We start from the raw sequence: 114554 nt of genomic DNA, 5'->3' as shown, positions 1-114554 counted from the left end.
CGCCCGTCGATACGCGTGGGATGTGGAAACAATCTGGCAAGGGTTGCTTGAATACTTCGATACCTTGCCGCGCAGCGTGCTCAGTAAACCTCAGCTGAGCGGTGAGGTACAGCAGTTGATCACCAATGCCTGGTTGCTGGCATCGTTGGATCGTGATTGTGAGCAATTGCGATCCGTTCATTTGCTGGAGGCGCTATTTGAAACGCCAACCTTGTTGAACTGTTCCGCCACTTGGCCTCTATCGAGCATCGGTCCAACGCAATCTGAGCAAATGATGGCGCTGCTTGAATTCGATTCGGAAGAAGGTCAACCAGAGCAGGCATCACTATTCGAACCAGAAGTGTCAGATGAGCCTAACGCCGTCGTCGCCTCACGTGGTGACGTGGCATTGCTCGCTACTCTAGACCAGTTCAGCCACGACGTTACTGCCAAGGCAGCAGCGGGGCAGATTGACCCCGTGTTCGGCCGCGACGATGAGATCCGTCAGGTGATCGATGTACTGAGCCGTCGGCGCAAGAACAACCCCATTTTGGTAGGCGATCCAGGTGTCGGAAAAACCGCGCTGGTCGAGGGGCTGGCTTTACGCATCGCCAGCGGCGATGTCCCCGATAGCTTGAAACCGGTGTGTATCCGTACGCTGGACCTGGGGTTGCTCCAGGCGGGCGCCGGGGTCAAAGGCGAGTTCGAACAACGCTTGAGAAACGTGATCGATGCCGTCCAGCGCTCAGCAACGCCGGTGCTGCTGTTCATTGACGAAGCGCACACCTTGATCGGCGCTGGCAACCAGGCAGGGGGCGCAGATGCGGCGAATCTGTTGAAGCCGGCCTTGGCGCGTGGCGAGCTGCGCACCATCGCTGCCACCACCTGGAGTGAATACAAGCAGTACTTCGAGCGCGACGCGGCACTGGAACGTCGCTTCCAGATGATCAAGGTCGATGAGCCGGATGATGCCAATGCCTGTGTGATGCTGCGAGGGCTCAAAGCACGTTATGCCAGCTACCACGGTGTGCATGTTCAAGACGCTGCGGTGCAGGCGGCGGTCAGCTTGTCCCGGCGCTTTCTGACGGGGCGCCGCCTGCCAGACAAAGCGGTTGATCTGGTTGATACCGCCTGTGCTCGGGTCCGCATGAGTCTGGATTGTGAGCCTCACGCACTGGTCCAGCTGAAGTCGCAAATGACGGCGCTGATTACTGAGCAAATGGCGCTGGAAGAGGATGCGCAGCTGACCGGCAATGTGGCTGAGCCGCGCCTGGCCAAGATCAACGCACAACGGGCCCATCTTGAAAGTCAGCAAACCGCGTTGGCGCTGCAATACCAGCAAGAGCTCGATTTCACCCATCAGCTGCTAGAGGCTCGTCAGACCGACCAGATCGATACGGCTGCCTGCGCTCAGCTTCAACAAGACCTCAGCCGCGTGCAGGGGAGTCGACCACTGCTGTCACTCGACGTGTGCGCACGCAGTGTGGCTGAAGTGATTGCCGACTGGACGGGCGTGCCTCTCGGCAGCTTGCTGAAGGATGAACACGCCAGCTTGTTGAACCTGGAAGATCAGTTGGCCGAGCGTGTTGTTGGTCAAGGCCCCGCGCTGCTTGCACTTGCCCAACGGTTGCGCGCCGCCCGAACGGGCCTCACTGACGACAAAGCACCGATGGGCGTGTTCCTGCTGGTCGGCACCAGTGGTATCGGCAAGACAGAAACGGCACATGCCTTAGCCAGCAGTCTGTTCGGTGGCGAGAAGTCGTTGATCACGCTGAACATGTCGGAGTACCAGGAGGCGCACACCGTCAGCCAACTCAAGGGCTCGCCGCCTGGCTATGTGGGCTACGGTCAGGGCGGTGTGCTCACCGAAGCCGTCCGCCAGCGGCCCTATAGCGTCGTGTTGCTCGATGAAGTCGAGAAGGCCCACCGCGACGTGCTCAACCTGTTCTACCAAGTGTTCGACCGCGGCTTCATGCGTGATGGAGAGGGAAGGGAGATCGATTTTCGCAACACGGTCATCTTGATGACTTCCAACCTGGGTAGCGACCTGCTGCAAGACAGTGTCGAGCGGCAACCAGACATTGAGGAAGCGGCACTGAACGAACTACTGCGTCCCGTGCTACGCGAGCACTTCCAGCCTGCGCTCTTGGCGCGCTTCCAGACCTTGATCTACCGCCCACTGGATGCCGATGCGTTGGCGCGCATTGTCGCGATCAAGCTCGATCAAGTCGGCAAACGGTTACAGCGTCACTATGGATTGCGATGCGAGGTTGACGACTCCCTGCATGCAGCCTTGGTGGCTGCCTGCCTTTTGCCCGATACCGGCGCCCGCAACATCGATAGCTTGCTCAACCAGCAGATCCTGCCGGTGCTCAGCCAGCAGTTACTCCAGCGGCAAGCGCTTGGCCAGGCGACTCAAACCGTGACGCTCGGGTACTGCGAAGACACCGGCATCAGCTTGAGCTTTGTGGATGAACCCGATCCTGCGTTGCTGGCTATCGAGGGGGCCTGATCATGGCTAAGCCAATCAGGGGTTCCACCCACAACCGCTATCAGCTAGAAGTTGAAGACCTTACGGCCGAAGTCGATGTACTGTCATTCAAAGGCGAGGAATGGCTAAGCCAGCCATTCAAGTACACCATTGCATTCACATCCCAGGAGCAGGATATCGAGGCGGCGCAGATCCTCGGTAAAGATGCCAGCTTCCATCTGGGCAAGTCTGAACTGACCACTCCGCTTCCAATGCCTGACGGCATGTCACGCACAGTGCATGGTGTGCTCACGGGTTTCAAGCGTGTCTCAGGCTCCCGGGATGAGGTCCGCTACCAAGTCACACTTGAAGCGCACCTGGCCTTGCTCGGGCGTGGCAAGCAGTACCGGATCTATCAGCATCAGTCGGTACCGGAGATAGTCGAAAGCATCCTGCGCAGTCGCCATCAGCTGCAAGGGCAGCACTTCGTGTTCGACCTGGCACGTGAATACCCCAAGCGTGAACAGGTCATGCAGTACGGTGAGAGCGACCTGACCTTCATCAGCCGGCTGCTGGCGGAGGTCGGTATCTGGTATCGCTTCTCCCACGACGATCGCCTGTACATTGACGTGATCGAGTTTCACGACCATCAACGCCATTACCAGTTTGGCGTCAAGTTGCCGCATCGGCCCCTGTCGGGTTTGACCAGCAATGGGCAGGACGGCGTATGGGCGCTGCAGGTTGAGCATCAGGTGGTGGAGCAACACATCAATGTGCGTGCCTACCACCACCGGGACGCGACTGCGTTTCTGGATGGTGAGGTTGATCACAGCCGGGGTAACACCACCACGTACGGCGAAAGCTATCACTACGGCGAACCCTATACCGCGCTGGGTGACGCAATTGACCAGGATGAGGACCTGCTCAGCGAAAGCGGGTACTTCTGTGCGCGCCTGAATCATGAACGCTTTCTCAACGAGCAGACCCGTTGCAACGGTGTCAGCAGCAGCGTGACGCTGGCCCCAGGGCAAGTGCTGACGGTCTCTGACGGGGCGCCGCAGGTCTTCGAGCCCGGGGTGGTCATCACCCATTTGACCGTCGAGGCAGCACGCGACCGGAGCCTGGAGGCCAGGTTCGACGCGATTCCCTACTCGGAGTCGATCGGCTTTCGGCCAAGAGTGCTGAGCAAGCCACAGATTGCCGGTACGGTGCCGGCGCGGGTCACCAGTACGCAAAAGAACGACCCTTACGGCCATATCGACATGGAGGGACGTTACCGGGTCAACTTCCTGTTCGACCGGGACACGTGGCGAGCAGGCGAGGAAAGCGTTTGGCTACGACTGGCGCGCCCTTATGCGGGGGACACCCATGGCCTGCACCTGCCGTTGATCTGCGGTACCGAAGTGGCGGTGGCGTTCGAACAAGGCGACCCGGACCGGCCCTACATTGCGCATGCCCTGCACGACAGCCAGCACCCCGACCACGTCACGTTGCGCAACTACAAGCGCAATGTGCTGCGGACCCCGGCCAACAACAAGTTCCGCCTGGACGATACGCGTGGACAGGAGCACATCAAGCTCAGTACCGAGCACAGTGGCAAGACTCAGCTTAATCTGGGGCATGTAGTCGACGCTGAGCGCAAACCCCGAGGAGCGGGGGCAGAGCTGCGAACGGATGGGCATGTCGCTGTGCGCGGTGGCAGCGGCATCTTCATCAGTGCTGATGCTCAGCCTCAAGCCCAAGGGACAATGCTGGAGATGGGAGCAGCGTTGGCTCAGCTCAATAACGCCCTGGCATTGGTGAACGCACTGTCGCAAAGCGCAGCTGTGTCGGGAGCATTACCAGCTGATAATCAGGCCCAACAGAGCCTGCGGGAGGCATTGGCGCGGCTCAAAGATGCGGGACTCCTTGCCTCGGCACCTGCCGGGATAGCTATGGTTACACCTGCAAACATCCAACTATCGGCAGAAAACTCTATTACAGCTACGGCTGGTGATAGTGCTGACTTCAGCCTATTCAAACGTTTCAGCGTGGCCGCAGGTGAGGCAATCAGTCTGTTCGCCCAAAAGTTAGGGCTCAGATTAATTGCGGCTCGTGGCCCTGTGGACATTCAGGCCCAAAGCGATGCGATGACGTTACAAGCAGACAAGGAACTTGCTTTAAATAGCAGTAATGGCGAGATCGTTCTCAATGCCCAACACGGTATCACTCTGGTTAGCAGAGGTGCCTATATCAAGATAAAAGACGGATCTGTTGAGATCGGTGCCCCGGGTGAACTGCATATCAAGAATGACAATATCGCTTGGGGAGGCACTGCCTCATTGGAGAAGGCCTTGGCACCGATGATCCTGGAAGATCCTGTTTACAGCAATCCCATGCAAGGTGGCTTTCAAGTTAAAGATAAAGTCAGTGACAAGCCAAAACCTTACGTACGGTATCGAATTGAAGCTGCCGATGGCAGTGTGCTGAGAGGCATGACAGATGGGAATGGTTATACACAATCCCACTATGGAGTTGATCTTCAAAGCATAAAGTTATTCTTTGAGTAACTTCGGGGTGATAGAAAATGAGCGGTGCGGATACTTCAGTGGCAGAGTGCAGGGTTTGCAAAAGTAATCCCGTTGTAGTGGCTCATCATCAATCGGTGCAGTGTTATTTTTGTCCGGAAACCGAAGAGTTGGTTTTTGTTGCTGACAGTGAGGCTGCAGAGTTTGAGGCGCATTGGAAGGAAATGCAGCAGTGTGTAAATGATTTTCATCAGGAAAAAATTAATTACTCCATTGCAATCGAAAAATATGGAATTGCTGCAGAAACCACAGCAGCGCCTGAGGCGTCATTTCATGACGCTGTAGTGCGAGCTGAGGGAAATTTGGAGTTGAAGCGAAAAGAATTAAAAGAAAAAATTGGTGAGTTTTCTACCCAAGACATGAAATATAATGATGTTGTGGAGCTGGTTCCTGTTAGTGGCCAGTCTGCTAGAAGAAAAACTGGTGGGAAACGAGCGCCTGTAGTTTATGTAAAAAAAGGTTACTACAGTAAAGGCAAGGATGGCAGAGAACTCCATACTGTGTCGTTGAAAAGTAGTGACAAAAAAGGCGGCGCTGAAAGTATCTTTGAGCGACGCAAAGATGGAAAAATTCGACGCATAGACGACAAGAAGCTTAAGAGGCAGCTTGCCGGATTGAATTGGCCAAAAATAAAAATTGATCTAAAGGATGTTGTTAAATGGGCAGGCCTTGGTTTTGATCCTGAGGCACTGAGTATGGATTGTTCACTTTTTGACTGGGCAGATAGCTGGAATGCTGCCGCACAAGGTGAGGCAAAGTGGGGGGATCATATTGATTTTGAGGGCGGAACTCAGTTTATGCGCTTTGTTTCCAATTTCGGCGCTAATGTTGAAATTGATCCACGTAAGCAACAATTCTCCATCAAAGGAGAGGGTGGCGGCAGCTTAACTGCGGCTGCCGGCATAGCCTCCTTTTCAATTTACGCCCCGGATCGCATCGGATGGGCGCTTACAGTTAATCCCTCTGATGAGAACGAGGCGCCGTTTGATTTAGGGATGATGCGCCTAAGTTTAAACGTTCGCTTGGCCGCATTTATTGGAGCGACGCTTCAGGTGGAGGCTCAATTCCAGGTAGTCAGGAGTGGTGACCAGCAAACCGTCATGGGCCAACCTGGTCGTTTGAGACCTTTCAGTGAAAGAAAAAGCAAAGCTTACGATTTTCATAAGCAGATGAGCGGTGAAGATGAAGGGATAAAACTTTCGGCAGAAGCTTTTGCGGGTGCGAGGGCGGAAGGAACACTGACGGGATCACTGCAATGGTTAAAGCCGACAGCGGCAGGGGAAACAAATGGCGGTATATTGGAGACTACTGGAGAGTACGTCGATTTTTGTAAAATAGGACCCAGTATTGCAGGGTTGGCGGGGGTGGGTGCCGGCTTGAGTTTTCATTGTACTTTTATTAATGGGAAGTTTTGTTTTCATTTTGCAGCCTCTCTATGCAAAGGGGCGGGTGCCAAAGGTGGCTTTATTTGTGAGGTGGATGGCAATACCTTTCTGAAGTTTGGTGCTTGGTTGATTTATCAACTGAATGAAAGGAATTATGGTTTTTTTAGAGTTATGGATAAGGCCGCATTTAGAGTGTATACGTGGTGTTGTGTTATGCAAATGGAGGTCGTTGAAGCTAATGTATATGACTATTACTCATTCGCAAAAGGATCGATTAAAACAATTGCAGAGGGTTTCAAAAGACAGGTTGGTGAATTGGCTGATGAGACGAAGAGGAGTGTTGATGCTTCGAGACGACGGAATCAGTTAGCTAAAAATGTTATCACACGACAGTTGGATCTGTTGCGCTACACCCCTGAAGCTAAGGGTATATTGCTTTACCTTCTAACGCGTCATGGTAAGTGGGATAATATAGATCCAGGAAACATAGAGTTTCTCGATCGCTACGGCGAACGAAAAGAGGCGGTGCTTTGTGTGCTTAGAAGTATTCAGAGCAAGCCGGAGTGGCGTAAAGTATTGTCTCGTGTCAATGCGGAAGGGAAGGGCCCATCAGAGGGACACGATGAGTTGGACGCCGTCGAGCGGCATGAGCGAAGCTTGGTGGACTTTCTTAAGTTAGGGAGGGATCGAGATAGAGAATTATATGAAATAAAATATGAGCGAAACGAATTGGCCATAATTTATGATCGGTTGAAGGAGTTTGGTTCTTCTGGCTATGCGCTCGCTATGAATGATACGGTCTATTATAAGCTAAACGTTGGTCGTAATCCGAATTACCCGCGACGCTGCAAGTTTGGTCCTTGTGGTGCGGGCATTGCTTAAGTAGATCTAATTGGAGTGGTCGTGAAATTTTTTAAGGTGTCTCTATTTTGTTTAGTTTTTTTGAGTTTGTCAGGCTGTGACCAGTTGGCGAACGGAGTTGATCATAAGGAACTCGGGATAACGCCGATAGAGATGAAGAGTTTTATCGAAGAAGTAAAAAGGGACTTGGTGTTTGTTGAGGGTGGTGAATATTTGATGGGGGATTATGGATTAGAGTATGGGCCGGAGCAAATGTCTTATGATAGTGATGGAGACAGCCGGCCAGTACATAAGGTCAAGTTGAGCGCCTTTTCTATCGCAAGATTTAAAATCTCAAATAAAGAGTTTGAGATGTATCTTAAAGGCAATGGTCTTAAGTTGCGTTCTTTTGAGCAGAGGGAAATACAGGAGGAGTGGAAGAACATTCATTCTTTACCTAATTTGCCAGCGCATATGGACTGGTATGAGGCCGACCGCTATTGCAACTGGCTGGCTAAAGTGTCCAATCTTCCTTTCTCATTACCCACTGAGGCCCAGTGGGAGTACGCGGCACGCAGCCGCGGTCAGTTTCTGATGGTGGCCACTGATGACGGTACTTATAGGCAGACAAATGATGGTTTTACTAAATATGGGGGAGGGCCAAAAGGAATTAACATTTCTACTTATCGAGATCGTGAGGAGTTTGCTAGAAAAATGGGGTGGAGCACGGACGGGCTCACGCCCTTGCCGGTAGACAGGTTTCCTCCCAATCCGTTGGGCCTTTATGCCATGTCGGATAATGGGCTGGAGTGGGTTAAAGATTGGTATGACGAAAATTATTATCAGTACTCCCCTGAAATTGACCCCCAGGGGCCGAAAACACCCGTTACCAAGGACTACTATGGACGGGATACAAAAGTTGCACGCGGTCAGGCATATGCCAATCCAAGCTGGGGAGGAGGAGTGAATGTGCACAGAACCGCTGAGAATCCGCATGGTTATGCATTTGAACATAAAATGATTGTGTTGGGCGATAAAACGGCTCGGTGTGTTGTTAATAGTGGCAATCGGATTGAGTAGCGGTGAGCTCTCTATTTCAGGGGTATTTAAATATAGGCTGCCTGAAAGGCGGGTAATGAATTTATTATTTGGTGCTTATTGATATGCGCGGAGTTATTCGTGTTGGCGACAAACTGTCTTCGGGAGGCAAGGTAATTGCCGGCACCAGTGGATTGAAATTTATGCAGCTTGATGTCGCTTGCGTAGGTGATGCTGTTTTTTGTCCAATACCTGGGCACGGCGTGAATGAAATAGCAGAGGGGGATACAGGTTCGAAAGTTAAAGGTCGGCCCATTGCTTTAGACGGTCATTGCTGTTCCTGTGGTTGTGAGTTAATCACGTCGCTTCCTCAAGCAGGTAGGCTGTGAGATGGCAGTTGACCTGAACTCATTACCCGAGAAGCGATTGCTACCCCGGCAACCTCGGCACTGGCGATGGGGTGTGGTCATCTTGCTTTGTTCGCTCGTAGTTGGCGGGTTGATGGTCCTGCTTTGGCGGGTGGACAGTTGGCATACATCATTTTGGTTTTGGATCTGCGCATTATTAGGAGTCTTGATTGCCGGGTTAATGTTCTACGCACTGCGTTTGTTGGCGTACGAGAAATATCGAGATTATATAGAGAGTTGGAATGAGAGTCGCGATGAGTTGGAGCGGTCACTCATTCGGCGCGGCCAGCGTACGGTTGCCGTATTGGCCGTATCCTATTGTTCCGGGGCGGGTAATAATAAACTTGCTCAGGCCCTACGTTTGGGTAGTAAGCCTCTCCAACCTGTTTATCTGGAAGGACAAGCCTTAACAATGCGGTTGAGTCAATTAAAACCGTCGGTACAAAATTACTCAAAGTCCGAATACGCTAAGCGTTTACGTGGTTTTTTACAACAAGTTTTACGTGAGTTGGAGGCTGATTTAGAGATCGGGGCGCGCAGTCTTGCTGTGGATGTTCGTATCAGGCATAACCAAGTGCTTTGCAATGAAGAGCTGCTGTCTATTTGGTCTGCAGTTACCACCAGTCACCGTTTAACTGATAGCGTGGTCTTTGCGGTGGACGATGATGGCGTAATGTGGCTGGACACTTGGTTGGATGCGCCGGAGCGACATCAACTGTTAGTGTCCGTCGAAATTAATCTTTTTCTAAACCCCGTTGCTGAACAGGCCGAGACCGTGACAGCTGTGTTGTTGGGCTCTTCGCAGTGGTGTAACTCGCAAAAAATTGATTCGATCGCCCTGGTTCATCGCCCTGTCCAACTTGAGTGCGCTGGTCGCTCTATCAAGGATGCAGTTACGGATGCATTTCTTTGGGGGCAACTGCGTGCCGGAGAAGAAACGTACTTCAGTTGGCAGGTTCAGGTGCCTGGTGACGTTTTACGTGAGACAAGTATCGCTGTGAATGCAGCACGTTTCCCTTTTAACGTGGCCAGGTGTCATCGATTGGATGATTCATTTGGTTTGCCCGGATGTGCAGTAGGTAATGTCGCATTAATCGTTGCTAGTGAGTGTGCCAAGGCGGAGGACGGACCGCAGGTGGTCCTGCTACACGATGCCTCTGCTCAAATTTTTATTGTCCGGCCTGCATGAGATCTTGAAATAGAGAATGATCGTGAAAAAGAAGAGAATCAGCGTCTGGATAGTGATCCTGTGTTTGCTCGTTGCGGGTGGGGTATTGATCTGGGTCGATAATCCCGTAGTGCAGGTGAGGAGTGAGACTGCACGCTTGCAATGGTCAGCATTGTTGTTGATCGGCTGTTTGATATTTCTCTTTCTCGATGGCGTCGGCGAATTGGCTATCCGAATGTTGGGCGCGAGAGATTTTATTGCTCTGATGGGACAAAAACTCGGAGTCAACTGGACTCGTTCGACTGGCAGTAATGTGGTTTCTAATGCTGAGGATCCATTCGGCGTACCCGAGTTGAGGGCGCATTTGAAGGGACGCTACGGCTTCTTCTGGCGGCGTAAAATTCGACTGTTGTTGGTGGTCGGTGAGTCTGAGCAGATCGAGGCGATTGCCCCTGGGTTGAGTGAGCAGCGTTGGCTGGAAGGGCAAAACACCGTGCTGCTGTGGGCCGGCAGCATCCAAGGTGAATCGCAAGACGCGTTGCTTTTGCAGTGGCGCGGCCTATGCCGCAACCGTGCGCTCAATGGGGTGGTCTGGGTGTTGAACAAAGACCAAAGCAATAACGTGAGCGCGATGAACGATAGCGTTCGTCGTTTGCAGAATCTGGCCAAAACCCTACGCTGCCAATTGCTGCTGCATGTGTGGCAGGTCTGCGACAGTATGTGGCCTCAGCACGCGCGCGAAATCGGAGCGGTAGGCTGCATGCTCCCGGTACCATTATCGTCAGTGCGGCTCGCCGACCACTTAGGCATGCTCGTACAACCCTTACGTGAGCAGGGTCTATCGCAGCTTCAAAAAGATTCTGATAACGATTTCTTGCTCCGGTTGTCACGCGATATTGCGACCGAGGGAGTCTCCGGGTGGTGCACTGCATTGTCCGCGCTGTTGCGGCAACGCGACGTTTGGTTGCGTGGTGTGTGGTTCAGCTTACCGCGGCAACCCCAGAACTACCTTCGCGTGGATCATTACTGGCCCGAAGACCCAGCATGGTCAGGCATCCTCAGCGACCGGTCCGCCCGAGCCCGCCGACTGGGCTGGCACCCAGCCAGAATCGCCTACGTTTCTGCGCTTGGCCTGGCTTCCATCTGGGGCATTGGTTTGCTGTTGTCCTTTACCAGCAATCGTGCCGAAGTCGGTCAGATCGCGGCGGCCTACAGCGCGTTGCAGCAGCCCGTAGCAGGCACCGACACTAAACAGGCCCTGGGCGAGCTGGTACGCGAACTCTCCCGCCTGGACTACCGATCAGAACACGGCGCACCGTGGTACCAGCGTTTTGGCCTGAACCGGTCGCATGACCTGCGTGAAGCGGTGTGGCCGCTCTATACGCAGGCCAATAACCTGCTGCTCCGCGACCCCGCCGTCTCTGCGCTGGAAAACCGGCTCAAAACGTTGGTCAACTTGCCGCCGGCAAGCCCCCTGCGCGTCAAGCGGGCACAGCAGACGTACAACTACCTCAAAGCCTATCTGATGCTGGCGCGCCCAGAAAAAGCCGATGCTGCTTTCTTGGCCGAGACCTTGGGCGCTGCCGAACCGGCATTGTGGACATTCTACGGCCAGCATCTGCCCGAGCACCCTGACTGGGCGATCAAGGCCGACCTCAGGTTGATTGCCCAAACACGCCAGGTGCTGCTGCGCGAACTGGGGCAACGAAACGCTGAAAGCAGCCTCTACCAGCAGGTCCTCGACACCGCGGCGAACCACTACCCGGCGTTGGGTTTGCAACAGCTGGTCGGCGACACCGATGCAAGCGCCCTGTTCGCCAGTGCAGAACAGGTCCCCGGTGTATTCACCCGCCAAGCGTGGGAAGGGCAGGTTCGTGCAGCCATTGAAGACGCGGCGCAAGCCCGGCACGAAGAGATCGACTGGGTACTCAGCGACCACCCCAACGACATCGCCAAGGCGCTGAGCCCCGACCAGCTCAGGGAGCGGTTGACCACACGCTACTTCGAGGACTTCAGCAGTGCCTGGCTCACCTTCCTCAACAGCCTGCGCTGGCAGCAAGGCCATGGCCTGCGCGATGTGATTGCACAGTTGACGCTGATGAGTGATGTGCGCCAGTCACCGCTGATCGCCTTGATGAACACGTTGAGCTACCAGGGGCAGGCCGGCGTCCGTGGCCAGGCCCTGGCCGATTCCCTGATCGAATCCGCACAGAAGTTGGTGGGGCAAAAAGCAACGCCGATAGTCGATCAACTTCCCCAAACACCCGGCGGCCCGCTCGACAGCACCTTTGGCCCCTTGATGGCGTTGCTGGGCAAGGACACTGACGGGCGATCAGGCGATGGCCGTCTGAGCCTGCAAGCCTTCCTCACGCGGGTCACCGGCGTGCGCTTGAAGCTGCAGCAGGTCGTCAATGCGCCCGATCCCGAGGCGATGATGCAGGCCTTGGCACAGACGGTATTCCAAGGCAAAGGCGCGGACCTGACCGACACGCAGGCCTATGGCAACCTGATCGCCGCCAGCCTCGGCGCCGACTGTGGACCAGCGGCCAATACGCTGTTCGTGCAGCCGCTGGATCAGGCATGGCAACAGATTCTGCAGCCGTCCTCGGTCGGGCTCAACCGGGCCTGGCAGCGCGCGATCGTTGATGAGTGGCAGGGCGCTTTCAGCGGCCGTTATCCCTTCGTCGCCACCAGCAGTGACGCTTCATTGCCCATGCTGGGGCAGATGATCCGCGCCGATTCCGGGCGGATCGAACAGTTTCTGGCACAGCAGCTCACGGGGCTTCTGCGCAAGGAAGGCAGCCGCTGGGTGGCCGACTCGCGGCAGAGCCAGGGGCTACGTTTCAACCCGGACTTTCTGACCGCGATCAATCAGCTCAGTCAGCTGGCCGATGTGCTGTACACCGATGGCGGTATGGGCTTGAGCTTCGAGCTGCAAGGCAAGCCTGTGCGTGATGTGGTGCAGACCACCTTCGTACTCAATGGTGAGAAGCATCACTACTTCAATCAGCGAGAAAGCTGGCAACGCTTTCGCTGGCCCGGGCAGGGTGATCATCCGGGCATCAGCCTGACGTGGAGCAGTGTCCATACCGGCGAACGTCTGTTTGCGGATTACCAGGGCACCTGGGGACTGATTCGTCTGCTGGAGCAGGCCAATGTCATGGCGCTGGACGACGGCGACAGTCGTTTTCGGGTCGTGCTGGATGCGCCAGATGGCCTGGGCCTGACCTGGCATTTGCGCACGGAGTTGGGCGAAGGGCCGCTGGCACTGCTCAAGTTGCGCGGGTTCAGCCTGCCGCGAGAGATCTTCCTGGTAGAGGGCCGTGATATCCCGCAGTACACGCTCAATGGGGGCTTCGAATGAGCCTGAAAAGCCTGGTTGAAAGCTGTTTGTCCGCCAGCGAGCCGCTGGTCATTGCCCGCAAACACAGCGAATCCTGGGAGCCTTGGCTAACACCCATCAGCGGCGATGTCCCGGTGGGAGAGGATCCGGGCTATGACGACGATTTCCAGCGCATGCGCGAAGAGGTCAACAAACTCTCCGGGGCGGATGTCGACCTTGTGGCGCAACTGGCGCAGAAGCTGCTCCAGCAGTCCTGCAAAGACCTTCGCGTGGCCACGTACTACCTCTGGGCCCGCTTGCATCGGGACGGTGAGGCCGGTTTGGCAGATGGCCTGAGTTTGCTGGCGGCGCTAATGGAACGCTATGCCTGCGACATCCTGCCGGTGCGTCCCAATAGCCGCAAGATGGCCTTGGAGTGGCTTGCCGGCAGCAGGGTACTGGCAAGCCTGTCGCTCTACCCTCAGGTCATCAAGGCTGAAACCGAGCGAACGGTGGCTGCTTTGGTGTGGTTGGAGCACGGTGTCAGCCATTGGCCTGAAGACCAGCGGCCACGACTGGACGGCTTGTACGGCGCCCTTGACACCCGACTCGCCGTGTCGGGAGGTGTTGATGCAATCGTCCCTCAGACGGGCAGTGATTCACCTGTAGACGGCAGGGCGGCAGGCCCGAGCCCGACACCCATTCAGTCCGGTCGAGATCTCTTGGACAGTGGTCGAGGGCTAGCCAGCTATTTACGTGATCAACCAGAAGGGTGGTTGGCAGCGCATAGGCTGATGAAGAGCTTGCGTTGGGACACCGTGCATCAGGTGCCGCCGCACAATACACAGGGGATTACCCGCCTGGCGCCGCCTCGCGGCGAGTATCGCGCTCAGCTCAAGCGCTTGTACCTGCAGCAGAGCTGGAGCGAGTTGATTGATCAGGTCGAGCAAATGTTTGCCGAAGGCGTCAACCACTTCTGGTTGGATTTGCAATGGTATCTCCATCAGGCCTTGAGCAAATCGGCTGAGCCCTACAAAAGCTGGGCGGATATCGTCAAGCACGATCTGGGCATGCTGCTGCAACGCCTGCCGGGCGTGGAGCTGCTGTGTTGGAACGATGGTTCGCCATTCGCCGATGAAGCCACGCGTGAGTGGATCAACCAGCAGGTCAGCGGTAACCGCCCGGAACAATGGCTGCCTGCAGCGGCCCCCGCACTGTCGGCGGCCGCGTGCGAAATACTCGCCTTGGAACCCGAGGCACTGGCGCAAGCGGATGCCGACGGTGTCGAGCAGGCGCTGGCCTGGCTGGCGAACCGGCCGGATGTGCAGACCGGGCGACAGCGTTGGCTACTGCGTTTGCTGATGGCGCGGGTGGCCGAGCAGTGCGGCAAGGCCGAGCTGGCCATTCATCTGTTCACTGAACTGGACGCTGCCGCGCAACGCCACACATTTGCCGACTGGGAGCCTGACCTGCTGTTCGAAGTCAAGGCGCGCTTACTCAAGCTGCTGCGTTTGAAGGCCCAGCGCAACGACGCTGACCGGCCTGCGTTGGCGCGGCAAATGGAACATCAGCTGGCAGCACTCGTATCCATTGACCCGGTACGTGCTGCAGTGCTGTGCAGCTAATTCACTTTGATCAGGAATGTGTTTTGACTAAGGACAACCTAACCCTGCGTTACTTCGACGCTGAAATGCACTATCTGCGCGAAGCGGGCAAGGAGTTTGCCCAGGCTTTTCCGGACCGTGCGGCGCAGCTCAACCTGGACAAACCCGGCGCTGAAGACCCCTTTGTTGAGCGCCTGTTCGAAGGCTTTGCGTTCCTGATGGGGCGCCTGCGCGAGAAATTGGACGATGACCTGCCCGAGCTGACGGAGGGGCTGGTCAGCCTGCTATGGCCCCACTACTTGCGCACCATCCCATCACTGGCAATCGTCGAACTGATGCCAGATGTCAGTCAGATGAAAGGCTGTGAGGCGGTCACAAGAGGCTTTCAGGTGCTGTCACAGCCGGTGGGTCAGCACCGTACCCGCTGCCGCTACTCCACCACGCAGGATTTGACGCTACGGCCGCTCAATCTGGAAACCGTGCGGCTTGACCATGAGCCAGATGGGCGTGCAGTGCTAAGCCTACGCTTCGAACGTGGAGCACTGGCCAACTGGGATCAACTCGACCTCGCGCAGGTCCCCTTGTACCTGAATGGCGACGCGGCGCTTGCCAGTGTGCTGCACCAGGCGCTGACATTGAATGTGCAGGCGCTGCATGTGCGCTTGCCAGGCGCGGCGCAGCGCAAGGCATTTGCGGGGCACTTCAAGCCAAAGGGGTTTGCGGACGATGATCGCCTTTGGCCTAAAGGCGACAGCGCCTTCAGTGGTTATCAGTTGTTGCTGGAGTATTTCACCTTCCGTGAGAAATTCATGTTCGTCACGCTCTGTGGCCTCGAATCGCTCGCGTTGCCCCCAGACGCCCCATGGTTCGAGCTTGAAGTCGTGCTCAGTGAGACCTGGTCGCATACGTTCACGCCTACACAAGAGCACATTCGCCTGCACGCGGTTCCCGTGATCAATCTGTTTGCACTGGAGGCGGACCCGCTCACCTTGGACCCGTTGCAGAATGAATACCTGCTGCGCCCAATGCGCTTGCAAGACGGTCATACAGAAATCTACTCGGTAGACAAGGTTTCTGGAGCGAAAGACAGCGTGCGTCAGGACTACGTGCCTTTCAGCAGCTTTCGCCACAAAGGCGGGATGCTTCGCGATGAGGCCCCTGAGCGCTACTTCCATACCCGCTTGAGGCGCGGTGCCAACGGTCTTCATGACACCTGGTTGATCCTTGGTGGGGAGGGCTTTGACAAAGATGTGCTGCTCAATCGCAAAAGCCTGTCGTTGCGCCTGACCGGTACCAATGGCCAGCTGCCGCGCAAAGCCTTGCGCAGCACTTTGCTCGATGCAGCGGCGCAGTCCACCCAGGCAGGTTTGCGAGTCCGTAACCTGACCGCGCCGACACTACCGTGCTACCCACCCAATCGCGACCGTTTTCACTGGCGTGTACTCAGTCACTTGGGATCGAATTTTCTACCGATGCTCAACAGTGCTGAAGTACTGCGTGGCACGTTGGCCTTGTATGAGTGGACGGGCAGCGAAACTAACCGCCGCCGTCTGGAGGCCATTGTTGACGTCAAGCATCACCTGATCCAGCGCTTTGAAAAAGGGTTCTTGCTGCGAGGTGTGGATATCGAGGTGACGGTCGATAGCAACGGCTTTTCAGGCGAGGGGGACATATGCCTGTTCGGTGAAATGCTCAGCCGGTTCTTCGCGCTGTATGCGGACATTCATTTGTGCACTCAACTGACGATGATTCTGCAACCGACGGGGAGGTGCCTGCGATGGAACGAACATCACAGTCAGCGTATTCCCGGTTAAAGGCCGAAGGCATTCTGCACGTGTTGGCCGAACAGGTTTCGACCGCTAACGTCTACCGCTTCTGCCAGGTGCTGGAGCAGGTGTTGGCTGAACACCCACCGCTGGGCAGCACTGCGAATCCCGGCGATGACCGGGTCAGGTTCCGGCCAGACCCTGGAATGGGATTTCCAGCAGGCGAGTTGAAGGCCATTGAAATCGACGAGTCTGCTCCACACCGACCGCTGACAGTGCGTACCCGGCTGTTGGGTTTGTATGGCGTCGACTCTCCTTTGCCCACAGGCTATCTGGACGATATCGCCCAGCGACGCGAAGGCCATGAAGCGCTGGAGCACTTCCTCGATATCTTCAACCACCGGCTATTCACCCAGTTCTACCGGATCTGGCGCAAGTACTCCTACCCGGCAACGTTCGAGCCGGGCGGGCGCGATGCCACTTCACAGTGTTTGTTGGGCTTGATCGGGCTGGGCATTCCCGGTACGGCAGAGCGCATCGCCACACCGATGTCACGTTTTCTGGCCCTGCTCAGTGTGATGCGCCTGCCCACACGCAATGCGCAGGGGATCAGTGCCTTGGTGAAGTTGCAGGCACCACACACGGATTCGCACGTAACCGGGCATTGGCCGCAGAGCATTGTGCTTGAGCAGCCCGCCAGCCTTGCACCCGAGCGTCCGGTGAGGTTAGACCAGGGCATGCCGTTGGGTGCTGTCGGGCATGATGCGAATAGCCAGCTGTGCCTGCGGCTGTGTACGGAGAACCAGGATGAGGCGCGTGAATGGCTTCCCGGCGGCCGTCTGATAGCCGATTTGCAGGTGTTGCTTGAGGTGTATCTGGGGTGGCGTTGCACAGTGCTGCTGCAGCTCTCGATTCCACGCGAGATGGTGCCGGCTCCTGTACTAGGACGTACTTGCTCGATGCTTGGCATGACCGCTGTGTTGAAGCGGGCAGAGGGCGCACGCGCATCGGCTCAAGACGACACGATCACGATCAACCTGGGCCGCTACCAAGGCCTGCAACTGAACCCTTGCCGGAAGGAGGTACAGCATGTGGCGTACCGTTTTTAGTTGTTTCACCGCATCAACTTTGATTGCTGTTTTGAGTGGGTGTGGCCTTGCACAAACGGTGGCAGACGGTACGGCGTCCACTGCCCAGGCGATCTTCTACAAGCAAGTCAAAACGCTGCACCTGGATCTCAACGGCCGGACAGCGATAAATACCGATGGCGCTGAGATGAGCGGGCTGTCGGTGCCAGTACTGGTGCGGGTCTATCAGTTGAAGGGCAGCAAGGCGCTGGAGAACGCCTCCTATGACGAGCTGGTAAGCCAAGGTGAGCATGTGCTTCGCGATGATCTGCTCGATGAACGCGTGGTAGTGATCAAGCCCGGTGAGGCGGCGCAGCTGAGTACTCCCCTGCAAGGCGACGCTCGATATATTGCGGTGGTTGCTCTGTTCCGAAGTCCAGACGTTATCGAAAATACGTGGCGCGTTGTCTTGCATCGTGACGACCTCGAACCGGATCAGGCCAGAGTACTCGAACTGGGCGATAACCGACTGACGTTACGACAGCGCGTGGAGGGCTGACTGCATGCCTGAAACCAGTTCTTCTCTTTACGAAATCCTGATGCAGAACTTCCGCGGTGAGCTAGCGCTGAACAAGGTGAATGAAGATGAGCAGCTGACTCTCTCGGTGCTGGACAACATGCAGCGCATTCTCAACAGCCGTGCAGGTTCACTCTCGCATCTGCCCGACTATGGCTTGCCGGATATGGGCACGGTGCTGCAAGGGCTACCGGCTTCAGCCCATGGCTTGATGAACGACATCGCCCGAACGTTGCGCCGTTATGAGCCACGGCTGGCGCAGGTAAGCGTTCAGCTGATACCTCAGTCTCGCCCTGGCCATCTCGACTATGCCCTTGACGTGATCATCAAGGGCGGCGGCAGGGCGTCCTTTGGGACCACACTCGGCGCCGAAGGCAGGGTTGTGGTGCGTCACCTCAAGCAGGAAGGCTACCTTCCCGGGCAATGGAACTGACAGGAGACCAGATGACGGCGCTTTTTGAGATACGTCTTCGCCTGGGTGGGGATCCGGGCAACTTCGATGAGTTCAAGATGCTGCACGGTGAGTTGGCAAAGCTCAATCACCCTGCCTGCCCAGAGGTGGACTGGGCAAAAGTCGAGGGGCTGTGCTTGCGGCTTTTCGAGCTGAACGGGGTTGAACTGCAGACAGCGGTGGCTTTTGTACTTGCGCGTAGCTACCGCACGGGGTTGGCGGGCTTGACTGAAGGTGTGGCGCTGCTCACAACACTGAGCGAAGAGTGGTCGCGCTTGTGGCCCGTGCAGGCTTCAGCTCGCATCGATCTCATGGCATGGCTGTTTACTCAGTTGCATCCATTGGTTCGAAGGGTGGAGTGGGGCACGTCAAATTCGGCAGTGCTGAGCAATCTGGTGGTCGAGCTGAACCGGCTGGAGCACCGCTTGGAACGCCTTGGTCATGCGCCATTGGTGTCGCTGCAGGTTTTCCGCAATCAGATAGTCAGCCTGCTGCAACGCATGTCGGGAAGCCGGGCGGCGCCAATGCCGCTTCCTCTGCAATCCTGGGGGACGATTGCTGAGCCTTCCAACACGCCTCAAATTGCTGCTGTCGTTTCTCCGCCTTCGACTTATACATTCGTTGTCGAGCCTGCAGTGCAGAAGCGTGTCGTGTTGCCGTGGTTGCTGACATTGATGATCACAATTGCATTCATGGGGTGGTTAGGCTGGCAAGAGTGGGCAGCCAGGCAAGCCAAAGAACCCCCTACGCCTGATCCAATCCAACTCGACAGCTTGAACCTGTTCGATCCTGGCAGTGCTGAACTCAAACCCGGCTCTACCAAGCTATTGGTCAATGCACTGGTGGGTATCAAGGCCCAGCCTGGCTGGTTGATCGTTATCTCCGGGCATTCGGATGCGCGGGGGGATGCAGCCAAGAATCTCGATCTTTCTCGTGCCCGTGCCTCTGCTGTTCGCGACTGGATGCAGCGAATGGGCGACATCCCGGACAGTTGTTTTGCTGTTCAAGGTGTCGCGGCCAGTCAACCGGTCAGCAGCAACGACACCTTGAATGGTCGCGCAGACAATCGTCGGGTGGACATTCGATTGGTACCTCAGCGAGATGCATGCGGCGAGCTGGAGGCCGTAGCGCGTTCGCTTCGGGGAGATAACTCAGTGTGACCCGCCCATCAGACCCGCATCTGCGGGTCTTGCTCCTTCTTGCCAACTTTGTCTTTCCCATCCGTTAGTTGTTCCAACTCCGTGCCACCCACCATTTTCTCCCCCCGCGTCTTGATCAACGAAACCACCACCCCACCCAGCAACAACCCGAACGTCACCCCCAACGACAGCAACGCTGGCACCTTGCCCACCATGCCGTGGTAGAAGATCTTGCAGCCAATGAAGATCAGCACCATCGCCAGCGCATACTTGAGGTAGACGAACCGGTGCATCAGCGCCGACAAGGCAAAGTACAGCGAGCGCAAGCCGAGGATGGCGAAGATGTTCGAGGTGTAGACGATGAACGGGTCCTGGGTGATGGCGAAAATCGCCGGCACGCTGTCGACGGCGAACACCAGGTCGGCCAGTTCGATCAGCACCAAGGCCAGAAACAGCGGTGTGGCATAACGCAGGGCCTTGCTTTCACCGGGCGGCGTCAGGCGCACGAAGAAGTGCGAGCCGTGGATCTGGTCGGTCACGCGCATGTGCCGGCGGACGAATTTCAAGATCGGGTTATTGGCCAGGTCGGGGTGGCTGTCCTCCTTCGACAGGGCCATCTTCACCCCGGTGAACAGCAGGAAGGCGCCGAAAATGTAGAGCACCCAGGCGAAGTTCTGCACCAGTGCCGCCCCCACGCCGATCATGATCGCCCGCAGGAACACCACGCCGAGAATGCCCCAGAACAGTACCCGATGCTGGTAGCGGCGGGGGATGGCGAAGAAGCCGAAGATCATCGCCATGACGAACACGTTGTCCATCGACAACGACTGCTCGACCAGGAAGCCGGTGTAGAACTCCAGCGCCGACTGCGCGCCCAGCTCATACCAGACCCACAGGCCGAACAGCACGCCGACGCTGAAATACCCCGAATACAGCAGCAGGCTCTCGCGCATTTCGATCTCGCGATCCTGGCGGTGCAGCACACCCAGGTCGAGTACCAGTAAACCGATGACGATGGCCATGAACACCAGCCACAACCAGGTGCTGGTGCCAAGAAACGGGGAGGTGAGGAATGTCTGCAGAGCTGTCATGAGCCCCTCCTTGAATGTCGACGTTGCCAGGTGAAGATCGCAACAGTGATCCGACATCACGGCTTGGCAGCCGTCAGAGGGGCCCGGTATCACATGAGCTTGAGCCTAGACCCGTTAGCCCGTGATGCCGAATGGTGAGCTGTTACATTTCTTTGCGTGTCAGTAGACCCAGACTTCAACCCGCCGGTTACGCAAGCGGCCTTGTTCCCTGTCATTGCCAGCGACCGGCAACTCGTCGCCCATGCCGGTCACTTCCAGTACTTCCACGCCACCCCTTGCCAGCTCGCGGCGAACCGCCTGGGCCCGCAGCCGCGACAGCAGGGCCGCGCGCCCTGGTGTTTCCTTGGGGTCGCCAAAGCCCACCAGCACTGCCTTGCTCTGCAGCTTGCCGGCCTGGCGCAAGTACTCGGCAACCCGCTGCACATCGCGCAGGGCCTTGTTGTCGAGGCTGGCGCTGCCTTCCTGGAAGCGGAAATTGACGCTCAAGCGTTGCGCCTGCTGGGCCAGGCTGCGGTAGCGCGGCGGCATGTCGGCCTGCGCCGCTACCGGTTGCGCCTTGACCTGCTGCGAAACGAAGCCCTGTTCGGCGACGATGGCCTGGCCGGCCGCGGTCTGGGCGAAGTCGGCCAGCGCGCGGGCCTGGGGTTTGGCGTTGGCTGGCAGGTAGAAGTACAGCCGCCGCGACAACGGATAGTCCTCGCTGGCGATCATTGGGCGGTCAGGCAGGATGGCCGGTGCATCGCCCTCGGCCACCGCCAGCACCTTGGCCCCGTGCACCGCTGCCAGGCTGCTGAAACCGATGGCGTGACGATCAGCGCTGACCCGCTCGGCCAGTGCTTCGCTGGACTCGAAACGCTGCGCCTGCCTGGCCAGCGCGCCATGGTGCGGTTCCAGTACCAGTGCCTTGAAGGTTTCATAGGTCCCGGAGCGATCATCGCGGGCATACAGGTGAATGGCCCCACCCGCCACGCCCAGTTGCTCCCAGCGCTGGATCTGCCCGGAGAAGATCTGCGCCAGTTGCTGGGTGGTCAGTTGCGGCAGGGGGTTGTCGGGGTGGACGATGACGGCCACGCCATCCAGGCCGATGACCTGTTCGGCCCTGGCCGAGCGCAGGTCGCCCAGGGCCTTGAGCTGGTTAACCTCGGCATCGCTGATGGGACGCGAGGCCGCCGCCAGGTCTGCCTGGCCCTGGCCGAGGGCGGCAAAACCAGTGCTCGAACCGTGGGCGGCAATGTCGATACGCAAGGGTTGGCCATGCGCATCGCGGGCCTTGATCACGGTTTCGTTGGCCGCCGCCCCTGGCAGTTGCTCGATGTCCGTCGCTTGCTGCGCGCGCAGCTGCGCTTGCACCAATGCCGGCAGCAATGCTGCGCCAATGGTGTTGGAGCCCTGCACGCGCAATTGCGCAGGTTCGGCCTGGGCCGTCAGGGTCAGCAGGGGAAGCAGCAGGAGCAGCAGGCGACGCATGCCGGGCAACCTTTGGCATAGAGTTGCCCGGCAGATTACGACGGTGGCGTGACCGAAATGTGACAGTCAGGCGGCATCCAGTGCATCGACGATGGCCTGGCCGACCGCCTGGGTCGAGCGGCTGCCGCCCATGTCAGGCGTGGTCGCACCGCTAGCGATGACGGCTTCGATGGCCAGCAGGATTTCATCGTGTGCAGCCTGATAACGGGCGTCTGCGGTTTCCTTGCCAAGGAATTCGAGCATCAGCGCACCCGACCAGATCATGCCGATCGGGTTGGCGATGTTCTTGCCGAAGATATCCGGCGCCGAACCATGCACCGGCTCGAACAACGACGGGAACTTGCGCTCGGGGTTGAGGTTGGCCGACGGCGCGATGCCGATGGTGCCGGTGCAGGCCGGCCCGAGGTCGGAGAGGATGTCGCCGAACAGGTTGGAGGCCACAACCACGTCGAAGCGCTCCGGTTGCAGCACGAAGCGAGCGCAAAGGATATCGATGTGCTGCTTGTCCCAGGTGATCTCCGGGTAATGCGCGGCCACGGCGGCGGTGCGCTCGTCCCAGTAGGGCATGCTCACGGCCATGCCGTTGGACTTGGTGGCCGAGGTCACATGCTGGCGCGGGCGGTTGTGGGCGAGTTCGAACGCGTATTCGAGGATGCGGTCGACGCCACGGCGGGTGAACACCGATTCCTGCAGGACGAATTCGTTGGCAGTGCCTTCGAACATGCGCCCACCCAGCGACGAGTACTCGCCTTCGGTGTTTTCCCGCACCACCACGAAGTCGATGTCGCCAGGCTGCTTGCCGGCCAGCGGGCAGGGCACGCCAGGGAACAGGCGGACCGGGCGAATGTTCACGTACTGGTCGAAGTCGCGGCGGAACTTGAGCAGCGAGCCCCACAGGGAAATGTGGTCAGGCACCTTGTCGGGCCAGCCGACGGCACCGAAGTACAAGGCGTCGAAGCCCTTGAGCTGGTCGAACCAGTCGTCCGGCATCATCTTGCCGTGGGCCAGGTAGTAGTCGCAGCTAGCCCATTCGAAAAACTCGAACTGCAGGTCCAGGCCATGCTTGCGGGCGGCGGCTTCGACCACGCGGATACCTTCCGGGAGTACTTCATTGCCGATGCCGTCGCCGGGAATGGCAGCGATCTTGAAAGTCTTGGTCTTGGTCATGGCCACACCTTGTGTCTGGGGAACTGATGTGGGTCATGCTATAAGAGTTCGTTTCATAGATAATCGGCCAATTCATGCATTCTTGGTGCACGTATCGTGAATAATCTACCAAGCCTCGACGACCTCGATATCTTTCTTCAGGTAGCCCGCCGTGCGAGCTTTGCGGCGGTGGCCGAGGCCCGTGGCATGTCGGCTGCCTTCGTCAGCAAGCGCATCCGCCTGCTCGAAGCGGACCTCGGCGTGCGCCTGCTGCACCGCACCACCCGGCGGGTGACGGTGAGCGAGGAGGGTGAGCGGGTCTATCAATGGGCGCAGCAGATCTTCGAGGCATTGCAGCGCATGGGCGATGATCTGGACGCCGGCCAGCGTGAGCCGGCCGGGCAATTGCGCATCGCCAGCAGCCTGGGCCTGGGGCGGCGGATGGTGGCGCCGGCGTTGTCGGCGCTGACGTCGCGCTACCCACGGCTGGACATACGCCTGGACGTGCATGACCGCCTGATGGACCTGGCGGCCGAGGGCGTCGATCTGGATATCCGCGTGGGTGACCAGATTGCCCCGAACCTGATCGCCAAGCGCTTGGCACGCAACTGGCGGGTGTTGTGTGCGGCGCCGGACTATCTTGCCCGGCGCGGCACGCCGAAGAGCCTGGCGGATCTGGCCAGCCACGACTGCCTGGTGATCAAGGAACGTGACCATCCTTTCGGGCTCTGGCACCTGGAGGGGCCCGCTGGCGAGGAAACTGTGCGGGTCACCGGCGCGTTGTCGAGCAACCATGGCGAAGTGGTGCACCAATGGTGCCTGGACGGGCGCGGGATCGTGTTGCGGTCGTGGTGGGATGTGCACGACAGCCTGGTGGATAGCCGGCTGGTGCAGGTGCTGGAGGGATATCGGCAGAGTGCCGATATCTGGGCGGTATATACCGCGCCGCTGGCCGGGTCGGCCAAGGTACGAGTGGCGGTGGAGTTTTTCCGGGAATACTTTGCTGAACGATTACGATTGCCTGAGTGATAGCAGGGGAGGGCGTTGCCCTCCTTTCGCGACACAAGGCCGCTCCTACACGGTAACGCGATCTCCTGTAGGAGCGGCCTTGTGTCGCGAAAGGGCCGCGCAGCGGCCCCGGTTTTTTAATGAGCCCCAGCCGACTTGCTCAGGTCGCTCTCGGCCCACTCGGTATAGATGCAGGCATCCGCCACCGCCCAGCGCACTTTCACGGTATCCCCCGGCTGCATCGGCATCCCGGCGGCAGACAGCGCCTTCACCGTCAGCTCTGTACCGCCGGCCGTCACCACATGGCAGGTCTGGCTCTCACCCAGGAACAGCACTTCACCGACCTTGGCACTGACCTCGTTCCAGCCCGCAGGCAATGGCTCGCGCGCGGCCTGTTCGGCGGTCAGGGCCAGGGCTTTCTCCGGGCGCACCATGATCAGTGCATCCTGCTCTGCGCTGAGGCCCGGGGTCAGGCGAATCGCCACCGGCTGGCCTTCGAAGCTGGCCGCGCCATTGCTGCTGGCCTTGATGCGCAGGAAGTTGGAGTTGCCCAGGAACGACGCGACAAAGGCATTTGGCGGATTCTGATAAAGGTCGTAACCGGTACCCAGGCCAACGATCTTGCCATGGCTGAAGATGGCGATGCGCTGGGACAGGCGCATGGCTTCTTCCTGGTCATGGGTCACGTAGACGATGGTGATGCCCAGCCGGCGATGCAGCTGGCGCAGTTCGTCCTGCAGGTCTTCACGCAGCTTCTTGTCCAGCGCCCCGAGTGGTTCGTCCATCAGCAGGATGCGTGGCTCGTAAACCAGCGCCCGGGCAATTGCCACACGTTGCTGCTGGCCACCGGACATCTGCGACGGCTTGCGGTGGGCGAACTTCTCCAGCTGCACCAGCTTGAGCATGGCATCGACGCGCTTGGTGGTTTCGGTGGCACTGAGCTTGCGGATCGCCAGCGGGAAGCCGATGTTGTCACGCACGTTCAAGTGCGGGAACAGCGAATAGCGCTGGAATACCATGCCGATGTCACGCTTGTGCGGCGGCACGTTGACCAGCGACTGGCCCTCGACCAGGATTTCGCCGCTGCTTGGCGTTTCGAAACCGGCCAGCATCGACAGCGTGGTGGACTTGCCGGAGCCACTGGAGCCGAGGAAGGTCAGGAACTCGCCGTCCTGGATCTCCAGGTCGAGGTTGTCGACGGCGGTGAAGTCGCCGTAGTGCTTGTTCAGGCCACGCAAGCTGACCAGGGTCTTGCCGTGGGCGTTGTCTTTGATGACTGCACTCATTGTTGTTTTCTCCGCACGCTCAGGCGTTGACTTCGGTGCGCCGGCGCAAGGCGGCGGCAATGAACATGACAAGCAGCGACAGGCCGATCAGCAGGGTCGAGGCCACGGCGATGACCGGGCTGAGGTCCTGGCGCAGGGTGGTCCACATCTTCACCGGCAGGGTCTGCAGGTCGGGGCTGGCCATCATCACGCTCAGCACCACCTCGTCCCACGACACCAGGAAGGCGAACAGGCCACCGGCGATCATGCCCGGGCGAATCGCCGGGAAGGTCACCTTGAATATCGCCTGCAGGCGCGAGGCGCCGCAGATCACCGCAGCATCCTCGATCGACTGGTCGAACAGCTTCAGCGAGTTGATAATCGAGATGATGGTGAACGGCAGGGCGACGATCACATGGCTGACCACGAAGGCGAACAGCGTGCCGGTGTAGCCGAGCTTGAGGAACAGTGCGTACACCGCCACGGCGATGATCACCAGCGGCACGATCATCGGCATGGTGAACAGCCCGTAGAGCATTTCGCGGCCGGGGAAGCGGCCACGCACCAGGGCGAAGGCGGTGGGAAGGCCCAGCAGCACCGCGGCGATGGTGGTCAGCACGGCGACCTTGAGGCTGGCCAGGGCGGCGTCCATCCACTCCGGGTTGGAGAAGAACTGGCCGTACCACTTGAAAGTCCAGCCCGGTGGCGGGAACACCAGCCACTGGGACGAGCCGAACGACAGCAGCACGATGAACACCACCGGCAGCAGCAGGAAGGCCGCGATGACCCCGGTGGTCAGGTACAGGCCCGTACGCAGCGGGCGGCCCATGGCATTGGGAGACAGGAGCATGGCGGTTTACCTCGCGTTGCCAACCGGGGATTCCGGCTGCAGCTTCAGGTACAGGTAGAAGAGCACCAGGGTGATCACCACCAGCAATGCGGCGGCGGCGCTGGCCAGGCCCCAGTTGAGGAACGACTGCACCTGCTGAATGATGAATTCCGGCAGCATCATGTTCTGCGCGCCACCGAGCAGGGCTGGGGTCACGTAGTAACCGAGCGACATCACGAACACCATCAACGCCCCGGAGAACAGCCCCGAGCGGCATAGCGGCAGGAACACCTTCCAGAAGTTGGTCCAGGGGCTTGCGCCGCAGATCGAGCCGGCCTGCAGCACCATCGGGTCGATGGCGTGCATGGTCGCCTGCAGCGGCAGCACGATGAACGGGATCATGATGTAGCTCATGCCGATCACCACGCCGGTGAGGTTGTGCACCATCTCCAGCGGGGTATCGATGATGCCCATGGCCATCAACGCCTTGTTGATCACCCCCGAGCTCTGCAGCAGCACCAGCCACGAGTAGGTGCGCGCCAGCAGGCTGGTCCACATCGACAGCAGCACGATGTTCAGCAGCCAGCGGCCCCAGCCCTTGGGCACCAGGGTGATCGCCCAGGCCAGCGGGAAGCCCAGCAGCACGCTGATCAGGGTGACCACGCCGGCCACCGAGAAGGTGTTGAACAGCACCCGTGCATAAGCCGAGTTGGCAAACAGCTGCTCGTAGTTGCCCAGCCCTGGCGTTGGCTCCAGCACCCCGCGCAGCAACAGGCCGACCAGCGGGGCGAAGAAGAACAGGCCGAGGAACAGCAGGGCCGGCAGCAGGTTGCGGCTGCCTTTCCAGCGCTGGCCCAGGCTCACGCGACGAGGGGCCGTTCCCGGGGCGCCGGTGCCCGTGGGGGCACCTTGCGCGTTCTGCAGGGCGTTGATGGCGACTTTCATTTGACCAACCACTCATTCCAGCGGGCTGCGAAGGCCTGGCCGTTTTTCGCCCAGTAGGCGAAGTCCAGGGTGACCTGGTCCTGGGCGTAGGCGGTCGGCAGGTTCGGGGCGAGGTCCTTGTCGAGCTTGGCCACGCTGTCGACGTTCACCGGGGCGTAGGCGGTCTTGTTGGCGAACGCGGCCTGGCCTTCGGCGCTGCTGGCATTGGCCAGGAACTTCATCGCCGCATCCTTGTTCTTCGAGCCTTTCGGGATGACCAGGAAGTCGGCCATGACCAGGTTCTGCTTCCAGCTCACGCCCACCGGTGCACCGTCTTGCTGCAGGGCATAGACGCGGCCGTTCCAGAACTGGCCGAGCGAGGCTTCACCGGAGGCCAGCAGCTGTTGCGACTGGGCGCCACCGCCCCACCAGACGATGTCTTTCTTGATGGTGTCGAGCTTCTTGAAGGCGCGATCCAGGTCCAGCGGGTAGAGATCCTTGGGCGCTACGCCGTCAGCCAGCAGGGCCAGCTCCAGCACGCCGGGGCTCGGCCATTTGTACAGGGCGCGTTTGCCTGGGTAGGTCTTGGTGTCGAACAGCGCGGTCCAGTCGACCGGCTTGTTGGCACCGAGCTTGCCTTCGTTGTAGCCGAGCACGAAGGAGAAGAAGAACGAGCCGACGCCGTGGTCGGAGACGAAGCGCGGGTCGATCTTGTCGCGTTTGATCTGGGTGAAGTCGAGGGGTTCGAGCAGGCCTTCGCTGGCGGCGCGCAGGGCGAAGTCGGCTTCGACGTCGACCACGTCCCATTGCACGTTGCCGCTTTCGACCATGGCCTTGAGCTTGCCGTAGTCAGTCGGGCCGTCCTGGACGACCTTGATGTCGGTGCTTTTTGTGAAGGGTACGGCCCATGCTTCTTTCTGGGCGTCCTGGGTGGTACCGCCCCAACTGACGAAGTTCAGGCTGTCAGCGGCCTGGGCGGCCTGACATGCCAGGGTCAGCAGGCTGGCGGACAGCACTGCGGTTACACGTTTGCTCAACAGCATGGTTACGCCCTCGTTGCTTTTGTTATTCGAGGCGGGGCTTCTGGTGCGCCCGCCAACAGTATTCGGGGAGCAGCTAAAACAAAGTGTCTTGTGGCCGTTTGTGATTGTAGGTGCCGGCCTGCAGATTTAAGGTCTACGGGATATCATATTATGGTATTCCAAGCTTTTGGCAAGAGGTATGAGGCTACCGGCCATCACTCCGCCCTTGTAGGAGCGGCCTCGTGTCGCGAAAGGGCCGCGAAGCGGCCCCAGGATTTCAGCGTCGACACATGAATTGCTGGGGCCGCCTTGCGGCCCTTTCGCGACACAAGGCCGCTCCTACACGACCCGTATCAGCCAACCATTCCTGGCTCAAAGGGAATGCTCTGCACCACTTCCAGCTCATACCCGGCCAGCCCCGCATACTTCAGCGGCGGCCCCAGGTGACGCAGCTTGCCCACGCCCAGGTCCTGCAGAATCTGCGCCCCGGTACCGACCTCCGAGTACACCTTGGACTGCCCACGCTGATAAGGCCGCACCGGCTGAGTCAGCTGCGGTACGCGTTCGAGCAATGCCTGGGAAGACTCGTGGTTGGCGAGGATCACCACCACTCCGGCGCCTTCCTCGGCGACCCTCTGCAAGGCCGCCCATAAGGTCCAGTTGGCGGGGCCGGCGTACTCGGCGCCGACCAGGTCGCGCAGCGGGTCGATCACGTGCACCCGCACCAGGGTCGGTTGCTCACGGCGGATATCGCCCATGACCATCGCCATGTGCACGCCGCCTTCGATGCGGTCCTCGTAGGTCACCAGGCGGAACGTGCCGTGCACGGTCGGCAGTTCGCGTTCGCCGATGCGTTTGATGGTCTGTTCGGTGCTCAGGCGGTAGTGGATCAGGTCGGCAATGGTGCCGATCTTGATGCCATGCTGCGCGGCGAACACTTCCAGGTCCGGGCGGCGGGCCATGGTGCCGTCATCGTTGAGCACCTCGACGATCACCGAGGCCGGGGTGAAACCGGCCAGGCGAGCCAGGTCGCAACCGGCTTCGGTGTGCCCGGCACGGGTCAGCACGCCGCCTTCGCGGGCGCGCAGGGGGAAGATGTGGCCAGGCTGCACCAGGTCTTCGGGGCGGGCATCGGGTGCCATGGCAGCGGCCACGGTGCGCGCCCGGTCAGCGGCGGAAATACCGGTGGTGACGCCGCTGGCGGCTTCGATCGACACGGTGAAGGCGGTGCTGAACACGCTGCCGTTGGCCGGTACCATCTGCTCAAGGCCCAGGCGCTGGCAGTGGTCGTCGGTCAGGGTCAGGCAGATCAGCCCGCGCGCTTCGCGGGCCATGAAGTTGATGGCCTGGGCGTCACAGCGCTCGGCGGCGATCAGCAGGTCGCCTTCGTTTTCCCGGTCCTCGTCGTCCACCAGCAGGACCATCTTGCCTTGCCGGTAGTCCTCGAGGAGTTCCTCGATGGTGTTGAAAGCCATGTTGCACACTCACTGTGGTGGGGTGATTTTTATGGTATACCATCATACACAAATATTTTTGCTACAGGAGAGCAGCGGATGAAGGCCTATTGGATCGCCCACGTCGACGTGACCGACCCCGAGCAGTACCAGCAGTACACCCAGCGCGCTCCCGCTGCCTTCAAGGCATTCGGCGGCCGCTTCCTGGCCCGCGGCGGGCGTAGCGAGGCGATGGAAGGGCGGCCCACTCCACAGCGTAGCGTGGTGATCGAGTTCGATTCGTATGAGCAGGCGGTGGCGTGTTACCAGTCCGATCTGTATCAGGAGGCGTGCAGCCATCGCCAAGGGGTGGCAAAGGCCGAAGTGATCATCGTTGAAGGCTTCGAGCCCTGAGTCTTTGCTGATGGCCCTTTCGCGGGCACGCCCGCTCCCACAGGCATCGCACAGATTCTGAAAACTGTGCAGTACCTGTGGGAGCGGGCGTGCCCGCGAAGAGGCCGATCCCGCTTACGGCATACCCGGCAACTCATGAGGCCGCAGGTCGAACACCAGCACCTCGGCATCCACCCCATTACCCAGCTCAAGCAGTTGTTCCTGCCGTACCCGCACACCATCCCCTTCATTGAGCACCTGGCCGTTGAGCTCGATGCTGCCGCGTGCCACGTGTACATAGGCATGGCGATTCTCCGGCAAGCTCAGCGTCGCGCGCTCCGCGCCATCGAACAGCCCGGCATACACTCGCGCGTTCTGCCGCACCTGCAATGACTCCTCGGCACCATCCGGCGAGATGATCAGGCGCAATTTGCCGCGCTTCTCCTCGGCACTGAAGTGCTGTTGCTGGTAACGCGGCGTCGCCCCTTTCACATTGGGCACGATCCAGATCTGCAGGAAGTGCACCGGCTGCGCCTGGCTGTGGTTGAACTCGCTGTGCGCCACGCCATGACCGGCGCTCATCAGCTGCACGTCACCCGGGCGGATCACCGAGCCGGTACCCAGGGTGTCCTTGTGCTCCAGCGCGCCTTCGAGCACGTAGGAGAAGATTTCCATATCGCGGTGCGGGTGCTGGCCGAAACCCTTGCCAGGGATGACGCGGTCGTCGTTGATCACCAGCAGGTCGGAAAAGCCTTGCTCGTCAGGGTTGCGGTAGTGGCCGAAGGAGAAGGTGTGGAAGGATTTCAGCCAGCCGTGGAAGGCCAGGCCGCGGTCTTGGGCGTTACGGACGGTGAGCATGACGAATCTCCAGTAAGGGCAGGGCACCTGGGCCCTGCCACGCGGTTGGCTGGTGTTATTGCAAATGCACGTTCAGTTCGTTTGCGGCCTGGCGCATCGCCGCCTTCACAGCCGGCACCTGGCTCAGCGGGTTGAGCAAGCCATAGTCATGAATCATCCCGTTGTAGCGCACCGAGGTCACCGTCACGCCTGCCGCATTCAACTTACGGGCATAGGCCTCGCCCTCATCGCGCAGCACATCGAACTCGGCCGTTTGCACCAGCGCCGGTGGCAAGCCTTTCAACTGTTCACTGCTGGCCTGCAGCGGCGAGGCGTAGATCTCTGCCCGTGCCTTGGCATCGGTGGTGTAGTTGTCCCAAAACCACTTCATCATCCCGGTGGTGAGGAAGTGCCCTTCGGCAAACTGCTTGTACGACGCTGTCTCGAAGCTGGCATCGGTCACCGGCCACAGCAGCAGCTGGAAGCGCAGCGCCGGGGTGCCGGCCTCTTTGGCCTTGAGTGCGACCACCGCCGCCATGTTGCCGCCGACGCTGTTGCCGGCCACCGCCAGGCGCTTGCCGTCGACACCGATTTCCTTGCCATGCTCGGCTACCCACCGGGTCGCGGCGTAGGCCTGGTTGATCGCCGTCGGGTAGTGCGCCTCGGGTGACGGGGTGTAGTCCACATAGACCGCCACAGCGCCGGAGCCGACCACCAGGTCGCGGATCAGCCGTTGGTGGGTCGGGAAGTCGCCGAGCACCCAGCCGCCGCCGTGGAAGAACATGAACACAGGCAACTCACCTTTGACATTGGCCGGGCGCACCACCTGCAGCTTGATCGATTGGCCGTTGGCCTGGATGGTGCGCTCCTTGACCTCGATACCGGACAGGTCGACCTTCACCGAAGCCTGGGCACCGGTCAGTACGGCGCGGGCGTCTTTCGGGCTGAGCTGTTCGAGCGGCTTGCCGCCGCCTTGCTCCAGCGCTTCGAGAAAGGCCTGGGTGTGCTGCTCGACGCCTGGGCTGCCCGCAGCGAAAGCGCTGGACACGGACAGGGCGAGGAGGGAGGCGGTGAGGGTTTTGTGGACAATGTTCATGAGCGAATCCTTTTCTGTTCAAGTGTTGGTAATGGGCGTCTTGCCTGGCCTTCAGGGCCATCGCTGCGACCTGTGTGTAGATTAAGCAGATGCATTGGCGGGAAAAAGCCGCTATAAAGCGTTTGACTGTCACCAAGAGCGAGACAATGAACCCCTACGAAGACATGCGAATCTTTGCCCAGGTCATGGAGGCCGGTAGCTTCACTGCTGCCGCCGACCGCCTGGGCATGTCCAAGCAATCGGTCAGCCGCCGCCTGATGCAGCTCGAAGAGCGCCTCGGAGTGCGCTTGTTGAACCGCTCTACCCGGCGCCTGGACGCTACGCCGCTGGGCCAGCACTACTACCAGTCGGCACTGCGCCTGCTGGGCGAGGTGCAGCAGGTGGAACACGACATCAGCGGCCAGGCCCAGGCCCTGCGCGGCACCTTGCGCCTGAGTGCGCCGCTGTCGTTCGCCATGGCCCACCTGGGCTGCCTGCTGACCGAGTTTCTGCAGTTGCACCCGCAGGTGGATGTGGAGGTGGATCTCAGTGATCGCGCGGTGGACCTGATCGGCGAGGGTTATGACCTGGCGCTGCGTATCGGCGCGCTGGAGGACTCCAGCCTGATTGCCCGGCGCATTGCCGATGTCGAGCGGGTGTATTGCGCGAGCCCGGCGTACCTTGCCGCACGTGGCGTGCCGGCCAAACCGGAAGACCTGGCCGCGCATGATTGCCTGCCCTATGGGCACTCGCGGCAGGTGCAGTGGCAGTTCCGCCAGGGTGGCAAGGCCCAGGTGATTCAGGTGACCGGGCGGATGCGGGCGAACAACGGCGAGCTGCTCAGGGATGCGGCGATTGCCGGGATGGGGGTGACCTATCTGCCGACCTTTATCGTCGGGCAGGCACTGGCGGACGGGCGCTTGGTGACAGTGCTGGATGAGTGGGTGCCGCCGGCGCTGCAGTTGTCGGCGGTGTATCCGCAGCACAGGCAGGTAGCGCGGCCGGTGCAGGGGTTTGTCAGTTTCCTGCGCGAGCGGCTGACTCAACTCTGACCTTGATAGAAGTGTTTGCTTCTTCGCGGGCTCGCCCGCTCCCACAGGTACGCCACAGTTCTCAAGGTCTGTGGTGTACCTGTGGGAGCGGGCGAGCCCGCGATGAGGCCGGTACAGGTCAAATCATCAGCTGATCCAGCCCAACCCACCCGCCATCGAACTCATCCATGGCATCCAGCACAGCCTCCTGGAAGTACGCCAGCGATGCCCGGTCGAACAGCAACTGCAATGCCGGCAATCCATCACTCCCGACATTCACCACGATCACATTGATCCGCGCCGCCGACGTCTGCGCCACAGCACCGACCGCAAACGCCTGCAACCGCAGATCGACCCCGCACAACTTGGCCATCACCGCACTGCAATGCTCCCCCGACAGTTGCAGCCAGGCATGGCTGTCCTGACGCGGTAGCAGGTAGTTGCGCCGGGCATCCTGCACCCAGCGCTGTTCTTCGCTGGCAACCCGGGCGCCCTGGTCTGCCAGGCTGCCGAGCAACAGGTACTCGCTGGCCGACAGGCGCGCGACCCAGCCGCCGTCGCCCTGGCGCAAGGCCTGGTTGGGCAGCGAGGGCAGCTGGTAGCCACGCCCTTGCAGGTAGTCAGCTGCGTCACCGCCGCGAAACCCGACCCGCGCCAGTCCGGTCAGGTCGGTCAACGCACAGGCGTGCAAAAGGCTGCTTGGGAGGTAGGCTTCGGCTTTCAGGCTGGTCATGGTTCAGAGTTCCTGGCGCAGGTTGTCGGGATCGTAGAAGGGCAGTGGCACCACCTTGGCATTGACCATCACGCCGCCTTCCACGCGGATCGGGATGTGCATGCCAGGTGTCGCCTGATGGGTACCGGCGTAGGCCAGGCCGATGATCTGCCCGAGGGTCTGCGAGTACTCGCAAGAGGTGACGTTGCCACTGATATCCGGGCCGTCCAGCACCAGGTGGCCCTCCAGCGGCTGCGGGCTGCCCTTGGGCAGGGTAAAACCGACCAGCTTGCGCTTGAGCGGCTGTGCTTCGAGGATCTCGATCGAGCGTTTGCCGACGAAAAACGGCTTCTTGCGGCCAATCGCCCACTGCATGTCGAGCTCTGCCGGGTGGCTCATGCCGTCGCTGTCCTGGCCGATGATCACGTGGCCTTTCTCCAGGCGCAGCAGGCGCTGGGTCTCGACCCCGAACGGGCGGATACCCAGCCCGGCCCCGGCCTGCATCAGCGAGTCCCACAGGCGCTCGGCATGGCGCGCCGGCACATGCACTTCATAACCCAGCTCGCCGACGAAGCCGACCCGCAGGATGCGCGCCGGGATGCCGGCCACCGTGCCCAGGCGCACCCCCAGATAAGGGAAGGCTTCGGCGGACAGCTCGACATCGTTGCAGAGCTTGGCCAGCACCTGGCGCGACAGCGGCCCGGCCAGGTTGACCGCGGCCAGGGCGGCGGTGACGTTGGCGATGTCCACGTCCAGCCGCCACTGCGCGTTCCACTTGAGCATCTGCTGGTAGATGCGGTCGACGCCGCTGGTGGTGGCGGTGACGTAGAAGTGCTGCTCGGCCAGGCGCGCGCAAACGCCGTCATCGATCACCACGCCGTGCTCGTTGGTCATCAGCGCATAGCGGGTGCGGCCGATGGCCAGCTTGGCAAAGCCGAAGGTGTACAGGCGCTCCAGCAGTTCGGCGGCATCGGGGCCGCGCACATCCAGGCCGCCTAGGGTAGAGACGTCGATCAGGCCGACCTTTTCGCGAACATGGCGTGCTTCCTCCTGCACGCAGCGCTCGCGGTGTTCCGGCTTGCCGTAGAAGGCCGGCCGCTGCCAGCTGCCAGCGGGCATCATCTGCGCGCCCGCCTGCAGGTGGCGGCGGTGCATCGGCGTCTGCCGGTACGGGTCGAACGCACGGCCGGCGACATGCGCCAGTTTCTCGGCCTGGAAGGGTGGGCGGGCAGTGGTCACGCCGGTTTCGCTGATGCTGCGGCCGGTGGCCTGGGCCACCAGGCGTGCGGTGGGCAGCGCCGAGTGGCGGCCTTGTGACGGGCCCATGCCGACCGTGGAAAAGCGCTTGACCAGTTGCACGTCGCGGTAGCCGCTGCGGGTGGCGTTGACGATATCGCGTACTTGCAGGTCTTCGTCGAAGTCGACGAAATCCTTGCCCTTGGGGTGCGGAAAGATCGGCCAGGGGAAGTTGACCTTGGCCTCGGCCACGCAGGCCGACGGCGTTGCTGCTGGCAGGCCCAGTGCCGCGAGGGCTTCGGCGGCGCCGCGGCTGGCGTCGGTGAGCACGTTGTCCAGGCGGTGCCGGCCGTTCACCGAGCCGGCAATGTCCAGGCCGACGGGCAGGTGGCTGATGGTGAACTCGTCACGGTTGACGTCATAGGCCAGCTTGCCACCGGCCTGGCACAGCAACTGATACACCGGCATGTAGCCGGCGGACATGCACAGCAAGTCGCAGGCCACGCGAAGGCCGTGGTCAGCAACCTTGCCCTGGCCGGTGATCGGACGAATGTCCACGCCCGTAACGTGGCGCATGCCTGCTTCGTGCAGGGCTTCATAGACGGTACTGCCCAGGTGCACGGGAATGGCGCGACGCTTCAGCTCGCTGGCTAGCGCGGCATCGGCAGGCGCGGCGCGCATGTCGACCAGGGCGGCGACAGCCACGCCCTGTTCTTGCAGGTCGAGGGCGGCCAGGTAGCCGTCATCGTGGCCGGTGAGAATCACCGCGCGTTGCCCCGGCTTGACCGCATACAGCTTCATCAGCCGCTGCGCGGCGCTGGTCAGCATTACCCCGGGCAGGTCGTTGTTGCGGAACACCACCGGCTGGTCGAACGACCCGGCGGCCACCAGGCAGCGAGTGGCGCGTACCTTGTACAGGCGCTTGTGCTGGATCACCGGCAGGTAGTTGTCGGTGAACCAGCCGTTGCAGGTGGCCTCGCACAGCACCTGGATGTTCGGCTGGCCTTCGACAGCGGCGAGCAGTTCCTGGCGCAGGCTGGCGGCGCGGGTGCCGGCGATGTCGAAGCGGGCGTAGGTCAGCGAGCCGCCGAGCACCGGCTGTTGCTCGATCAGCAGCACCTTGGCCCCGGCATTGGCGGCGTCCAGCGCGGCGCGCAGGCCGGCCGGGCCGGCACCGATCACGGCCAGGTCGACAAACAGATAGGCCTTGTCGTAGTACTGCGGCCTGAAGCCGAGGTCGAGCACGCCGAGGCCGGCCTTCTTGCGGATCAGCGGCTCCCACACCTTCCACATGCCCTTGGGCTTGTAGAACGAGCGGTAGTAGAAGCCCACCGGCATGAAGCGCGAGAACTTGCCCAGGTAGGCGTCGCGGTCGTGTTCCAGGCTGCCGTTGAAGTTCTGCCCGGCGACCACCTGGCCGTCACGGGCGGCCTCCAGGTCGGCCGGCACGTTGGGCTCTTCGGGGAGCTGCACCAAGGTGTTGGCGTCCTGCCCGGCCATGCTCAGCGGGCCACGCGGGCGGTGGTACTTGAACGAGCGCGACAGCAGCCAGCGGCCGTTGCCGAGCAGGGCACTGGCAATGGTGTCACCGGCAAAGCCCGGGCAGGCCTGGCCATCGAATTCGAATCGCAGGGGCCGCTCGCGGTCGATCAACAGGCCCATGGGTGCGGGGAGGCGAGTGAGGCTGTTCATCCGGCGATCTCCGGGGTGGCGGCGGGGGTGAAGTCGACGCGGCGGTCGAACAACTCTTTCGGGTCGAAGGTGCGCAGCACCTGGTCGCTGACGGTGTGGCGCTCGGCCAGGAACCAGTAGCTCGAGGCGTTGTGCAGCCACCACTCGATGACCACGCCGGCCAGGTTGTCGCTGTTGAACACGTAGTCGGCCCACTCGGTGTCAGTGCAACTGGCCGGGTCGGGCATGGACTTGAGCTCGCCGTCGTAGGTGAACTCGCTGATGTTGCGCGGGCCGTTCAAGGGGCAGGTCAGGATCTTCATCGTCGTGTGCTCCTAGTGGCTGGCCGCAGTGGCGCCCATTTCGTTGACTTGCCGGAAGCGGCTGAAACGCTCCAGGGCGAATGGCGCGATCAGTTCCGGAACCTTGCCGCCGCTGGCGACCAGCTCGGCCATGGTCTTGCCGCAGATCGGCGTGGCCTTGAAGCCCCAGGTGCCCCAGCCGGCGTCGAGGTAGTAGTTGTCGACCGGCGACAGGCCCATGATCGGGCTGTAGTCCGGGGTCATGTCGGTGATCCCGGCCCACTGGCGCATCAGCTTGGCGTTGGCCATGAACGGGAACATCTCGATGGCGTGGGCCAGCAGGCTTTCCTTGAGGTCGAGGGTAGAGCGGGTGTTGTACAGCGGGTACGGGTCGGAGCCGCCGCCGAAGACGATCTCGCCACGGCTGGTCTGCTGCACGTAGCAGTGCAATGCCGACGAACTCACCAGCGGGTCGAGGAACGGCTTGAACGGCTGGGTGACCATGGCTTGCAGCGGGTAGGTGTGGATCGGCGCCCGGATGCCGGCCTTGGCCAACAGCTGCGAACTGGCGCCGGCCACCGCCTGCACCACACAGCCGCACTGAACGGTGCCGCGGTTGGTCTTGACTGCTTCGATGCGGCCATTGCGAATCAGCAGGTCCTGCACTTCGGTCAGCTGGTGGATTTCCACGCCGCGCTTGGCAGCCTGCTTGGCATAGCCCCAGGCCACCGCGTCGTGGCGCGCTGTGGCGCCGTCGATGTGCCAGAGGCCCGCCAGCACCGGCAGGTGGCCGGGGTCGAGGTTCAGGCTCGGCACCAGCTCGCGGATCTGCTGTCGGTCGATCATCTCGGTGCGCCCGCCGAAGTGCTTGTTGACCTCGGCGCGCTGGCGGAACGCGCGCACGGTGGCGTCGGTGTGCGCCAGGGTCAGTTGGCCACGCTCGGAGTACATGATGTTGAAGTCGAACTCGTTGGACAGGTTCTGGAACATCCGCACCGATTCTGCGTAGAAGCGCACGCCCTCGGAGGTGAGGTAGTTGGAGCGGATCACGGCGGTGTTGCGCGCGGTGTTGCCGCCGCCCAGGTAGGCCTTCTCCAGCACGGCAACGTTGGTCACGCCGTGGTACTTGGCCAGGTAATAGGCAATGGCCAGGCCGTGGCCGCCGCCGCCAATGATTACCACGTCATAGCGCGGCTTGAGTTCGCACGGTGGCGGCAGGTCGACCTCCACCGGGTAGTCGGCGCTCAGGCCGTATTTCAGCAGGGCGAAAGGCATGGGGTGCGCTCCTGGTGGGCGGCCTGTTGTTGCAGGTCGAGGGCGAGCAGGGTGTTTTTCATCAGGTAGGCGATGGTCATCGGGCCGACGCCGCCAGGCACCGGGGTGATGGCGGCGACCTGGGGCAGGGCGGCAGCGAAATCGACATCGCCGACCAGGCGGCTATGGCCGCCTTCTTCGATGCGGTTGATGCCGACATCGATCACCACCGCGCCGGGCTTGAGCCACTCGGCGCCGACCAGGCGTGGCTTGCCGACCGCCGCGACGACGATGTCGGCCTGGCGGCACAGCGTCGGCAGACCGCGACTGCGCGAGTGCACCACGGTTACCGTGCAGTCGGCCTGCAGCAGCAACGCGGCCATGGGTTTGCCGACGATGTTCGAGCGGCCGATCACCACGGCATGCTTGCCGCGCAGCTCGCCGCAGGCATCGCGCAGCAGGCGCATGCAGCCGCTGGGGGTGCAGGGCGTGAGCACGTCGCGCCCCTGGGCCAGGCCACCGACGTTTTCGCTGTGGAAACCGTCCACGTCCTTCAGCGGGCTGATCGCCTGGAGAATGCAGTGCTCGTCGACATGCTCGGGCAGCGGCAACTGCACGAGGATGCCGTTGACCTTGCTGTCGCGGTTGAGCCGGTCGATCAGGGTCAGCAGTTGCGCCTGGGTGGTGTCGGCCGGCAGCCGGTGTTCCTGCGAACGGATGCCCACTTCCTCGGCGCGTAGCACCTTGTTGCGTACATACACCTGGCTGGCCGCGTCGGCCCCGACCAGGACCACTGCCAGGCCTGGTTGCACGCCGCCCTGGCGCAAGGTCTGCACCTGCTCGCGAACCTCGGCCAGCACCCGCGCCGCGGTGGCCTTGCCGTCGATCAGCTTGATGCTGGGGATGGCGTTCATTTGAAGATCACCGTGCGGTCGTGGTTGAGGAACACCCGGTGCTCAAGGTGGTATTTGACGGCGCGGGAAAGGGCGATGGTCTCGGTGTCGCGGCCGATCGCCACCAGGTCGTCGGGGGTATAGGCGTGGTCGACGCGCTGCACTTCCTGTTCGATGATCGGGCCCTCGTCGAGGTCGCTGGTGACGTAGTGGGCGGTGGCACCGATCAACTTGACCCCGCGCTGATAGGCCTGGTGGTACGGCTTGGCGCCCTTGAAACCAGGCAGGAACGAGTGATGGATGTTGATCGCCCGGCCTGACAGCTGGCGGCACAAGTCGTCGGAGAGAATCTGCATGTAGCGCGCCAGCACCACCAGTTCGGTGCCGGTGTCCTCGACGATGCGCATCAGTGCGGCTTCCTGCTCGGCCTTGGTCTCCTTGCTCACCGGCAGGTAGACGAAGCGGATGCCCTGGCGCTCGGCCATTGGCCGCAGGTCGAGGTGGTTGGAGACCACGGCGGTGATCTGCATGTCCAGCTCGCCCTTGGCATGGCGGTAGAGCAGGTCGGCCAGGCAGTGGTCGAACTTGCTGACCATCAGCAGCACGCGCAGCGGCCGGGCGCTGCTGTGCAGGCTCCAGTCCATGTCGAAACGCTGGGCGACATCGGCGAAGCCTGCTTCCAGCTGCGGCGTGTCACCGCTCACGCCAGTGTTGTAGCGGAACACCGCACGCATGAAGAAGCGGCCATTGTCCTCGTCGTCGAACTGCGCCATCTCGCTGATGTAGCAACCGTGCTCGGCCAGGTAGGTGGTCACCGCCGCAACGATGCCGGACACGGCCGGGCAACTGACGCGCAGGATGAAGTGATCGGGAGCGGGGTGCATGTCGGATAGGCCTCGTGATGGAGTGGGGCAGGTCTGGCACAAGGGCAAAAGAAGCTTCGCGGCGGGCGAAGTGTTGTTTCTTGACGGGAATATAAATTTCCCTTGGGCGATTTATAGGCGAAGCGAGGGGGCGGGGTCCAGCGGTTTGTGAAATTTTTTATCCTGGCAGGAAAGTTTTTCTGAAGCGTTTACTGAGAACGGGCTGGTGAAGCTATGCTTGCTGCATGAGCACCCCACCTCCTCTTCGCCAACCGTGCCCCCCTGGCGCCTGTGACTGCGGCCGCGAACACCTGGCCGGGCACCCGCCAGCGGCCCAGCGCATCCTCCTGCTCACCCGCCAGGAAGAAAAGCGCCTGCTCGAACGCCTGGAAAACCTCAAGGACCTGGAAGACCTGCAGCGCCTGCAACAGCGGCTGTACGAAAACCTTGGCATCCGCGTGCACATCAGCCCCGGCTTCAACGAAGTGCGCACCATGCGCGGCATCGTCATCGAACTCGACGAGCAGCCCGGCCTGTGCCGCAAGACCCGCCAGTCGATCCCGGCCGCGATCCGCCGGGGCCTTGAGCGCAACCCGCAGGTGGCGTTCCGGCTGCTCGATGCGCATGACTTGCTGAGGGATGCGTGAGGCTAGTGCTTGGCTTGGCTTGGCTTGGCTTGGGGTGTGTGGGGGCTGTGAGATCGAGCGCCGCCCGCGCGGCGCATCGCGGGCAAGCCCGCTCCCACATCTGTTTCGGGCCAGTCCCTCCTGTGCCGCCAACAGGGACCGCCTTGTTGGCATGGCGATGCATCTCGGTGGAAGCCGACAGGGGTATGGCGATGCATCTTGGTGGGCATTGATGCTTGCTCCACCTGTCTTCAGTCATGCACCAAGGCGGATCCTGTTGGCGGCACAGGAGGGACTGGCCCGAAACAGATGTGGGAGCGGGCTTGCCCGCGATGCGCCGCGCGGGCGGCGCTCGATTTATGCCCCACCACATAACCCAAGCCAGGTACTTGGTAGCCTCAAATCTCTCTCCCGGCGAACATTGCCTATCCACAATCCCTGAGTAACCTAATTTTTCCGCAGCGCCCTACGTCTACCTGAGAACCTCCCTGCGCCAGGCGCGCAGTGGCATCCATCACTCAAGGAGACAGGCAATGACTTCCGTATTCGACCGCGACGATATCCAGTTCCAGGTAGTGGTCAACCACGAAGAGCAATACTCCATCTGGCCGGACTACAAGGCCATCCCCGAAGGCTGGCGCGCGGTAGGCAAGAGCGGCCTGAAGAAGGATTGCCTGGCCTACATCGACGAAGTCTGGACCGACATGCGTCCCTTGAGCCTGCGCCAGCAGATGGCCGCAGCTGCCGCCCAGTGACCCCGCTCAACCTGCTGTGCCTGCCGTATTCCGGGGCCAGTGCCATGGTCTACAGCCGCTGGCGGCGCAAGCTGCCGGCCTGGCTGCAGGTGCGCCCGGTCGAACTCCCTGGGCGGGGGGCACGCATGGGCGAGCCGCTGCAGACCGACATGCAGGCGCTGGCCCGGCAGTTGGCCAGTGAGCAACGCCTGGCCGTCAACGCGCCTTATGCGTTGCTCGGCCATAGTCTTGGCGCACTGCTGGCCTTCGAACTGGCCCACGAACTGCGCGCATTGGGCTGCCCGGCACCGCTGGCGCTGTTCGCTTGCGGCACGGCGGCGCCCACCCGGCGCGAGGATTACGATGGCCACAACTGGCGCGACCCCAAGAGCGATGACCAGCTCAAGTCCGAACTGCGCGAACTCAATGGCACGCCGGAGGAGGTGCTGGCCAATGCCGAGCTGATGAGCCTGACCTTGCCCACCCTGCGCGCTGACTTCCTGCTCTGCGGCCGTTATCTCTACCGTCAGCGGCCTGCCTTGCAGTGCCCGCTGCATGTGCTCGGTGGCGAAGCGGACCGGGCCAGCGCAGAGCAACTGCAGGCCTGGCGCAGGGAAACCCTCGGTGCCTTTTCGCTGCAGATGTTCCCCGGCGGCCACTTCTTCATCCACGAGCACGAGGACCAGGTGCTCGCTGCGCTGACACAGGCCCTTGAGGCGTATCGGCTTTCTGCCTGATTGACGGCGCCGCCTGCCTGGGGGAGGCTAGGCCTTTTTCCAGGCAAGAGGCGGACAATGCTGATCGAACATCACAAGGCCACGTTGCTGGTGGTCGACATCCAGGAAAAGCTCATCGGCGCCATGAGCGACCCTCAAGGCACTCGCGCCCGAGCGCGCTGGTTGCTCTCGGCCTGCCATGACCTGGAACTGCCGATCGTGATTTCCGAGCAGTACCCCAAAGGCCTGGGTCACACCTTGTCGGAACTGATCGCGGTGGCCCCGGCGGCAGAAGTGGTGGAAAAGACCCATTTCTCCTGCGTGGCCGCCCAATGCTTGCCGGCCGGCCTGATGGCCCGTGAGCAGGTCATCGTCTGCGGCATGGAAACCCACGTCTGCGTGCTGCAGACCGTGCTTGGCCTGCTGGCCCTGGGCAAGCAGGTGCTGGTGGTCGAGGATGCCTGCGACAGCCGTACCCCGGCCAACAAAGCCGCGGGCCTTGCGCGCATGCGCCAGGCCGGGGCGCAAGTGGTGACCCGGGAAATGGTGCTGTTCGAGCTCATGGGCAGCGCCAGCCACCCGCAGTTCCGCCACATCAGCAAGACCTATCTGGTCGGTGAACAGCCCTGAACGGCCGTCTGTTGGCGGCCGGGCTGATGGCCCTGGCGCTGTTGCAGGGGTGCGCCGGGCGCCGCGAGGAAGAGCCGGAGGCCGACCCGGCCAAGGTTCGCGCTCAGCTGATGCGCCTGCTGCCGGCCCAGGCCAGGGACCGCGAAGGCTGGGCCAGGGATATCCAGGTGGCGTTCGAGGCCCAGCGCATTGCGCCGAGCAAGCGCAACCTGTGCGCGGTGCTGGCGGTGACCGAGCAGGAGTCGACCTTCAATGCTGACCCGCAAGTGCCCGGCCTCGGGCGCATCGCCCGTGAGGAAATCGACCGCCGTGCGGCGCGCCTGCACATTCCCAAGCTGCTGGTCGACGCTGCACTGAAGACGCCTTCAGGCAATGGCCAGAGCTATCAGCAGCGCCTGCTGGCAGTGCGCAGCGAGAAGCAACTGAGCGCGCTGTACGACGAGTTCATCGCGCGCTTGCCGTTGGGCAAGACCTTGCTGGACGGCTTGAACCCTGTGCACACCGGCGGGCCGATGCAGGTCAGCATTGACTTCGCCGAAAAGCACGCCAAGGATTATCCCTACACCTATGACGGCACCCTTCGCCAGGAAGTCTTCAGCCGCCGTGGGGGCATGTACTTCGGTATTGCCCATCTGCTCGGCTATCCGGTGCATTACGAGCGCCAGCTGTACCGCTTCGCCGATTTCAACGCAGGGTGGTACGCCAGCCGCAATGCCGCGTTCCAGGCTGCCTTGAGCAAGGTCACGGGGGCATCCCTGGCGCTGGATGGCGACCTGGTCGCCCCCGGTTCGATCATGCCCGGCAGCACTGAGCAGGCGGCGCGCAAGCTCGGGGTCAAGCTGGGGCTGCGCAACACACAGATCCGCAACCAGCTGGAGCTCGGTGACAGCCTGGCGTTCGAGGACAGCAAGCTGTACAGCGGGGTGTTTGCCCTGGCCGATGCGGCTGCCGGCAAGCCGCTGCCGCGGGCCGTGCTGCCGGGGATCGAGCTGAAGAGCCCGAAGATCACCCGTAAGCTGACGACCGCCTGGTTTGCCGGGCGGGTGGACGAGCGTTATGAGCGGTGCATGAATCGATAGCGCATGGCCAAGGCCCTGCAGGCAGCCTGTTCAGGCTGATAGCAACGGCCAGCCCTGGTGATGCTCCACCAGAAAATCCACGAACACCCGCACCCGTGCCGGCATCGCCGGCCCGCCGACGAATACCGCATGCAGCGGTTCGCGGTCGCCTGGGTTGTAGTCTTCCAGTAGCGCTACCAGTTGTCCGTTTTTCAGCTCATCGGCTACGGTAAAGGTCCCGATCCGGGCAATGCCCGCCCCCAGCCTGGCCAGCTGCGCCAACGCCTCGCCACTGCTGCACTCGATATTCCCCGTCACTTTCAGTGAAAAATCCTCCCCCGCCCGGCGAAACGGCCAATCCGGTGCTGCACGCCGGAAGTTGAAGCGCAGGCAGTTGTGCTGCGCCAGGTCCTCCGGCACCTGCGGCGCGCCACAGCGTGACAGGTAGTCGGGCGAAGCGACCACCACCTGGCCGGTATGACCGATGCAGCGTGCACTGAGCGAGCTGTCTGGCAGCTGGCCGAAGCGCAGCGCCACGTCGGCCTGACCGCCATGGATATCGGCGATTTCATCGCTCAGCGTCAGGTCCACCAGCACCTGCGGATACAACGCGCTGAACGCCGTCAGCAACGGCACCATCGTCTGCCGCCCATGCCCCAGCGCCGCGCTGACCCGCAAGCGCCCGCGCGGCACGCCCTGATCGGTGATCGCCTCTTCGACTTCCAGCAGGTCGGCCAGGATGCGCCGCGCCCCGCGCAGGTACGCCTCACCCTCGGTGGTGAGGGTGATCGCCCGGGTGGTGCGCAGCAGCAGGCGGGTGCCCAGGCGCTGCTCGGCGCGGGCGATGATGCGGCTCACCGCCGAGGGTGTCAGGCCCAGCTCGCGGGCCGCGGCAGACAGGCTGCCGGCATCCACCACCTTGGCAAAAACCTCCATCTCCCCGGATCGCCCGTTGAAATCCATCTGTGCCTCCAGCGCAAAGGTGGTTACCGGGAAACCGGTCTAGTGCATTCAAAAGTCTGATCGTAGCATTCCCGTCATAGATAAGGAGCCTTGTATGCGTATCAATCCCCCTCTCGTCGCGCTCGCCATCGGTGCCTTCGGCATCGGTGTGACCGAGTTCGCCCCCATGGGCATGCTGCCCGGCATTGCCAGCGACCTCGGCGTGTCGATCCCGGCGGCAGGCCTGCTGGTCAGTGCCTACGCGCTAGGTGTGCTGATCGGTGCCCCGTTGATGACCCTGGCCACCGGCAAAGTGCCGCGGCGCTACCTGCTGATCGGGTTGATGGCCATCTTTACCCTGGGCAACCTGCTTTCGGCCCTGGCCACCGATTACCAGAGCCTGCTGATTGCACGGGTGGTGACCTCGCTCAACCATGGCGCGTTCTTTGGCGTCGGCTCGGTGGTGGCGGCCAGCGTGGTGCCGCCCGAGAAGCGGGCAGGGGCGGTGGCCGCCATGTTCATGGGCCTGACCCTTGCCACCATTGGCGGTGTGCCGCTGGCCACTTGGTTCGCAGAGCTGCTCGGCTGGCGCACGGCGTTCTGGGGCATTGCCGGCCTGGGCCTGGTGGCGATGGCTTCGCTGTGGTTCGCGCTGCCCAGTGTGCCGCTGCCCAAGAGCGCAGGTGTGATGGCCGAAATCCGTGTGCTGGGGCGTGGGCCGGTGCTGGCGGCGCTGACCCTGACCGTGGTCGGCTCCAGCGCGATGTTCACCCTGTTCACCTACATTGCACCGATCCTTCACAGCCAGGCGCAGGCTTCCACGACCTTCATCACCGCCATGCTGGTGCTGTTCGGCATTGGCCTGACCCTGGGCAACGCGTGGGGCGGCAAGGCCGCGGATCGCTCGGTCGAGCGTACCTTGATCGTGTCGTTGCTGGTGTTGATTGCAGTGCTGCTGGTGTTCCCGGCGATGCTTGGCTGGTCGCTGCCTACGGCGCTGGCCATCCTGATCTGGGGCATTGCCAGTTTCGCCCTGGTGCCGCCGCTGCAGATGCGCGTGATGGATGCCGCCAAGGACGCGCCCAACTTGGCCTCGGCGGTGAACATTGGCGCGTTCAACCTGGGCAATGCGATTGGTGCGGCGCTGGGCGGCGCGGTGATCAACGCAGGGTTGGGATACTCGGCGGTGTCGTTTGCCGGGGCCGGGATGGCGCTGCTGGGGCTGCTGCTGACCATCGCCTGGCGATCGCGGCCGGCAGTGCCGGTGCAGCAGACGGCGTAACGAACAGTGGGCTGCAAAGCAGCCCCGTTTGTGTAGACTTGCCGGGTGCCGATAAGGAAATCACCATGCATCCCACCCAGGCCGATATCGAAGCCTTGCTGTGCTACCAGGCCCAGCTCTACCCCAATGGCGTAGCGATCAAGACCTACACCCTCCAGGAAGGCAGCCTTTGGCCCGATTATCAAACGGTGGTCAGCGCGTTTTACCAGGAGGCCGGCAGGGACTGCTGGATCGACGTCAATTACCGGCCCACCGCCGACCACCTGCTCAGCGCCCCTGACACCATCGCCCAGGCCACCTTGCCCCAACTGCAGAGCCTGCTGACCTACTGCGTGCGTGGTGAACGGTTCTGTGACGGCCATTGGGCGGCCATGATCGAACGGGGCCACGTGCAGCGCATCCTCTCGCGTTTGGCCGCGTTTGCCTGAAGGCACGCAAATAGCTTGGCTCGGTACCATCTTCCCGCTGTTCATCAGCCGCCAGGCCGAAGTCGGCGCCGAGTACGACCTGGGCCGAGTCGCCTTCACTGCCAGCGCGTTGCGCATTCGCCAGCCGGCCTACGAGACCAACGCCATATCACGAGTGTTCGGCCGCCACGCCGCGCACCTACCTGCTCTGCGCCATCCTCGGTTTCTGAAGCGTGCTCAGCGGCTACCTGCTCAAGGCAGGCCGTTGCGTCCATGGGCAAGGTAGCCAGGCCGCTGGCTCAGGCGTTGGTAATAGTCACTCACGGCGGGCAGTTGGGGATGATCGATCGGTGTGGCGAACCAGCGCTGCACCGACAGGCCGATGGGGATGTCGGCCAGGGTGAAGTGCTCGCAAGCGACGAACGCGCCGGTCGCAGCCAGTTGCCGATCGAGGATGCCCATGTAGCGCGCCCACTCTGCGCAACCGGCAGCCAGCGCCTGGGTATCCTGATGCGCAGGCGAGTGGCGTACCCGCGACATGAACGGGTAGCTCCACGCCCGGTTCAGGTCAGAGGCCTGCCAGTCGATCCACTGGTCGATGCGCGCCCGTGCCTGCGCTTCGCTTGGGTAGCAGGCCGCATCGCCATAGCGGTTGGCCAGGTAGCGGATGATGCTGTTGGATTCCCACAGCGTGAAATCGCCGTCCTGGATCACCGGGACCATGGCGTTGGGGTTGAGCGTGAGGAATTCGGGCGCATCGGTGGGCCGGAAGCCGCTGCCCCAGTCTTCGCGGGTGAAGGGGATGTTGAATTCGGCGCAGGCCCACAGCACCTTGCGCACGTTGATCGATGAGGCCCTGCCCAGTATCCGTAACATAGCTTCGTCCTTGATGAGGGTAGTGATGATCGTCAATGACTGCATTGTCTGGGTCAAGCTGGATCTGAAGCAGACATTCATGTGCGGCTCTGGCAAGGTGGAACGCCGATCACGTCAGGCTTGAATCGCCCATGGATGCCTTCTACCTCATCGCCCTCGGTGCCATCGTCGCCGGTTTCGTCCAGGGCCTTTCCGGCTTTGCCTTCGGCATGGTCGCGATGTCGTTCTGGGCCTGGGGCTTGGAACCACGGCTGGCGGCGTCGCTGACCGTGTTCGGCAGCCTCACCGGCCAGCTGATCGCCGTGTTCAGCGTGCGACGCGGCTTCAGCTGGGCGTTGTTGTGGCCGTTCTTGCTCGGCGGCCTGGCCGGCATCCCGCTGGGGGTGTGGGTATTGCCGTACCTGGACATGCTCTGGTTCAAGGCGGTGTTCGGCACCTTGCTGGTGCTGTGGTGCCCGCTGATGCTGCTGGCGCCGCGCCTGCCACGGCTGCCGGGCAACCGCCTGGCCGATGGTGCGGTGGGCCTGGTGGGCGGGGCGCTCGGCGGAATCGGTGGTTTTACCGGCACAGTGCCTACACTGTGGTGTACCTTGCGCGGCTTCGAGCGTGATACCCAGCGTGCGGTGATCCAGAACTTCAACCTGTCGATGCTGCTGGTGACCATGCTCACCTACCTGGGCACCGGCGTGGTGACCCGCGACATGCTGCCCGCGTTCGCTGTGGTGCTGCTGTCCATGGCGCTGCCGGCACTGCTGGGCACGCGGGTGTACCTGGGGATCAGCGAGCTGGCGTTTCGCCGGGTGGTGCTGGGGTTGTTGACCGCCTCGGGGGTGGCCATGCTCATGGCATCGCTGCCGCAGTTGTCGAGCCGTTGAGTGCTTGCCTGGCGGCACTGAACTTGGCACCCTTTGCGCCGCTTCGATCTTCCGTGCCGTAACAGAAGGAACCGCACCGTTGAGTTGGGACAAAGTCGGCAAACGTCTGATCGCCATGCTGCTTGGCCTGATGGTCATCCTGGTGGCTTATATGCTGCTCAAGCCCCAGTCACGGCTCGAGGCGACCTTGACCTACGCTTACCTGACCTATCCCAGCCAGTTCAGCGAGCGCATCAGCAGGGCCAACGCGCAGCTCAAGTACGAGCAGTTGCAGCCGCGCATCAATACCATCAGCGACGGCGCGTTGAACCCGTATCAGGTCGACAAGCTGATCGAACTGGCCCAGGCACCTTATGCGCAGTTGTTCGCCAAACCCTTCGAAGCCGGGTTGGTCGACCACCGTACTGGCTTGCTCATCGACCTGCACACCCGTGGCGACATTGATGTGCGCGAGGTGAAGATCCGGCTGCCGGCCAAGGGCCTGGTGCAGGTACGCGATGGGTCGGGTAACGACACCCTGTACGAGACGGCGACGGCGCAGGTAGAGATACCGGCCATCAAGAAGGGCAGCGAGTGCCGGGTCTGGGTGTATTTCGACGCCGACTACGCACAGATTCGCCAGGGTGGCATCGGTGTCAGTTTTGCTGGTGGCGAGGCCACTGTGCGGGTCTACCAGTGAATTCACTGGGTTCCCGGCGCTGGTGGCACGCTACAGCCGCGAGTTGGTGGGGTTGCTCGCGGCATTGATGCTCAGCGTGCTGGGGATGGGGTACGCCTGCCTGGCCCGGCGGCGCGCCCTGGCCTGAGCATTCCTGCACCGGCCTCTTCGCGGGCTTGCCCGGTCCCACAGGTACTGCACAAGGCTTGAGAGCTGTGGTGTCCCTATGGGAGCGGGCAAGCCGCGAAGAGGCCGGTACAGGATCACTCAGGCTGGAACCATGGCAAAGCCCACGCCAAAGCGGTTCCAGGCGTTGATGGTGGCGATGGCCAAGGTCAGGTTGGCCAGCTCGGCCGGCTCGAAGTGCTGCTGCAGCGCTTCGTATTCTGCTTGCGGGGCGCCACGCTCGGGCAGACGGGTCAGGCATTCCACCCAGGCCAGCGCGGCACGTTCACGCGGGGTGAAATAGTTCGTTTCCTGCCAGGCGCACAGGGTCTGCAAGCGCGCCTCGGTCTCGCCGGCCTTGCGCGCGTCATTGGCATGCATGTTCACGCAGTAGGCGCAGCCGTTGATCTGCGAAGCCCGCAGGCGCACCAGCTCCAGCAGTGAGTTTTCCAGGCCACTCTTGGCCAGGGCCTGCTCCAGGCCGACCATGGCCTTGTAGGCCTCCGGCGCGTGTTTGGCCCATTCGATACGGTTGTGCATGACGTGCTCCAGGGATGTGTGTGGACATGGCGCTACCATAGCGCCGAGCGGTGACTGGCCCGATAGCCAATCGCGCGCTTTGCCGGGAGGCCAATCGGGCCATTAAGGTGGCCACTGACCTGCATCCAATCTCTTCATTTCTTCCCTGACTGCCTGGACAGGATAATGGCCGGGTCTTGCTTGGGAGTTTCGATACGTGATGAGAGGGGCGTTGAACCTGTTGCTGGTGATCTTGCTGGCATTGAACCTGAGACCGATCCTGACCAGTATTGGCCCGTTGCTCGAGCCGATGCGCGCCAGCACCGGGCTGGGCTACCAGCAGGCGGCATTGCTGACGGCGTTGCCGGTACTGTGCATGGGCCTGGTGCCGTTGTTGCAGCCCTGGCTGCGGCGCTGGGTCAGCGAACATGGCGGCATGCTCGCCGGCCTTGGCGCCATTGCCCTGGCCTGCCTGTGGCGGCTGCAACTGGACAGCGCCTGGGCGCTGATCGCCAGCGCGGTACTGGCCGGGTTGGGCGTGGCGGTGGTGCAGGGCATGATGCCGGGCTTGGTCAATCGCTGGTTCCCCGGCCGCCTGGCCGGGACCATGGGCCTGTACTCGGCGGCGCTGATGTGTGGCGGCGGCCTGGCTGCGGTGCTCGGCCCGTCTATCAGCGGGCACTTCGGCCACTGGCAGGCCGGGCTGGGCTTGTGGGCGATCCCGGCGCTGCTGGCGGTGCTGGCCTGGGCCGTGCTGCGGCCCCGGGCACACGCACCGAAGCTGGCCGGCGCCGCTGGCGGGCACTGGTTCGGCACGCGGCGGGCCTGGCTGCTGGCGCTGTACTTCGGCCTGATCAATGGCGGCTATACCAGCATGGTCGCCTGGCTACCGGCCTACCACCTGGAGCACGGTGGCACGGCGCAGGGCGGTGGCGGCCTGGTCGGCCTGATGACCATTTTCCAGGTGTGCGGTGCCCTGGCCCTGCCGCTGTTGCTGCGCGGCGTTGCTGACCGGCGCCCGGGCTTGTGGCTGGCACTGTCGATCCAGCTGGCGGGCTTCCTTGGCTTGCTGCTGGCACCGACGCTGGCCATGGGCCTGTGGGTAGCGCTGATCGGCTTTGGCTTGGGCGCTTGCTTCAGCCTGAGCCTGACCTTGACCCTGGAGCACCTCCAGACGCCCGCTGAAGCCGGCAGCCTGGCGGCCTTCGTGCAGGGCATCGGCTTCATCATCACCGGCATCATCCCGTACATCACCGGTTGGTTGCGGGATGTCAGCGGTGATTTCCAGGCATCGTGGACGCTGCTGACCGTCACCGTGCTGGCGATGCTGCTGGTGACCGCCTGTTTCGCCCCACGCGGCTACGCAGCGGCCATCGCCCGGCCGCGGCAGGCTGGCGAGGCGGCGCTCAACTGAGACGTTGCAAGGTATCGCGGACGCGGTCCAGTGCCGGGTCGATGTCCAGCAGCTCGATGGCGCCGAAGCCCAGCAGCAACCCTTGGCGCACGGGCGCTTCGCTGAAGAATGGCGCCAGCGAGTACAGGCCCACCTCCACCTTGCGGGCGAGGTTGGCCAGCAACTCGACATCCACCCCAGGCCGCGCCAGCGCGCTCAGGTGGAACCCTGCATTGGCGGGCACGGCGCTGAACCAGGGCGCCAGGTCGCCGTCCAGCCGCGCCAGTATGCGTTCGCGGCGGCCGCTGTAGATGTCATGGCAGCGGCGGATATGCTTGTTCAGGTGGCCCTCGCCAATGAACCGAGCCAGGGCCCACTGCAGCAAGGTCGGGCTGTGCCAGTCGCTCAGGTGCTTGGCCACGCAGGCGGCGCTGAGCACTGCCGGAGGCAGCACCGCGTAGCCCAGGCGCAGCTCTGGCAGCAAGGTCTTGGAAAAGGTCCCGACATACGCCACCAGCCCTTGCCGGTCGAGGCGCTGCAGCGCATCGGCGGCCTGGCCCTGGTAGCGGAATTCGCAGTCGTAGTCGTCCTCGATGATCAACGCGCCTAGCTCGGCGGCCCGCGCCAGCAAGGCATGACGGCGGGCCTCGCTCATCGGCATGCCGAGCGGAAACTGGTGCGAAGGCGTCACGTAGATCAGCCGAGTGCCATCGGCGATGTGAGAAACGCACAGTCCCTCATCGTCCACCGGCACGGATTGCAGCTTTGCCCCCAGGGCGAGGAACAGCTGGCGTGCGGGCGGGTAGCCGGGGTCTTCCATGGCCACTTGGCAGCCGGGCTCGACCAGTACCCGGGCGATCAGGTCCAGGGCCTGTTGGGCGCCATTGCACACCAGTACATCTGCCCCATTGCAATGCACGCCACGGGCGTAGGCGATATGGCGGGCAATGGCCTCGCGCAGTTCGGGCAAGCCCTGGGCGGCAAACTGCCGTTCGGGGTGTCGCTGGCTGCGGCGCAGCGCGTAGTTCAGGCAACTGCGCCACTGGTCGAAGGGGAACTGCGCCTTGTTCGAGGCACCGCCGATGAAGTCATAGCGCGACGGGGCTTCCTGGGTGCGCCTGGCAAGTACCGTGGCGCGTTGCTGCCAGCGCTCCAGGGCGGCGGCAGCGGCCAGGGGCACGGTGGAGGGTTCATGGGTGCGCAGCGCTTGGCGCGGGGTGATGAAGGTGCCGCGGCCGACCACGCCGCTGAGCAGGTTGTCGTAGGTCAACCGCGAATAGGCCTCGGCCACGGTCTTGCGCGACACGCCCAGTTGCTCGGCCAGCAGCCGGGTCGGCGGCAGTTGCGTGCCGGCGGCCAGGTGGCCGCTGTCGATGCCGGCGCGCAGTTGCTGGTAGAGCTGGTCGGCCAGGCCTTTGCGGCCGTCCAGGCGGATATGCAGTTCCATGATCGCTGTCCCAGGCACGAGAGTGCTGAGGATAGCGGATCAGAACCGTGCGGTGCTCACCGTGATGTAGCCCTTGTCGTTGAGGTCGATGCAGATCACCGTTTCATCCGCCGAAGCCTTGCGTTTCTGCTTGATGCGCACGCCCTTGACGCCGATGGCGCGCATCCTGTGGCGGATGGCTCGCCCGCAGGGATCGAAGAAGATCTCGCTGGCCAGCAGTTCGATGCGCTCGACCAGTTGCCGGGTGTAGTCGTCGGTTGCACAAAAGAACAGCACGCCTGACAGGTGTGGGTCGTCGTCCGGGTTGTTGACGTCGTGGGCCAGCAGCTCGCGCAGGGCACTGCGCAGTTCGGCCAGGGTGCGGGAATCTGGGTGCATGCGCAGGGTCCTCTGGGGCGAAGACGTCGATCATGTTTTGACCGACCCAAGGGCGGCAAGTAAGGCACTTCGGAATGCGCTGTGGGAATTTTCTGTGAATCCCAAGAAGGTGAGAATGCCGACCCGCAGCGGCGCAGCCTGCACTACGCAGCGGGTGGGCATTTCCACGAAGGTTGTTACTGCTCAGCCTCCTGCTTGAACTTCAAACGCCACCCATGCAGCAACGGCTCGGTATACCCGCCAGGTTGCTCACGCCCCTTGAACACCAGCTCCTGTGCTGCACGGTATGCATGCGAGCCCGCGAAATTACCGGCCATCGGCCGGTACGCCGGATCCCCGGCATTTTGCTGGTCCACCACCTTGGCCATGCGCTGCAAGGTCGTCTCGACCTGATCACTGCCGACCACCCCGTGATGCAGCCAGTTGGCGATGTGCTGGGCCGAGATGCGCAAGGTGGCACGGTCTTCCATCAACCCCACGTCGTGGATGTCCGGCACCTTCGAGCACCCGACGCCTTGCTCCACCCAGCGCACGACATACCCCAGGATGCCCTGGCAGTTGTTGTCCAGCTCGGCCTGGATATCCTCGGCATTCCAGGGCCGGTCCGGGCTGACCGGGATGCTCAGCAGGTCATGCAGCAACTGTTCGCGCTCGGCGTTCAGGTCGACGCTTTCCAGTTGCGCCTGTACAGCCGGCACGTCCACCTGGTGATAATGCAGCGCATGCAAGGTCGCGGCAGTCGGTGAGGGCACCCAGGCGGTGTTGGCGCCGGCGCGGGGCTGGGCGACCTTCTGCTCGAGCATGGCCGCCATCAGGTCAGGCATGGCCCACATGCCCTTGCCGATCTGCGCCTTGCCGCGCAGGCCGCAGGCCAGGCCCACCAGCACGTTGCTGCGTTCGTAAGCCTGGATCCAGGCGCTGCCTTTCATGTCGCCCTTGCGCAGCATGGCGCCGGCTTCCATGGCGCTGTGCATCTCGTCGCCGGTGCGGTCGAGGAACCCGGTGTTGATGAACACCACCCGCGCTGCCGCGCTGGCGATGCAGGCCGCGAGGTTGACGCTGGTGCGCCGCTCTTCGTCCATGATGCCCATCTTCAAGGTGTGCCGGGGCAGGCCCAGCAGGTCCTCGACACGGCCGAACAGTTGGTCGGCGAAGGCCACTTCGGCCGGGCCATGCATCTTCGGCTTGACGATGTACAGGCTGCCTTCGCGGGAGTTGCCGCGACGCTTGAGGTCGTGCAGGCCGATCAGGCTGGTGACCACGGCGTCAAGGATGCCCTCGGGTATCTCCCGGCCATCGCGGTCGTGGATCGCCGGGTTGGTCATCAGGTGGCCGACGTTACGGATGAACAGCAGCGAGCGGCCGGGCAGGGTCAGTGGCTGGCCATCCGCACCCTGATATTCGCGGTCCTTGGCCAGCATGCGGGTGAAGGTCTTGCCACCCTTGCTGACCTGCTCGCTGAGGTCGCCCTTCATCAGCCCCAGCCAGTTGCGGTAGACATTCACCTTGTCCTCGGCATCCACTGCCGCCACCGAGTCCTCGCAGTCGATGATGGTGGTCAACGCCGCTTCGATGAGGATGTCCTTGACCCCGGCGGGATCGGCTTTGCCGATGGTGCTGGTTGGGTCGACCTGGATTTCGACATGCAGGCGATGGTGTTGCAGCAGGATGGCCGTTGGTTGGCCGGGTTGGCCTTGATAGCCGCGCAGCTGCGCAGGCTCCGCGAGACCGACCTGGCGGCCATCGCGCAAGGTCACCGACAGGTTGCCCTGGTCGACCGTGTAGGTCTGGGCGTCGGTGTGGGAAGCACCTGCGAGCGGTGCCGAGCGGTCGAGGAATTCCCGGCCGAAAGCAATGACCTTGGCGCCGCGCTCCGGGTTGTAGCCCTGGCCGCGCCCGGCGCTGTCACTGTCGGGGATGGCGTCGGTACCGTACAGGGCGTCATACAGCGAGCCCCAGCGGGCGTTGGCGGCGTTCAGCGCGTAGCGGGCATTGCTCAGCGGCACTACCAGTTGCGGGCCGGCCTGCTCGGCGATTTCGCGGTCGACCTGGTTGGTGCTGATGCGCACGTGCTGCGGGGTTTCAACGAGGTAGCCGATGCGGCGCAGGAACGCCTGGTAGGCAGCCATGTCACGGATCGGGCCCGGGTGCTGGCGGTGCCAGGTGTCCAGTTCGTGCTGCAGGCGCTCGCGTTCGGCGAGCAGCTCGCGGTTGCGTGGGGCCAGGTCGTGGACCAGGGTGCTGAAGCCTTGCCAGAAGCTGGCGGCATCGATGCCGGTGCCAGGCAGCACTTCATCCTCGATGAAGCGTTGCAGGATCGGGGCGACTTTGAGTGGATGGGGCATTGTCTTCTCGCTCAGTGTACAGATTCAGAGAATGTGCTGCTTGTGCCGGCCTCTTCGCGGCTAGAGCCGCTCCTACAGGTACTGAGCAACCTTTGAAACCTGTGCTGTCCCTGTGGGAGCGGGTTCACCCGCGAAGGGTGCGGCGCCGATTCAAAGGGCCGCCACGCCCGCCTTGGCTACCTGGGCATCCTGCTCGGGCTTGACCCCGGACACGCCGACGGCGCCCACCACCTGGCCGTCGACCAGCACGGGCACGCCGCCTTCCAGGCTGGTCAGCAGTGGCGCGGTGACAAAGGCGGTACGCCCGCCATTGACCATTTGCTCGAAGTCGCGGGTTTCCTTGCGCCCCAGGGCGGCACTGCGGGCCTTTTCCATGGCGATGTAGGCACTCGACGGGGCACAGCCGTCCATACGCTCCAGGGCCAGCGGGTGGCCGCCGTCGTCGACCACGGCGATGGTCACCTTCCACTGTTGCGCCTGGGCTTGCTGGCGGGCGGCGGCGAGCAGGCGGCTCACTTCCGCCTGGCCGATCACGGGTTTGCTATGCATGGCTGTTCTCCTGGCTCAAGGCTGCTTCGACGATTTCGATCCAGTGCCGCACCGGCGTGCGCCCGGCCCCGTCGAGGTGGGTCTGGCAGCCGATGTTGGCGGTAGCGATGACCTGTGGTTTGCCGCTTTCCAGCGCGTTCAGGCGGTTGTCGCGCAATTGCCGCGACAGCACCGGCTGGGTCAGCGAATAGGTGCCGGCCGAGCCGCAGCACAGGTGGCCGTCCGGCACTGCGGTAAGGGTGAAGCCCAGGCGCGTCAGCAGGCTTTCGACCTGGCCGCCGAGCTTGAGCGCATGTTGCAGGGTGCAAGGGCAATGGAAGGCCAGGCGCTGGTCGGCGCACAGGCCGAGTTGTTCGACCGGTTCGTCGCGCAGCACTTCGACCAGGTCCCGCGACAGGGCACTGACCCGTGCAGCCTTGGTGGCGTAACGCGGGTCGTGTGCCAGCAGGTGACCGTAGTCACGCACGAAGGCACCGCAGCCACTGGCGGTCTGCACGATGGCTTCGGCGCCGGCCTCGATGGCCGGCCACCAGGCATCGATGTTGCGCCGGGCGCGCTCCAGGCCTTGTTCCTGGGCATTGAGGTGGTAGTCCACCGCACCGCAGCAGCCGGCTTCAGCCGCCGGCTCCACGCTGATCCCCAGGCGGTCCAGCAGGCGCGCGGTGGCGGCGTTGGTATTGGGCGACAAGGCGGCCTGCACGCAACCTTCGAGCAGCAGGATGCGCCGCGCATGGCGGGGCACGGGCCGTTCGCCGGGGGGCGTCACCTGGGCCGGCAGCTTGCTCTTCAGTTCGGCCGGCAGCAACGGCCGCAGGGCTTGGCCCGTGCGCGTCAGGGCCTTGAACAGCGCCGGGCGTGGCACCACTGCGCGCAGGCCCTGGCGCAGCAGGCGCTGGCCGAGCGGGCGCGGTACCCGCTGCTCGACCACGGCGCGGCCGATGTCCAGCAGGTCGTGGTACTTGACCCCCGACGGGCAGGTGGTTTCGCAGTTGCGGCAGGTCAGGCAACGGTCCAGGTGCAGTTGCGTGCTGGCGGTGACCGGCGCGCCTTCGAGCACCTGCTTGATCAGGTAGATACGCCCCCGTGGCCCGTCCAGTTCATCGCCGAGCAACTGGTAGGTCGGGCAGGTGGCCGTGCAGAAACCGCAGTGTACGCAGGTGCGCAGGATGCTTTCGGCTTCCTCGCCGCGGGGCAGGCGCTTGGCGCTTTCGCTCAGGTTGGTTTGCATGGGCGTAGCCTCACAGGTCCGGGTACAGGCGGCCAGGGTTGAATACGCCCTGGGGATCGAGTTGTTGCTTGAGCGCGAGGTGGTAGCGCATCAGCGCCGCTGGCAGCGGCGCGCTGCTGTCGTCGCCGGGGGCATAGAGGGTGGCGTGGCCGCCGGCCCTGCCCGCTTGTTCGCGGATCAACTGCACCGGTGCCGTCGACTTCAGCCAGCGTTGCGCGCCGCCCCAGTCGATGAGTTGCTGCCCCGGCAAGTCGAGTTCGCCGCTGGCGGTCGGGACCGACAGCCGCCATAGCGGCGCCGGGTCGCAGAAGAAGGCCAGGCGCTGTTCGCGCAGGTCACTCCAGAAACGGCTGTCCAGCACTTCGCCGCCCAGGCGCTGGCGGGCCGACTGGACCGAGCCTTCACCCCCTTCCAGGCGCAGGTGCAGTGCTTCGCCATCGTGGCAGGCGGCGCTTATCGGCAGCGGCTGCTGGCCCCATTCGGCCAGTTCGGCCAAGGCCTGGTGGCGGTCCATCGGCAGGCGCAGGCTGAGGCATTCGCGTGGGCGTGGCAGTACCTTCAGCGACACCTCGGTCAACACCCCGAGGCAGCCAAAGCTGCCGGCCATCAGCCGCGAGACGTCATAGCCGGCAACGTTCTTCATCACTTCGCCACCAAAACGCAGCAGCTTGCCGTGGCCGGTGATGACCCGCGTGCCGAGTACGTAGTCACGTACCGACCCGGCCCATGGCCGGCGCGGGCCGGACAACCCGGCCGCGACCATGCCGCCCAGGGTCGCCTCGGCGCCCAGGTGCGGCGGTTCGCAGGGCAGCATTTGCCCGGCCTCGTGCAGCGCCGCCTCGATCTCCAGCAACGGCGTGCCAGCCCGGGCGGTGAGCACCAGCTCGGTCGGGTCGTAGCTGACGATGCCCCGGTGGTTGCGGGTATCGAGGATTTCGCCGGCCACCGGGCGGCCGAGCATGGCCTTGCTGTTGCCACCCTGGATGCGCAGCGGCGTGCCCCGGTTGAGGGCCTGGTTGACCTGTTCGAGCAGGTCCGGGCTCATGTCGCGGTCCATGCTCATCAGAAGCGCTCCAGTTCGGGGAAGGGCAATTGCCCGTGGTGCACGTGCAGCGCACCGAACTCGGCGCAGCGGTGCAGGGTGGGGATGTTCTTGCCCGGGTTGAGCAGCCCTTGCGGGTCGAATGCCGCCTTGACGGCATGGAACAGGGTGATTTCGTCGCTGTTGAACTGCGCGCACATCTGGTTGATCTTCTCGCGGCCTACGCCGTGCTCGCCGGTGATGCTGCCGCCCACCGCCACGCACAATTCGAGGATCCGCCCGCCGATGGCCTCGGCGCGTTCCAGCTCGCCAGGCAGGTTGGCATCGAACAGGATCAACGGGTGCATGTTGCCATCGCCGGCATGGAACACGTTGGCCACGCGCAGGCCATATTCCTCGCTCAGTTCACTGATGCCCTTGAGCACCCGTGGCAGCTCGCGCCGCGGGATGGTGCCGTCCATGCAGTAGTAGTCCGGGGAAATCCGCCCCACCGCCGGGAAGGCATTCTTGCGCCCGGCCCAGAAGCGCACACGCTCGGCTTCGTCGCAGGCCAGGCGCACTTCACGGGCACCGGCTTGCTTGAGCACGTCGGCCACCCGCGCGCAGTCATCCTGGACGTCGGCTTCGACACCATCCAGCTCGCACAAGAGGATGGCGGCCGCGTCCACCGGGTAGCCGGCGTGGATGAAATCCTCCGCGGCGCGGATCGCCAGGTTGTCCATCATCTCCAGGCCACCGGGGATGATGCCGGCGGCGATGATCTCGGCCACGGCGCGGCCGGCGTCCTCGACGCTATCGAAGCTGGCCAGCAGAACTCGCGCCACCTGGGGTTTGGGCAGCAGTTTGACGGTCACTTCGGTAACGATGCCGAGCATGCCCTCGGAGCCGGTGAACAGCGCCAGCAGGTCGAAGCCCGGGCTGTCGAGGGCGTCGCTGCCCAAGGTCAGGCGTTCGCCCTCGACGGTGAGGATTTCGACCTTGAGCAGGTTGTGCACGGTCAGTCCGTACTTCAGGCAGTGCACGCCACCGGCGTTTTCGGCGACGTTGCCGCCGATCGAGCAGGCGATTTGCGAAGAAGGGTCGGGTGCGTAGTACAGGCCATGGGGCGCGGCCGCCTGGGAAATGGCCAGGTTGCGTACACCGGGCTGCACCCGGGCGAAACGCCCTTGCGGGTTGACTTCGAGAATGCGGTTGAAGCGTGCCATCACCAGCAGGATGCCCTTGGCCAGTGGCAGGGCACCGCCCGACAGGCCGGTCCCGGCGCCGCGCGCCACCACCGGCACGCCACGCAGGTGGCAGAGCCTGAGCAACGTCTGCACCTGTTCCAGGCGTTCGGGCAGCACCACCAGTAGCGGCACAGAGCGGTAGGCCGAGAGGCCGTCGCATTCATACGGTTTGAGATCTTCCGCCCGATGCAGGATCTCCAGGTCGGGGAGTGCATCGCGCAACGCCTGTAACAGCGCGGACTGATCCACGGCGGGCAGCGCGCCGTCGACACGTTCGTCGTAGAGGATGTTCATGAGGCTCACTCAGCGGCAATTTTTGTTGTTGTGGGCAAACCGGACGCTTTGCAGCCTGCGCGTTTGGCCGGGAGCGGTCGAGGGCATAGGGCACTGGTCCTACCAGTTTTTCCGTTGGGGGCTGGTTATCCATGGCTTCGACCGGCTAGATTGGTGTCGGCGCAGGGCAGTGGTCCTACCAGTTGGAGTGTGCTAATGGGGATTGAAGGCAAGGCCAAGGTCGCAGACCAGGTGGCCGAGCGAGTGGAGCGGCTGATCGTCGAAGGTGTGCTCAAGGTCGGCCAGGCCTTGCCATCGGAACGGCGGCTGGTGGAAAAGCTCGGTTGCTCGCGGTCGGCATTGCGTGAGGGCCTGCGCATCTTGCGTGGGCGCGGCATCATCGACACCGAGCAGGGGCGCGGTTCGTTCGTTGCCGACCTGGCCGGGCAGGCGGGGACCACACCGTTGATGCACCTGTTCAGCTCACAGCCGCGCACGCTGTTCGACTTGCTGGAAGTGCGCGCCTTGCTGGAGGCGGAATCGGCACGCCTGGCGGCGTTGCGCGCCACCGATGTCGACCGCCTGCTGATCCGCAGGCGCTATGAAGACATGCTCGATGCCCATGCGGCTGCCGAAGTGCTCGACCCACGCGAACATGCCCGGCGTGACCATGCCTTCCATCGGGCGATCAGCGAGGCGTCACACAATCCGGTGCTGGTGCATACCTTGCAGTCATTGAGCGACCTGACCTTGAGTACGGTGTTCGCCTCGGTCAACAACCTGTATTGCCGCCCTGCGCAAAAGCGCCAGATCGACCGCCAGCATGCGCGCTTGTATCACGCGGTGATGGAGCAATTGCCCGAGCAGGCGCAGCGGGCAGCGCGCGAACATATCAACGGGATTCGCGACAGCTTGCGGGAGATCGAGCAGGAAGAGCAACGCCTGGTCAGGGCGACGATGCGCATGGATGGTTGGGGCTGAGTTTTGCCTGTACTGGCCTCTTCGCGGGCACGCCCGCTCCCACAGAGAACACACATTTTCATGTGTTGCCCTGTGGGAGCGGGTTTACCCGCGAAGAGGCCGGCGCAGGCGATAGATCACTTGGCTAGATGCCTGATCATCGCCACGGTGAGGTAAAGGCGCGGCGCGATGCTGCCCAGTTCGATGTATTCATCGTCCCCATGCAACCCGGCCCCGACCACCCCCAGCGTTTCCAGCACCGCCGGTTTTTCGCTGCCGGGCACGTAGGCATACCCGGCGTCGGTGCCGAAGCGCATGGCAATCGGCTCGACCTTGTAGCCAGCTTCTTCGTACAGCTTCTGGGCTGTCTCGGCCAATCGGGTCGAAGCCGGGTTACGCGCCAACGGCGGTCGCCCTTTTTCGACCACGACACTGGCCTGGGTATCGGCCACCAGCTGCTTCTGCACGATGCGTTGGGCGTCGGCCTGTACCCGCTCAGTCTCGCCCAGGTCCGAATAGCGCATGTCCGCTTCGGCGGTGGCCAGGGCCGGAATGATATTGGCCTTTTCGCCGGCCTTGGCCAACGTCCAGTTCACCGTGGTGCCTTTGCTCGCATCGCCCAGGTCCTTGAGCTGGAGTAACTGGTGGGCCAGTTCGGTGAGCGCGTTGCGGCCCTCTTCGGGCGCAGAGCCTGCATGTGATGCACGGCCTTTGACTTCAAGCTTGAGGCGGTTGATGCCGTTGGTGGCGACAGTCACTGCATCCTTGTCCGGTGGCTCGTAAGAGAACACGTAGTCATGCTTGCGGGCCAGTTCGGCTATGATCTGCTTCGACCCGGCAGAGCCCATTTCTTCGTCCGGGTTGAACAGCACGGTGAGCGTGCGGTAGCCCTTGAACTGCTGATCGTTCAGCAACTTCAGCGCGTGCAGGATCATCGCCACACCCCCCTTGGCATCGGCGACGCCCGGGCCGTATGCGCGCTGGCCATCGACCCGGAACGGGCGTTTGGCAACGGTGCCGGGGACGAACACGGTGTCGTAGTGCACCATCAGCAGGAAGTCCTTGCTGCCACTACCTTTGAAGGTGCCGACAATATTGTCGCCGACCGACGGCTTGGCAGGGTGAGTCTGCACCTCGGCGCCCAGTGCCTTGAGGCGCTTCACCAGCTCGGCACTGACTTGCGTCAGGCCCGCTTCGGTACCGGTGCCGGTGTCTACCGAGACCAGGCTCTTGAGGGTTTGCAGGTACGCCGGTTGTTCGTTCTCGGCCTGCTTGAGCAGCTCGTTGGGGGCGGGTTCAGCGGCAGGTGCCTGGGTCCAGGCGATCAGCAGCGCCAAGGCGATGGCGTGGGGAGGGCGGGGCAACGGCATGGGGGCTTCCTTGTTGTAGTGAGTCCTTGAGCCTAGCCACTAAGCTCGATGTCGCTCGGGTAAACCAGTACGCACATCAACTCCACCGCTGTTCGAGCCGGTGGAGTCTGCGTGGCAAAAGTTCAATGATGGGCGACCGGATCATCCTGCGAGAGGATTGCCTTTGCCAGCTCTTCGTCACTGGCCTGCAAGCCAGGATGGTCCTTGCGAGCCTGTTCCAGCGCCGATTCCACATAGGCGCCACGAATGGTCCCGCCGCTGGCGACGAAGGCCGACAGCTCGTCCTGTGCGGGGATGATGCGTTTATCGTCCTTGAAGGTCGAATACAGCGAGGCGGAAACACCGGCCGAGGTGGCGACGTCGCCCGCATCGACGCGGGCCAGGGCAGCACCGGCAGGCAGCAGGAGCAGCAGCGCAGGGGCGAGGAGTAGGTGGCGCATGTTGTGTTCTCCAGTAACGTGAAGCACAAGGAAATAAACCACTCACTGCTTAAGAGAGCGGGCGAGGGTCAGGAGTTCCCTGAGTTCTGCCGGAGCGTCGTCGTGGCTCACACCTTGCTGCCCAGCAAGCGCTGCAGCGAAGCATCGAAGTCGCGCAGGGCATCGGCCTTGGCGGCCTGCTCATCTTCCAGCATCCGCGCTACGTTGCTGACATCCTTGTGCGCACGCCCTTCGGCGCGGCCAATGTAGGTCAGCTGGCTGTCGAAGAACCGCGCCACCACCCGGCTCTCGACGTCTGCCGTGGCCAGGCGGCTTTCGCTGTCCAGCAGCACGATCACGTCCGGGTGGTCGGCAAGCAGGCTGTCCAGGTCTTCGTAGAAGGTCACTTCGGCGAACTGCTGGGCCAGCGAATGCGCCAGCCAGTCGTAGGCCTGGCTGCCCCCGCGCAAGGTGGCTACCGGAATGCTGCGCGGCTGCGACCTGGCCACCGCATCGTCACGGTGCTGCTGCAGGTAGCTGAGGGTGCTGTCGGCATTACGCCCGAGCAGCACGGCCACATGCTGCCCCGGGGCCAGGGCGACGCTGGAAATGGCCGTGGCCGAGTAGAAGTGCCCGCAGGGCTGGGCAGCCTGCTGGCCGGCCGGCGCGGCACAACCGCCAAGGGCAGCGAACAGGGCGAGCAGGGCAGCGAGCATGCCGGTTTTCATGGTTAGAGCCTCATCGATCAGTGAATGCCGCCATCTTCCGCCCGTCGCGGCTGCGGCGGAACTCGATGGCATTCATGGTGGCTATCGATGGGGTCGATGAATCAGCTCGGGCGGGCCATGTACTGCAAAATGCGTTCGCGCAGCCAGCGCTCGGCCGGGTCGTTGTCGTGGGCGCCGCTCCACACCATCGACAGCTCGGCCTCGGTGATCTCGAAGGGCGCGGGATCGGCACGCAGGCTGCCATCGTCTGCCAGGGCGCAGGCGGCATAGTCGGGCACGGTGGCGATCATTTCGGTATTGCGCAGCAGTGCACGCAGGCTGCCGAACTGCGGCACGGCCAGGACCACCTTGCGGCAGCGGCCGATGCGTGCAAGGTCGAGGTCGATGTTGCCGCTCATGTCACCGGAGAACGACACCATCACATGGGGCCGCGCACAGTACTCGTCGAGGGTCAGCGGGCCGGGGCGGTCGTCGGCGCGCAGCACACGCACGCCGATATCGCGCAGCTTGCGGCGTTTGGCGGTGGCGGGCAGGTCGGTGGTGTAGCTTACCCCCACAGAGATCTCACCGCTGGCCAGCAGGCCTGGCATCAGCAGGAAATTGGCCCGGCGCACCACCACGCTGATGTCAGGCGCTTCCTCGCGCAGGGCTTGCAGCAAGGCCGGGAACAGGCCGAACTCGGCATCGTCCGACAGGCCCAGGCGGAACTGGTTGCAACTGCTGGCCGGGTCGAAGTCACGGGCGCGGCTGATCGCAGACGAAATCACGTCCATGGCCGGGCCCAGTTCGGCGAAGATCTGCATGGCCCGCGGGGTGGGCTCCATGGCCCGGCCGCTGCGGATCAGCAGCGGGTCGTCGAACAGCTCGCGCAGGCGGGCAAGGGCGGCGCTGACGGTGGACTGGGTGATGAACAGCTTTTCGCCGACGCGGGTCAGGTTGCGTTCGATCATCAGGGCTTCGAAAAGCACCAGCAGGTTCATGTCGACGCGGCGCAGGTCGTTGCGGTTCATGGGGCTTGGCTCACCGGGCTGGATGGGTTGGCGGTGTATTGAAGCACGACGCTGAGCGTTGTGCCTTGTATGGATGTGCCGGGGCTATCAGCCCTTAAGAGCCACTCTATTAGAAGTCTGCCCAAGCTCGGCTAGTCTTTCCCCTGGCCCCGCGAAATCCACCTGTGCGCGGCGTGGCAGCACGTGCGTGCAAGACCGCGCCGCACGTGACGTGGGAGCTTCGCCAGCCCCGTGTCGGCACATCACCGACCAGACCTGACGAGGGGTAGGCACGAGCCCACGTGCTCGGCTGAAAGAACACCTGGCAGAGACCGGAAATCTGGATAACCGACCCAAAGGTAACAGCAGATGTCGAACGAATCGAAATGCCCGTTCCATCAAACCGCAGGTGGCGGCACCACCAACCGTGACTGGTGGCCTGACCAGCTCAACCTCAGGATCCTCCATCAACACTCGTCGAAATCCAACCCTGACCCGGATTTCGATTATGCCAAGGCGTTCAAGAGCCTCGATTTCCAGGCCCTGAAAAAAGACCTGACCGCCTTGATGACCGACTCACAGGACTGGTGGCCAGCCGACTTCGGCCACTACGGCCCGCTGTTCATTCGCATGGCCTGGCACAGCGCTGGTACCTACCGCATCGGCGATGGCCGTGGCGGTGCCGGCTCCGGTCAGCAGCGTTTCGCGCCGCTCAACAGCTGGCCGGACAACGTCAGCCTGGACAAGGCCCGGCGCCTGCTGTGGCCGATCAAGCAGAAGTATGGCAACAAGATCTCCTGGGCCGACCTGATCGTGCTCACGGGTAACGTCGCCCTGGAATCCATGGGCTTCAAGACCTTTGGCTTCTCTGGCGGCCGCGCCGATGTGTGGGAGCCGGACGAAGACGTGTACTGGGGTTCGGAAAAGGTCTGGCTCGGTGGTGACACCCGTTACGGCAAGGAGCAGGTCAAGGCGCAACCGCCAGGCCAGGGTGACCTGGTCGCGGAGCCACAGAAACATCCCGAGGAACAGAGCCGTGACCTCAGCGGCGAACGCAACCTGGAAAACCCGCTGGCGGCGGTGCAGATGGGGTTGATCTACGTCAACCCGGAAGGCCCGGAAGGCAACCCGGACCCCGTCGCATCAGGTCGGGATATTCGCGAAACGTTCGGCCGGATGGCGATGAATGACGAAGAAACCGTGGCGCTGATCGCGGGCGGCCATGCCTTCGGCAAGACCCACGGTGCCGGCCCGGCCGACAATGTAGGCCCTGAACCGGAAGCGGCGAGCCTCGAACTGCAGGGCCTCGGCTGGGCCAACAGTTTTGGCACTGGCAAAGGCGGGGATACCATTACCAGCGGCTTGGAGGTGACCTGGACGTCGACGCCGACTCGTTGGAGCAACGAGTACCTCAACAACCTGTTCAACTTCGAGTGGGAACTGACCAAGAGCCCGGCCGGTGCGCACCAGTGGCGACCGAAGGATGGCAAAGGCGCAGGCACCGTGCCGGATGCCCACGATCCGGGCAAGAAGCATGCACCGTCCATGCTCACCTCTGACCTGGCGCTGCGCTTCGACCCGATCTACGGGCCGATCGCCAAGCGCTTCAAGGATAACCCCGACCAGCTGGCCGATGCCTTCGCCCGTGCCTGGTACAAGCTGATCCACCGTGACATGGGCCCGCTGGCGCGCTACCTGGGCCCGGAGATGCCCAACGAAGAGCTGCTGTGGCAAGACCCGCTGCCCAAAGCCGACCACCCGCTGGTGGACGAACAGGACATCGCCGGGCTCAAGGCCAGGATTCTTGCGTCGGGCCTGAGCGTCGCCGAACTGGTGTCCACCGCCTGGGCGGCAGCCTCGACCTTCCGTGGCTCGGACAAGCGCGGGGGGGCCAACGGCGGCCGCCTGCGCCTGGCACCGCAGAAGGACTGGGTGGCCAACCAAGGCACCGGCACGGTGCTGGCGGCGCTGGAGAAGATCCAGAGTGACTTCAATGCCGCAGGCAAGAAAATCTCCCTGGCCGACCTGATCGTCCTCGCCGGTTCTGCCGCCGTGGAAAAGGCGGCCAAGGATGCCGGGCACGATGTCAGCGTTGGCTTCCGGCCGGGCCGTGTCGATGCCTCGCAGGCGCAGACCGACGTCGAGTCGTTTGCCGTGCTTGAGCCGCTGGCTGATGGATTCCGCAACTTCAGCAAGGCCCGCTACAGCGTCAAGGCCGAGAAGCTGTTGCTGGACAAGGCCCAGTTGCTGACCCTGACCGCGCCTGAACTGACCGTGCTGATCGGTGGCCTGCGCGTGCTGGGTGCCAACCATGGCGGCAGCAAGGACGGTGTGTTCACCGACAAGCCTGGCACCCTGAGCAACGACTTCTTCCGCAACCTGCTGGACATGGGCGTGGAATGGAAGCCGACTTCGGCGGACAACGACCGCTTCGAGGGCCGTGATCGCAAGACCGGGCAGGTGAAGTGGACGGGCAGCCGGGTCGACCTGGTGTTCGGCTCGCACGCGCAGTTGCGGGCGCTGAGCGAGGTGTATGGCAGCAGCGATGGCAATGACAAGTTCGTCAAGGACTTCGTGGCGGCCTGGGTAAAAGTGATGGAACTCGATCGCTTCGACCTGAAATAACGTTCTCGCTGACAGCCAGGGGGCGCTTTGCGCCCCCTTTCAGCCGGTCAGCGCTGCTCGTGCTGGCGTCGATATGCCCCCGGTTGCACACCCACGGTCTTGGCAAACGCCCGGGTAAACGCCGCCACCGACTGATACCCCACCTGCGCCCCCACCTGTTCCACGGTATTGCCCGCCTGCAGCAACCGGCAGGCATGGCGCATGCGCAGCGCCAGCAGCACCTGCCCCGGCGACTGCCCGGCCACCTCCACGAAGCGCTTGAAGAACGCCGAGCGCGACAATCCGGTGCAGGCCGCCATGTTCTCCAGTGTCCAGGCCTGGCCAGGCTGTTCGATCAATTGCTCCAGCAACCCGGCGAAGGCCGGCTGACGGGCGAGGGCGACCAGCCCGCCAAGCGCCTGCCCGCCATGCACCTGCTGGCGCAGCACATACAGGAACAGCAACTGGGTGAGGCGCTCCAGCATCGTTTGCGAGGGCGAGCGCTGGCACTCCTCCAGAATCAGCCCGAACAATGCCCGCGCCGCATGCCCGGCCGGTTCATCGGCACGCAGCACGATCCAGTCGGCCAGCCCGTCGACGATCAGCGACGACAACCCGGCGCGGAAGTCGAAGAACCCGCATACCAGGCCCACCCCGTCGCTCGCCGTCTCATCCAGTGCCTGCATTTGCTGGCGTGGCTGGTCGCAGGCGGTAATCGGGTCCTGGTCGCTGGACAGTCGATAGCCCAGGTCGCGCAGCAGGAACACGGCATCGCCGGCGGCCAGGCGCACAGCCTCGCTCCGGCCATCGAGGTGCAACCAGCAATGCCCCTGCACCACCAGGTGAAAGCTGGCGCGGCCCATGCCTTGGGTGCTGGCATGCCAGCCACCGCAATAGCGGCCGACATGAAACAGGCTGGCATCGAGTTCGAGGCCCTCTAATAACCAATCGACAAGATGGCTGGATGAAATCATCTAATGCAAAGACTCAGGAGCAAGGAAAGGCGACTGATGAATATGGAGGGTAATTCTTATAACCAACAGACTGTAGCGACCTACACGACAGGAGACCACTCCATGACCTCGCGCATTACTCTACACACTCTGCAGAGCGCTCCGGAAGCGGCCCGCCCATTCCTCGAGAGCGCCCAGAAGAACTCCGGCTTCATTCCCAACCTGCTCGGCGTGCTGGCCAATGCCCCGGCAGCGCTGGAGACCTATGTCACCGTCTCGGCCCTGAACGGCAAGTCCGAATTGTCCCTGGCCGAGCGTGAAGTGGTGCAATTGATAGCCGCCACCCAACACGGTTGCGACTTCTGCGTCGCCGGCCATACCGCCGTGGCCCTGAACAAGGCCAAGCTGCCCGCCGAAGTGGTCGACGCCCTGCGCGCCCGTGGTGAACTGCCGGATGCCCGCTACGAGACCCTGGCCGAATTCGCCCGTGAAGTCATTGCCACCCGCGGCAACGTCAGCGACGCCACCTACCAGGCCTTCCGCGCAGCCGGTTTCACCGAGGGCAACGCCCTGGAAGTGATTCTTGGCGTGAGTCTCGCAACCCTGTGCAACTTTGCTAATGTGTTCGCCCAGACGCCGCTCAACGACGAGCTGAGCAAGTACCGCTGGCAGCCAACTGCGTAATCGACGCCTGGCGCGGGTGGCGCCTGTGATTTCAAAAGGAGTAGGGACATGCTTGATGCTGCATTTCGTCAATGGCTGGATGCCAATGCCGAGGCAATCGACCAGGGCCAATGCGACCCGCAGCACGTGCTGGCGCATATTGCCGAATCGCAACTGCTGCGCGTTGGCGTCGCCCCGGCACTGGGCGGCAGCGGCGGCGCAGTCACCGATGCGGTCGAAGCCATCGCCGCCATCGCCAGCCGCTCACTGGCCGCAGCCTTCGTTTGCTGGGGCCAGCGCGCGTTTATCGAATACCTGCTGCAAAGCCCCAACCAGGGTTTGCGCGAGCGCTTGCTACCCAGCCTGCTGACCGGCGAGCTGGCCGGTGCCACCGGGTTGTCCAACGCCATGAAGTTCCTTTCCGGCATCGAGGCCTTGCAGGTGCGTGGCCGCTGCGAGGCGGCGGGCTGGACGCTGGAAGGCCGCCTGCACTGGGTGACCAACCTGCGCAAGAGCGGCTTCGTCGTGGCGGCGGCCATCGAGGACGACGCCGGTGGCTCGCCTTTCGTGATGGCCATTCCCTCCGCCAGCCAGGGCCTGGAGCGCTCTGACGACCTGGAACTGATGGGCCTGCAATCGAGCAACACCGCCGCGTTGGCGTTTCATCAGGTGCAGTTGAGCCGCGACTGGCTGTTGCACGAAAACGCCCGCGAATTCCTGCCCAAGGTGCGCCCGGCGTTCCTTGCCCTGCAGTGCGGCATGGCCATTGGCCTGGCGCGGCGCTCGCTGGAGGAAGTCCACGAACACCTGCATGGGCGCCTGTCGTTCCTCGAAGAACACCGCCAGGTGCTCAAGGAACGCCTGGAAAACACCGTGGCCGAGCTCAAGCAAGGTCTGCTCGAGGGGCGCTACCAGGGCCAGCCGGCGGCGCTGTTCAAGCTGCGCATCACCCTCGCCGAAAGTGCTGCCGACGCCGTGCAGCTGGAGCTGCAGGCCAGCGGCGGCAAGGCGTACCTGGATGAGTTCGGGGCCGGCTTCGCCCGCCGCTGGCGCGAGTCGGCGTTCGTGCCGATCGTTACCCCAAGCCTGGTGCAACTGCGCGCCGAGCTGCATCGCCAGGCCGCCAACGCATGAGCCAAACGCTACTCCAAGCCTGCGCGATCAACCTGGGCTACCCGCGCGAGGGTGGTTGGCAGGAGGTGCTGGCGCGCTTTGACCTGCAACTGGCGCCAGGCGAGGTGGTGACCATCCTCGGCCCCAGTGGCGTCGGCAAGTCCAGCCTGCTGCGGGTGCTGGCCGGTTTGCAGCAACCGCGCAGCGGGCGAGTGACCCTGCACGGCGAGCCGCTGCAGGGGCCGCACCCGCGCCTGGCGGTGGCCTTTCAGGACCCGAGCCTGCTGCCCTGGTTGAGCCTGGAAAAGAACGTCGCCTTCGGCCTGGATTTCGCCCGCCAGCCCAAGCTGCCGGCAGCCGAGCGCCGCGCGCGCATCGACCAGGCCATCAGCGCGGTGGGCCTGGCCCATGCGCGCAACCAGTATCCGGCGCAGTTGTCTGGCGGCATGGCCCAGCGCACCGCTCTGGCCCGTTGCCTGGCGCGCCAGCCCGAAGTCCTGCTGCTCGACGAGCCGTTCGGCGCGCTCGACGAAGTGACCCGTGCCGACATGCAGCAATTGCTGCTGCAACTGATCGCCGCTCACAACACGGCGGCGGTGCTGATTACCCACGACATCGACGAAGCCTTGTTGCTGTCCGACCGGGTGCTGCTACTGGGCGACCACCCGGCGCACATCCTTGGCCAATGGCACATCGGCCTGCCGCAACCGCGCACGCAGCGGGTCGAGGAGCTGGGCGCGCTGCGAATCGAGATACTCAAGACCCTTCGGCGGGCGAGCCGCACGGCTGAACCTTCCCCTTCCTCGTTGACTTCGGAGCCTGCCCATGTGCATGGATGACTGCTGTTCCTCCACCTCGCGTCGTGATTTCCTCAAGCTCAGCGCCATGCTCACCGCTGCCGGCGCCGTACCGCTGCTCTCCAGCTTGCAGGCTCGCGCTGCGGCCGAACCCGACGCGCCGGTGCGCATCGGCTACCTGCCGATCACCGATGCCACGCCGCTGCTGGTGGCGCACAACAACGGCCTGTTCGAGGCTGAAGGCATCAAGGCCGAGCGCCCGGTATTGCTGCGCAGCTGGGCGCAGGTGATCGAGGCTTTCATCTCTGGCCAGGTCAACGTCATCCACCTGCTTTCGCCGATGACCGTGTGGGCACGTTACGGCAGCAAGGTACCGGCCAAGGTGGTGGCCTGGAACCATGTCGGCGGCTCGGGCCTGACCGTGGCGCCGGACATCAGCGACATGAAGCAACTGGGCGGCAAGACAGTGGCCATCCCGTTCTGGTACTCGATCCACAATGTGGTGTTGCAGCAGATGCTCAACGACAACGGCCTGACCCCGGTGTCGAAACCTGCCAATGCCTCGCTGGCGGCCAATGAGGTCAACCTGCTGGTGCTGCCGCCCTCGGACATGCCGCCGGCCCTGGCCAGCAAGCGCATCGCCGGCTACATCGTCGCCGAACCGTTCAATGCCCTGGCCGAGAACCTCAAGGTCGGCCGCGTGCAGCGCTTTACCGGCGATGTCTGGCGCAACCACGCCTGCTGCGTGGTGTTCATGCATGAACACGACCTGAACAACCGCCCGGAGTGGTCGCAGAAGGTGGTCAACGCCATCGTCAAGGCCCAGCAATGGGCCCGCGACCACCGCGCCGAAGCGGCGGCGTTGCTGTCCAAGGCGGGCCCCAACAAGTACACGCCGCATGAACCGGCGGTGCTGACCAAGGTGCTGGCGCCGGCCGCCGAAGACCGCGCTGGCTACGTGGCCAGTGGTGCGATCCGGCATCAGCAATGGTACGAGAAGCGCATCGACTTCCAGCCCTACCCATACCCCAGCTATACGGAAGAACTGGTCAAGCGCTTGAAGCACACCCTGATCGAGGGCGAAAGCGGCTTCCTCGCCGGGTTGGACCCGGTGCAGACGGCTCGCGACCTGGTCGACGACCGCTTCGTGCGCAACGCCATTGCCGCAGTCGGTGGCCCGTCGGTGTTCGGCATCGCCGAGAACTTCCAGCGTAGCGAGGAGTTCGCGGTCTGATGGGCAAGCACGTCGTAGCTGCCGGCCTGGGGCTGGCGGGCCTGCTGGGGTTGCTGCTGCTGTGGTGGGCGGGTGTTCAGTTGTTCGGCGAGGCTGACGGCCTGTCGGCACGCTTCTCGCCCCAGGCGACCCTGGCCAGCCTGGTCGAGTTGCTTGGCCAAGGCGAGGTCTACGGGCATGTCTGGGTCAGCCTCAAGCGCATTCTGGTCGGCTTGTTGCTGGCGTTGCTGATCGGCGTGCCGCTGGGGCTGCTGGTGGGTAGCTACCGGCACCTGGAAGCAGCGACCACACCGGCGTTCCAGTTCCTGCGGATGATCTCGCCCTTGTCGTGGATGCCAGTGGTGGTGATGCTGATGGGCGTGGGTGACCAGCCGATCTACTTCCTGCTGGCCTTCGCCGCACTCTGGCCGATCCTGCTCAACACGGCCGCAGGCGTGCGCCAGCTCGACCCGCGCTGGCTGCAGTTGAGCCGCAGCCTCAGTGCCACGCGTTGGGAAACCTTGTGCAAGGTGATCGTGCCGGGGGTTATCGGCCATGTGCTGACCGGGGTGCGCCTGGCGATTGGCATCCTGTGGATCGTGCTGGTGCCGTGCGAGATGCTCGGGGTGAGCGCGGGGCTTGGGTACTTCATTCTCGATACCCGCGACCGCCTGGCTTACTCGGAACTGATGGCAATGGTACTGCTGATCGGCGTGCTGGGGTTCATGCTCGATGCCTTGGCCCGCGGGCTGCATCGGCGTTGGGTGCATGCCTGACCGCCCAGTTTTGCTTCTTCGCGGGCAAGCCCGCTCCCACCGGGGACGCACAATTTTCCAGGCCTGTGCAGTACCTGTGGGAGCGGGCTTGCCCGCGAAGAGGCCCTCAGATCAATGCACCGATCTGCGCTGCCTGACACATTCCTTGGCCTGCACCGTCAACTCATCCAGCCATTCATCCCGCTGCTGCTCGGCATCGAGCATGGCATCCTCACCCTGCTGATTGAGCAGGTAGGTGTGAATCTGCAGCACCTCGGCGGTCTGATAGATCGGCGCAATGTCCAGCCGACCGATCAGCGCGCCACTGGCCTGGCCGGTGCTGCTCATCAGCACCTGCGGCCCGCTGGCGGCGACCACCTGCATGCCCATGCTCTCGAACCACGGCACCTGGCTGGCAAAGGCATTCAGCTCGACACTGGCATAGCGTGCCTGCGCGTCACCCAGCAGGGCACGGGCAATGCCTTGGCGGCGGTGGCTGGGTGCCACGGCCAGAAACGCCAGGGCGCAGGCCTGGGGGTTGTCCTGGGCCGGCAAGGCCAGGGCGAAACCGAGCAACTGGTCCGGGGCATCGGCATCCAGGGCCAGGGTCAGTTCCACTGCCAGGCCACGGGTGCCGTCCATGGCCTGCAGGTACTGGTGCACCTCCATGCCGACGCCGTACTGGTACAGCGGATACAGTGGGTTTTCGGCGCGAATGGCGACACTGCTCAGATCGCCGACGTTGTGGATCACCAGCTCGCGGATCTGGCTCTGGAAAGATTCGGGCGGCACGCTGTCGAGGCGGCTCAGGATGAACATCGGTAAACGGGCTCCGGCTGCGATTGGCTCATCCCGCGCCGAGGTGGCGCGGGGTGCACAGTCTAAACCCTTTTTAGCCGCGCATCGCGGCGAGCATCAGGTCGAGGTTCTGCACGGCCGCGCCCGAGGCACCCTTGCCGAGGTTGTCGAACACCGCCGTCAGCAGCACCTGGCCGTGCTCGGGGTTGGCGTACAGCGCCAGGCGCAGGTCGTTGCTGTCATTCAGCGCCTCCGGGTCGAGCGGGGTGGCCGGGCCTTGCTGATGCAGGGGCATCATCTGCACATGGCGGGCACCCTGGTAGTGGTGCTCCAGGCAGGCTTGCAACTGCTCGGCGCGCGGCTGGCCCGGCAGCAGGCGCAGCTGCAGGGGAATACTCAGGACGATGCCCTGGCGATAGGCCGCGTAACCGGGCAGGAACATGGGCCGTGCCGACAGACCCGCATGCAGCTGGATTTCCGGCACGTGCTTGTGCGCCAGTTCCAGGCCATACATCTGCAAGATGGGGGTATGTTCAGCGCCCGGTGTTTCGTGCCGCTCGACGGCGGCACGACCACCGCCGGAATAACCCGAGATGGCGTGGATGCTCAGCGGGTAGTCGGCCGGCAGCAGGCCGGCCTTGACCAGTGGGCGCAGCAGGGCGATGGCGCCGGTCGGGTAGCAGCCGGGGTTGCTGACCCGCTTGGCCTGGGCGATGCGCTCGGCCTGCTGCCCGTCCAGCTCCGGCAGGCCGTAGACCCAGCCTGGTGTGGTGCGGTGCGCGGAGCTGGCGTCGATCACCCGTACGGCCGCGTTCTCGATGGCCGCCACGGCCGTGCGGGCAGCATCGTCGGGCAGGCACAGCAAGGCGATGTCGGCGCTGTTGATGGCGTCGGCGCGGCGCTGTGGGTCCTTGCGCTCGGCTTGCGGCAGGGTCAGCAGGCGCAGGTCGGTGCGGCCTTGCAGGCGGGCGTGGATCTGCAGGCCGGTGGTGCCTTGGTCACCGTCGATGAAGACAACAGGGGTGTGCATGGTCGGAGTCCGGTCAGCGGAGGAGATGGCCTATGCTCGCCTGTGGCGCTGGGAAAGAAAATTTGAATATGATGACGCTGACGTTCAGCTTTCATGAATCAAGGATCGCCGCCCATGCGCGAAATCAGCCTCGACCGCCTGCGTACCTTGGTAGTGGTTACCGACCTGGGCTCGTTTGCCGAAGCCGCCCGCCAGCTCAACCTCGCGCCGCCCACCATCAGCTTGCACGTGGCCGAGCTGGAGGCGCGGGTCGGTGCGCCGCTGCTGACGCGCAACCGCAACCAGGTGCGCCCGACGGCCATCGGCGAGACGCTGCTGGGTAGGGCCCGGCGTTTGCTGGCCGATGCCGACCTGGCGTTGGACGAAGTGCGTCGCCAGGTCGAGGGCCTGACCGGGCGGGTGCGCCTGGGGGCATCCACGGGTGCCATTGCCCACTTGTTGCCCAAGGCCCTTGAGCATTTGAAAGAGGCGCACCCTGGTATCGACGTGCAGGTTCAGGTGCTGACTTCCCAGGCTTCCCTGGCGCGCTTGCGAGAAGGCAGCCTGGACATCGGCCTGGTCGCGCTGCCGCAGGTGGCCGGCAAGGGTGTCAGCCTCACGCCCTGGCGGCGCGACCCGATTCTGGCGTATGTGCCGGCCGACTGGCAGCCGCCGGCCAAGGTCACCCCGGCCTGGCTGGCGCAGCGTGCATTGATCCTCAATGACCACAGTACCCAGTTGTCACGGGTGACCGGGGAGTGGTTCGCGGCGGCGGGCTTGTATCCCGAGCCGCGAATCGAGCTGAACTACAACGATGCGATCAAGAGCCTGGTCGGGGCGGGCTATGGCGCGACCTTGTTGCCGCAGGAAGGCGAGGCCGCCGAACTGGATCGGCGGATTGCCCGCCGGCCGCTGCGGCCCGGGTTGTGGCGGCAGCTGGGGATTGCCTGCCGGGAAGGGCAAGTGGAGCGGGCAACGGGGTTTGTGTTGCAAGCGCTGGAACGGTTGCGGCAGTAAGGCCCGCAAAGAAGGGCCTCGACCGAGCCGCCGTGCAGCGGTGTATCGATGATCCCGGGTGCTACCGCATTGACCTGCCCGCCGCTGGCTGCCAGCTCCAGGCCCTTGACCGCCTGATTCAGCCCGCCCTTGACCAGCACCTGGCAACAACGCCGGTACGCGGGGGAGCAGGTGGTGGTGGCGACACCGGCCTACCTGGCATGCTGATCTACCCTTAGGCCCGGCACATGCCCTTGCGGGTACGGGCGTTCATCGACTTCCTGTTTGCCGAGTGGCGATGACCGCCGAGCTGAACCGACACAGCCCGCGCCATCGCCGTCTATGCTTTCCCCTGCATCGAGCCAAATGCCTCTCGATGATCATTCTGATTTCCAAGGAGAACGCTCCATGAAATCCATCCTATTGCTGGTAATTGCTTCAGTGCTGAGTATTGCTGCACACGCTGACCCCAAAACCAACTGCGATGCGAAGATCAAGGAACTGGAAGACGACCACAAAGCCAGTGGCCAGGGCATGCACGGCGGCATGGCCCATGATTTCAAAGTGAAATGGGAAGAAGCCAAAAAGGCTCGGGATGCCGGCGATATGGCCAAGTGTCAGTCTGCTGCCGACCAGGCCAAAAGTATCTATAACAAGGCGCGCAGCCGATAGCGCCACGTTGCTGCGGGCCTCTGCGCGGTTGAATCCGTGAAGAGGCCCGCCTGTCTATGATCAGAACCAGCGGTCGTTCTTTTTCCGCCCACGGGTCAGCGCCGGCAGGATCAGCCCCGCCAGCAGGCCGGCACCGGCGATGCTGCCGCCGTAGACCATGTAACGCATCATCACCTGCTTGTTCTCGTCGCCCAGACGTGCCTGGGTATCGCGCAGGCTCGACTGGCTCTGGTCGAGCTGTTCGCTGAGCGCCTGGTTGCGTGCTTCCAGCTCATCGATGAGCTTCTTGCGCGAGTCGAGGGTCTCCTGCATGCCCTGTACACGGTTCTTCCAGCTGTCATCGATGGTCTTGAGCTGCCCGGACAGCTCCGCCACCTGAGCGTCGAGTTGCGGCAGGCGCTCGCTCTGGCCTGGCACCGACTGCAGGTCATTGGTGAGGATCCATACCAGGTCGCCATTCTGCCCACGTACCTGGCTGTAGTTGCCCTGGCTACCGACCAGGGTGAGTTTCTGCCCGGACTTGAGCGTGCCGACGATGCGGTGGCCATCGGTCGGGCCACTGCGCACGTAGGTGCTCAAGCTGTCGCTGACCCAGCGCGCATCGCTGGCCGGCTCTTCGGCATGCGCGGGGACGGCAAGGGCCAGCAGGGCGGCGAGCAGGCTGCCGCGCAGGGCAGGGAGGGCAAGGGAGGCTGGGCGGGATTCAGGCATGTTGGGTCTTCGCTGCAACAGGAAAAATAGGCCCGGTAACTGTGGATCAGCGACGAGGCCGGCGAACCGGTCGGTGAATTGACCGTCAGGGACAGACCGCAATTTTGTAAGCAGGTTCACTGCTGAATGTAGGATTTCCCAACAGAATGTTGCAGGTACCGGGCGCGAGGCACGCGCCCCGGGTGGGGCGCTTTTTTCATGTCGATATCAGGGTCCTGGCAAGGCAATCCTTGCAATTGACGATGGTTTCCCGAGGCCCCGCCTTCACATGCACCAGGTTCGATCCGCACATGGCGCAAAACAGCCTGCAGCCGTTATCGTCCGCATGTACCGGCAGCTCAGCGATGTAGTCGCTGACCTTGCGACTCAGGCCATGGTCGCGCTGTTGCAACAGCACGTCGAACAGCGCCTGACTGAAACCTGAACGCGGGGCGTGGCTGTCGTAGCTCGATACCGTGAACTGCCAGTCCTCGCGGATGGCGCGTTCGCTCAGCGACAGCAGGCTCCCTGGAATGGTGTTGGCGGCGTGCAGTTTGTTGACCTGGGCGCGGGCAACGAATGACAGTGCCCCACGGACCGCAGTGTTGACCAGCGACCAGATGTGCCGCACGGGATGCTTGTCGAGCAGCTGGGCTGCGACTTCTGCGGCTTTGTGCCTTGCCTCGAAGGGCAGCCCGTGTTCCGCGCAGCGGGTGGCGATGTAGGCGCACACTTCTTCGTTGCAGAGCGACTTGATGGCTGCGACGAGTTCGTCATGCCATTGCGGCTGCGGGCCAGCGCAAAGCGCCGTGTGCAGCGCGCGATGCAAAATGCCGAGGCCGGCCCGCTGCGGGTCATCCAGGCTGACATTGGCGACCCAGCGCACCTTGTTCTGCCAGGCCTTCGGTGTCGGGTCGTCGCTGAAGGCCTCCAGCGGCGAATCCGGGTCGACCAGCAGGATCTGGTCTTCATGCAGCGCCAGCAGGATGGTTGAATCCATGCCCTTGGAGGGGCTGACACGCCCATCGCCGATGGTTTTTTCCGCAGCCAGGATGCAATCCGTTTGCGTGTCCATGCGGATTTCGAGCACGGCCAGCAACTGCAACTGGCGGGTGATCGACAGCGTGTGCAGTGGCACTGGCAGGTGCTTTCCCAGCGACCAGTGCTCCTTGATGCGCTTGCGCTGTTCGATGGCCTTTGCCTGCCGGGCCTGTTCGCGCGCCGCCAGGCAGGGCTGGCAGGCGCAAGCGCGTTGCCAGCGGTTGCGCCCTGGGAAGTAGTGACGGTGGGCGCAGTTCGGGCAGTAGGCCAGGTTATCGTTCCAGCTGTTGGCCGTGCGGCTTTTGCGCCGTTCGTACAGGCTGACTTCGCAATAAGGGCACACGAGTTCGGCGCAGGGTACGGGGGGAAAGGCCTTGATCAGGCTGCTGGGGGCGAGGTCGATGGCGTAGCGTTCGAGCAGCTGGGCAATTTTCTCCCCGCTGATGTATTCGCTGTACAGCGCCTCGATCTGTTCGGCGCTGAGGTGCTGCAACTTTGATTTGAAATCAGACAAACCTGTATCTCCCTGCGAGAAGTCGCTTGTGAGGTTCGTCCGCAATGATGCAATGCCCCGCCATGTGCGGGTTGTGGGAAATTTCCCCGTGATTGGTAGGTGGCTTCTGATCGTTATCTTGGCGGTGGCCCTCGTCAGCTTGGACTGAAGGGCTAGACTCAAAGCTTCCTGTTTGCCCATGGGGCCTTGCCATGACTGCCAAGAACACGATCTGCCTGTGGTTCGACAAGGATGCCGAACAAGCGGCCAACTTTTATGCCCGAACCTTCCCCGACAGCCACGTGCTGGCGGTGCACCTGGCCCCCGGCGACTACCCGTCGGGCAAGGTCGGTGAGGTGATTACCGTCGAATTTACCGTGATGGGCATCCCTTGCGTCGGGCTCAATGGCGGTACCACGTTCAAGCACAGCGAGGCGTTTTCGTTCCAGGTCTGCACCGAGGACCAGGCCGAGACCGACCGGCTCTGGCATGCCATCGTCAGCAACGACGGCAGCGAGAGCGTCTGTGGCTGGTGCAAGGACAAGTGGGGCATCTCCTGGCAGATCACCCCGCGCATACTCATCCAAGCCATCTCCCACCCCGACAAGGCAGCGGCCAAGCGGGCGTTCGACGCGATGATGAGCATGGGCAAGATCGATGTGGCGAAGATCGAGGCGGCATTGAAGGGCCCGGCGTGAGGATTGTGGCGCCGCTAGCCACCGCACCCCTGGGTCAGGCGAATGATCTGCCGCGCACAGAAGGCCCCGGTCAGGATCACCCCGAACAGCCGCAAGGTCTGCATGGCCAGTACCAGGCCGACATCTGCATGGGTTTCCACTGCAATGATTGCCATGGCATCCAGCCCCCCCGGGCTGGTCGCCAGGTACATCGACAAGAAGTCCGTGCCCATCGCCAAGGCCAGCCCGTAAGCGCACGCGGCGCATAGCGCAATCAGCACCACCGCCCCGGCAATCATGGTCGGCAGGCGCTTCCACACATAGCGCACGGTCTGCCGGTCGAAGCGCAGGCCGATGTAACAGCCGATGGCACCGTAGGCAATGGCCAGCAAGGGCTCGGCCAAGCGGATGGTCAGCAACCCACTGAGTTGCAGGGCACCGCCCAGCAGCAGCGGTGTCAGCAAGGCGCCGGCAGGCAGGCGGTTGCCGAGGGTGATGCCCAGCAGCACCACACCCAGGCTGAGCAGGCTGTCGAGCAGGTGCGGGCCTGCCAGCGCCGCCGGTGCATTAGCCACCGCGCCTGCAGCCGGTGTGGCGCCGAGCAAGTGGCTGACCAGCGAGCCAATCATCACCACGCAGACCACCCGCACATATTGCATGGTTGCCACGACGCGGCCGTCGGCGCCATTGTCCTCGGCCATCGACACCATCGCCGAAGCTGCCCCCGGTGCCGTACCCCAGGCGGCAGTGCTGCCTGGGATGCCGCCGAAGCGCACCGTGCCAAGGCCCACCAGGGCGCTGAGCGCCACCGTGATGAAGGTGGCGACCAGCATCAAGTGCCAGGACTGGGCCATCGACACCAGTACCGCCCACGTCACCGAATGGGCGACCAGCAGGCCGACGCAGCCCTGACCGAAACGGAACAGCTGGCGATGCAGGTGCAGTTGCGCGCCCGAGACGCCGAAGACGATGGCCACCAGCATGGGGCCGAGGAACAACCCGGCCGGCACGGCCAGGGCATGCAGCAACTGGCCGAATGCGCCGGCACAGATCAGCAGTGCGAGCCATTGCAAGAGGGGCCTGAAAGCGGGGGGTAGGGCGGTCTGCAACGTGGATACTCCTTGCGCAGCGGATAACGCGTGGCTGGCAGCGCCAGCGGAGAAAATTATCGACGGCGCAATCGATCAAGTCTATTTTCTACTTTCGATGAATCCATAACTGAAATTCATGAATCATGGACCTGCGTGACCTCACCTATTTCGAAACCATTGCCGAACTCGGCCACCTGGGCCGGGCTGCGGAAAAGCTCAACCGCAGCCAGCCGGCGCTGAGCAAGAGCATCCAGCGCCTGGAAGAATCGCTGGGCACCCGCTTGTTCCAGCGCGATGGCCGCCGCATCAAGCTCACCGATGTCGGCAAGCTGCTGCTGGCGCGGGGCAAGCAACTGCAGTTGAACATCGCCGAAACCGAGCGCGAGGTGCGCGACTTCGCCAGTGGGCTGGTCGGCAACATCCGCCTGGGCTGCGCCGCGAGCATGGCCGATCACCTGCTGCCGCATCTGACCGCAGCGCTGCTGGAGCGAGCGCCGGAAGTGACCTTGAAGCTGTCGATCGCCCAGGACGACGTGCTCAAGGAGTCCCTGCGCGCCGGGCGGCTGGATGTGATCATTTCACCGCAGATCGCCATGGATCCCGAGTTCACCACCTATCCGATTCTCGAAGACGAAGCGATCGTGGTGGCCAGCGCCGAGCACCCGATCTTCGCTGGCCCCATCACCTTGCAGCGCCTCTGCCAGTACCGCTGGGTGCTGGCGGGGCCGACGGTGACTGCCCGTCGCTGGATCGACAACGTGTTCATCGCCCATCAGTTGCCAGCGCCGCTTGTGCAGATCGAGACCAACGCCATCTCGCTGCTGCCCCGGCTGATTGCGCGTACCCAGTTGCTCAGCTTCGCTGCCAGGGAAACCCTGGAGCATGGCTTGGGCATGTCCTGGCTGCGCGAAGTGCCGCTCCGGCAGACCACCATGTGCCGCACCGTAGCAGTGTCGGTGCGCACGGACGGCTACTTGTCGCCGGCGGCAGGGGCGTTGGTGACGCTGCTCAAGGAAAAAGGCAGCAGCTTCTTCGAACGTGGCTAGAGCAGCGCTCAGCCGATGCCGCCGGGCCTTTCAGCTGTGCGGCACCGGCTTGGCCGCTGGCGTGCCGGCAAATTGAGGCTTCAGGTGGCCCTGTTCATCGAGCAGATACGCGTCCATCACTTCGCGCACCACCGGGCCGGCAACGCGGCCGCCGGCCTCGCCGTTCTCGATCATCACGGCGACTACCACGCTCGGGTGGTCGGCCGGGGCGAAACCGACGAAAAGGGCGTTGTCGCGGTGGCGTTCGAGGGTCTTGTTGCGGTTGTAGCGCTCACCTTGCTTGATCGCCACCACCTGTGCCGTGCCGCTCTTGCCGGCGATGCGGTACTGGGCACCGGCCGCAGCGGCGCGGGCGATGCCGCGCGGATCGTGCATGACCATCTGCATGCCGACGTTGACCTGGTCCCAGGCGTGCTTGTCGTGTAGCACGATGTCGGGCATCGGGTTGGGGTCGACCGGGGCCTCGCCACCCACGGTCATGGCCAGGTGCGGGCGGTGCCACACGCCTTTGCTGGCCAGCAGGCTGGTAGCCTGGGCCAGTTGCAGCGGGGTGACCTGCATGTAGCCCTGGCCGATGCCGAGGATCAGCGTTTCGCCCGGGAACCAGGCCTGGCGGCGGGTGGCACGCTTCCAGGCTTGCGAAGGCATCAGCCCTGGGGCTTCTTCGAACATGTCCAGCGAGACCTTCTGGCCCAGGCCGAATTCGGCCATGTAGTCGTGCAGGCGGTCGATGCCGAGCTTGTGCGCGAGGTCGTAGAAGTAGGTGTCGTTGGAGCGCATGATGGCGGTGTACATATCTACCCAGCCATCGCCGCTGTGGTTCCAGTTGCGGTACTTGTGGTCGTAGTTGGGCAGCTCGTAGTAGCCGGGGTCGAACACGCGGCTGCCGGGGGTGATCACGCCGCTGTCGAGGCCGGCGATGGCCACTTCCGGCTTGACCGTCGAGCCTGGCGCATAGAGGCCGCGCAGCACGCGGTTGAACAGCGGCCGGTCGATCGAGTCGCGCAGCGCGGCGTACTGCTTGAAGCTGATGCCCTTGACGAACAGGTTGGGGTCGAAGCTCGGGTTGCTGACCATCGCCAGCACGTCGCCGTTGGCCGGGTCGAGCACCACCACTGCGCCACGGCGGTCACCCAGGGCCTTTTCGGCGGCCACCTGCAGGTGCGCGTCGAGGCTGAGGATGATGTCCTTGCCGGGGATCGGGTCCTTGTGGTTGAGCACACGCATCACCCGGCCCTGGGCGTTGGTTTCCACTTCTTCGTAACCCACATGGCCGTGCAGTTGGGCTTCGTAGAAGTGCTCGATGCCGGTCTTGCCGATGGACTGGGTGCCGCGGTACTCGGTGCTGTCGAGGGTCTTGGCTTCTTTTTCGTTGATGCGCCCGACGTAGCCGACCGAATGGGCGAAACGTTCGGCCAGCGGGTATTCGCGGATGAACTGCGGCTCCACGTCGAGGCCGGGCAGGCGGAACTGGTTGACTGCGATCAGGGCGATCTGTTCTTCGGTCAGGCCGACCATGAGGGTGACCGGCTCGAACGGTTTGCGGCCGCGACGCAGGTCTTTGTCGAACTGCTTGCGGTCGTCCTCGCCCAGGCCGAGGATTTGCGCCAGGGTGTCGAGCACCTTGGCCGAGTCACCGGCGCGCTCGCGGGTCATGGTCAGGTCGAAGCTGGGCTTGTTGTCGGCCAGCACCACGCCATTGCGGTCGTAGATCAGCCCGCGTTCGGGGGCGATGGGCAGGATATGCACGCGGTTGTTTTCCGAAACGGCGCTCTGCTGGTCGTGTTGCAGCACTTGCAGCACGTAGAGCCTGCCCACCAGGACGGCGCACAGGCTGAACACCAGGGCGGCGCAGGCCAGGAGCCGGCGATTGACCAGGTGTTTTTCCTTTTCGTGGTCCTTGAGGGGGATCGGTTGCGGCATGGGGGCTCTGTACAGTAGCGAATTCGGCAGGCGAGGGCTTCGCCCTCGTTCGCGGGCACGCCCGCTCCCACAGGTACTGCGCCGATCTTGAGCTGGCGCGTAACTGTGGGAGCGGGCGTGCCCGCGAATGGGCCGCCCAGCGGCCCCGGGGCCGGCGATGCTACGCAACCCGGCCCCGCGCCTCAAGGCAAGCGCGATCCGTGTACCGCTGCGCATCGTGCATCCACCCCACCATCAGGGCGTTGAGGGCCAAGATGAAGATTTGTTCATGCGGTTTCAGAATCAGTCCTGCAACCGCTGAGCCTCGGTTCTTGCTCTTGCTCTTGCTCTTGCTCTTGCTCTTGCTCTTGCTCTTGCTCCTGCTTTTGCTCTGCTTTTGCTTTGGCTTCTAAGCGCGCGATAGTCCAGGCGACGCTGAGTGCGACTTCAGGAGGCCGAACGCAGGCGTCTGGAGGGCCAGGGTGCGCAGCACCCCTTCGGCGCAGCCGAAGGCGCGAGATGTAGACTTGCGCAGCAAGTCGTAGGCCGCGCGGGCCCGGAAGGCGCCGGAGTGAGGGGACCCCGGAGCGCAGCGCAGGGGCCGGATGATGGGAGCGGGGGTTTTTGCCTACTTTTTGCCCAGTCAAAAAGTAGGTCGCCGTAAAGGCGAAAAGGTGATTCAGCGCCACCATGGCGAATGAATGTTGACTTGATTTGAAAGCCCACTCCCAAAAGCCAAAAGCCAAAAGCCAAAAGCCAAAAGCCAAAAGCCAAAAGCCAAAAGCTCGACTGCGGTGGTTTTGATTCAGTCGAGTGCATTCTTTTGCGATGGCGACGCACAGTCACCTTTCCGCCCTTACGGCGGGTCACTTTTTGTCAACGCGACAAAAAGTAACCAAAAAACGCTGGCTCCTATCATCCGGCCCCTGCGCTGCGCTCCGGGGTTCCCTCGCTCCGGCCTTGCTCCCGGGAGGACCGCGCTGAACGGCCCATCCTGGGCCGCAGCGCTTGACGGGCATCCATGCCCGTCACCTCCCTCCGCAAGGCCTGCGCTCGGCCTCCTGAAGTCGCATTCTGCGTTTGCTGAACTACCGCGCGCTTAGAAGCAAAAGCAGAGCAGAGCAGAGCAGAAGCAGAGCACTTCCTGGCGGAGTCAGTCGCCGCTGACGAGCTGGTAGGCCAGTTGGTTGTGGCGTTCCAGCACACGCGGCAGGTCGATGGTGGTGATGCGACCATCCTGCACCACCACACGGCCATTGATCACGCTGGTGTCGACGTGGGTCGGGGTGCAGAACACCAGGGCCGCCAGCGGGTCATGCAGGGCACCGGCATAGGCCACATGACCCAGGTCGAAGGCCACGAAGTCGGCGGTCATGCCCGGCGCCAAGGCACCAATGTCGTTGCGGTTGAGCACCTTGGCGCCGCCCAGGGTGGCGATTTCCAGGGCTTCGCGGGCGGTCATCGCGTCAGGCCCAAAGCCTACGCGCTGCAGCAGCAGCGCCTGGCGCACTTCGCCGATCATGCTGGCACCGTCATTGGAGGCCGAGCCGTCGACGCCCAGGCCCACCGGTACACCGTGGTCGCGCATCTTGCGGATCGGCGCGATGCCAGACGCCAGGCGCATGTTCGAGCACGGGCAGTGGGCGACACCGGTGCCGGTGCGAGCGAACAGCTCGATGCCATGCTGGTCAAGCTGCACGCAGTGGGCGTGCCACACGTCATGGCCAACCCAACCGAGGTCTTCGGCATATTCGGCCGGGGTCATGCCGAACTTCTCGCGGCTGTAGGCGATGTCGTTGACGTTCTCGGCCAGGTGGGTGTGCAGCGATACGCCGTAGTTGCGCGCCAGTACTGCGGCTTCGCGCATCAGGTCACGGCTGACCGAGAAAGGCGAGCAGGGCGCCACCACCACGCGCAGCATCGAACCGTGACGGGCATCGTGGTAGTCCTCGATCAGGCGCTGCGACTCCTTGAGAATGTCGCTTTCCTTCTCCACCACCGAGTCAGGCGGCAAGCCACCCTGGCTGCGGCCCACGCTCATGCTGCCGCGGGCGGCATGAAAACGCATGCCGATCTCGCTGGCAGCGTGGATGCTGTCGTCGAGCTTGCAGCCGTTGGGGTAGATGTACAGGTGGTCGCTGGAGGTGGTGCAGCCCGACAGGATCAGCTCGGCCATGGCCGTCTGGGTCGAAACCGAGATCATTTCCGGGGTCAGCCGCGCCCAGATCGGGTAAAGGTTGGTCAGCCAGTTGAACAGCTCACCGTCCTGGGCCGCCGGCACCACGCGGGTAAGGCTCTGGTACATGTGGTGGTGGGTGTTGACCAGGCCCGGGATGACCACCTTGCCGGCCATGTCGAGGATCACGTCGGCGTGCTGTGGCAGCGTATCGCCGGGGCCGACCTGCTTGATCAGGTTGTCTTCGATATAAAGGCCGCCACCTCTGATTTCACGGCGTTCGCCGTCCATGGTGACCAGCAGTGCGGCATTCTTGACCAGGAGGGTCTTAGGGGTGTGTTGCTGAGAAGCTTGCATGGCTCATGCCTGGCACAATACGCAGCGACGATTGCCGCTGTCGTAGGCGCACAGACACGCATGTAAGCAAAGTTCGGGTATTTTGTATACAGGAAAATGCCGGGGCCATCAGGCCCCGGTCACCCTTCAACTAACTTGCACAGGCGCCTTGCTCGCGCCCTTGCGCAGGCCCGTGACGCCCCAGGCGAGGCCCAGCACGGCTGCGATGACCGAGCCCGACAGCACGCCAAGCTTGGCTGCACCCAGCGAGGCCGGGTCGCTGTAGGCCAGGTTGGCAATGAAGATCGACATGGTGAAGCCAATGCCAGCCAGCAGGCCGATCAGCGTGATGCCGCGCCAGTTGACCTGGGCCGGCAGGCTGCACCAGCCCAGGCGCACCATCAGCCAGCTGACGCTGATGATGCCCAGCGGCTTGCCAGCCACCAGCGCCACGGCAACTGCCATCATCACCCAGTGTGGCGCCTCGGCGGACAAGTCGATACCGGACAGGCCCACACCGGCGTTGGCCAGGGCGAACAGCGGCATGATCGCATAGGCTACCCAAGGGTGCAGGGCGCCGCCGACACGGGTCACTGGGGGCACCAGCTCGCGTTGCGCCAGGCGCAGGCGTTTGAGCGGGTCGATGAGTTCACCGGTGTCCGACTCGGGCGTCTTGGCCCGGCCCAACAGATCGTGGGTGAACCGCGAAATCGCATCCACCGGGCGCTCGCCCAGGGGCATGGCGGCCACCGGCGTCATCAGGCCGAGGATCACCCCGGCCAGGGTTGGGTGGGCACCGGTCATCAGCATGCCGACCCAAGTGATCGCGCCGGGGATGACATAGGCCCAAGCCGAGCCGACGCCGATTTTCTGCAGCGCTACTACCAGCAGCAGGCCGATGGCAGCGACGCCGAAGCCGCTGTAGTCGAGGCCACCGGAGTAGAACACGGCGATGATCAGCACGGCGATGATGTCATCGATGATCGCCAGCGCCAGCAGGAATACGCGGATGTTGGAAGGGATCGACTTGCCCAGCAAGGCCAGCACGCCGACCGCGAAGGCGATGTCGGTGGCAGTCGGCACGGCCCAGCCTTGCTGCTCGGTCGGCGCATGGCCGAAGGCCAGGTAGATCAGTGCAGGAGCGACGACGCCACCCACCGCAGCGGCCATCGGTAAGGTGGCCTGGCGCAGGCTGGACAGCGCGCCTTCATGGATTTCGCGGCGGATCTCCATGCCCACCACCAGGAAGAAGATGGTCATCAAGCCATCGTTGATCCAGAAGTGCAGTGACTGCGAGAAGCTCAGCGACCCGATCCCGAAGCTGATCGGCGTGTGCCAAAGGGCGTCATAGCTGGCAGCGGCCGGGGAGTTGGCCCAGATCAGCGCTGCAACGGCGGTGACCAGCAGGACGATGCCGCTGACCGCTTCGATGTGCAGGAAACGCTCGAAATTGGCGAAGGCCCGCTGGGCCAGGCGCTGGGCGCGGGTCAATTTGGTTTTTTGCATAGGCACAAGAACTCCTGCAGGCGGCCCGACCTGCACTGTTCTTTAACCTGCATCACTGCACCTTGCAGCTAGCACCCGCGGAGGATTTTAGCGGGTAGGGGCGTGCAGGCCAAGGATTTCCACCACAGCAGTCTCCTACGCTGGGGCGGTCTTGGTCGTTCTGCATTGAAGTCGATAATTGCGCTGTGCCACTATCGGGCATGCCTAGCTGCCACATGCCACTACCGCCCGGCATGTTTGTCTCGACTGATTACACTGTTGAAGTCGCCACACAAGGAATGCTGCGGATGGTCTGCGTATTGCTGGGTCATGCTGCCGGGGCGGCAGGTCGCCTGTGGGCGAACAGGGTGTGCATCGGGCGTTCGTGGAGCAGCCAGCCATGAGCAACGCCGGGCGGGGTATTCCCCTGCAACTGTTGGTAGCAATGGCCATCATGCTGGGTATGCTGCTGCTCGGCGCCGGCCTGGCCTGGCAGGGCTATCACGGTATCAGTCAGGCCCTGGTGGCCGCTGCCGGCGATGCCGCGCAGCAGGTTGGCAAGACCATCGACGAACGTGCCCGGCGCCTGGTCGACCCGGTGCAGAGCAGCATCCGCCTGCTGGCCTTCAACCCGGTTGCCGTCAACCAGGACCAGCGCCTGGAGCGGCTGCCGCAACTGGTCGAGAGCCTCAAGGCCAACAAGATGCTCAGCGCCGCCTATGTCGGCTACCCCAATGGCGAATTTTTGCTGGTGCGCCGCTTGCGCGACCCGCAGCTGCTTGAGCGCTTTGCCGCGCCGACCGGTACCCGCTTCCTGGTGCAGAGTGTCAGCCTGGGCGAGGGTGGGGCGAGGGTAGGCGAGTGGCGCTTTTATGACCCGGCGCTGACCCTGCTCAAACGCCAGGCCATGCCGGACTATCACTACGACCCGCGCACGCGGCCGTGGTTCGCTGACGCCTCGGCGCAGGCCAGCACGGTGCTGACCCGGCCCTACGTGTTCTTCACCACCCGTGAAATCGGCATGACCATGGCCCAGCGCAGCGTCGATGGCGCGTCGGTACTCGGCATGGATGTCTCGGTCGATGACTTGGCCAACGAGACCCGCGACCTGCGCATGACCCGCGGTACCGAGATCGCCGTGATCGATGACCAAGGCAGCGTGGTGGCCTACCCGGACCTGCAGCGGGTCATCGTGCATGACGGCGAAGCGGTGCGCCTGTCGCGCGTGGCCGAACTGGGTATCCCCAGCTTGCAGCAGATCTACAACCGTTTGCCCCAAGGCACTCGACCCGAGGTCTATGAGGTGGACGGCGCCACTTGGTACGGCATGCGCGTGCAGCTGACCAAGCTGGCCGGGCAGGACTTGCAGGTGCTGATTGCCGTGCCGGCGCAGGAGTTGCTGGCAAGCGCACGCGAGGTGCTGTTCCGGCAGATGCTGTGGACCGCGATGCTGATGGCCGTGTTGCTGCTGTTGGGCGGCTTGCTTGGCCAGCGCATCGGGCGCCCGTTGCATCAGCTGGCCGAACAGGTGCGCGGCCTGGCCGATTTCGATTTCAGCCGCGAAGTGGGGGTGGCATCGCGGGTGTCCGAAGTAAAGGAGCTGAGCCGGGTGCTCAGCCGCATGTCCGGCACCATCCGCAGCTTCCAGGCAATCACCCTGACGCTGAGCCGGGAGAGCCAGCTGGAACGCATGCTCGATGGGGTGTTGAGCCATCTGGTGGACGCTGCCGGGGTCAGTGCGGGCGCGGTGTACCTGTTCGATGAAGAGCGCGCCCAGCTGCACCTGGCGGCCGCTTGCCGGGGCCGTGGCTACCCTGAGGCGCTGGCCGTTGGCGAAGCCGGGCACCTCGACCTGGCCGCTACGGTAACCCATGCTTTGGGGCTGGGCGGGCGCAGCCTGGCGCTGGTGCTCAAGGACCGTGGTCATGAGCTGCTAGGCATTCTTGTTCTTGAATTGCAGCAAAAGCCCGCCGAAGTCGGCGCGCCCTTCCTCCGCTTCGTCGAGGAGCTGTCCGGTGCCGCTGCCGTGGCCATCGAGACGCGCCAGCTGGTCGAAGCCCAGAAGCGCCTGCTGGACGCGATGATCAAGCTGCTGGCTGACGCCATCGATGCCAAGAGTCCCTACACCGGCGGTCACTGCGAGCGCGTGCCGCGATTGGCGCAGATGCTGCTGGACAAGGCCGTGCAGGCCGACAGTGGGCCCTACGCCGACTTCAGCATGAGCGAGGCCGAGCGCTACGAATTCCGCATTGCCGCCTGGCTGCACGATTGCGGCAAGGTTACCAGCCCTGAATACGTGGTGGACAAGGCAACCAAGCTGGAGACCCTGTACAACCGCATCCATGAAGTCCGCACGCGCTTCGAGGTGCTCTGGCGCGACGCCGAACTGGCCTATTGGCAAGGCCTGGCGGCGGGCGAGGATAAAACGGTGCTGCAACGAACCCTGGCGCACTGCCGTGGCGAACTGCAGGACGACTTCGCCTTCGTCGCCAAGGTCAATATCGGTGGCGAATTCATGCAGGATGAAGACGTCGAGCGCCTGCAGCGTATCGGCCAGCGCCGCTGGCTGCGGCATTTCGACAACCGTCTGGGCATTTCCCACGAGGAGGCGCAGCGCCATGCAGGTGCCACGCCCGCGCCGTTGCCGGTGGCTGAACCGTTGCTGGCCGATCGGCCTGACCACCAGGTGCCTTGGGGCTCGCGCAAGCCGCCAGTGGCCAAGGACGACCCGCGCAATGTCTGGGGCTTTGACATGCGCCTGCCGGCCAATGCCAGCAACCACGGCGAGCTGTACAACCTGTCGATCCGCCGTGGCACGCTCAACGATGAAGAACGCTTCAAGATCAACGAACATATTGTGCAGACCATCATCATGCTGACCGCGCTGCCGTTCCCGCGCCAGCTGCGGCGGGTGCCGGATATCGCCGGCAACCACCACGAGAAGATGGATGGCGGCGGCTACCCGCGGCGGCTGGGCAAAGATGACCTGAGCATTGCCGAGCGGGTGATGGCCATTGCCGATATCTTTGAGGCGCTGACGGCTGCGGACAGGCCGTACAAGGCGGCGAAGAGCTTGTCGGAGTCGGTGAAGATCCTGGTCGCCATGGCCCGCGACAACCACATCGATGGGCAGCTGCTGCGGCTGTTCTTAAGCAGCGGTGTGCATCGGGAATATGCCGCGCGCTTCCTGCGTGAGGACCAGATCGACGAGGTGGATGTGACGTACTGGCTGGCGCAGTTCTAGGGTGCGCTGACTCACCAGGCCAGGATCGCGGCCAGCTCCACCGCGCACAGGGCGGTAACGCATACCGCCAGCAACAGGTTCACGGTGATGCCAGAGGCAATGGTCTCGGCCTGCAGGCCAGTCACATTGCGCAGGTAGCTGCGCCGCAAACGCAGCCAGGCGGCGCCGGCCGCCAGCAGGCAAAGCACCGCCGGTGCCACCGCCAGCCAGCGATGGTGCGGCACCCAGCGCAGGAAGAAACAACTGCACACGACCATCGCCAGGATGGTCCGGCGCCACGCCAGCAGCGTGCGCTCTGGCTGCAACCCCTCATCGACGTTGGCCAGTTGTGGGTCAGGCATGGAAGAACACCGCGTAGGCAAAGAACGCCATCACCAGTGACACGCCAATCGACAGCGCAGGGGCGATCAGTGGGAACGGCAGCGGGCGCTTCTGGCGCATCGCCCGCTCCACATTGAGCCAGCGGACGAAGGCCGGCAAGCTCAGGAGCAAGGCCAGGCTGATCAACGCCACTGCCAGCAGGCGGCGGGTGCCGGCGCTGAAGATTTCGGCGGTGAACATGTCCACGGCGATGCCGCTGGCCAGCAATGCCAGCGCGGTCCTGATCCAGGCCAGGAAGGTGCGCTCGTTGGCCAGGGTGAAGCGCGGGTCCGGTTCCTGGCCATCGGCGAGCAGTTTACTCGCGAGCCAGCCGCGTGAGGGCTCGGTGTTCTTGTTCAAGGGCGGTCGTCCTCCTCGGGTAAGGTCGGTGGGCACTCTTTTTGGCGCTGGCCAAGTGTGAGTGGCAAACCCCGCCGATGTCCATGGTTTGCCAACCGCTGCCGTTATTCGTATGCCGTGACGCCGCTGATATGCCGCGCGGCGACATAGCCGAAGGTCAGCGCCGGCCCGAGGTTGATGCCGCCAGACGGGTACCAGCCGCCGAACACGCTGGCCATGTCGGTACCGGCCGCGTACAGGCCGCTGATTGGCTCGCCGGCGTCGTTCAGCACGCGGGCGTGGCCGTCGGTGCGCAGGCCGGCGAAGGTGCCGAAGCAGCCAGGTTGTACCTTCACCGCGTAGAACGGCCCATGCTCGATAGGCGCTACGCAGGGGTTCGGCCCTTTGTGCAACGGGTCGCCCTGTTTGCGGTTGAACGGCGTCGAGCCACGGCCGAAGGCTGGGTCCTGGCCTTGGCGCGCATGCTGGTTGAATTCGGCGACCGTGGCGGCCAGCCCTGCGGGGTCGATGCCGCAAACCTGGGCCAGTTGCGCCAGGGTGGTGCCGCGTTTCAGGTAGCCGCTGCGTAGATGCGGCCCTACTGGCAGGGGCGCCGGGCGCGCATGGCCGAGGCCGTAGCGGCGCAGGAAGCGGTGGTCGCAGATCAGCCATGAGCAGACTTCCTGGCCCTGCGGCACGGCGGCAACCATGGCCGATACATAGTCGTAATAGCCGTGCGCCTCGTTGACGAAGCGCTTGCCGTTGGCGAGCACACCGATGATGCCCGGTTTGCCGCGTTCGATGATATGCGGGAAGTGGCCGACGCTGCCGTCGCGGTGCGGCACTTTCGACACCGGCGCCCAGGCCACTGGCGACTTGAGGTCGGTGGCCACCACGCCACCGGCCGACTCACCCAGGCGCAGGCCATCGCCGGAGCAGGACTGCGGGGGCAGGGCGAGGTTGTCGTGGCCGCTGGCATCGCGCGGGAACAGCTGCCGGCGCCTGGCCGTATCGTTGGGGAAGCCGCCTGCCGCCAGCACGACGGCCTTGGCACGGATCGCCCGCTCGCCTTGCGCGGTGGCAACCAAGGCCCCCTGCACCTTGCCGTGCTCCATCAGCAGGCCCTGGGCTGCGGTCGACTCGATCATCCGCACGCCCAAGTCTTCCGCCGACTTGGCCAGTCGTGCCACCAGCGCCACCCCGTTGACCAGGTGCATCGCCCGGCCATGGCGGGCCAGGTGGTAGAGGTGGCAGGCGAAGCGTTTGCCCACATGCAGCAAGGCGCGCGGCGAGCGGGTCATGTTGAGGAAGGCGGCAAGGTCGGCACCGGCCATGATCGGCATGCCCATGAACGAGGTTTCGCGCAGGGTCTTGCGCAGGCGCGGCAGCAGTGCGCCCAGCTGGCGGGCATCGTATGGCGCGGCAATCACCTGGTGGCCACCGAGCGCGGCGCCGGGCGTGTCGCCGTGCATGTCGGGGATGCCATTGCCGTCGGCGAACTGCAGGGCTGTGTGCCGTTCGAAGAAGGCGACCATGTGCGGGCAGGCTTCGAGGAAGGCGTCGACGCGCTCGGCATCGTAGTGGCTGCCCAGTTCGTGGCGCAGGTAGGTGCGCGGCTGCTCGATGTCCTCGATGATCCCGGCGCGCCGGGCCAGCGGGTTGCGCGGCACCCAGGCCCAGCCACCGGACCAGGCGGTGGCACCGCCGAGCACAGCGTCTTTTTCCACCAGGATGACCTTCTGCCCGTGCCAGGCGGCCGTGACTGCCGCTGCCAGGCCGGCCGCACCGGAGCCTATGACCAGTACGTCGCAGTCGCTTGGGAAGGGTTCGGCGGGCATTGCGGTATCTCCTGCATTATTATTGGAGCACGGTTCCACAATGTTCCTTTGCAGGCCTCAGCACTGCAAGGCCGGGTGCCAATAACTGGTCGATAACCGGACACTTCAATGCAAGCAGGCTGCGTTGAATGTTGAGGACATGGAATCATCTTCTAGAATCGGGCAAATTTTCAGGAATATGTGTCATGGCTGGTAGTCAGATCGAACGCGCCTTCAGTCTTGTAGAAAGCCTTACCGGCGAGCCGCACGGCCTGCCGCTGCAAACCCTGGCCGAGCGCCTGGACATTCCCAAGAGTGCGGCCCACCGCATGCTTACCGAACTGGTGCGCCTGGGCTACGTGCGCCAGAACCGCGACAACAGCCGCTATCAATTGTCCGCCAAGCTGGTGGCGATGGGCTTTCGCTACCTGTCCAGCAGCGGTGCGGACATCATCCAGCCCATTCTCGATCGCCTGGCCCAGGACAGCGGCGAGCTGGTACGCCTGGGGGTGATCGAGGGCCATCGCCAGACCTGGATCGCCAAGTCTCAAGGGGCCCGTTCCGGTTTGCGCTACGACCCGGACATGGGGCGTGACGCGCCCTTGTTCTACACCGCCTCCGGGCATGCCTGGCTGGCCAGCCTGAGCGATGAAGAAGCGCTGCAGATGGTGTTGCGCCAAGGCATTGCCGACCCTGCCCAGTTCGGCCCCAACGCGCCGCGCTCCACCGATGACCTGCTGGCCTACCTGCACCGCGCCCGCGAGCGCGGCTATGCCTGGGTCGAGCAGACCTCGGCCATCGGCACATCGGCCCTTGCCGCCGTAGTGCGACGCCCGCAAAACGACGAGGTCATAGGCGTGCTCAGCATTGCCGGCCCTAGCGCCCGTCTGGCGCAAACCCGCTTGGCAGAATTGGCGCCGTTGTTGCTGGCGGCAGCAGAAGAGCTGTCAGCGGCCAGTCGAGCGAGCGAATTATTCGCCTGAGAAGCGTTTCTGGTCGGTAATCGCACAGTCTGTGCGACAGGTCGTTCTGAAAAGCTGAACTTGGTTCTACAGTGTGCTGATGTCGATTCTGGAACTCTGTTTCACAATTGGTAGCACAATAAAGACAAGAGGACAGCACGTTGAACGCACCCCTACGCATCGCCCTGATCGGTGCCGGCATCATGGGCCGCCAGCATTACCAGCATCTGCTCAGGCTGCCGCAAGCCGCCCGGCTGTGTGCCGTGGCAGACCCGGGCCCGCAGACCGAGGCGTTTGCCGCAGAATGCGGGGTAGCCTGCTTCGCCGATCACCGGCAGATGCTCGACCAGGCCCGCCCCGATGCGGTGATCGTCGCCAACCCCAACAACTTGCACGTGGCCACCGCCCTGGATTGTGTCGAGGCTGGCGTACCGGTGCTGCTGGAAAAACCAGTGGGCGTGCACCTGGACGAAGTGCGTGCGTTGGTCGAGGCCTCGCGCCGTCGTGGCGTGCCGGTGCTGGTGGGCCATCATCGGCGCCATAACCCGCTGATCGCCAAGGCCCGCCAGGTTATCGCCGATGGCAAACTGGGGCGGCTGATCAACGTCACCGCGTTGTGGCAGCTGCAGAAGCCCGACAGCTACTTCGAGACGCCTTGGCGCCGCGAGCCGGGGGCGGGCTTTCTGCTCACCAACCTGATTCACGACCTCGACCTGCTGCGCCACCTGTGCGGCGAGGTGGTGCAGGTGCAGGCATTCACCCGCAACGACGTGCGCGGCTTCGCCAACGAAGACAGCGCGGCGGTGCTGTTGCAGTTCGCCAACGGCGCACTGGGTAGCCTGACCGGTTCCGACGCGGTCGCCGCGCCGTGGAGCTGGGAGCTGGATTCCGGCGAGAGCCCGATCTACCCGCGCCAGGACGGTCAGCCCTGCTACCTGCTGGCGGGCACCAAGGGGGCGCTGAGCATTCCGCAGCTCAAGCGCTGGCACTACGCTGAGGCCGGTTCCGGCTGGCACACACCGTTGCTGCAGAGCGAGGAGGCCATCCCGGCAGGCGAGGCGTTGACCTTGCAACTGCAACACTTCATCCGCGTGGTCCAGGGCAGCGAAGCGCCCTTGATCGACGCAGCCGACGCTGGCCGTACCCTGGCCCTGATCGAAGCGATCCGCCAGGCCGCCGAAACGGGCCGGGCCTGCGCGCCCGAACTGATCGCCTGATTTCCCGACCTTTGGTGAATGACATGACCGACCGAATCTTTTCCCTCGCCGCCCTGACGGTGCTCGAACTGTCGCCGCCAGACATGGTGGAAGCTGCCGCCCGCGCCGGTTACAGCCATGTCGGCCTGCGCCTGGTGCCGGCCACCGAGCAGGAACAGCACTTCCCGCTGGTGGCTGACCCCACCCTGCGCCGGCAGACCCAGGCGCGCCTGCGCGACACCGGCATCAAGGTGCTCGACCTGGAAATCCTCCGCCTCAAGGCGGACACGTGCGTGGCCGATTTCGAACCGATCCTGGCGGTCGGCGCCGAACTGGGCGGCACCGAGCTGCTGGTGGCCGGCAACGATCCGGATGAAGCGCGCCTCACCATGCGCTTTGCCGAACTCTGCGATCTGGCGGCCGGCTACGGCATCTACCCGCACCTGGAGTTCATGCCCTGGACCGACGTTCGCGACCTGCGCCAGGCCATGCGCGTCGTGGCCAACGCCGAGCGGGCCAATGGCTGCGTGCTGGTCGATGCCTTCCACTTCAACCGCTCGCGTTCCTCGCTGGACGACCTGGCGACGCTACCGGCGCAGCGCATGCGTTATGCCCAGTTGTGCGACGTCGCCGGCCCGGTGCCGGCCGAGATGGACGAGATCCTGCGCCAGGCGCGCAATGAACGGCGCTTCCCAGGGGAGGGCGACGCCGACCTGGTCGGGCTGTTGCGTGGCTTGCCGGCGACGCTGCCATTGAGCCTGGAGATCCCCACCCGGCAGTTGCTGGAACAGGGCATCAGTGGTGAGCAGCGGGCGCGTATGGCGCTGGACAAGGCCAGGACTGTGCTGGCCCGCGTTCACGAGTTGTGTTCGCTGGAGTAGTTTGCCGCTGGCGGCATGGCGAATAGCGCGAGGTCGAGATCTGGCAGTTGCCCGGCCATGAGACGCTGCTCAAAGCGTGCCGATGCGATCCAGCTCACGCTTGAGCTGCTCACGGTCGAGGTGAGTGAAAGGCAGTGTAAAGAAGGCCTGGCAGCGTGCTTCGATGCGGGCCAGCGTGGCGTGGAATGCAGCGTCGACCGACGCTTCTTGGCCTACGACATCGGACGGATCCTCCAGTCCCCAGTGCGTTTTCAGCGCCGGGCCGAAATACACCGGGCAGCACGATAGCGCAGCCCAATCAGCTTGCCGTCTTCCCACGAAGATTGCTGTTCGGCTGACCGTCTAAATTGGGTCGAAAGCAGACGCTCTCGACCGGCTGCATTCGACCCTTTGCAGCCGTTCGAGGTGTCTACGAAACCGAGGTCGATGCATCTGGCCGTTGGTCGCGCTGGTCGAAACCTGCCAACTGTGAAGCTTCGCCGCAGGAGTTGATTCACATCAATCAGCACTGTTCCAGTTATCTCACACTGGGTTTTCCTCAGCCGTGTTGTGTAGGGAAGGCTGTTGAACAGTGGATTCTCTCTTTCATTTTCAGGCAGACGCCGTCCTGCTCTGTGAGGTTCCTCATGTACAGCAGAGTTCTTGTTTCGCCCTCCGAATTGGCCGAACTGGTCAAACATGGGCCCGTCGTACTCATCGACACCCGAGATGCTGCGAGTTACGCCGAGGCCCACCTGCCGGGCGCGGTGAATATCCATGAGATATTTACCTACCTGGCGACCACCACTCTGGAAGGCCTGACCGCGCTGCGCGATACATTCGTCCAGGCATTCGCGAAGGCCGGCTTGTCCGGCAAGGAGACGGCGCTGGTATACGAGCAGTCCATGACCGCTGGCTTCGGGCAGTCTTGCCGGGGCTACGTGCTGCTCCGCTATCTCGGCTACCCACGCGACAAGATCAAGATTCTGCATGGCGGCTACAACGCCTGGCGCAACGCAGGACTTCCCAGTACCAGTGAAGCGTCCTCGCCGGCCCCCGCCACGTTTCCTTCTTCCGATGGAGAACGCAGCCTCTTCGTCGACCTCGCCGAAATGAAGCGGGTAGTTGCCGACCCCAAAGTCGTCAAGCTCGACGTACGTGACGTTGACGAATGGATCGGCGAAAGCTCATCGCCTTATGGAAAGGATTTCTGCCCGCGCAAGGGGCGTATCCCTGGATCCGTCTGGCTGGAGTGGTACCGGATGATGAAGCCGACGGCTCAAGGGCCGATGTTCAAGTCACCCAGTGAGATTCTCGCTGAGTGCGCGACGGTCGGATTCGGCCGCGATACGCCTGTGGTGGTCTTTTGCTTCAAGGGCGCACGTGCCTCCAATACCTTAGTGGCTTTGGAGGAAGCCGGAATCAGGGACGTTCGCCTCTACCTGGGCTCCTGGAACGAGTGGTCTCGAGACCCTGCGTTACCCATCGAGGAAGGGCTCCCCTATGAGTAGCCGCTCATGCAGCCAGCCGGACTGGCTGCCCTGCGCGAATCTCTGTGAGCGTCCAGCGATTGCACATTGATCTTTCAGTCAGTGGGAGAACAAACATGAAGAAAACCACAATAGCCATGGCGTTGGCTCTGTTGGCAAGCGCTCCACTGGTGTCGGCGATGGCGGCCGAAACCAAGCCCAAGGTCGACGACAAGGCGGCGGTGCAGGCTGCGCCTAAGGCGCCGGACACCGCTGCGTTCGACAAGCAACTGGAGCAGATACAGCAGCAGATGGGAGCGATGCACGAACAAATGCAGAAGATCCAGTCCACCCAGGACCCGAAGGAGCGGCAGAAGCTGCTGGATGAGCACTGGAACAGCATGCGCAGCACCATGACCGCGATGCACGACCTCTGGGCGAAGGGGGGCGGACCCGCTGGCATGGGGCCCGGAGGAATGGGCATGGGGCGGGGCATGATGGGGGAGGGTGGCGGCTGGAAGCACATGCGCGGCTACTACTCGCATCTCACGCCCGAGCAGGCGCGTCAGCACCAATACATGATGGATCAGTACCTGAACATGCAGCAGCAGATGATGAACCACATGATGTGGCAGCAGTACCATGGCGCAGAGCCGGCACAGAAACCGTGACCGATCTCTCTGGCAACACAAAGGCCTCGCCCTTGGCGAGCCCGCTTGCGGCAAGCCAACGGTGATCTGGAAACTCGCCTGCAGGATCACGATTGGCAATTCCGCTCGCTGGAAGAGAAGCATCAACACGCCCGCGATGCAGTGGAACACTATCGCCAGATGTTTTTAGCGTTTTGAAGCGTTTTCGAAGGTAAGGAGAGCCCGTGTTTACGGGCCTTCCAGCCCTCCCCGCAACACTCCTTCCCCCTTCCAGAACACAGCCAGTGGTACAAAAATTGGCACCCGCTAACTGTGCGCCCATCCAGCATTTTTCGAAGCCACTCTGCCCCTTTAGCCAACATAACCATGCGCTATGCCATGGGGTTTTGCGAGTGGGGATCTGTTGATTTTGCTGGATAAGATACCCCTCTATCCTCAATCGAAACACATCTGTTGTTCGCGCCCCATAGCGGACGTTCAGCCGAGATTTGCTTGCATACCACATATGGAGATACGTATATTCGAGTTTCCATATGTATTGGTGCAACTATGATTACCCCGCCCGATGTGTTCAAGAGCCTATCCGACGAGACCCGTGCTCGCGCCACCTTGCTGATCGCAAGCCTCGGTGAACTATGTGTCTGCGAACTGATGTGCGCTCTGAATGACAGCCAACCCAAGATAAGCCGTCACCTCGCGCAGCTGCGCAGCAATGGCATGCTGTTGGATCGTCGACAGGGCCAGTGGGTGTACTACCGCCTTAACCCGGAGCTTCCCGCCTGGGTACATGAAATGCTGCAGGTGACCTTGCAGGCCAACTCACAGTGGTTGGCAGACAACTCGCTTCGGCTGCAAAACATGGACGGCCGCCCCGTCCGTGACGCTGCCTGCTGCTGACCAACGTCGAGCGAGGTCTTCATGCTGGTCGCAATTGCCGTGTTTGTTTTCACCCTTATCCTGGTCATCTGGCAGCCGAAGGGGCTTGGCGTTGGCTGGAGTGCCGCGCTCGGTGCCCTCATCGCTCTGGCGGCGGGTGCCGTTTCGCTGCACGACCTCCCGACCGTATGGGCGATTGTCTGGAACGCCACCGCCACCTTCATCGCCGTCATCATCATCAGCCTGTTGCTGGACGAGGCCGGTTTTTTCGAATGGGCCGCGTTGCATGTGGCGCGCTGGGCAAACGGCAGCGGCTACCGCCTGTTCGCCTTCTGCGTGCTGCTCGGTGCTGCCGTGTCGGCGCTGTTCGCTAACGATGGTGCGGCGCTGATACTCACGCCCATCGTCATGTCGATGCTTCTCGCGCTGCGTTTTTCTCCTGCCGCGACGCTGGCTTTCGTCATGGCTGCCGGCTTCATCGCCGATACGGCGAGCCTGCCGCTGGTAGTCTCCAACCTGGTGAACATTGTCTCGGCCGACTACTTCAGGCTGGGTTTCAGCGAGTATGCCTCGGTGATGGTGCCGGTAAATTTCGCCAGCGTGGCCGCAACCCTGCTGGTGCTGTTCCTGTTCTTCCGCCGTGACATCCCAAGGCAGTACACGGTCGCGGCCTTGAAGTCGCCAAGCGAGGCGATTCATGACCGAGCCACCTTCAACGTCGGTGGCTGGGTGCTGGTGGTGCTGTTGATCAGCCTGTTCGCCCTGGAACCACTGGGTATCCCGATCAGTGCGGTAGCCGCAGCCTGTGCGGCGATCCTCTTTACCGTCGCCGCTCGCGGGCATCGCATCTCGACCCGCAGGGTACTGCGCGAAGCGCCCTGGCAGGTGGTGATCTTCTCTCTTGGCATGTACCTGGTGGTCTACGGGCTGAAAAATGCCGGCCTCACCGACATGCTTACGCACCTGCTGAATCGCTTCGCGCAGCAAGGGCTGTGGAGTGCCGCCATTGGCACCGGGTTGATTGCTGCATTGCTGTCCTCGGTCATGAACAACATGCCCAGTGTGCTGGTTGGCGCCCTGTCGATCCAGGCCAGCGAGGCGCAAGGGCTGGTGCATGAGGCGATGATCTACGCCAACGTCATCGGCTGCGACCTCGGCCCAAAAATCACCCCTATCGGTAGCCTCGCCACGCTGCTCTGGCTGCACGTGCTGGAGCGCAAAGGCATGCGCATCACTTGGGGTTACTACTTCAAGGTCGGCATCCTGCTGACGCTGCCGGTTCTGTTGATCACCCTTTCGGCTCTGGCATTGCGCCTGAGCCTCTGACATCCGCCACGAAGCGGAGGAGCCTCCATGCGAGTCCTGTTCATGTGCACGGCCAACAGCTGCCGCAGCATCCTTTCCGAAGCCATGTTCAATCACCTGGCGCCTCACGGATTTGAAGCCGTCAGTTCCGGCAGTTTTCCGAAGGGCCAAGTGTTGCCTCGCAGCCTGACCACCTTGCAGCATGCAGGCATCTCGACTGGAGGGCTGAGCAGCAAAGGCAATGACGCGTTCGAAGGCTGCCCTCCGGATATCGTCATCACCGTGTGCGACAAGGCTGCCGGCGAGGCCTGCCCGGTATATTTCGGCCCTGCACTGAAGTCACACTGGGGGCTGGAGGATCCGTCCGATATCGTGGGTGACGAAGCGTCGGTCGACGCTGCGTTCCACGCCACGCTGGCCCGCATCGAAGCTCGCTGCCTGGCCTTCTTCGCGCTGCCTTTCGATCACCTCGACCGTGAGCAGCTCAAGCATGAGCTGGATCGCATCAGTACGCTTTAAGCAGGAGGAAACATGTCCGAGCAATTGCCTAATCTCGACTTCGCGCTGTTCGATGGGCCGCCAGCGGCAACCCGTTCCAGCGAGCACAAACCACGCATCCTACTGCTGTTCGGATCAACCCGCGAACGCTCCTTCAGTCGCTTGCTGGTAGAAGAAGCCGCACGCTTGCTGGAGTACTTCGGTGCCGAGACGCGGGTGTTCAATCCATCAGGCCTGCCGCTGCCTGACGATGTACCTGTCGAACACCCGAAGGTGCAAGAATTGCGTGATCTGGTGCAGTGGTCGGAAGGCCAGGTCTGGTGCTCGCCCGAGCGCCATGGTGCGATGTCCGCAGTATTTAAGGCGCAGATCGATTGGATACCCCTGGCGCTGGGTGCGGTTCGCCCCACCCAAGGCAAGACACTGGCAGTCATGCAGGTATGTGGCGGCTCGCAGTCGTTCAACGTGGTCAACCAGCTGCGCGTGCTTGGTCGCTGGATGCGGATGTTCACCATACCGAACCAGTCCTCGGTACCCAAGGCCTACCTAGAGTTCGACGACGCTGGGCGGATGAATCCTTCCCCGTACTACGACCGCGTGGTGGATGTCATGGAGGAGCTGGTGAAGTTCACCGTACTGCTGCGTGACCGCCAGGAATTCCTGGTGGATCGCTATTCGGAGCGCAAGGAAAACGCCGAGCAGCTATCTGCTCGTGTGAACCAGCGCTCGATCTAAGCGCTATGCCCGGAATGTCCGTTATGGGTTGAAAGCAGACGCTCACGACCGGCTGCATTCGACCCCGAAGCTGCCATTGAAAAAGAAACGATATCGTGAGCGCTACTTGCACCCTGTGGGAGCGGGTTTACCCGCGAACCAGGCGCCGCGGTGGGTGGCACCGGCTGTGCCGGTGTTCGCGGGTAAACCCGCTCCCACAATGGATGGTGGTCAAGCTCAACGGCAGCTTCGGGCGTAAGCGAACAGTCACGAACGGGTGCTGTAGGTCGTTAGCAGCCGCCCGTGACAGGCGAAACGAATTTGTTGCTTTCGGTGCATCCAGTCCGCTCATTGGCGGGTATTGCATAGCGGCGGCCTGTGACTGCCCAGCCAAATGTCATATCAGGCGCACTACCCAGGAGACCGCAAACCCTCCGCCTGCCTGCTCGCCTGCTGCCGCGACAAGTCCAACACCCCGGCCTGACCGAATGGACTTTCGCCCCCAAGGCCGTGCGTCCGCAAAGGCTCGAAAGTGATCACCGCACAGCAATGGATTTGGCCATTTCCGCCGTTCCAGCCCAGCCGGCTTGCTCGTACACCGGCTTGCCCGTCTCGGTGGCGTGCAGCACAGCGAACGTGATGCCTCGGCGAGCGAACTCATGCTCAGCCGCTTGCATCAATGACGAAGCCAGGCCCCGGCGGCGGTAGGCCGGCTGGACGTACACATTCAGCACATAGCCACGCTTGTCCAGGGTTGGGTGCGAGGGATGGGGAGGCCAATCGATGCTCATCAGGCCAATCGCGGCGACCACGTGTTCGCCATCCAGGAGCTTGAACCCGTAATACCGACCGTCTCGCAGCCGCTCCTCCAGCCATGGGCGAAAATGCTCAGTCATGACGCGCAGATCTTCAGCAATGCCACCCGCTTCAAGGAACATCTGCTCGCGATGCGAGCAGATCATTTCGGCGTCAGAGGGCCCGACAGGGCGGCACGCCAGACCGTGAAACGCTGCACATCCTTGTAATCCCATCATTGTTTCCCCAGCGTCAGTAGCATCCACTCATGAAGATGCAGCCTATTTCACTCCCTAAACCCTCGCAACTTCTCCAGGAACGACGACGATAACTTCCTTTTGGTCTTGACACTTGGGAAGGACGGCGCTCCCGTGCCGAAGGGAGGATGTTCATCACCCCGTTGGTTAGCGACAGCACGATGGCCAGAATCTGCAGGCTCATTCCTGTACGTCGGTATTTCAGGGAGCAGCCCACCTGTTTCATGACATATGAGTCATCATGCTCGACGGCCGGGGTACTGCGCAGCTTGAGTTCGACCTGGGTCGGGCTTGTAGGCAATCGGTTGTAATCAGCTATCGAACCAGGACTGAAATGCCATGAATCCATATCTACAAGAAGTCATCGACCTGCACGTGTTGATCGAGGCGCTCTTCGCCAGAGGAGAGGGCCAGGTCGAAGCCATGGTCGAGCGCTTCACGGCGGATTTCTCCATGATCACGCCGACTGGCTTGCAGGTGTGCCTGCAGGATGTCGCCAACCTGTTCGCCACGCGTGCTGGTAGCCAGCCGGGGTTGATCATCGAGCTCTCTGGGTTGGAAACCTTGGCGCAATGGCCGGAGGGTGCAATGGTCCGCTATCAAGAGACCCATCGGCTGCCCGGCCAGGACCCGACGGCACGGCGCTCGACGGCGCTGTTCAGCCTCCAGGTAGACCGCGTTCTGTGGCGCCATCTCCATGAAACCTGGGCAGCCTGATTTGCCGCTTGAGCCTTAGGCAGACACGAATCATCCGTCCGTCGGGGCTTTGCAAACAGGAAAAAACCCTCGACGAAGGCGTCCATCAAAACAGCTGTAGAGTTCGTTCGACTCTCCACGTCAGGTCTTCGGTCCGCCCAGTGCGGGCCATTTTTTATGACGTCAGAGACCCACAGTCTGGCCGCCGCGGCTTCTTCAAGGCCTGGTGCCGTGTCAACCTTTACCGTTCGGCGAACTGGCCACAGGCCGGCCAGGTTTCACAAACCGAGCATGTTGTAGTGCACGTAGTACATGATCCACAGCGACAACCCCACCAGCAGCACGATGATCACTATGGTGAAAACAAGCGCCACCAGGCTCCAGCGCTGCTCGCGTGCGGTGGTCAGGTGCAGAAAGAACACCATGTGCACCAGAATCTGCATCACCGCGCAGGCCAGCACCAGCAGGAACGTGGCGCTGCGCGACAAGCTGGGATACATGGCCAGCCCGAAGGGAACGAGCGTCAGCAATGCGGCCAGCACAAAGCCGACGTTGTAGGACTTGTGGCTGGACTGGCTGGCCCCTGCGCTGCTATGAACCTGGCTTTCGCTGCTCATCGGATCACCCCGAACAAGTAAACGACGGTAAACACGCATACCCACACAATGTCGAGGAAGTGCCAGAACAGGCTCAGGCAGCTCAGCCGTGTGGACATGACGCAGCACAGGCCGCGCTGCTGTACCTGAATCATCAGCACGGCCATCCACACCAGACCTGTCAGCACGTGCAGGCCGTGGGTGCCGACCAGGGTGAAGAAGCCAGTGAGGAACGCGCTGCGCTGTGGCCCGTAGCCCTCGGCGATCAGGTGATGGAACTCGTTCACCTCCATGGCGATGAAGCCCAGGCCAAGCGTGAAGGTCACACCCAGCCACTGCAACACGCGGCGTTTGTCCTTGCGGTGATTGGCGAGCATGGCATAGCCGTAGGTGACGCTGCTGAACAGCAGCAGGCTGGTTTCACCGAGTACGTAGGGCAATTCGAAGATGTCTGCCGCACCCGGGCCGCCTGCCACAGACTGGCCCAGCACGGCGTAGGTGGCGAACAGCGTGGCGAACAGGATGCAGTCGGTCAGCAGGTAGATCCAGAAGCCAAACAGGCTCAGGGAACCCGCATCCTCGTAACCTTGCTCTTGCTGATGGGCGGTTTCGTTCAGGACGATATGCGACATGGATCAGGCCTCCGCCATCAGTTGGCGCCGTTCGGTTTCCACGCGTTCGACTTCCTCGGCTGTCACGTAGTACTCGGTATGCTGGTCGTAGCTGCGCACGATCAATGCCGCCACCGTGGCCAGCAGGCTGGCGATCACCAGCCACCAGATGTGCCAGACCAAGGCGAAGCCCAGCACCGCGCTCAACGCGCCGATCACCACGCCCAGCCTGGTGTTGCAGGGCATGTGAATCTTGCGGAAATCCGCCTCGATCAGCGTCTTTACCCCGCGTTCCTTCATGCCCCAATAGGCATCGATGCCGTGTACTACCGGTTGCTCGGCGAAGTTGTAGAACGGCGGCGGTGACGCAGTGGCCCATTCCAGCGTGCGGCCGTCCCAGGGGTCGCCGGTGTGGTCGCGGTTTTCGTGGCGCTTGCGGATGCTCACAACCAGCTGCGTCAGCTGGCAGGCCACGCCGCAGAGGATGATCAGTACGCCGACCATCTCCAGCAGCAGGAACGGCCGCCACTCCGGCACGTTGAAATGGTTCAGGCGCCGGGTCATGCCCATGAAGCCGAGGAAGTACGACGGCATGAAAGCGAAATAGAACCCCACCAGCCAGCACCAGAACGCAGCGCGCCCCAACGGGTCGTAGAGCTTGAAGCCGAACGCCTTGGGGAACCAGTAGGTCAGCCCGCACATGTAGCCGAATACTGCGCCGCCGATGATCACGTTATGAAAGTGCGCGATCAGGAACAGGCTGTTGTGCAACAGGAAGTCGGCGCCTGGCACAGCCAGCAGCACACCGGTCATGCCACCGATGCTGAAGGTTACGATGAAGCCGACGGTCCACAGCATCGGTGTCTCGAAACGCACTCGCCCGCGGTACATGGTGAACAGCCAGGTGAAGATCTTCACCCCCGTGGGTACAGCGATGATCATCGTCATGATGCCGAAGAATGCGTTCACGTTCGGCCCGGCGCCCATGGTGAAGAAGTGGTGCACCCAGACGATGAACGACAGCACGGTGATGACGATCGTCGCCCATACCAGCGAGTAATAGCCGAACAGCCGCTTGCGCGAGAAGGTCGAGGCGACTTCCGAGAAAATGCCAAACGCCGGCAGAATCAGGATGTACACCTCAGGGTGGCCCCAGGCCCAGATGAGGTTGATGTACATCATCGGGTTGCCACCCAGCTCGTTGGTGAAAAAATGCATCCCCAGGTAGCGATCGAGGCTGAGCATGAACAAGGTGGCGGTCAGGATGGGGAATGCCGCCAGAATCAGGATCGAGGTGCACAGCACCGTCCAGGTGAACACCGGCATGCGGAACAGCGTCATGCCCGTGGTACGCATCTTGAGGATGGTGACCAGGAAATTGAGCCCCGTCAGCAAGGTGCCTATCCCCGATATCTGCAATGACCAGATGTAGTAGTCAACGCCCACTCCGGGGCTGTAGGCGATGCCGGACAAAGGCGGATAGGCGACCCAGCCGGTGCGGGCGAACTCACCAATGCCCAGTGAGAGGTTGACCAGCACCGCGCCGGAAACGAACAGCCAGAAGCTCACCGCGTTCAGGAACGGGTAGGCCACGTCGCGCGCGCCGATCTGCAACGGCACCACAATGTTCATCAGGCCGACCACGAACGGCATGGCCATGAAGAAGATCATGATCACGCCGTGGGCGGTGAAGATCTGGTCATAGTGCTCTGGCGGCAGATAGCCGGGCGAACCGTCCGAGGCCATGGCCTGCTGGGTACGCATCATCAACGCGTCGGCGAAACCGCGCAGCAGCATCACCAGGGCGACGACGATGTACATCACGCCGATGCGCTTGTGGTCGACCGAGGTAAACCACTCCTTCCACAGGTACGTCCATTTGCGCTTGTAGGTGATGGCTGCGACACCGCCGAAGCCGATCAGCCCGACCACCGCAAGGGTATACATGATGATGGGCTCGCCGAGGGGGATGGCATCCCAGGTCAGTTTTCCGAACATGTGCCTCACTCCTTGCTGCCTTGCGGCGATTGACCCTGAGGGGCGCCCAGGCGCTCCTCGACCTCGCGGGACCGGTTGACACCCTGGTACTTGTCGATCAGCGACTGGAACAGCCCGGCATCGACCGCAGCGTAATGCTCTACCGGGTGAGCGACGCTGGGTTTGGCCAGCTGCGCATAGCGGCTCTGATCGAGCTGGCGTTGCGAGCTGCGCACCTTGGCCACCCAGGCATCGAAACCGGCCTGGTCGAGTGCAAGGGCATTGAAGTGCATGTCGGAGAAGCCGGGGCCGTTGTAGTTGGCGGCGATACCGGTGTAGCGCCCCGGCGCGTTGGCAATCAGGTGGAGCTGGGTCTGCATGCCGGCCATCGCGTAGATCTGCCCACCCAGTGCAGGGATGAAGAACGAGGTAATGGCGCCATCGGAGGTCACCCGGAAATCCACTGGTGTGTCCACCGGCATAGCCAGCTCGTTGACCGTGGCGATACCCAGTTCGGGGTAGACGAACAGCCACTTCCAGTCCGTGGCGATGACCTGCACCTTGACCGGCGCCTTGGCGGCATCGAGTGGGCGGTAAGGGTCGAGCGCGTGGGTCGAGCGCCAGGTCACGACCCCGAGCACGATGATGATGATCAGCGGCACGCCCCAGACCACGGCCTCGATTGCGCGCGAGTGGCTCCACTCGGGCGTATAGCGGGCCTTTTCGTTGGAGGCGCGGTAATGCACCGAAAACACCAGCGCCATGACCATGACCGGGACGACCACCACCAGCATCAACAGCGTGGCCAGGATGATCAGGTTGCGTTGTTCCAGCCCGACCTGGCCCTTTGGGTTGAACAACACCATGTCGCAGCCCGAAAGCTGTAGCGCGATGATGCCCAGCATCAACAGCCCGAATAGTCGTGCGGCTTTGGAAGTTCCCATTACCATGCGCCCGGTCCTGGAATTGTTGCTGAATATGTTGTTGTGCTGGTTTAGAAGGAGGACCCGCGCATGAAGGTTGTATGTAAATCATGTAATCACGACGAACGGCGGTCTGACGCCGCTTGCCTGGTTCAGGGCTGGGTACCGGTTCGCCCGGGTTCGATACCTGCGCAAACCGGGCAGGCATGAAAAAGGGGCCTGCCAAGGCCCCTTCGAGGTCAGTGCAACCCGCGCTTATCGGGCTTCGATCTTGCGCGGTGCCATGAAGTACATCCAGGTCAGCGCCAGGAAGTACATGGCCGGGATCATGGTGAACAGCACGGCATAGTTATTGTTCGTCGCCATCAGCACACTGCCGACGATCTGCGTCATGAACATCCCGCCAATCGCTGCGCACATGCTGGCGAAGCCGAACACCGTGCTGATCAGGTGCTTGGGTGTGTAGTCCATCACCAGGCTCCAGATGTTGGCGGTCCAGGCCTGGTGCGCGCCGACTGCCAGGGCGATGGCCAGCACCGCGATCCACAGGCCGCTGGCATGGGCGGCGAAGGTCACGCTGACCATGGTGCAGGCGAAGATCAGCATCGACACCAGGCGTGCCGTGGTGGCGCGCACGCCGCGGCCGATCAGCCACGAGGAAAGGATGCCGCCGCCGATGCTGCCGAAGTCCGCGGTCAGCCAGATCAACATCAGTGGGATGCCCATCTGAGTGACGCTGATGCCCAGGCTGTACTGCTGGTTGAGAAACGGTGGCAGCCAGTACAGGTAGAACCAGAACACCGGCGCGGTGATCGCATAAGCCACGGCGAAGGCCCAGGTGCCACGCATGCCGAGGATACGGCTGAAGGGCAAACGCGCTGCTTGCGGCTCACCGTCTTGCAGGATGTAGTCGAGTTCGCTCTGGCGTACATGCGGGTGCTCTTCCGGGTTGAAGTACTTCAGGCCCCAGAACACCAGCCAGACCAAGCCCAGGCAGCCCATGGCGATGAACGCGGCCTGCCAGCCCCACACGCTGAGGATCAGTGGCAGCAGGGCCGGGGTGACCATGGCGCCGACGTTGGTGCCGGCGTTGAACAGCCCGGTGGCGATGGCGCGTTCGCCGGCAGGGAACCACAGGCGCACGGTCTTCACGCAGGCCGGGTAGTTGGCCGCTTCGGTCAGGCCGAGGATGAAGCGGCAGACCATGAAACCGGCCGCCGAGGTGGCCAGGCCATGGGCCCCGGTGGCCAGGCTCCACAGCAGCACGGCGGCGAAGAAGGCACGCTTGACGCCGACCTTGTCGATCAGCCGGCCCTGCAGCACGAAGCCGACGGCATAGCCGACCTGGAACCAGAAATTGATGTTGGCATAGTCCATCGCCGTCCAGCTCATGGCCTTGGCCAGTTCCGGCTGCATGATGCCGAGCGCGGCGCGGTCGATGTAGTTCAGGGTGGTAGCGAAGAATACCAGGGCGAGCATGCCCCAACGGGTCTTGCCGACGGCGAAGGCACCACGGATCTTGTCGCCGATGCCGGCGCAGGGCAGTTGTGGGCTGGCGGTTGTGAGCTTGGAGTGATTCATATCCGGGTCATTTCTTGAAATTGTAATGGACGGCTTTTTCTCGAACGTGACCTGGCCCCAGGCAGGGGGTACACGCAAGGCCGGTGCATGGTGAGCAGTGAATCGGCGAGCGTCAATTCAGGGGAGGGGGCTATTGTTCGATAACCGAACAATAGCGCCTGTTCACGGGCAGCTCAGCGCCTTGCCCGCCAAGTAGCCGAAGGTCATGCCCGGCCCCAAGGTGATACCGCCACTAGGATAATGCCCGGCCATCACGCTGTGCATGTCGTTGCCGACCGCGAACAGGCCGGGTATCGGCTGTTGCGTATGATCGAGCACGCGTGCCGAGGCATCGGTGCACAGGCCGACAAAGGTGCCGAGGCTGCCAGGCAGCAGTTTCACCGCATGAAAAGGCCCGTACAGCAAGGGGCGCAGCGAAGGGTTTGGCCCATGCAGCGGTTCGCCCTGGGCTTTGTTGTAGGCCGAGGCGCCGCGCTGGAAGGCCGGGTCTTCGCCGAGCGCGGCGTGCCGATTGAAGTCGGCCACGGTGCGCTGCAGTTGCCTGGCATCGATGCCGCAGCGCTGCGCCAGTTCTGCCAGGGACTGGCCGCTGAACAGGTAGCCGCGGCGCCGATAGAAGCCGGTCGGGAAAGGGAACGGCTTGGCCCAGCCGATACCGTAGCGTCGCTGTGCGGCATGGTCGCAGATCAGCCAGGCTTCGTGCGCTTCGCCCGGTGGCGTGGCGGCGAACAGTGCAGTCATGAAATCGTGGTAGCAGTCCGCTTCGTTGACGAAACGTCGGCCGTCGCGGCGCACGGCGATGAAGCCAGGCTTGGCGCGGTCGATCAGGTGCGGAAAGTGGCCAACGCTGCCGTCACGGCGCGGCACCCGGGAAACCGGTGCCCAGGCGCCTGCCTGCACCAGCGTGCCGAGCTGGGCCCCGGCCTGTTCGCCGAGGTTCAGGCCATCGCCGCTGTTCTCTGGCGGCGCCGCCGAGTGGTGCTGTGTGCCATCGGGGGCGTGGGGCATCAGCTGGGCGATGCGTTGGCGATCATGGGCAAATCCGCCACAGGCCAGGACCACGCCACGGCGTGCCCGGACCACCCGGCCATCGGCGAACTGCGCGCCGTCGATGCGCCCATCGCCGAGCAAGCGGACGGCCGCTTTGTCGGTGAGCACAGTCACGCCAATGCAGCAGCAGGTCGCGGCCATGGCGCAACAGGCGCTTGGCAACGTGCCAGGCCGCTTGCGGCGAGCGGCGGGCATTGAAGAAGGCTGCCAGGTCGGCACCTCCGGCAATGCCCATGCCCGCCAGGCTGACGATGTCCAGCGGCGGGCGCAGCATGTGCAGCCATGGGCCAAGTAACCGACCGTCGAACGGCAACGCGCACAGCGAGCGCCCGCCGCTCGCGCTGCCATCGCCTGCATGCATGTCGGGCATCTTGCTGCCGGACTGGAACTGTACGGCAGTGTGCTGCTGGAAGAACGCCACCATTTCCGGGCCATGGCGCAGGAAGGCTTGCTGGCGAGGGTCCAGTTCGGTGACGTGGGTCTGGGCACGCAGGTAGCGTTCCGGGGCGTCGTCGCCTTCGACGATACCTTCGGCAACCGCCAGCGGGTTGCGTGGAATCCACAGCCAGCCCCCCGACCAGGCGCTGGTGCCGCCAAGCTGGCTGGCCTTTTCCGCGACAATCACCCGCAGGCCGTGATGCGCGGCGGTAACGGCGGCCGCCAGGCCAGAGGCACCGGAGCCGATCACTAGTACGTCACATTCGAGGGGTTGCATGCTGGGGGGCCGCTCAGGTTATGAAGGGGTCAGTCATTGCAGCGGTGAAAAGCCGGTAGGGCGCAGTAGTCGCGAGTGCAGTTGCAGCACCGCGCCCAGCTCCCGATTGCGCCGCGAGAACTCTGCCCAGCGCGGGTCGGCGGCCATGGCGGCACGGCGCGCCATGCGCTCGTCGAGGCTGGCATAGGCCCACAGGTGCACCACATGGTTGACCTCGCCGAACTCGCTGGTGAAGAAGCCCACCAGGTTGCCCAGGTGCTCGCGCTGCACCGCCAGCGCATGGCTCTGGTACAGCGCCAGCCAGTCGGCCATCTTCAGCGGGTCGAGGGTGTAGGTTCTCAGTTCGTAGAACATGCGGGTTTCTCCTGGTGGCTGGCTGGCGCCTGCAGGCGCTCGACGATATGGCTGGCAGCGATCCAGCCGAAGGTCAGGGCGGGGCCCAGGGTGATCCCTGGGCCGGGGTAGGTGCCGTTCATCATTGAATTCATGTCGTTGCCCACTGCATACAGCCCGGCAATCGGTGCGCCGCTGCGTTTCAGTACGTTGGCATTGGCGTCGGTCACCAGGCCGCGCGCCGAGCCGAGGTCGCCGGTATGGAGGCGAATGGCGTAGTACGGCGCCTTGGTCAGCGGAGCCAGGCACGGGTTGGGCTGGTGCCGAGGGTCGCCCATATAGCGGTTGTAGCTGTTGCCGCCTTTGCCGAATGCACGGTCGATGCCGTTGCGGGCGTCGATTGAAACGCTCAAGCGTCTGCTGCAACGCTTGCGTATCGACGCTGATGGCCGCAGCCAGGGCGGGCACGCTGTCGGCGCGCAGCAGGTAGCCGGCGGCAATCAGTGCCGAATTGTCCACCGGCTTAGGCCGCGCCAGGCCCAGGCCGTAACGGTTCATCGCCTCGGCGTCGCAGATCAGCCAGCAATGGCCGATGCCGTTGGCGAACATGCTCTGCACGAAGTGGTGATAGGAGTTGGCTTCGTTGACGAAGCGCCGCCCGACCGGGTCGACCGCGATCACCCCAGGCTTGGCACGGTCGGTGACCAAGTGCGCAAAGCGCTCGCGTTGGCCATTGGCATGCTGCAGCTCGGACACCGGCGCCCAGAAGAAATTGGCCGCCAGGCCTGCGCCCTGGGCTGCCGATACCGCCTCGCCAAGGCGTAGCGCGGCGCCGTCGTTGGTGGGCGGCGACATGCTCAGGTGTGGCGCTGAGGTATCCGGGCGGTCAGCTGCCGCCAGCTGCCCGGCAGCAAAGCCCCCCATGGCACAGACCACCCCACCGCGGGCCTGCACCCGTATCCGTCGGCCCTCGCGCTGCACGATCACGCCGGTTACCACGCCGCGTTCGACGATCAGCGCTTGTGCTTCGCTGCGCAGCCAAAGTGTTGTGCCGTCGGCGAAGGCACTGTTGGCCAGGCGGGCGATCAGGGCGTTGCCGGTGGTCAGGCGGGTGCCCCGCGGGTGCTTGAGGCGATCCCGTGCGTAGCGTGCCATCAGCTTCAGGCAGTGCCACAGCGAGGCGGGCGAGCGGCGCAGGTTGAGAAAGTGCTGGATGTCGACGCGGTTGACCATCATGCCACCGAACAACAGCATGCCCGGCGGCGGCATTTTCAGGTCCTTGAAACGCGGACCGAGATGGCGCCCGTCGTACTCGACCATTTCCAGGGCGCGGCCGAACTCGGTGGCGCCAGGCGTGTCGGGGTAGTAGTCGGGCGAATGCGGGCGCAGGCTGTAACGCAGTTCGGTGTGCTGCTCCAGCCAGCGCAGGGCTTGCTGGCCGCGGTCAATGAAGACGTCCACCAGTGCCGGGTTGTAACCATCGCCGATGATGGCCTTCAGGTAGGTGCGCAGGGCCTCGGGGGAATCCTTGGCCCCGGCGGCCCGTGCCTGATCGCTGCCGTAGATCCACACCGCACCTCCGGAGATTGCCGAGGTGCCGCCGAAGTGCTCGGCCTTTTCCACCACCAGTACCTTCAGCCCGTGGCGGGCAGCCGTGGCGGCCGTGGCGAATCCTCCGGCACCGCTGCCGAGCACCACCAGGTCGAACACGGCTTGTTTGCTAGCGTTCATGGTTTCAGATCTCCAGCGGGGTGACGCCCATGAAGGCGCCGAGGTGGCCCAGTTGGGCGAAGGCCATCTGCGCGCCGGTCTGGATCGGGCAGCCGCGTTCACGCGCCTTGTGCAGCAGCGGGGTAATTTCTGGTGAAGTGACCACGTCGGCCACCAGCGTGCTGGCTTGCAGGGTCTCCAGCAGTGCCACCGGCAGCGGCAGTTCGCCGCTGTCGCCCATGCCGATGGGGGAGGCGTTGACGACCAGGTCGAAGACCTCCAGCGAGTGGTATTCAGTGGCGACTGCCAGTGCCGGGAAGGCATTGCCGAGCACTTCTCCCAGCGCACCGACGCGTTCCGCGCAGGGGTCGCTGAGGGTGATCTGGCCAAGGCCCGCTTCACCCAGCGCGTAGGCAATGGCACTGCCGACCCCGCCACAGCCCACCACCAGCGCACGCTTGCCGTTGGCCACAAAGCCTTGTTGGCGGGCGGCGCCGAGGAAACCCGCGCCATCGACGTTGTCGCCAACCAGGCGGCCATCACCTTCGCGGCGAATCACGTTGACCGAACCCAGTGCCTGGGCACGTGCGCTGAGCCTGTCCAGTCGCGCGGCCAGGGCTTGCTTGTACGGCACGGTGACCACGCAGCCGCGCAAGTTGCGCCAACTGCGCAAGGTGTCGACAAAGGCGTCCAGCGCAGTTGGCTGCAGGTCGATGGGAAGCATCGCCAGGTCGCGGGCATTGTTGGCGAACCAGGTATTGAAGTTTTCCGGCGACTTCACCTGAGCAATAGGTGAACCGACGATGGCGACCAGTTCGGTCGAACCTCGGATCATGCTGACCTCCGTCATGACTGTTGTTGTGGAGGCAAGCTTGTAGTGAGGCGATTTGATCAACAATGCGCTTATCGGGCATTTGATGCGATAATCGCAGCCATCTTTCGGTAATCGCATTAACAGCCACTTTACCCGAGCCGAACCCATGTCCCGACCCGAGATCCACCCGCGCGACCTGATCGCCGGCCTGCAGAAAGGCCTGGCGCTGATGCAGCTCTTCAATGCCGAGCAGCCACGCCTGAGTGTGCCTCAGGCGGCCAGGCTGTCCGGCTTGACTCCCAGTGCCGCCCGGCGCTTTCTGCTGACGTTGGTCCACGAAGGCTTTGCCGAGACCGACAACCGCCATTACTGGCTTACGCCCAAGGCCCTGCGCCTCGGCCAGGCCTATGTCGACTCGGCGCAGTTGCCACGCATGTTGCGGCCGATCGTCGAGCAGGTGGCGCGGCAGACCCAGGAACATGTGTCGGTGGGTAGCCGTGATGGCGACGAGATCATCCACCTGGTGCGCAGCCGCTACAGCCACATCGCTTCGTTGTCGATCCGCCCCGGGTCGCGGGTGCCGATGTATTGCACGGCAAGTGGCAGGGTCTGGCTGGCGTGGCTGGAGGAGCAGCAACGCGAGGAATACTTCGCGCGTAACCCGCTGCAGGCGCTGACGCCTTATACCCAGACCGACAGGGCGTTGCTGGAGGCGGAGTTGCAGCGGGTGAGGGCGCAGGGCTACAGCATCGTCGATCAGGAATATGAAATCGGCATGCGTGTGCTGGGGGTGCCGTTGCTCGACCGCAGCGGCCAATTGAAGGCGACCTTGACGATCACCACCCATGCGTCGCGGTTGAGCATTGACGAGATGCGCCTGCGTTACCTGGCGACGCTGTATGAGGCGCAGGGGTTGCTCAAACCGGTGCTGGATTGAGCTGTAACAGGCTGTCCTGGGTTGCTGTGGGGCAAGCCCGCGAAGCAAGCGACGCGGTGTATGGCACGGGCTTCGCCCGTGTTCGCGGGCGCGCCCGCTCCCACAGAGCCCGCGCCTGCAGTGAGGGAAGTTTGACTTTCAGTGTGCTTGAAGTTGCAGACCTGGAGCTTGGCCGGCCATGCAGCCTATATCCTTGGATGTGCCGAAAGCGCAGGGGATGCAAGCCGTGCGCTTTATCGACGCGCAGTAGCTGCGTCAGGCGCTGGCGGGCTTTGAGCTGCTGAGTGCCAAGTAGCCAAAGACTGTCAAAAAGCCGCAAAGTTTCACTGGAAAAACAGTAACTTAGAGAATTTTTGCAACCCGTGTTACTGGTCGGATTTCCATTGAAAGCCTCCTTGCAGAGCCTCAGGATCGCCTCGGCATTCCCTTGAGGCTCTCATCCATGAAGTACTCCTCGATTCTCTTGTTGTCATTTGGCCTGTTGAGCGGCGTCGCTTCTGCAGGCGGCAATACCGAAGCAGGCATAGGCGGCGCGCTGGGCGGGGTACTGGGCTCGGTGGTCGGTCAGTCGATCGGCGGCAGCACCGGCTCGGCAATCGGCGCAGGCTTGGGTGGCGCGGCCGGCGGTGCGGTGGGGGCCAACAAGCACAGCCGTGGCGAAGCGGCCATTGGCGGCGCACTGGGCGCTGCCG

Annotated in this window: 98 protein-coding genes and 7 pseudogenes (2 of these 105 running past the window's edge); 51 read left to right on the top strand and 54 right to left on the bottom strand. The window is 63.1% G+C overall.

Annotated elements, in window-relative coordinates; translation table 11 throughout:
- From tssH to ACTORR_RS03665, 13 genes are all read left to right on the top strand, one after another.
- Positions 1–2491, top strand: partial view of a type VI secretion system ATPase TssH gene (gene tssH / locus ACTORR_RS03725; RefSeq protein ID WP_313364709.1) — the 3' portion only. Its footprint begins 164 nt before the window's first position; the window shows 2491 of its 2655 coding nt (coding positions 165–2655); its start codon lies off the left edge, out of view; it ends in the stop codon at positions 2489–2491.
- Between the two features lie 2 nt (positions 2492–2493).
- A complete protein-coding gene (locus ACTORR_RS03720; RefSeq protein ID WP_313364710.1) occupies positions 2494–4998 on the top strand; it encodes a type VI secretion system Vgr family protein in 2505 nt (834 codons plus the stop codon).
- A 17-nt stretch (positions 4999–5015) separates the two neighbouring features.
- Positions 5016–7283, top strand: coding sequence for a hypothetical protein (locus ACTORR_RS03715; RefSeq protein WP_441343548.1), 2268 nt, complete (start codon positions 5016–5018; stop codon positions 7281–7283).
- Positions 7284–7304: 21 nt separating this feature from the next.
- Entirely contained in the window at positions 7305–8321 is a 1017-nt protein-coding gene (locus ACTORR_RS03710; protein ID WP_313364712.1) for a formylglycine-generating enzyme family protein, read from the top strand.
- Positions 8322–8404: 83 nt separating this feature from the next.
- Positions 8405–8668 (top strand): PAAR domain-containing protein, encoded by a 264-nt coding sequence (locus ACTORR_RS03705; protein WP_313364715.1) that lies wholly within the window; start codon positions 8405–8407, stop codon positions 8666–8668.
- A 1-nt stretch (position 8669) separates the two neighbouring features.
- A complete protein-coding gene (locus ACTORR_RS03700) occupies positions 8670–9875 on the top strand; it encodes a hypothetical protein (RefSeq protein ID WP_313364713.1) in 1206 nt (401 codons plus the stop codon).
- A 16-nt stretch (positions 9876–9891) separates the two neighbouring features.
- A complete protein-coding gene (locus ACTORR_RS03695; RefSeq protein ID WP_441343547.1) occupies positions 9892–13218 on the top strand; it encodes an ImcF-related family protein in 3327 nt (1108 codons plus the stop codon).
- The gene (gene tssA, locus ACTORR_RS03690) at positions 13215–14801 is read left to right on the top strand and encodes a type VI secretion system protein TssA (protein WP_441343546.1); all 1587 of its coding nucleotides are present in this window, start codon (positions 13215–13217) and stop codon (positions 14799–14801) included. The genes ACTORR_RS03695 and tssA overlap by 4 nt, the downstream gene beginning before the upstream one ends.
- 23 nt (positions 14802–14824) lie before the next feature.
- Positions 14825–16594, top strand: a complete 1770-nt coding sequence (gene tssF / locus ACTORR_RS03685) for a type VI secretion system baseplate subunit TssF (RefSeq protein ID WP_313365359.1) — start codon at positions 14825–14827, stop codon at positions 16592–16594.
- Positions 16558–17655, top strand: coding sequence for a type VI secretion system baseplate subunit TssG (tssG, locus tag ACTORR_RS03680; RefSeq protein WP_313365360.1), 1098 nt, complete (start codon positions 16558–16560; stop codon positions 17653–17655). Before tssF ends, tssG begins: the two co-directional genes overlap by 37 nt.
- Positions 17636–18172 (top strand): type VI secretion system lipoprotein TssJ, encoded by a 537-nt coding sequence (tssJ, locus tag ACTORR_RS03675; protein ID WP_313365361.1) that lies wholly within the window; start codon positions 17636–17638, stop codon positions 18170–18172. Before tssG ends, tssJ begins: the two co-directional genes overlap by 20 nt.
- Positions 18173–18176: 4 nt before the next feature.
- Complete coding sequence (gene tssE / locus ACTORR_RS03670) at positions 18177–18623, top strand: type VI secretion system baseplate subunit TssE (RefSeq protein ID WP_313365362.1); 447 nt, start codon at positions 18177–18179, stop codon at positions 18621–18623.
- Positions 18624–18634: 11 nt separating this feature from the next.
- A complete protein-coding gene (locus tag ACTORR_RS03665) occupies positions 18635–19801 on the top strand; it encodes an OmpA family protein (protein ID WP_313365363.1) in 1167 nt (388 codons plus the stop codon).
- Positions 19802–19809: 8 nt separating this feature from the next.
- Here ACTORR_RS03665 and ACTORR_RS03660 read toward each other — a convergent pair whose 3' ends face one another.
- From ACTORR_RS03660 to ACTORR_RS03650, 3 genes are all read right to left on the bottom strand, one after another.
- A complete protein-coding gene (locus tag ACTORR_RS03660; protein ID WP_313365364.1) occupies positions 19810–20871 on the bottom strand; it encodes a TerC family protein in 1062 nt (353 codons plus the stop codon).
- Positions 20872–21030: 159 nt separating this feature from the next.
- Positions 21031–22338, bottom strand: a complete 1308-nt coding sequence (locus tag ACTORR_RS03655) for a substrate-binding domain-containing protein (protein ID WP_313365365.1) — start codon at positions 22336–22338, stop codon at positions 21031–21033.
- Between the two features lie 66 nt (positions 22339–22404).
- Positions 22405–23505: a tartrate dehydrogenase gene (locus ACTORR_RS03650; RefSeq protein WP_054886361.1), complete on the bottom strand. Its 1101-nt coding sequence runs from the start codon at positions 23503–23505 to the stop codon at positions 22405–22407.
- Positions 23506–23601: 96 nt separating this feature from the next.
- On the opposite strand from ACTORR_RS03650, the gene ACTORR_RS03645 reads away from it, so the two are divergent.
- Positions 23602–24513, top strand: a complete 912-nt coding sequence (locus tag ACTORR_RS03645) for a LysR substrate-binding domain-containing protein (RefSeq protein WP_313365366.1) — start codon at positions 23602–23604, stop codon at positions 24511–24513.
- A 116-nt stretch (positions 24514–24629) separates the two neighbouring features.
- Here ACTORR_RS03645 and ACTORR_RS03640 read toward each other — a convergent pair whose 3' ends face one another.
- The 5 genes from ACTORR_RS03640 to ribBA all read right to left on the bottom strand — a co-directional run bounded on the left by ACTORR_RS03640 (position 24630) and on the right by ribBA (position 30007).
- A complete protein-coding gene (locus ACTORR_RS03640; protein WP_054886359.1) occupies positions 24630–25778 on the bottom strand; it encodes an ABC transporter ATP-binding protein in 1149 nt (382 codons plus the stop codon).
- A 19-nt stretch (positions 25779–25797) separates the two neighbouring features.
- Positions 25798–26607 (bottom strand): ABC transporter permease, encoded by an 810-nt coding sequence (locus tag ACTORR_RS03635; protein ID WP_027919924.1) that lies wholly within the window; start codon positions 26605–26607, stop codon positions 25798–25800.
- A gap of 6 nt (positions 26608–26613) precedes the next feature.
- On the bottom strand, positions 26614–27531 hold the full coding sequence (locus ACTORR_RS03630; protein ID WP_110632256.1) for an ABC transporter permease: 918 nt from the start codon (positions 27529–27531) through the stop codon (positions 26614–26616).
- On the bottom strand, positions 27528–28553 hold the full coding sequence (locus tag ACTORR_RS03625) for an ABC transporter substrate-binding protein (RefSeq protein ID WP_313365742.1): 1026 nt from the start codon (positions 28551–28553) through the stop codon (positions 27528–27530). The genes ACTORR_RS03630 and ACTORR_RS03625 overlap by 4 nt, the downstream gene beginning before the upstream one ends.
- 332 nt (positions 28554–28885) lie before the next feature.
- Positions 28886–30007: a bifunctional 3,4-dihydroxy-2-butanone-4-phosphate synthase/GTP cyclohydrolase II gene (gene ribBA, locus ACTORR_RS03620; RefSeq protein WP_313365743.1), complete on the bottom strand. Its 1122-nt coding sequence runs from the start codon at positions 30005–30007 to the stop codon at positions 28886–28888.
- A 78-nt stretch (positions 30008–30085) separates the two neighbouring features.
- Here ribBA and ACTORR_RS03615 point away from each other — a divergent pair, with 78 nt between their 5' ends.
- A complete protein-coding gene (locus ACTORR_RS03615) occupies positions 30086–30379 on the top strand; it encodes a DUF1330 domain-containing protein (protein ID WP_054886355.1) in 294 nt (97 codons plus the stop codon).
- A 114-nt stretch (positions 30380–30493) separates the two neighbouring features.
- Here the strand turns inward: ACTORR_RS03615 and ACTORR_RS03610 are convergent, their stop codons facing one another.
- Positions 30494–31216: a pirin family protein gene (locus ACTORR_RS03610; RefSeq protein ID WP_313365744.1), complete on the bottom strand. Its 723-nt coding sequence runs from the start codon at positions 31214–31216 to the stop codon at positions 30494–30496.
- Between the two features lie 55 nt (positions 31217–31271).
- Positions 31272–32291 carry an alpha/beta hydrolase gene (locus tag ACTORR_RS03605; protein WP_054886353.1) on the bottom strand — a complete coding sequence of 340 codons (1020 nt, stop codon included), beginning with the start codon at positions 32289–32291 and terminating at the stop codon, positions 31272–31274.
- 146 nt (positions 32292–32437) lie between these two features.
- Here ACTORR_RS03605 and ACTORR_RS03600 point away from each other — a divergent pair, with 146 nt between their 5' ends.
- Positions 32438–33322 carry a LysR family transcriptional regulator gene (locus tag ACTORR_RS03600; RefSeq protein WP_313365745.1) on the top strand — a complete coding sequence of 295 codons (885 nt, stop codon included), beginning with the start codon at positions 32438–32440 and terminating at the stop codon, positions 33320–33322.
- Positions 33323–33440: 118 nt separating this feature from the next.
- On the opposite strand, the gene ACTORR_RS03595 is transcribed toward ACTORR_RS03600, so the two are convergent.
- Genes ACTORR_RS03595 through purU form a run of 6 tightly spaced genes read right to left on the bottom strand, consistent with a single transcriptional unit; the run spans position 33441 to position 40253 of the window.
- Positions 33441–34034 carry a sarcosine oxidase gene (locus ACTORR_RS03595; RefSeq protein ID WP_054886351.1) on the bottom strand — a complete coding sequence of 198 codons (594 nt, stop codon included), beginning with the start codon at positions 34032–34034 and terminating at the stop codon, positions 33441–33443.
- A gap of 3 nt (positions 34035–34037) precedes the next feature.
- On the bottom strand, positions 34038–36941 hold the full coding sequence (locus tag ACTORR_RS03590) for a 2Fe-2S iron-sulfur cluster-binding protein (protein WP_313365683.1): 2904 nt from the start codon (positions 36939–36941) through the stop codon (positions 34038–34040).
- Positions 36938–37243 carry a sarcosine oxidase subunit delta gene (locus tag ACTORR_RS03585; RefSeq protein WP_313365682.1) on the bottom strand — a complete coding sequence of 102 codons (306 nt, stop codon included), beginning with the start codon at positions 37241–37243 and terminating at the stop codon, positions 36938–36940. The genes ACTORR_RS03590 and ACTORR_RS03585 overlap by 4 nt, the downstream gene beginning before the upstream one ends.
- A gap of 12 nt (positions 37244–37255) precedes the next feature.
- A complete protein-coding gene (locus tag ACTORR_RS03580; RefSeq protein WP_313365681.1) occupies positions 37256–38497 on the bottom strand; it encodes an FAD-dependent oxidoreductase in 1242 nt (413 codons plus the stop codon).
- A complete protein-coding gene (gene folD, locus ACTORR_RS03575; RefSeq protein WP_099813461.1) occupies positions 38479–39390 on the bottom strand; it encodes a bifunctional methylenetetrahydrofolate dehydrogenase/methenyltetrahydrofolate cyclohydrolase FolD in 912 nt (303 codons plus the stop codon). The genes ACTORR_RS03580 and folD overlap by 19 nt, the downstream gene beginning before the upstream one ends.
- Complete coding sequence (purU, locus tag ACTORR_RS03570; RefSeq protein ID WP_313365680.1) at positions 39387–40253, bottom strand: formyltetrahydrofolate deformylase; 867 nt, start codon at positions 40251–40253, stop codon at positions 39387–39389. The genes folD and purU overlap by 4 nt, the downstream gene beginning before the upstream one ends.
- Before the next feature lie 224 nt (positions 40254–40477).
- Here purU and ACTORR_RS03565 point away from each other — a divergent pair, with 224 nt between their 5' ends.
- The 5 genes from ACTORR_RS03565 (at position 40478) to ACTORR_RS03545 (ending at position 44017) form a co-directional block, all read left to right on the top strand.
- Positions 40478–40879, top strand: coding sequence for a hypothetical protein (locus ACTORR_RS03565; RefSeq protein ID WP_054886345.1), 402 nt, complete (start codon positions 40478–40480; stop codon positions 40877–40879).
- Positions 40880–41391: 512 nt separating this feature from the next.
- Positions 41392–41613 carry an MbtH family protein gene (locus ACTORR_RS03560; protein ID WP_054887100.1) on the top strand — a complete coding sequence of 74 codons (222 nt, stop codon included), beginning with the start codon at positions 41392–41394 and terminating at the stop codon, positions 41611–41613.
- Positions 41610–42329 (top strand): thioesterase II family protein, encoded by a 720-nt coding sequence (locus ACTORR_RS03555; protein ID WP_054887099.1) that lies wholly within the window; start codon positions 41610–41612, stop codon positions 42327–42329. The genes ACTORR_RS03560 and ACTORR_RS03555 overlap by 4 nt, the downstream gene beginning before the upstream one ends.
- Positions 42330–42386: 57 nt before the next feature.
- Positions 42387–42938, top strand: a complete 552-nt coding sequence (locus tag ACTORR_RS03550; RefSeq protein ID WP_054887098.1) for a hydrolase — start codon at positions 42387–42389, stop codon at positions 42936–42938.
- A 26-nt stretch (positions 42939–42964) separates the two neighbouring features.
- Positions 42965–44017, top strand: coding sequence for a DUF1615 domain-containing protein (locus ACTORR_RS03545; protein ID WP_054887097.1), 1053 nt, complete (start codon positions 42965–42967; stop codon positions 44015–44017).
- Between the two features lie 30 nt (positions 44018–44047).
- Here the strand turns inward: ACTORR_RS03545 and ACTORR_RS03540 are convergent, their stop codons facing one another.
- Positions 44048–44959 carry a LysR family transcriptional regulator gene (locus ACTORR_RS03540; RefSeq protein WP_099813463.1) on the bottom strand — a complete coding sequence of 304 codons (912 nt, stop codon included), beginning with the start codon at positions 44957–44959 and terminating at the stop codon, positions 44048–44050.
- A gap of 94 nt (positions 44960–45053) precedes the next feature.
- On the opposite strand from ACTORR_RS03540, the gene ACTORR_RS03535 reads away from it, so the two are divergent.
- Positions 45054–46220, top strand: a complete 1167-nt coding sequence (locus tag ACTORR_RS03535) for an MFS transporter (RefSeq protein WP_313364406.1) — start codon at positions 45054–45056, stop codon at positions 46218–46220.
- Positions 46221–46285: 65 nt separating this feature from the next.
- Entirely contained in the window at positions 46286–46648 is a 363-nt protein-coding gene (locus tag ACTORR_RS03530) for a DUF6508 domain-containing protein (RefSeq protein WP_054887094.1), read from the top strand.
- 231 nt (positions 46649–46879) lie between these two features.
- Here ACTORR_RS03530 and ACTORR_RS03525 read toward each other — a convergent pair whose 3' ends face one another.
- Positions 46880–47503 (bottom strand): glutathione S-transferase family protein, encoded by a 624-nt coding sequence (locus tag ACTORR_RS03525; RefSeq protein WP_099813465.1) that lies wholly within the window; start codon positions 47501–47503, stop codon positions 46880–46882.
- A 131-nt stretch (positions 47504–47634) separates the two neighbouring features.
- Between ACTORR_RS03525 and ACTORR_RS03520 the strand changes: the two genes are divergently transcribed.
- Entirely contained in the window at positions 47635–48378 is a 744-nt protein-coding gene (locus tag ACTORR_RS03520) for a sulfite exporter TauE/SafE family protein (RefSeq protein ID WP_054887092.1), read from the top strand.
- Between the two features lie 79 nt (positions 48379–48457).
- Positions 48458–49184, top strand: a pseudogene (locus ACTORR_RS03515) (hypothetical protein).
- A gap of 119 nt (positions 49185–49303) precedes the next feature.
- On the opposite strand, the gene ACTORR_RS03510 reads toward ACTORR_RS03515, so the two are convergent.
- Positions 49304–49741, bottom strand: coding sequence for a carboxymuconolactone decarboxylase family protein (locus ACTORR_RS03510; RefSeq protein ID WP_054887090.1), 438 nt, complete (start codon positions 49739–49741; stop codon positions 49304–49306).
- A 199-nt stretch (positions 49742–49940) separates the two neighbouring features.
- Between ACTORR_RS03510 and ACTORR_RS03505 the strand changes: the two genes are divergently transcribed.
- Positions 49941–51134, top strand: a complete 1194-nt coding sequence (locus tag ACTORR_RS03505) for a cyanate transporter (RefSeq protein ID WP_313364405.1) — start codon at positions 49941–49943, stop codon at positions 51132–51134.
- On the opposite strand, the gene pdxR is transcribed toward ACTORR_RS03505, so the two are convergent.
- From pdxR to glcD, 7 genes are all read right to left on the bottom strand, one after another.
- Positions 51127–52560 (bottom strand): MocR-like pyridoxine biosynthesis transcription factor PdxR, encoded by a 1434-nt coding sequence (gene pdxR / locus ACTORR_RS03500; RefSeq protein WP_313364404.1) that lies wholly within the window; start codon positions 52558–52560, stop codon positions 51127–51129. The two genes, ACTORR_RS03505 and pdxR, sit on opposite strands and share 8 nt — an antisense overlap.
- A gap of 39 nt (positions 52561–52599) precedes the next feature.
- The gene (locus tag ACTORR_RS03495) at positions 52600–52938 is read right to left on the bottom strand and encodes a hypothetical protein (RefSeq protein WP_313364403.1); all 339 of its coding nucleotides are present in this window, start codon (positions 52936–52938) and stop codon (positions 52600–52602) included.
- A 176-nt stretch (positions 52939–53114) separates the two neighbouring features.
- Positions 53115–55283 (bottom strand): malate synthase G, encoded by a 2169-nt coding sequence (locus tag ACTORR_RS03490; RefSeq protein WP_313364402.1) that lies wholly within the window; start codon positions 55281–55283, stop codon positions 53115–53117.
- 150 nt (positions 55284–55433) lie between these two features.
- A complete protein-coding gene (locus ACTORR_RS03485; protein WP_054887085.1) occupies positions 55434–55832 on the bottom strand; it encodes a heme-binding protein in 399 nt (132 codons plus the stop codon).
- Entirely contained in the window at positions 55825–57060 is a 1236-nt protein-coding gene (gene glcF, locus ACTORR_RS03480) for a glycolate oxidase subunit GlcF (protein WP_054887084.1), read from the bottom strand. Before glcF ends, ACTORR_RS03485 begins: the two co-directional genes overlap by 8 nt.
- Before the next feature lie 10 nt (positions 57061–57070).
- Entirely contained in the window at positions 57071–58123 is a 1053-nt protein-coding gene (glcE, locus tag ACTORR_RS03475; RefSeq protein WP_313364401.1) for a glycolate oxidase subunit GlcE, read from the bottom strand.
- Positions 58123–59622: a glycolate oxidase subunit GlcD gene (gene glcD / locus ACTORR_RS03470; RefSeq protein WP_441343544.1), complete on the bottom strand. Its 1500-nt coding sequence runs from the start codon at positions 59620–59622 to the stop codon at positions 58123–58125. Before glcD ends, glcE begins: the two co-directional genes overlap by 1 nt.
- A gap of 195 nt (positions 59623–59817) precedes the next feature.
- On the opposite strand from glcD, the gene glcC reads away from it, so the two are divergent.
- Entirely contained in the window at positions 59818–60582 is a 765-nt protein-coding gene (gene glcC / locus ACTORR_RS03465; RefSeq protein ID WP_441343543.1) for a transcriptional regulator GlcC, read from the top strand.
- 116 nt (positions 60583–60698) lie between these two features.
- Here glcC and ACTORR_RS03460 read toward each other — a convergent pair whose 3' ends face one another.
- From ACTORR_RS03460 to ACTORR_RS03445, 4 genes are all read right to left on the bottom strand, one after another.
- On the bottom strand, positions 60699–61931 hold the full coding sequence (locus ACTORR_RS03460; RefSeq protein ID WP_313364398.1) for a M20/M25/M40 family metallo-hydrolase: 1233 nt from the start codon (positions 61929–61931) through the stop codon (positions 60699–60701).
- A 122-nt stretch (positions 61932–62053) separates the two neighbouring features.
- Complete coding sequence (locus ACTORR_RS03455) at positions 62054–62371, bottom strand: DUF2388 domain-containing protein (protein WP_054887188.1); 318 nt, start codon at positions 62369–62371, stop codon at positions 62054–62056.
- Positions 62372–62478: 107 nt separating this feature from the next.
- Positions 62479–63078 (bottom strand): hypothetical protein, encoded by a 600-nt coding sequence (locus ACTORR_RS03450; RefSeq protein WP_054887187.1) that lies wholly within the window; start codon positions 63076–63078, stop codon positions 62479–62481.
- A gap of 101 nt (positions 63079–63179) precedes the next feature.
- A complete protein-coding gene (locus ACTORR_RS03445) occupies positions 63180–64088 on the bottom strand; it encodes a LysR family transcriptional regulator (RefSeq protein ID WP_054887186.1) in 909 nt (302 codons plus the stop codon).
- 348 nt (positions 64089–64436) lie between these two features.
- On the opposite strand from ACTORR_RS03445, the gene katG reads away from it, so the two are divergent.
- Positions 64437–66692 (top strand): catalase/peroxidase HPI, encoded by a 2256-nt coding sequence (katG, locus tag ACTORR_RS03440; protein ID WP_313364397.1) that lies wholly within the window; start codon positions 64437–64439, stop codon positions 66690–66692.
- Positions 66693–66739: 47 nt separating this feature from the next.
- On the opposite strand, the gene ACTORR_RS03435 is transcribed toward katG, so the two are convergent.
- Complete coding sequence (locus ACTORR_RS03435) at positions 66740–67645, bottom strand: AraC family transcriptional regulator (RefSeq protein WP_441343542.1); 906 nt, start codon at positions 67643–67645, stop codon at positions 66740–66742.
- Positions 67646–67747: 102 nt separating this feature from the next.
- Between ACTORR_RS03435 and ACTORR_RS03430 the strand changes: the two genes are divergently transcribed.
- From ACTORR_RS03430 to ACTORR_RS03410, 5 genes are read left to right on the top strand one after another with little or no spacing between them, the layout of a single operon-like run.
- Entirely contained in the window at positions 67748–68308 is a 561-nt protein-coding gene (locus ACTORR_RS03430; RefSeq protein WP_313364395.1) for a carboxymuconolactone decarboxylase family protein, read from the top strand.
- A gap of 48 nt (positions 68309–68356) precedes the next feature.
- Complete coding sequence (locus ACTORR_RS03425; RefSeq protein WP_099813474.1) at positions 68357–69421, top strand: acyl-CoA dehydrogenase family protein; 1065 nt, start codon at positions 68357–68359, stop codon at positions 69419–69421.
- Positions 69418–70239, top strand: a complete 822-nt coding sequence (locus ACTORR_RS03420; RefSeq protein WP_054887181.1) for an ABC transporter ATP-binding protein — start codon at positions 69418–69420, stop codon at positions 70237–70239. Before ACTORR_RS03425 ends, ACTORR_RS03420 begins: the two co-directional genes overlap by 4 nt.
- Entirely contained in the window at positions 70226–71431 is a 1206-nt protein-coding gene (locus ACTORR_RS03415; protein WP_313364394.1) for an ABC transporter substrate-binding protein, read from the top strand. The genes ACTORR_RS03420 and ACTORR_RS03415 overlap by 14 nt, the downstream gene beginning before the upstream one ends.
- On the top strand, positions 71431–72186 hold the full coding sequence (locus ACTORR_RS03410) for an ABC transporter permease (RefSeq protein ID WP_099813476.1): 756 nt from the start codon (positions 71431–71433) through the stop codon (positions 72184–72186). Before ACTORR_RS03415 ends, ACTORR_RS03410 begins: the two co-directional genes overlap by 1 nt.
- A gap of 111 nt (positions 72187–72297) precedes the next feature.
- Here ACTORR_RS03410 and ACTORR_RS03405 read toward each other — a convergent pair whose 3' ends face one another.
- Positions 72298–72984 (bottom strand): GNAT family N-acetyltransferase, encoded by a 687-nt coding sequence (locus tag ACTORR_RS03405; RefSeq protein WP_054883868.1) that lies wholly within the window; start codon positions 72982–72984, stop codon positions 72298–72300.
- A 73-nt stretch (positions 72985–73057) separates the two neighbouring features.
- Entirely contained in the window at positions 73058–73993 is a 936-nt protein-coding gene (gene argC / locus ACTORR_RS03400; RefSeq protein ID WP_313364393.1) for an N-acetyl-gamma-glutamyl-phosphate reductase, read from the bottom strand.
- A gap of 114 nt (positions 73994–74107) precedes the next feature.
- Between argC and ACTORR_RS03395 the strand changes: the two genes are divergently transcribed.
- A complete protein-coding gene (locus tag ACTORR_RS03395) occupies positions 74108–74989 on the top strand; it encodes a LysR family transcriptional regulator (protein ID WP_054883866.1) in 882 nt (293 codons plus the stop codon).
- Positions 74990–75000: 11 nt separating this feature from the next.
- Here ACTORR_RS03395 and ACTORR_RS03390 read toward each other — a convergent pair.
- Positions 75001–75151 (bottom strand): annotated as a pseudogene (locus tag ACTORR_RS03390) (3-oxoacyl-ACP reductase); the annotation flags it as partial.
- Between the two features lie 225 nt (positions 75152–75376).
- Between ACTORR_RS03390 and ACTORR_RS03385 the strand changes: the two are divergent.
- Positions 75377–75640 carry a hypothetical protein gene (locus tag ACTORR_RS03385; RefSeq protein WP_313364392.1) on the top strand — a complete coding sequence of 88 codons (264 nt, stop codon included), beginning with the start codon at positions 75377–75379 and terminating at the stop codon, positions 75638–75640.
- 60 nt (positions 75641–75700) lie between these two features.
- Here the strand turns inward: ACTORR_RS03385 and ACTORR_RS03380 are convergent, their stop codons facing one another.
- Both ACTORR_RS03380 and ACTORR_RS03375 read right to left on the bottom strand, forming a co-directional pair.
- Positions 75701–76351 carry a TIGR04211 family SH3 domain-containing protein gene (locus ACTORR_RS03380; protein WP_054883864.1) on the bottom strand — a complete coding sequence of 217 codons (651 nt, stop codon included), beginning with the start codon at positions 76349–76351 and terminating at the stop codon, positions 75701–75703.
- A gap of 196 nt (positions 76352–76547) precedes the next feature.
- Positions 76548–77885 (bottom strand): hypothetical protein, encoded by a 1338-nt coding sequence (locus tag ACTORR_RS03375; protein ID WP_313364391.1) that lies wholly within the window; start codon positions 77883–77885, stop codon positions 76548–76550.
- Positions 77886–78076: 191 nt separating this feature from the next.
- Between ACTORR_RS03375 and ACTORR_RS03370 the strand changes: the two genes are divergently transcribed.
- Entirely contained in the window at positions 78077–78562 is a 486-nt protein-coding gene (locus ACTORR_RS03370) for a VOC family protein (RefSeq protein ID WP_054883863.1), read from the top strand.
- A gap of 14 nt (positions 78563–78576) precedes the next feature.
- On the opposite strand, the gene ACTORR_RS03365 is transcribed toward ACTORR_RS03370, so the two are convergent.
- Positions 78577–79650, bottom strand: coding sequence for an AbrB family transcriptional regulator (locus ACTORR_RS03365; protein ID WP_054883862.1), 1074 nt, complete (start codon positions 79648–79650; stop codon positions 78577–78579).
- 125 nt (positions 79651–79775) lie between these two features.
- Here ACTORR_RS03365 and ACTORR_RS03360 point away from each other — a divergent pair, with 125 nt between their 5' ends.
- Positions 79776–80678 carry a LysR family transcriptional regulator gene (locus ACTORR_RS03360; RefSeq protein ID WP_313364390.1) on the top strand — a complete coding sequence of 301 codons (903 nt, stop codon included), beginning with the start codon at positions 79776–79778 and terminating at the stop codon, positions 80676–80678.
- Between the two features lie 30 nt (positions 80679–80708).
- Here ACTORR_RS03360 and mrdA read toward each other — a convergent pair whose 3' ends face one another.
- The 3 genes from mrdA to nhaA all read right to left on the bottom strand — a co-directional run bounded on the left by mrdA (position 80709) and on the right by nhaA (position 86598).
- Complete coding sequence (gene mrdA, locus ACTORR_RS03355) at positions 80709–82601, bottom strand: penicillin-binding protein 2 (RefSeq protein WP_441343541.1); 1893 nt, start codon at positions 82599–82601, stop codon at positions 80709–80711.
- A 1132-nt stretch (positions 82602–83733) separates the two neighbouring features.
- A complete protein-coding gene (locus ACTORR_RS03350; RefSeq protein WP_099813479.1) occupies positions 83734–85113 on the bottom strand; it encodes an 8-oxoguanine deaminase in 1380 nt (459 codons plus the stop codon).
- A 126-nt stretch (positions 85114–85239) separates the two neighbouring features.
- A complete protein-coding gene (nhaA, locus tag ACTORR_RS03345; RefSeq protein ID WP_441343540.1) occupies positions 85240–86598 on the bottom strand; it encodes a Na+/H+ antiporter NhaA in 1359 nt (452 codons plus the stop codon).
- A 379-nt stretch (positions 86599–86977) separates the two neighbouring features.
- Between nhaA and ACTORR_RS03340 the strand changes: the two genes are divergently transcribed.
- The gene (locus ACTORR_RS03340) at positions 86978–89821 is read left to right on the top strand and encodes an HD domain-containing phosphohydrolase (RefSeq protein WP_313365117.1); all 2844 of its coding nucleotides are present in this window, start codon (positions 86978–86980) and stop codon (positions 89819–89821) included.
- A gap of 11 nt (positions 89822–89832) precedes the next feature.
- Here the strand turns inward: ACTORR_RS03340 and ACTORR_RS03335 are convergent, their stop codons facing one another.
- From ACTORR_RS03335 to ACTORR_RS03325, 3 genes are all read right to left on the bottom strand, one after another.
- Positions 89833–90162 (bottom strand): DUF202 domain-containing protein, encoded by a 330-nt coding sequence (locus ACTORR_RS03335; RefSeq protein WP_054883855.1) that lies wholly within the window; start codon positions 90160–90162, stop codon positions 89833–89835.
- Positions 90155–90541, bottom strand: coding sequence for a YidH family protein (locus ACTORR_RS03330; protein ID WP_082433435.1), 387 nt, complete (start codon positions 90539–90541; stop codon positions 90155–90157). Before ACTORR_RS03330 ends, ACTORR_RS03335 begins: the two co-directional genes overlap by 8 nt.
- 104 nt (positions 90542–90645) lie before the next feature.
- Positions 90646–92358 (bottom strand): FAD-dependent oxidoreductase, encoded by a 1713-nt coding sequence (locus ACTORR_RS03325; RefSeq protein ID WP_313365116.1) that lies wholly within the window; start codon positions 92356–92358, stop codon positions 90646–90648.
- A 185-nt stretch (positions 92359–92543) separates the two neighbouring features.
- Here ACTORR_RS03325 and ACTORR_RS03320 point away from each other — a divergent pair, with 185 nt between their 5' ends.
- From ACTORR_RS03320 to ACTORR_RS03310, 3 genes are all read left to right on the top strand, one after another.
- Positions 92544–93320, top strand: a complete 777-nt coding sequence (locus ACTORR_RS03320) for an IclR family transcriptional regulator (RefSeq protein ID WP_313365115.1) — start codon at positions 92544–92546, stop codon at positions 93318–93320.
- Positions 93321–93460: 140 nt separating this feature from the next.
- A complete protein-coding gene (locus tag ACTORR_RS03315; protein WP_313365114.1) occupies positions 93461–94516 on the top strand; it encodes a Gfo/Idh/MocA family protein in 1056 nt (351 codons plus the stop codon).
- A 23-nt stretch (positions 94517–94539) separates the two neighbouring features.
- Positions 94540–95376, top strand: coding sequence for a sugar phosphate isomerase/epimerase family protein (locus ACTORR_RS03310; protein WP_313365113.1), 837 nt, complete (start codon positions 94540–94542; stop codon positions 95374–95376).
- 69 nt (positions 95377–95445) lie between these two features.
- Here the strand turns inward: ACTORR_RS03310 and ACTORR_RS03305 are convergent.
- Positions 95446–95676, bottom strand: a pseudogene (locus ACTORR_RS03305) (arsenate reductase ArsC); the annotation flags it as partial.
- Between the two features lie 326 nt (positions 95677–96002).
- On the opposite strand from ACTORR_RS03305, the gene ACTORR_RS03300 reads away from it, so the two are divergent.
- From ACTORR_RS03300 to arsH, 7 genes and pseudogenes are all read left to right on the top strand, one after another.
- Positions 96003–96866 carry a sulfurtransferase gene (locus tag ACTORR_RS03300; RefSeq protein WP_313365112.1) on the top strand — a complete coding sequence of 288 codons (864 nt, stop codon included), beginning with the start codon at positions 96003–96005 and terminating at the stop codon, positions 96864–96866.
- A gap of 95 nt (positions 96867–96961) precedes the next feature.
- Entirely contained in the window at positions 96962–97495 is a 534-nt protein-coding gene (locus ACTORR_RS03295) for a hypothetical protein (protein WP_313365111.1), read from the top strand.
- 39 nt (positions 97496–97534) lie between these two features.
- Positions 97535–97654 (top strand): annotated as a pseudogene (locus ACTORR_RS03290) (cointegrate resolution protein T); the annotation flags it as partial.
- 369 nt (positions 97655–98023) lie between these two features.
- Positions 98024–98371, top strand: coding sequence for a metalloregulator ArsR/SmtB family transcription factor (locus tag ACTORR_RS03285; protein ID WP_313365110.1), 348 nt, complete (start codon positions 98024–98026; stop codon positions 98369–98371).
- 21 nt (positions 98372–98392) lie between these two features.
- A complete protein-coding gene (locus tag ACTORR_RS03280) occupies positions 98393–99676 on the top strand; it encodes an arsenic transporter (protein ID WP_313365109.1) in 1284 nt (427 codons plus the stop codon).
- Positions 99677–99703: 27 nt separating this feature from the next.
- Positions 99704–100174, top strand: a complete 471-nt coding sequence (locus ACTORR_RS03275; protein ID WP_313365108.1) for an arsenate reductase ArsC — start codon at positions 99704–99706, stop codon at positions 100172–100174.
- Between the two features lie 12 nt (positions 100175–100186).
- Positions 100187–100888, top strand: coding sequence for an arsenical resistance protein ArsH (gene arsH / locus ACTORR_RS03270; protein WP_313365107.1), 702 nt, complete (start codon positions 100187–100189; stop codon positions 100886–100888).
- A gap of 515 nt (positions 100889–101403) precedes the next feature.
- Here the strand turns inward: arsH and ACTORR_RS03265 are convergent.
- A complete protein-coding gene (locus tag ACTORR_RS03265) occupies positions 101404–101829 on the bottom strand; it encodes a GNAT family N-acetyltransferase (RefSeq protein WP_313364956.1) in 426 nt (141 codons plus the stop codon).
- A 429-nt stretch (positions 101830–102258) separates the two neighbouring features.
- On the opposite strand from ACTORR_RS03265, the gene ACTORR_RS03260 reads away from it, so the two are divergent.
- Entirely contained in the window at positions 102259–102636 is a 378-nt protein-coding gene (locus tag ACTORR_RS03260) for a DUF4440 domain-containing protein (protein ID WP_313364955.1), read from the top strand.
- Between the two features lie 257 nt (positions 102637–102893).
- On the opposite strand, the gene cyoD is transcribed toward ACTORR_RS03260, so the two are convergent.
- The 9 genes and pseudogenes from cyoD to ACTORR_RS03215 all read right to left on the bottom strand — a co-directional run bounded on the left by cyoD (position 102894) and on the right by ACTORR_RS03215 (position 112946).
- Positions 102894–103232, bottom strand: a complete 339-nt coding sequence (cyoD, locus tag ACTORR_RS03255; protein ID WP_054883828.1) for a cytochrome o ubiquinol oxidase subunit IV — start codon at positions 103230–103232, stop codon at positions 102894–102896.
- Positions 103229–103843, bottom strand: coding sequence for a cytochrome o ubiquinol oxidase subunit III (gene cyoC, locus ACTORR_RS03250; RefSeq protein ID WP_054883827.1), 615 nt, complete (start codon positions 103841–103843; stop codon positions 103229–103231). The genes cyoD and cyoC overlap by 4 nt, the downstream gene beginning before the upstream one ends.
- A 3-nt stretch (positions 103844–103846) precedes the next feature.
- The gene (gene cyoB / locus ACTORR_RS03245) at positions 103847–105820 is read right to left on the bottom strand and encodes a cytochrome o ubiquinol oxidase subunit I (RefSeq protein ID WP_313364954.1); all 1974 of its coding nucleotides are present in this window, start codon (positions 105818–105820) and stop codon (positions 103847–103849) included.
- Positions 105821–105825: 5 nt separating this feature from the next.
- A complete protein-coding gene (gene cyoA / locus ACTORR_RS03240) occupies positions 105826–106743 on the bottom strand; it encodes a ubiquinol oxidase subunit II (RefSeq protein WP_409521023.1) in 918 nt (305 codons plus the stop codon).
- Positions 106744–106977: 234 nt separating this feature from the next.
- Positions 106978–108303 (bottom strand): MFS transporter, encoded by a 1326-nt coding sequence (locus ACTORR_RS03235; protein ID WP_313364953.1) that lies wholly within the window; start codon positions 108301–108303, stop codon positions 106978–106980.
- 162 nt (positions 108304–108465) lie between these two features.
- Positions 108466–110068: pseudogene (locus ACTORR_RS03230) on the bottom strand (FAD-dependent oxidoreductase).
- A 33-nt stretch (positions 110069–110101) separates the two neighbouring features.
- Positions 110102–110356, bottom strand: a pseudogene (locus tag ACTORR_RS03225) (NIPSNAP family protein); the annotation flags it as partial.
- A gap of 50 nt (positions 110357–110406) precedes the next feature.
- Positions 110407–112132 (bottom strand): annotated as a pseudogene (locus ACTORR_RS03220) (FAD-dependent oxidoreductase).
- A gap of 4 nt (positions 112133–112136) precedes the next feature.
- Complete coding sequence (locus ACTORR_RS03215; RefSeq protein WP_313364949.1) at positions 112137–112946, bottom strand: shikimate dehydrogenase family protein; 810 nt, start codon at positions 112944–112946, stop codon at positions 112137–112139.
- 145 nt (positions 112947–113091) lie between these two features.
- Between ACTORR_RS03215 and ACTORR_RS03210 the strand changes: the two genes are divergently transcribed.
- Positions 113092–113862, top strand: coding sequence for an IclR family transcriptional regulator domain-containing protein (locus tag ACTORR_RS03210; RefSeq protein WP_313364948.1), 771 nt, complete (start codon positions 113092–113094; stop codon positions 113860–113862).
- Positions 113863–114304: 442 nt separating this feature from the next.
- Positions 114305–114554, top strand: partial view of a glycine zipper domain-containing protein gene (locus ACTORR_RS03205; protein WP_099813510.1) — the 5' end (the start) only. The gene runs 251 nt beyond the window's last position; 250 of the gene's 501 nt are visible here — the first part of the coding sequence; it begins with the start codon at positions 114305–114307; the stop codon falls past the right edge of the window.

The organism is Pseudomonas sp. SAR267 (assembly GCF_052077595.1).
GTDB lineage: Bacteria > Pseudomonadota > Gammaproteobacteria > Pseudomonadales > Pseudomonadaceae > Aquipseudomonas > Aquipseudomonas vlassakiae.
Note: the sequence above shows the minus strand (reverse complement) of the source record. Positions and strands in the feature narration are given on the sequence as shown.

Coding starts and splice junctions, on each gene's coding strand:
- ACTORR_RS03720 (WP_313364710.1), top strand. CDS start 2,494: ATGGCTAAGCCAATCAGGGGTTCCACCCACAACCGCTATCAGCTAGAA.
- ACTORR_RS03715 (WP_441343548.1), top strand. CDS start 5,016: ATGAGCGGTGCGGATACTTCAGTGGCAGAGTGCAGGGTTTGCAAAAGT.
- ACTORR_RS03705 (WP_313364715.1), top strand. CDS start 8,405: ATGCGCGGAGTTATTCGTGTTGGCGACAAACTGTCTTCGGGAGGCAAG.
- ACTORR_RS03700 (WP_313364713.1), top strand. CDS start 8,670: ATGGCAGTTGACCTGAACTCATTACCCGAGAAGCGATTGCTACCCCGG.
- ACTORR_RS03695 (WP_441343547.1), top strand. CDS start 9,892: ATGATCGTGAAAAAGAAGAGAATCAGCGTCTGGATAGTGATCCTGTGT.
- tssA (WP_441343546.1), top strand. CDS start 13,215: ATGAGCCTGAAAAGCCTGGTTGAAAGCTGTTTGTCCGCCAGCGAGCCG.
- tssG (WP_313365360.1), top strand. CDS start 16,558: ATGGAACGAACATCACAGTCAGCGTATTCCCGGTTAAAGGCCGAAGGC.
- tssJ (WP_313365361.1), top strand. CDS start 17,636: ATGTGGCGTACCGTTTTTAGTTGTTTCACCGCATCAACTTTGATTGCT.
- tssE (WP_313365362.1), top strand. CDS start 18,177: ATGCCTGAAACCAGTTCTTCTCTTTACGAAATCCTGATGCAGAACTTC.
- ACTORR_RS03665 (WP_313365363.1), top strand. CDS start 18,635: ATGACGGCGCTTTTTGAGATACGTCTTCGCCTGGGTGGGGATCCGGGC.
- ACTORR_RS03660 (WP_313365364.1), bottom strand. CDS start 20,871: ATGACAGCTCTGCAGACATTCCTCACCTCCCCGTTTCTTGGCACCAGC.
- ACTORR_RS03655 (WP_313365365.1), bottom strand. CDS start 22,338: ATGCGTCGCCTGCTGCTCCTGCTGCTTCCCCTGCTGACCCTGACGGCC.
- ACTORR_RS03650 (WP_054886361.1), bottom strand. CDS start 23,505: ATGACCAAGACCAAGACTTTCAAGATCGCTGCCATTCCCGGCGACGGC.
- ACTORR_RS03640 (WP_054886359.1), bottom strand. CDS start 25,778: ATGAGTGCAGTCATCAAAGACAACGCCCACGGCAAGACCCTGGTCAGC.
- ACTORR_RS03635 (WP_027919924.1), bottom strand. CDS start 26,607: ATGCTCCTGTCTCCCAATGCCATGGGCCGCCCGCTGCGTACGGGCCTG.
- ACTORR_RS03630 (WP_110632256.1), bottom strand. CDS start 27,531: ATGAAAGTCGCCATCAACGCCCTGCAGAACGCGCAAGGTGCCCCCACG.
- ACTORR_RS03625 (WP_313365742.1), bottom strand. CDS start 28,553: ATGCTGTTGAGCAAACGTGTAACCGCAGTGCTGTCCGCCAGCCTGCTG.
- ribBA (WP_313365743.1), bottom strand. CDS start 30,007: ATGGCTTTCAACACCATCGAGGAACTCCTCGAGGACTACCGGCAAGGC.
- ACTORR_RS03615 (WP_054886355.1), top strand. CDS start 30,086: ATGAAGGCCTATTGGATCGCCCACGTCGACGTGACCGACCCCGAGCAG.
- ACTORR_RS03610 (WP_313365744.1), bottom strand. CDS start 31,216: ATGCTCACCGTCCGTAACGCCCAAGACCGCGGCCTGGCCTTCCACGGC.
- ACTORR_RS03605 (WP_054886353.1), bottom strand. CDS start 32,291: ATGAACATTGTCCACAAAACCCTCACCGCCTCCCTCCTCGCCCTGTCC.
- ACTORR_RS03600 (WP_313365745.1), top strand. CDS start 32,438: ATGAACCCCTACGAAGACATGCGAATCTTTGCCCAGGTCATGGAGGCC.
- ACTORR_RS03595 (WP_054886351.1), bottom strand. CDS start 34,034: ATGACCAGCCTGAAAGCCGAAGCCTACCTCCCAAGCAGCCTTTTGCAC.
- ACTORR_RS03590 (WP_313365683.1), bottom strand. CDS start 36,941: ATGAACAGCCTCACTCGCCTCCCCGCACCCATGGGCCTGTTGATCGAC.
- ACTORR_RS03585 (WP_313365682.1), bottom strand. CDS start 37,243: ATGAAGATCCTGACCTGCCCCTTGAACGGCCCGCGCAACATCAGCGAG.
- ACTORR_RS03580 (WP_313365681.1), bottom strand. CDS start 38,497: ATGCCTTTCGCCCTGCTGAAATACGGCCTGAGCGCCGACTACCCGGTG.
- folD (WP_099813461.1), bottom strand. CDS start 39,390: ATGAACGCCATCCCCAGCATCAAGCTGATCGACGGCAAGGCCACCGCG.
- purU (WP_313365680.1), bottom strand. CDS start 40,253: ATGCACCCCGCTCCCGATCACTTCATCCTGCGCGTCAGTTGCCCGGCC.
- ACTORR_RS03565 (WP_054886345.1), top strand. CDS start 40,478: ATGAGCACCCCACCTCCTCTTCGCCAACCGTGCCCCCCTGGCGCCTGT.
- ACTORR_RS03560 (WP_054887100.1), top strand. CDS start 41,392: ATGACTTCCGTATTCGACCGCGACGATATCCAGTTCCAGGTAGTGGTC.
- ACTORR_RS03550 (WP_054887098.1), top strand. CDS start 42,387: ATGCTGATCGAACATCACAAGGCCACGTTGCTGGTGGTCGACATCCAG.
- ACTORR_RS03545 (WP_054887097.1), top strand. CDS start 42,965: ATGGCCCTGGCGCTGTTGCAGGGGTGCGCCGGGCGCCGCGAGGAAGAG.
- ACTORR_RS03540 (WP_099813463.1), bottom strand. CDS start 44,959: ATGGATTTCAACGGGCGATCCGGGGAGATGGAGGTTTTTGCCAAGGTG.
- ACTORR_RS03535 (WP_313364406.1), top strand. CDS start 45,054: ATGCGTATCAATCCCCCTCTCGTCGCGCTCGCCATCGGTGCCTTCGGC.
- ACTORR_RS03530 (WP_054887094.1), top strand. CDS start 46,286: ATGCATCCCACCCAGGCCGATATCGAAGCCTTGCTGTGCTACCAGGCC.
- ACTORR_RS03525 (WP_099813465.1), bottom strand. CDS start 47,503: ATGTTACGGATACTGGGCAGGGCCTCATCGATCAACGTGCGCAAGGTG.
- ACTORR_RS03520 (WP_054887092.1), top strand. CDS start 47,635: ATGGATGCCTTCTACCTCATCGCCCTCGGTGCCATCGTCGCCGGTTTC.
- ACTORR_RS03510 (WP_054887090.1), bottom strand. CDS start 49,741: ATGCACAACCGTATCGAATGGGCCAAACACGCGCCGGAGGCCTACAAG.
- ACTORR_RS03505 (WP_313364405.1), top strand. CDS start 49,941: ATGAGAGGGGCGTTGAACCTGTTGCTGGTGATCTTGCTGGCATTGAAC.
- pdxR (WP_313364404.1), bottom strand. CDS start 52,560: ATGGAACTGCATATCCGCCTGGACGGCCGCAAAGGCCTGGCCGACCAG.
- ACTORR_RS03495 (WP_313364403.1), bottom strand. CDS start 52,938: ATGCACCCAGATTCCCGCACCCTGGCCGAACTGCGCAGTGCCCTGCGC.
- ACTORR_RS03490 (WP_313364402.1), bottom strand. CDS start 55,283: ATGCCCCATCCACTCAAAGTCGCCCCGATCCTGCAACGCTTCATCGAG.
- ACTORR_RS03485 (WP_054887085.1), bottom strand. CDS start 55,832: ATGCATAGCAAACCCGTGATCGGCCAGGCGGAAGTGAGCCGCCTGCTC.
- glcF (WP_054887084.1), bottom strand. CDS start 57,060: ATGCAAACCAACCTGAGCGAAAGCGCCAAGCGCCTGCCCCGCGGCGAG.
- glcE (WP_313364401.1), bottom strand. CDS start 58,123: ATGAGCATGGACCGCGACATGAGCCCGGACCTGCTCGAACAGGTCAAC.
- glcD (WP_441343544.1), bottom strand. CDS start 59,622: ATGAACATCCTCTACGACGAACGTGTCGACGGCGCGCTGCCCGCCGTG.
- glcC (WP_441343543.1), top strand. CDS start 59,818: ATGGGGATTGAAGGCAAGGCCAAGGTCGCAGACCAGGTGGCCGAGCGA.
- ACTORR_RS03460 (WP_313364398.1), bottom strand. CDS start 61,931: ATGCCGTTGCCCCGCCCTCCCCACGCCATCGCCTTGGCGCTGCTGATC.
- ACTORR_RS03455 (WP_054887188.1), bottom strand. CDS start 62,371: ATGCGCCACCTACTCCTCGCCCCTGCGCTGCTGCTCCTGCTGCCTGCC.
- ACTORR_RS03450 (WP_054887187.1), bottom strand. CDS start 63,078: ATGAAAACCGGCATGCTCGCTGCCCTGCTCGCCCTGTTCGCTGCCCTT.
- ACTORR_RS03445 (WP_054887186.1), bottom strand. CDS start 64,088: ATGAACCGCAACGACCTGCGCCGCGTCGACATGAACCTGCTGGTGCTT.
- katG (WP_313364397.1), top strand. CDS start 64,437: ATGTCGAACGAATCGAAATGCCCGTTCCATCAAACCGCAGGTGGCGGC.
- ACTORR_RS03435 (WP_441343542.1), bottom strand. CDS start 67,645: ATGATTTCATCCAGCCATCTTGTCGATTGGTTATTAGAGGGCCTCGAA.
- ACTORR_RS03430 (WP_313364395.1), top strand. CDS start 67,748: ATGACCTCGCGCATTACTCTACACACTCTGCAGAGCGCTCCGGAAGCG.
- ACTORR_RS03425 (WP_099813474.1), top strand. CDS start 68,357: ATGCTTGATGCTGCATTTCGTCAATGGCTGGATGCCAATGCCGAGGCA.
- ACTORR_RS03420 (WP_054887181.1), top strand. CDS start 69,418: ATGAGCCAAACGCTACTCCAAGCCTGCGCGATCAACCTGGGCTACCCG.
- ACTORR_RS03415 (WP_313364394.1), top strand. CDS start 70,226: ATGTGCATGGATGACTGCTGTTCCTCCACCTCGCGTCGTGATTTCCTC.
- ACTORR_RS03410 (WP_099813476.1), top strand. CDS start 71,431: ATGGGCAAGCACGTCGTAGCTGCCGGCCTGGGGCTGGCGGGCCTGCTG.
- ACTORR_RS03405 (WP_054883868.1), bottom strand. CDS start 72,984: ATGTTCATCCTGAGCCGCCTCGACAGCGTGCCGCCCGAATCTTTCCAG.
- argC (WP_313364393.1), bottom strand. CDS start 73,993: ATGCACACCCCTGTTGTCTTCATCGACGGTGACCAAGGCACCACCGGC.
- ACTORR_RS03395 (WP_054883866.1), top strand. CDS start 74,108: ATGCGCGAAATCAGCCTCGACCGCCTGCGTACCTTGGTAGTGGTTACC.
- ACTORR_RS03385 (WP_313364392.1), top strand. CDS start 75,377: ATGAAATCCATCCTATTGCTGGTAATTGCTTCAGTGCTGAGTATTGCT.
- ACTORR_RS03380 (WP_054883864.1), bottom strand. CDS start 76,351: ATGCCTGAATCCCGCCCAGCCTCCCTTGCCCTCCCTGCCCTGCGCGGC.
- ACTORR_RS03370 (WP_054883863.1), top strand. CDS start 78,077: ATGACTGCCAAGAACACGATCTGCCTGTGGTTCGACAAGGATGCCGAA.
- ACTORR_RS03360 (WP_313364390.1), top strand. CDS start 79,776: ATGGACCTGCGTGACCTCACCTATTTCGAAACCATTGCCGAACTCGGC.
- mrdA (WP_441343541.1), bottom strand. CDS start 82,601: ATGCCGCAACCGATCCCCCTCAAGGACCACGAAAAGGAAAAACACCTG.
- ACTORR_RS03350 (WP_099813479.1), bottom strand. CDS start 85,113: ATGCAAGCTTCTCAGCAACACACCCCTAAGACCCTCCTGGTCAAGAAT.
- nhaA (WP_441343540.1), bottom strand. CDS start 86,598: ATGCAAAAAACCAAATTGACCCGCGCCCAGCGCCTGGCCCAGCGGGCC.
- ACTORR_RS03340 (WP_313365117.1), top strand. CDS start 86,978: ATGAGCAACGCCGGGCGGGGTATTCCCCTGCAACTGTTGGTAGCAATG.
- ACTORR_RS03335 (WP_054883855.1), bottom strand. CDS start 90,162: ATGCCTGACCCACAACTGGCCAACGTCGATGAGGGGTTGCAGCCAGAG.
- ACTORR_RS03325 (WP_313365116.1), bottom strand. CDS start 92,358: ATGCCCGCCGAACCCTTCCCAAGCGACTGCGACGTACTGGTCATAGGC.
- ACTORR_RS03320 (WP_313365115.1), top strand. CDS start 92,544: ATGGCTGGTAGTCAGATCGAACGCGCCTTCAGTCTTGTAGAAAGCCTT.
- ACTORR_RS03310 (WP_313365113.1), top strand. CDS start 94,540: ATGACCGACCGAATCTTTTCCCTCGCCGCCCTGACGGTGCTCGAACTG.
- ACTORR_RS03300 (WP_313365112.1), top strand. CDS start 96,003: ATGTACAGCAGAGTTCTTGTTTCGCCCTCCGAATTGGCCGAACTGGTC.
- ACTORR_RS03295 (WP_313365111.1), top strand. CDS start 96,962: ATGAAGAAAACCACAATAGCCATGGCGTTGGCTCTGTTGGCAAGCGCT.
- ACTORR_RS03285 (WP_313365110.1), top strand. CDS start 98,024: ATGATTACCCCGCCCGATGTGTTCAAGAGCCTATCCGACGAGACCCGT.
- ACTORR_RS03280 (WP_313365109.1), top strand. CDS start 98,393: ATGCTGGTCGCAATTGCCGTGTTTGTTTTCACCCTTATCCTGGTCATC.
- ACTORR_RS03275 (WP_313365108.1), top strand. CDS start 99,704: ATGCGAGTCCTGTTCATGTGCACGGCCAACAGCTGCCGCAGCATCCTT.
- arsH (WP_313365107.1), top strand. CDS start 100,187: ATGTCCGAGCAATTGCCTAATCTCGACTTCGCGCTGTTCGATGGGCCG.
- ACTORR_RS03265 (WP_313364956.1), bottom strand. CDS start 101,829: ATGATCTGCTCGCATCGCGAGCAGATGTTCCTTGAAGCGGGTGGCATT.
- ACTORR_RS03260 (WP_313364955.1), top strand. CDS start 102,259: ATGAATCCATATCTACAAGAAGTCATCGACCTGCACGTGTTGATCGAG.
- cyoD (WP_054883828.1), bottom strand. CDS start 103,232: ATGAGCAGCGAAAGCCAGGTTCATAGCAGCGCAGGGGCCAGCCAGTCC.
- cyoC (WP_054883827.1), bottom strand. CDS start 103,843: ATGTCGCATATCGTCCTGAACGAAACCGCCCATCAGCAAGAGCAAGGT.
- cyoB (WP_313364954.1), bottom strand. CDS start 105,820: ATGTTCGGAAAACTGACCTGGGATGCCATCCCCCTCGGCGAGCCCATC.
- cyoA (WP_409521023.1), bottom strand. CDS start 106,743: ATGGGAACTTCCAAAGCCGCACGACTATTCGGGCTGTTGATGCTGGGC.
- ACTORR_RS03235 (WP_313364953.1), bottom strand. CDS start 108,303: ATGAATCACTCCAAGCTCACAACCGCCAGCCCACAACTGCCCTGCGCC.
- ACTORR_RS03215 (WP_313364949.1), bottom strand. CDS start 112,946: ATGATCCGAGGTTCGACCGAACTGGTCGCCATCGTCGGTTCACCTATT.
- ACTORR_RS03210 (WP_313364948.1), top strand. CDS start 113,092: ATGTCCCGACCCGAGATCCACCCGCGCGACCTGATCGCCGGCCTGCAG.